Annotated in this window: 110 protein-coding genes and 1 riboswitch (2 of these 111 running past the window's edge); of the genes, 66 read left to right on the plus strand and 44 right to left on the minus strand. The window is 58.9% G+C overall.

The genetic code is table 11. The features are described from left to right. The 3 genes in view from ACR0MV_RS14860 to fabA are tightly spaced (at most 32 nt apart) and all read right to left on the minus strand, a layout consistent with a single transcriptional unit that may run on beyond the window. Positions 1-451: the 5' portion of an enoyl-ACP reductase FabI gene (locus tag ACR0MV_RS14860; RefSeq protein ID WP_480702601.1), read on the minus strand. 341 nt of this gene lie to the left of the window's left edge; only the first 451 of its 792 coding nucleotides appear in the window; the start codon lies at positions 449-451; its stop codon lies off the left edge, out of view. A gap of 5 nt (positions 452-456) precedes the next feature. Continuing rightward, positions 457-1,686, minus strand: a complete 1,230-nt coding sequence (gene fabB, locus ACR0MV_RS14865; protein WP_480702603.1) for a beta-ketoacyl-ACP synthase I — start codon at positions 1,684-1,686, stop codon at positions 457-459. A 32-nt stretch (positions 1,687-1,718) separates the two neighbouring features. After that, entirely contained in the window at positions 1,719-2,228 is a 510-nt protein-coding gene (gene fabA, locus ACR0MV_RS14870; RefSeq protein ID WP_170326986.1) for a bifunctional 3-hydroxydecanoyl-ACP dehydratase/trans-2-decenoyl-ACP isomerase, read from the minus strand. Between the two features lie 187 nt (positions 2,229-2,415). Here fabA and irrA point away from each other — a divergent pair, with 187 nt between their 5' ends. Beyond that, a complete protein-coding gene (irrA, locus tag ACR0MV_RS14875) occupies positions 2,416-2,832 on the plus strand; it encodes an iron response transcriptional regulator IrrA (protein ID WP_170426794.1) in 417 nt (138 codons plus the stop codon). A 1-nt stretch (position 2,833) separates the two neighbouring features. On the opposite strand, the gene ACR0MV_RS14880 is transcribed toward irrA, so the two are convergent. After that, on the minus strand, positions 2,834-3,724 hold the full coding sequence (locus ACR0MV_RS14880; protein WP_480702605.1) for a LysR family transcriptional regulator: 891 nt from the start codon (positions 3,722-3,724) through the stop codon (positions 2,834-2,836). Between the two features lie 86 nt (positions 3,725-3,810). Here ACR0MV_RS14880 and ACR0MV_RS14885 point away from each other — a divergent pair, with 86 nt between their 5' ends. After that, on the plus strand, positions 3,811-4,608 hold the full coding sequence (locus ACR0MV_RS14885; protein WP_480702606.1) for a phytanoyl-CoA dioxygenase family protein: 798 nt from the start codon (positions 3,811-3,813) through the stop codon (positions 4,606-4,608). A gap of 29 nt (positions 4,609-4,637) precedes the next feature. On the opposite strand, the gene ACR0MV_RS14890 is transcribed toward ACR0MV_RS14885, so the two are convergent. Further along, a complete protein-coding gene (locus tag ACR0MV_RS14890) occupies positions 4,638-5,501 on the minus strand; it encodes a glycosyltransferase family protein (protein ID WP_480702608.1) in 864 nt (287 codons plus the stop codon). A gap of 120 nt (positions 5,502-5,621) precedes the next feature. On the opposite strand from ACR0MV_RS14890, the gene miaB reads away from it, so the two are divergent. The 10 genes from miaB to cmk all read left to right on the plus strand — a co-directional run bounded on the left by miaB (position 5,622) and on the right by cmk (position 16,111). After that, entirely contained in the window at positions 5,622-6,941 is a 1,320-nt protein-coding gene (gene miaB / locus ACR0MV_RS14895) for a tRNA (N6-isopentenyl adenosine(37)-C2)-methylthiotransferase MiaB (protein WP_480702610.1), read from the plus strand. A 183-nt stretch (positions 6,942-7,124) separates the two neighbouring features. Further along, positions 7,125-7,889, plus strand: coding sequence for an outer membrane protein (locus tag ACR0MV_RS14900; protein ID WP_480702611.1), 765 nt, complete (start codon positions 7,125-7,127; stop codon positions 7,887-7,889). 145 nt (positions 7,890-8,034) lie between these two features. Beyond that, a complete protein-coding gene (locus ACR0MV_RS14905; RefSeq protein WP_170426789.1) occupies positions 8,035-9,057 on the plus strand; it encodes a PhoH family protein in 1,023 nt (340 codons plus the stop codon). A gap of 33 nt (positions 9,058-9,090) precedes the next feature. Then, positions 9,091-9,585 (plus strand): rRNA maturation RNase YbeY, encoded by a 495-nt coding sequence (gene ybeY, locus ACR0MV_RS14910; protein ID WP_480702612.1) that lies wholly within the window; start codon positions 9,091-9,093, stop codon positions 9,583-9,585. A 36-nt stretch (positions 9,586-9,621) separates the two neighbouring features. Continuing rightward, positions 9,622-10,509 carry a hemolysin family protein gene (locus ACR0MV_RS14915; RefSeq protein WP_170465707.1) on the plus strand — a complete coding sequence of 296 codons (888 nt, stop codon included), beginning with the start codon at positions 9,622-9,624 and terminating at the stop codon, positions 10,507-10,509. Next, positions 10,506-12,002 (plus strand): apolipoprotein N-acyltransferase, encoded by a 1,497-nt coding sequence (gene lnt, locus ACR0MV_RS14920; protein WP_480702613.1) that lies wholly within the window; start codon positions 10,506-10,508, stop codon positions 12,000-12,002. The genes ACR0MV_RS14915 and lnt overlap by 4 nt, the downstream gene beginning before the upstream one ends. A 42-nt stretch (positions 12,003-12,044) precedes the next feature. Further along, positions 12,045-12,092, plus strand: a riboswitch (SAM-SAH riboswitch). 5 nt (positions 12,093-12,097) lie between these two features. Then, on the plus strand, positions 12,098-13,279 hold the full coding sequence (gene metK / locus ACR0MV_RS14925) for a methionine adenosyltransferase (protein ID WP_170426785.1): 1,182 nt from the start codon (positions 12,098-12,100) through the stop codon (positions 13,277-13,279). A 92-nt stretch (positions 13,280-13,371) separates the two neighbouring features. Beyond that, positions 13,372-14,082 carry a tRNA (guanine(46)-N(7))-methyltransferase TrmB gene (gene trmB / locus ACR0MV_RS14930; RefSeq protein ID WP_480702614.1) on the plus strand — a complete coding sequence of 237 codons (711 nt, stop codon included), beginning with the start codon at positions 13,372-13,374 and terminating at the stop codon, positions 14,080-14,082. Between the two features lie 68 nt (positions 14,083-14,150). Continuing rightward, the gene (gene aroA, locus ACR0MV_RS14935) at positions 14,151-15,497 is read left to right on the plus strand and encodes a 3-phosphoshikimate 1-carboxyvinyltransferase (RefSeq protein WP_480702616.1); all 1,347 of its coding nucleotides are present in this window, start codon (positions 14,151-14,153) and stop codon (positions 15,495-15,497) included. Continuing rightward, positions 15,494-16,111 carry a (d)CMP kinase gene (cmk, locus tag ACR0MV_RS14940; protein WP_480702617.1) on the plus strand — a complete coding sequence of 206 codons (618 nt, stop codon included), beginning with the start codon at positions 15,494-15,496 and terminating at the stop codon, positions 16,109-16,111. The genes aroA and cmk overlap by 4 nt, the downstream gene beginning before the upstream one ends. A 25-nt stretch (positions 16,112-16,136) precedes the next feature. Here cmk and ACR0MV_RS14945 read toward each other — a convergent pair whose 3' ends face one another. Beyond that, positions 16,137-16,616 (minus strand): YHS domain-containing (seleno)protein, encoded by a 480-nt coding sequence (locus ACR0MV_RS14945; protein WP_480702619.1) that lies wholly within the window; start codon positions 16,614-16,616, stop codon positions 16,137-16,139. 219 nt (positions 16,617-16,835) lie between these two features. On the opposite strand from ACR0MV_RS14945, the gene ACR0MV_RS14950 reads away from it, so the two are divergent. Next, positions 16,836-17,360, plus strand: a complete 525-nt coding sequence (locus ACR0MV_RS14950) for a hypothetical protein (protein ID WP_480702620.1) — start codon at positions 16,836-16,838, stop codon at positions 17,358-17,360. Between the two features lie 175 nt (positions 17,361-17,535). Continuing rightward, positions 17,536-19,221 (plus strand): tryptophan halogenase family protein, encoded by a 1,686-nt coding sequence (locus ACR0MV_RS14955; protein ID WP_480702621.1) that lies wholly within the window; start codon positions 17,536-17,538, stop codon positions 19,219-19,221. A gap of 58 nt (positions 19,222-19,279) precedes the next feature. Here ACR0MV_RS14955 and ACR0MV_RS14960 read toward each other — a convergent pair whose 3' ends face one another. After that, positions 19,280-20,755, minus strand: coding sequence for a sulfatase family protein (locus tag ACR0MV_RS14960; protein ID WP_480702623.1), 1,476 nt, complete (start codon positions 20,753-20,755; stop codon positions 19,280-19,282). A gap of 216 nt (positions 20,756-20,971) precedes the next feature. On the opposite strand from ACR0MV_RS14960, the gene ACR0MV_RS14965 reads away from it, so the two are divergent. From ACR0MV_RS14965 to ACR0MV_RS15000, 8 genes are all read left to right on the plus strand, one after another. Beyond that, the gene (locus ACR0MV_RS14965; protein ID WP_254439245.1) at positions 20,972-21,241 is read left to right on the plus strand and encodes a DUF6525 family protein; all 270 of its coding nucleotides are present in this window, start codon (positions 20,972-20,974) and stop codon (positions 21,239-21,241) included. Positions 21,242-21,496: 255 nt separating this feature from the next. Then, positions 21,497-23,173: a 30S ribosomal protein S1 gene (rpsA, locus tag ACR0MV_RS14970; protein WP_039532111.1), complete on the plus strand. Its 1,677-nt coding sequence runs from the start codon at positions 21,497-21,499 to the stop codon at positions 23,171-23,173. Positions 23,174-23,444: 271 nt separating this feature from the next. After that, a complete protein-coding gene (gene ihfB / locus ACR0MV_RS14975; protein ID WP_037310872.1) occupies positions 23,445-23,729 on the plus strand; it encodes an integration host factor subunit beta in 285 nt (94 codons plus the stop codon). Between the two features lie 7 nt (positions 23,730-23,736). After that, a complete protein-coding gene (locus ACR0MV_RS14980) occupies positions 23,737-24,087 on the plus strand; it encodes a lipopolysaccharide assembly protein LapA domain-containing protein (RefSeq protein WP_209222064.1) in 351 nt (116 codons plus the stop codon). 9 nt (positions 24,088-24,096) lie between these two features. After that, on the plus strand, positions 24,097-24,738 hold the full coding sequence (locus tag ACR0MV_RS14985; RefSeq protein WP_480702624.1) for a phosphoribosylanthranilate isomerase: 642 nt from the start codon (positions 24,097-24,099) through the stop codon (positions 24,736-24,738). 46 nt (positions 24,739-24,784) lie between these two features. After that, positions 24,785-25,120, plus strand: coding sequence for a DUF3291 domain-containing protein (locus tag ACR0MV_RS14990; RefSeq protein WP_170426775.1), 336 nt, complete (start codon positions 24,785-24,787; stop codon positions 25,118-25,120). Between the two features lie 67 nt (positions 25,121-25,187). Beyond that, complete coding sequence (trpB, locus tag ACR0MV_RS14995; protein ID WP_170426774.1) at positions 25,188-26,435, plus strand: tryptophan synthase subunit beta; 1,248 nt, start codon at positions 25,188-25,190, stop codon at positions 26,433-26,435. Positions 26,436-26,486: 51 nt separating this feature from the next. Then, entirely contained in the window at positions 26,487-27,110 is a 624-nt protein-coding gene (locus ACR0MV_RS15000; RefSeq protein ID WP_480702626.1) for a class I SAM-dependent methyltransferase, read from the plus strand. Between the two features lie 24 nt (positions 27,111-27,134). Here the strand turns inward: ACR0MV_RS15000 and hmuQ are convergent, their stop codons facing one another. From hmuQ to ACR0MV_RS15045, 9 genes are all read right to left on the minus strand, one after another. After that, positions 27,135-27,455, minus strand: coding sequence for a heme-degrading protein HmuQ (gene hmuQ / locus ACR0MV_RS15005; RefSeq protein WP_170426772.1), 321 nt, complete (start codon positions 27,453-27,455; stop codon positions 27,135-27,137). A gap of 85 nt (positions 27,456-27,540) precedes the next feature. After that, positions 27,541-27,918, minus strand: a complete 378-nt coding sequence (locus ACR0MV_RS15010) for a DUF2237 family protein (RefSeq protein ID WP_170426771.1) — start codon at positions 27,916-27,918, stop codon at positions 27,541-27,543. A gap of 9 nt (positions 27,919-27,927) precedes the next feature. Continuing rightward, positions 27,928-29,091, minus strand: coding sequence for a serine hydrolase domain-containing protein (locus tag ACR0MV_RS15015; protein WP_480702627.1), 1,164 nt, complete (start codon positions 29,089-29,091; stop codon positions 27,928-27,930). A gap of 82 nt (positions 29,092-29,173) precedes the next feature. Then, positions 29,174-29,854, minus strand: coding sequence for an aminoacyl-tRNA hydrolase (gene pth / locus ACR0MV_RS15020; protein WP_480702628.1), 681 nt, complete (start codon positions 29,852-29,854; stop codon positions 29,174-29,176). Positions 29,855-29,944: 90 nt separating this feature from the next. Continuing rightward, complete coding sequence (locus ACR0MV_RS15025) at positions 29,945-31,864, minus strand: DUF3604 domain-containing protein (RefSeq protein ID WP_480702630.1); 1,920 nt, start codon at positions 31,862-31,864, stop codon at positions 29,945-29,947. A 166-nt stretch (positions 31,865-32,030) separates the two neighbouring features. Beyond that, on the minus strand, positions 32,031-32,681 hold the full coding sequence (locus ACR0MV_RS15030) for a 50S ribosomal protein L25/general stress protein Ctc (RefSeq protein ID WP_480702631.1): 651 nt from the start codon (positions 32,679-32,681) through the stop codon (positions 32,031-32,033). Between the two features lie 248 nt (positions 32,682-32,929). Next, on the minus strand, positions 32,930-34,096 hold the full coding sequence (locus ACR0MV_RS15035) for an alpha-hydroxy acid oxidase (RefSeq protein WP_480702632.1): 1,167 nt from the start codon (positions 34,094-34,096) through the stop codon (positions 32,930-32,932). Positions 34,097-34,250: 154 nt separating this feature from the next. Then, complete coding sequence (gene trpA, locus ACR0MV_RS15040) at positions 34,251-35,042, minus strand: tryptophan synthase subunit alpha (RefSeq protein WP_170426765.1); 792 nt, start codon at positions 35,040-35,042, stop codon at positions 34,251-34,253. A gap of 79 nt (positions 35,043-35,121) precedes the next feature. Next, positions 35,122-35,607, minus strand: a complete 486-nt coding sequence (locus ACR0MV_RS15045) for an acyloxyacyl hydrolase (RefSeq protein WP_170426764.1) — start codon at positions 35,605-35,607, stop codon at positions 35,122-35,124. Between the two features lie 199 nt (positions 35,608-35,806). Here ACR0MV_RS15045 and ychF point away from each other — a divergent pair, with 199 nt between their 5' ends. Then, entirely contained in the window at positions 35,807-36,904 is a 1,098-nt protein-coding gene (gene ychF / locus ACR0MV_RS15050) for a redox-regulated ATPase YchF (protein ID WP_475201880.1), read from the plus strand. Between the two features lie 18 nt (positions 36,905-36,922). On the opposite strand, the gene ACR0MV_RS15055 is transcribed toward ychF, so the two are convergent. Both ACR0MV_RS15055 and ACR0MV_RS15060 read right to left on the minus strand, forming a co-directional pair. Then, complete coding sequence (locus tag ACR0MV_RS15055; RefSeq protein WP_480702633.1) at positions 36,923-37,279, minus strand: YybH family protein; 357 nt, start codon at positions 37,277-37,279, stop codon at positions 36,923-36,925. Positions 37,280-37,306: 27 nt separating this feature from the next. Beyond that, positions 37,307-37,771: a MaoC family dehydratase gene (locus ACR0MV_RS15060; protein WP_480702634.1), complete on the minus strand. Its 465-nt coding sequence runs from the start codon at positions 37,769-37,771 to the stop codon at positions 37,307-37,309. Between the two features lie 143 nt (positions 37,772-37,914). Between ACR0MV_RS15060 and ACR0MV_RS15065 the strand changes: the two genes are divergently transcribed. From ACR0MV_RS15065 to ACR0MV_RS15085, 5 genes are all read left to right on the plus strand, one after another. Beyond that, entirely contained in the window at positions 37,915-38,796 is an 882-nt protein-coding gene (locus ACR0MV_RS15065; protein WP_170426760.1) for a LysR family transcriptional regulator, read from the plus strand. Positions 38,797-38,881: 85 nt separating this feature from the next. Next, positions 38,882-40,585 (plus strand): NAD(P)H-dependent oxidoreductase subunit E, encoded by a 1,704-nt coding sequence (locus ACR0MV_RS15070; RefSeq protein WP_480702636.1) that lies wholly within the window; start codon positions 38,882-38,884, stop codon positions 40,583-40,585. A gap of 13 nt (positions 40,586-40,598) precedes the next feature. Then, positions 40,599-43,382 (plus strand): formate dehydrogenase subunit alpha, encoded by a 2,784-nt coding sequence (gene fdhF / locus ACR0MV_RS15075; protein ID WP_480702637.1) that lies wholly within the window; start codon positions 40,599-40,601, stop codon positions 43,380-43,382. A gap of 106 nt (positions 43,383-43,488) precedes the next feature. After that, positions 43,489-44,295, plus strand: a complete 807-nt coding sequence (locus tag ACR0MV_RS15080; protein ID WP_480702638.1) for a cyclase family protein — start codon at positions 43,489-43,491, stop codon at positions 44,293-44,295. After that, on the plus strand, positions 44,279-44,809 hold the full coding sequence (locus ACR0MV_RS15085; RefSeq protein ID WP_480702639.1) for a thioesterase family protein: 531 nt from the start codon (positions 44,279-44,281) through the stop codon (positions 44,807-44,809). The genes ACR0MV_RS15080 and ACR0MV_RS15085 overlap by 17 nt, the downstream gene beginning before the upstream one ends. On the opposite strand, the gene ACR0MV_RS15090 is transcribed toward ACR0MV_RS15085, so the two are convergent. The 3 genes from ACR0MV_RS15090 to ACR0MV_RS15100 form a co-directional block, all read right to left on the minus strand. Next, positions 44,806-48,840 (minus strand): translocation/assembly module TamB domain-containing protein, encoded by a 4,035-nt coding sequence (locus ACR0MV_RS15090; protein ID WP_480702640.1) that lies wholly within the window; start codon positions 48,838-48,840, stop codon positions 44,806-44,808. The two genes, ACR0MV_RS15085 and ACR0MV_RS15090, sit on opposite strands and share 4 nt — an antisense overlap. 41 nt (positions 48,841-48,881) lie before the next feature. Then, positions 48,882-50,687, minus strand: coding sequence for an autotransporter assembly complex protein TamA (locus ACR0MV_RS15095; protein ID WP_480702641.1), 1,806 nt, complete (start codon positions 50,685-50,687; stop codon positions 48,882-48,884). 158 nt (positions 50,688-50,845) lie between these two features. Next, the gene (locus ACR0MV_RS15100) at positions 50,846-52,069 is read right to left on the minus strand and encodes a urate hydroxylase PuuD (RefSeq protein ID WP_480702642.1); all 1,224 of its coding nucleotides are present in this window, start codon (positions 52,067-52,069) and stop codon (positions 50,846-50,848) included. Between the two features lie 96 nt (positions 52,070-52,165). Between ACR0MV_RS15100 and ACR0MV_RS15105 the strand changes: the two genes are divergently transcribed. Next, on the plus strand, positions 52,166-53,089 hold the full coding sequence (locus tag ACR0MV_RS15105; RefSeq protein ID WP_480702644.1) for a LysR family transcriptional regulator: 924 nt from the start codon (positions 52,166-52,168) through the stop codon (positions 53,087-53,089). A 204-nt stretch (positions 53,090-53,293) separates the two neighbouring features. Here ACR0MV_RS15105 and uraH read toward each other — a convergent pair whose 3' ends face one another. Further along, positions 53,294-53,650, minus strand: coding sequence for a hydroxyisourate hydrolase (gene uraH / locus ACR0MV_RS15110; RefSeq protein WP_480702646.1), 357 nt, complete (start codon positions 53,648-53,650; stop codon positions 53,294-53,296). Positions 53,651-53,811: 161 nt separating this feature from the next. On the opposite strand from uraH, the gene puuE reads away from it, so the two are divergent. Together puuE and ACR0MV_RS15120 are read left to right on the plus strand one after the other, a co-directional pair. Beyond that, positions 53,812-55,230 (plus strand): allantoinase PuuE, encoded by a 1,419-nt coding sequence (puuE, locus tag ACR0MV_RS15115; protein ID WP_480702647.1) that lies wholly within the window; start codon positions 53,812-53,814, stop codon positions 55,228-55,230. After that, complete coding sequence (locus ACR0MV_RS15120) at positions 55,227-55,715, plus strand: ureidoglycolate lyase (protein WP_480702648.1); 489 nt, start codon at positions 55,227-55,229, stop codon at positions 55,713-55,715. Before puuE ends, ACR0MV_RS15120 begins: the two co-directional genes overlap by 4 nt. 93 nt (positions 55,716-55,808) lie before the next feature. Here the strand turns inward: ACR0MV_RS15120 and ACR0MV_RS15125 are convergent, their stop codons facing one another. The 3 genes from ACR0MV_RS15125 to ACR0MV_RS15135 form a co-directional block, all read right to left on the minus strand. After that, complete coding sequence (locus ACR0MV_RS15125) at positions 55,809-56,795, minus strand: type I glyceraldehyde-3-phosphate dehydrogenase (protein WP_480702650.1); 987 nt, start codon at positions 56,793-56,795, stop codon at positions 55,809-55,811. 54 nt (positions 56,796-56,849) lie between these two features. Next, positions 56,850-57,173 (minus strand): hypothetical protein, encoded by a 324-nt coding sequence (locus ACR0MV_RS15130; RefSeq protein WP_170465617.1) that lies wholly within the window; start codon positions 57,171-57,173, stop codon positions 56,850-56,852. Between the two features lie 89 nt (positions 57,174-57,262). Next, positions 57,263-58,096 carry a bifunctional allantoicase/(S)-ureidoglycine aminohydrolase gene (locus tag ACR0MV_RS15135; protein WP_480702652.1) on the minus strand — a complete coding sequence of 278 codons (834 nt, stop codon included), beginning with the start codon at positions 58,094-58,096 and terminating at the stop codon, positions 57,263-57,265. Positions 58,097-58,271: 175 nt separating this feature from the next. Between ACR0MV_RS15135 and ACR0MV_RS15140 the strand changes: the two genes are divergently transcribed. Then, positions 58,272-58,628, plus strand: a complete 357-nt coding sequence (locus ACR0MV_RS15140) for a hypothetical protein (RefSeq protein ID WP_170426747.1) — start codon at positions 58,272-58,274, stop codon at positions 58,626-58,628. A gap of 7 nt (positions 58,629-58,635) precedes the next feature. Here the strand turns inward: ACR0MV_RS15140 and ACR0MV_RS15145 are convergent, their stop codons facing one another. Then, positions 58,636-59,571 (minus strand): 2-hydroxyacid dehydrogenase, encoded by a 936-nt coding sequence (locus ACR0MV_RS15145; RefSeq protein ID WP_480702654.1) that lies wholly within the window; start codon positions 59,569-59,571, stop codon positions 58,636-58,638. A 128-nt stretch (positions 59,572-59,699) separates the two neighbouring features. On the opposite strand from ACR0MV_RS15145, the gene ACR0MV_RS15150 reads away from it, so the two are divergent. The 4 genes from ACR0MV_RS15150 to ACR0MV_RS15165 all read left to right on the plus strand — a co-directional run bounded on the left by ACR0MV_RS15150 (position 59,700) and on the right by ACR0MV_RS15165 (position 63,404). Then, entirely contained in the window at positions 59,700-60,935 is a 1,236-nt protein-coding gene (locus tag ACR0MV_RS15150; RefSeq protein ID WP_170426745.1) for an acyl-CoA dehydrogenase family protein, read from the plus strand. Between the two features lie 11 nt (positions 60,936-60,946). Next, positions 60,947-61,750 carry a thioesterase family protein gene (locus ACR0MV_RS15155; RefSeq protein ID WP_480702655.1) on the plus strand — a complete coding sequence of 268 codons (804 nt, stop codon included), beginning with the start codon at positions 60,947-60,949 and terminating at the stop codon, positions 61,748-61,750. Positions 61,751-61,824: 74 nt separating this feature from the next. Beyond that, the gene (locus ACR0MV_RS15160) at positions 61,825-62,472 is read left to right on the plus strand and encodes a DUF1007 family protein (RefSeq protein WP_480702657.1); all 648 of its coding nucleotides are present in this window, start codon (positions 61,825-61,827) and stop codon (positions 62,470-62,472) included. Further along, positions 62,457-63,404 (plus strand): nickel/cobalt transporter, encoded by a 948-nt coding sequence (locus ACR0MV_RS15165; protein WP_480702658.1) that lies wholly within the window; start codon positions 62,457-62,459, stop codon positions 63,402-63,404. Before ACR0MV_RS15160 ends, ACR0MV_RS15165 begins: the two co-directional genes overlap by 16 nt. Here ACR0MV_RS15165 and truA read toward each other — a convergent pair. Further along, positions 63,401-64,168, minus strand: a complete 768-nt coding sequence (gene truA / locus ACR0MV_RS15170) for a tRNA pseudouridine(38-40) synthase TruA (RefSeq protein ID WP_480702659.1) — start codon at positions 64,166-64,168, stop codon at positions 63,401-63,403. The two genes, ACR0MV_RS15165 and truA, sit on opposite strands and share 4 nt — an antisense overlap. A gap of 107 nt (positions 64,169-64,275) precedes the next feature. Here truA and ACR0MV_RS15175 point away from each other — a divergent pair, with 107 nt between their 5' ends. The 8 genes from ACR0MV_RS15175 to ACR0MV_RS15210 all read left to right on the plus strand — a co-directional run bounded on the left by ACR0MV_RS15175 (position 64,276) and on the right by ACR0MV_RS15210 (position 74,897). Further along, positions 64,276-65,691 carry a YcjX family GTP-binding protein gene (locus ACR0MV_RS15175; RefSeq protein ID WP_480702660.1) on the plus strand — a complete coding sequence of 472 codons (1,416 nt, stop codon included), beginning with the start codon at positions 64,276-64,278 and terminating at the stop codon, positions 65,689-65,691. Further along, positions 65,688-66,143: an N-acetyltransferase family protein gene (locus tag ACR0MV_RS15180; RefSeq protein WP_480702662.1), complete on the plus strand. Its 456-nt coding sequence runs from the start codon at positions 65,688-65,690 to the stop codon at positions 66,141-66,143. The genes ACR0MV_RS15175 and ACR0MV_RS15180 overlap by 4 nt, the downstream gene beginning before the upstream one ends. After that, on the plus strand, positions 66,136-67,125 hold the full coding sequence (locus tag ACR0MV_RS15185; protein WP_480702663.1) for a YcjF family protein: 990 nt from the start codon (positions 66,136-66,138) through the stop codon (positions 67,123-67,125). The genes ACR0MV_RS15180 and ACR0MV_RS15185 overlap by 8 nt, the downstream gene beginning before the upstream one ends. Positions 67,126-67,179: 54 nt before the next feature. Next, the gene (locus tag ACR0MV_RS15190; RefSeq protein WP_170465595.1) at positions 67,180-67,890 is read left to right on the plus strand and encodes a VIT1/CCC1 transporter family protein; all 711 of its coding nucleotides are present in this window, start codon (positions 67,180-67,182) and stop codon (positions 67,888-67,890) included. 179 nt (positions 67,891-68,069) lie between these two features. Further along, on the plus strand, positions 68,070-70,739 hold the full coding sequence (locus ACR0MV_RS15195) for a DUF2339 domain-containing protein (protein ID WP_480702664.1): 2,670 nt from the start codon (positions 68,070-68,072) through the stop codon (positions 70,737-70,739). Between the two features lie 164 nt (positions 70,740-70,903). Next, entirely contained in the window at positions 70,904-73,816 is a 2,913-nt protein-coding gene (gene ileS, locus ACR0MV_RS15200; RefSeq protein WP_480702665.1) for an isoleucine--tRNA ligase, read from the plus strand. Between the two features lie 81 nt (positions 73,817-73,897). Next, a complete protein-coding gene (locus tag ACR0MV_RS15205; protein WP_480702666.1) occupies positions 73,898-74,353 on the plus strand; it encodes a methylated-DNA--[protein]-cysteine S-methyltransferase in 456 nt (151 codons plus the stop codon). Between the two features lie 76 nt (positions 74,354-74,429). Beyond that, entirely contained in the window at positions 74,430-74,897 is a 468-nt protein-coding gene (locus ACR0MV_RS15210) for a hypothetical protein (RefSeq protein WP_170426734.1), read from the plus strand. Between the two features lie 3 nt (positions 74,898-74,900). Here the strand turns inward: ACR0MV_RS15210 and ACR0MV_RS15215 are convergent, their stop codons facing one another. From ACR0MV_RS15215 to fsa, 4 genes are all read right to left on the minus strand, one after another. Beyond that, positions 74,901-75,596 (minus strand): CDP-alcohol phosphatidyltransferase family protein, encoded by a 696-nt coding sequence (locus ACR0MV_RS15215; RefSeq protein ID WP_170426733.1) that lies wholly within the window; start codon positions 75,594-75,596, stop codon positions 74,901-74,903. Positions 75,597-75,682: 86 nt separating this feature from the next. Then, positions 75,683-76,603, minus strand: coding sequence for a tyrosine recombinase XerC (locus ACR0MV_RS15220; protein ID WP_480702667.1), 921 nt, complete (start codon positions 76,601-76,603; stop codon positions 75,683-75,685). Beyond that, positions 76,600-77,307, minus strand: a complete 708-nt coding sequence (locus tag ACR0MV_RS15225; protein ID WP_170426731.1) for a DUF484 family protein — start codon at positions 77,305-77,307, stop codon at positions 76,600-76,602. The genes ACR0MV_RS15220 and ACR0MV_RS15225 overlap by 4 nt, the downstream gene beginning before the upstream one ends. 194 nt (positions 77,308-77,501) lie before the next feature. Next, positions 77,502-78,155: a fructose-6-phosphate aldolase gene (fsa, locus tag ACR0MV_RS15230; protein ID WP_152457215.1), complete on the minus strand. Its 654-nt coding sequence runs from the start codon at positions 78,153-78,155 to the stop codon at positions 77,502-77,504. A 59-nt stretch (positions 78,156-78,214) separates the two neighbouring features. Here fsa and ACR0MV_RS15235 point away from each other — a divergent pair, with 59 nt between their 5' ends. From ACR0MV_RS15235 to ACR0MV_RS15250, 4 genes are all read left to right on the plus strand, one after another. Further along, a complete protein-coding gene (locus tag ACR0MV_RS15235; protein WP_480702669.1) occupies positions 78,215-80,440 on the plus strand; it encodes a primosomal protein N' in 2,226 nt (741 codons plus the stop codon). A gap of 79 nt (positions 80,441-80,519) precedes the next feature. Beyond that, on the plus strand, positions 80,520-81,752 hold the full coding sequence (locus ACR0MV_RS15240) for an MFS transporter (protein ID WP_480702671.1): 1,233 nt from the start codon (positions 80,520-80,522) through the stop codon (positions 81,750-81,752). Between the two features lie 66 nt (positions 81,753-81,818). Beyond that, positions 81,819-82,691, plus strand: a complete 873-nt coding sequence (locus tag ACR0MV_RS15245) for a 50S ribosomal protein L11 methyltransferase (protein WP_480702672.1) — start codon at positions 81,819-81,821, stop codon at positions 82,689-82,691. A gap of 103 nt (positions 82,692-82,794) precedes the next feature. Further along, positions 82,795-83,139, plus strand: a complete 345-nt coding sequence (locus ACR0MV_RS15250) for a hypothetical protein (RefSeq protein WP_480702674.1) — start codon at positions 82,795-82,797, stop codon at positions 83,137-83,139. Between the two features lie 105 nt (positions 83,140-83,244). On the opposite strand, the gene ACR0MV_RS15255 is transcribed toward ACR0MV_RS15250, so the two are convergent. Then, positions 83,245-83,457: a DUF1127 domain-containing protein gene (locus ACR0MV_RS15255; protein WP_170426727.1), complete on the minus strand. Its 213-nt coding sequence runs from the start codon at positions 83,455-83,457 to the stop codon at positions 83,245-83,247. A gap of 333 nt (positions 83,458-83,790) precedes the next feature. On the opposite strand from ACR0MV_RS15255, the gene ruvC reads away from it, so the two are divergent. The 4 genes from ruvC to ACR0MV_RS15275 all read left to right on the plus strand — a co-directional run bounded on the left by ruvC (position 83,791) and on the right by ACR0MV_RS15275 (position 86,673). After that, positions 83,791-84,288: a crossover junction endodeoxyribonuclease RuvC gene (ruvC, locus tag ACR0MV_RS15260; protein WP_170426726.1), complete on the plus strand. Its 498-nt coding sequence runs from the start codon at positions 83,791-83,793 to the stop codon at positions 84,286-84,288. Next, entirely contained in the window at positions 84,285-84,962 is a 678-nt protein-coding gene (ruvA, locus tag ACR0MV_RS15265; protein ID WP_170426725.1) for a Holliday junction branch migration protein RuvA, read from the plus strand. Before ruvC ends, ruvA begins: the two co-directional genes overlap by 4 nt. A gap of 4 nt (positions 84,963-84,966) precedes the next feature. Next, complete coding sequence (gene ruvB / locus ACR0MV_RS15270) at positions 84,967-85,986, plus strand: Holliday junction branch migration DNA helicase RuvB (protein WP_480702675.1); 1,020 nt, start codon at positions 84,967-84,969, stop codon at positions 85,984-85,986. A gap of 63 nt (positions 85,987-86,049) precedes the next feature. Further along, entirely contained in the window at positions 86,050-86,673 is a 624-nt protein-coding gene (locus tag ACR0MV_RS15275) for a hypothetical protein (RefSeq protein WP_480702677.1), read from the plus strand. Positions 86,674-86,684: 11 nt separating this feature from the next. On the opposite strand, the gene ACR0MV_RS15280 is transcribed toward ACR0MV_RS15275, so the two are convergent. After that, positions 86,685-88,391: a SulP family inorganic anion transporter gene (locus ACR0MV_RS15280; protein ID WP_480702678.1), complete on the minus strand. Its 1,707-nt coding sequence runs from the start codon at positions 88,389-88,391 to the stop codon at positions 86,685-86,687. A gap of 201 nt (positions 88,392-88,592) precedes the next feature. Between ACR0MV_RS15280 and ybgC the strand changes: the two genes are divergently transcribed. The 14 genes from ybgC (at position 88,593) to ACR0MV_RS15350 (ending at position 102,175) form a co-directional block, all read left to right on the plus strand. Further along, positions 88,593-89,000 (plus strand): tol-pal system-associated acyl-CoA thioesterase, encoded by a 408-nt coding sequence (gene ybgC, locus ACR0MV_RS15285; protein ID WP_170426721.1) that lies wholly within the window; start codon positions 88,593-88,595, stop codon positions 88,998-89,000. 111 nt (positions 89,001-89,111) lie between these two features. Beyond that, positions 89,112-89,807 carry a protein TolQ gene (gene tolQ / locus ACR0MV_RS15290; RefSeq protein WP_170426720.1) on the plus strand — a complete coding sequence of 232 codons (696 nt, stop codon included), beginning with the start codon at positions 89,112-89,114 and terminating at the stop codon, positions 89,805-89,807. A gap of 1 nt (position 89,808) precedes the next feature. After that, positions 89,809-90,285, plus strand: a complete 477-nt coding sequence (gene tolR / locus ACR0MV_RS15295) for a protein TolR (RefSeq protein ID WP_170426719.1) — start codon at positions 89,809-89,811, stop codon at positions 90,283-90,285. A gap of 9 nt (positions 90,286-90,294) precedes the next feature. Continuing rightward, entirely contained in the window at positions 90,295-91,395 is a 1,101-nt protein-coding gene (locus tag ACR0MV_RS15300) for an energy transducer TonB family protein (protein ID WP_480702679.1), read from the plus strand. Beyond that, the gene (tolB, locus tag ACR0MV_RS15305) at positions 91,392-92,711 is read left to right on the plus strand and encodes a Tol-Pal system beta propeller repeat protein TolB (protein WP_480702680.1); all 1,320 of its coding nucleotides are present in this window, start codon (positions 91,392-91,394) and stop codon (positions 92,709-92,711) included. Before ACR0MV_RS15300 ends, tolB begins: the two co-directional genes overlap by 4 nt. A gap of 89 nt (positions 92,712-92,800) precedes the next feature. Next, positions 92,801-93,304 (plus strand): peptidoglycan-associated lipoprotein Pal, encoded by a 504-nt coding sequence (gene pal / locus ACR0MV_RS15310; RefSeq protein ID WP_170426716.1) that lies wholly within the window; start codon positions 92,801-92,803, stop codon positions 93,302-93,304. Positions 93,305-93,308: 4 nt separating this feature from the next. Then, positions 93,309-94,139: a tol-pal system protein YbgF gene (ybgF, locus tag ACR0MV_RS15315; protein WP_480702773.1), complete on the plus strand. Its 831-nt coding sequence runs from the start codon at positions 93,309-93,311 to the stop codon at positions 94,137-94,139. After that, positions 94,136-95,389 (plus strand): tRNA lysidine(34) synthetase TilS, encoded by a 1,254-nt coding sequence (gene tilS, locus ACR0MV_RS15320; RefSeq protein ID WP_480702682.1) that lies wholly within the window; start codon positions 94,136-94,138, stop codon positions 95,387-95,389. Before ybgF ends, tilS begins: the two co-directional genes overlap by 4 nt. A 76-nt stretch (positions 95,390-95,465) precedes the next feature. Beyond that, the gene (ftsH, locus tag ACR0MV_RS15325) at positions 95,466-97,382 is read left to right on the plus strand and encodes an ATP-dependent zinc metalloprotease FtsH (RefSeq protein WP_170426714.1); all 1,917 of its coding nucleotides are present in this window, start codon (positions 95,466-95,468) and stop codon (positions 97,380-97,382) included. A gap of 103 nt (positions 97,383-97,485) precedes the next feature. Continuing rightward, the gene (locus tag ACR0MV_RS15330) at positions 97,486-98,061 is read left to right on the plus strand and encodes an MOSC domain-containing protein (protein ID WP_480702684.1); all 576 of its coding nucleotides are present in this window, start codon (positions 97,486-97,488) and stop codon (positions 98,059-98,061) included. 165 nt (positions 98,062-98,226) lie between these two features. After that, the gene (locus tag ACR0MV_RS15335) at positions 98,227-99,903 is read left to right on the plus strand and encodes a formate--tetrahydrofolate ligase (protein WP_170426712.1); all 1,677 of its coding nucleotides are present in this window, start codon (positions 98,227-98,229) and stop codon (positions 99,901-99,903) included. A gap of 58 nt (positions 99,904-99,961) precedes the next feature. After that, positions 99,962-100,267, plus strand: a complete 306-nt coding sequence (locus ACR0MV_RS15340; RefSeq protein WP_170426711.1) for a chorismate mutase — start codon at positions 99,962-99,964, stop codon at positions 100,265-100,267. Between the two features lie 53 nt (positions 100,268-100,320). After that, entirely contained in the window at positions 100,321-101,211 is an 891-nt protein-coding gene (gene folD / locus ACR0MV_RS15345; protein WP_170465559.1) for a bifunctional methylenetetrahydrofolate dehydrogenase/methenyltetrahydrofolate cyclohydrolase FolD, read from the plus strand. 373 nt (positions 101,212-101,584) lie between these two features. Beyond that, positions 101,585-102,175 carry a LytTR family DNA-binding domain-containing protein gene (locus tag ACR0MV_RS15350; protein ID WP_480702685.1) on the plus strand — a complete coding sequence of 197 codons (591 nt, stop codon included), beginning with the start codon at positions 101,585-101,587 and terminating at the stop codon, positions 102,173-102,175. A gap of 2 nt (positions 102,176-102,177) precedes the next feature. On the opposite strand, the gene pdeM is transcribed toward ACR0MV_RS15350, so the two are convergent. The 11 genes from pdeM to ACR0MV_RS15405 all read right to left on the minus strand — a co-directional run. Then, entirely contained in the window at positions 102,178-102,840 is a 663-nt protein-coding gene (pdeM, locus tag ACR0MV_RS15355) for a ligase-associated DNA damage response endonuclease PdeM (RefSeq protein ID WP_480702687.1), read from the minus strand. Positions 102,841-102,881: 41 nt separating this feature from the next. Beyond that, complete coding sequence (locus tag ACR0MV_RS15360; RefSeq protein WP_480702689.1) at positions 102,882-105,293, minus strand: ligase-associated DNA damage response DEXH box helicase; 2,412 nt, start codon at positions 105,291-105,293, stop codon at positions 102,882-102,884. Between the two features lie 40 nt (positions 105,294-105,333). Next, positions 105,334-106,641, minus strand: a complete 1,308-nt coding sequence (locus tag ACR0MV_RS15365) for an ATPase (RefSeq protein WP_170426706.1) — start codon at positions 106,639-106,641, stop codon at positions 105,334-105,336. A gap of 118 nt (positions 106,642-106,759) precedes the next feature. After that, positions 106,760-107,305 carry a prepilin peptidase gene (locus ACR0MV_RS15370; RefSeq protein ID WP_170426705.1) on the minus strand — a complete coding sequence of 182 codons (546 nt, stop codon included), beginning with the start codon at positions 107,303-107,305 and terminating at the stop codon, positions 106,760-106,762. A gap of 3 nt (positions 107,306-107,308) precedes the next feature. Then, on the minus strand, positions 107,309-108,160 hold the full coding sequence (locus ACR0MV_RS15375) for a tetratricopeptide repeat protein (protein ID WP_170426704.1): 852 nt from the start codon (positions 108,158-108,160) through the stop codon (positions 107,309-107,311). Between the two features lie 30 nt (positions 108,161-108,190). Further along, positions 108,191-108,628: a tetratricopeptide repeat protein gene (locus ACR0MV_RS15380; protein WP_367647687.1), complete on the minus strand. Its 438-nt coding sequence runs from the start codon at positions 108,626-108,628 to the stop codon at positions 108,191-108,193. A gap of 151 nt (positions 108,629-108,779) precedes the next feature. After that, positions 108,780-109,760 (minus strand): type II secretion system F family protein, encoded by a 981-nt coding sequence (locus ACR0MV_RS15385; RefSeq protein WP_475201978.1) that lies wholly within the window; start codon positions 109,758-109,760, stop codon positions 108,780-108,782. Between the two features lie 10 nt (positions 109,761-109,770). After that, a complete protein-coding gene (locus tag ACR0MV_RS15390; RefSeq protein WP_170426701.1) occupies positions 109,771-110,739 on the minus strand; it encodes a type II secretion system F family protein in 969 nt (322 codons plus the stop codon). Between the two features lie 12 nt (positions 110,740-110,751). Next, entirely contained in the window at positions 110,752-112,197 is a 1,446-nt protein-coding gene (locus ACR0MV_RS15395; RefSeq protein WP_480702690.1) for a TadA family conjugal transfer-associated ATPase, read from the minus strand. Between the two features lie 24 nt (positions 112,198-112,221). Further along, the gene (locus tag ACR0MV_RS15400; RefSeq protein WP_480702691.1) at positions 112,222-113,457 is read right to left on the minus strand and encodes a CpaE/TadZ family protein; all 1,236 of its coding nucleotides are present in this window, start codon (positions 113,455-113,457) and stop codon (positions 112,222-112,224) included. Between the two features lie 199 nt (positions 113,458-113,656). After that, positions 113,657-113,792 carry the final stretch of an OmpA family protein gene (locus ACR0MV_RS15405; protein WP_170426698.1) on the minus strand. 488 nt of this gene lie beyond the right edge of the window, so only the last 136 of its 624 coding nucleotides appear in the window; the start codon falls outside the window, past its right edge; it ends in the stop codon at positions 113,657-113,659.

Consider the following 113,792-nt stretch of genomic DNA (forward strand, 5'->3'; position numbering starts at 1 on the left):
TCGAGCCCTGATAGGTCAGAGTCAGCAGCGTGCCGCCATTATCCTTCATCAACGGATAGGCGCGGCGCGCAACTTCGATGAAGGAATAGGCCGAAACGTCCAGCGAGTGCTTGAAGTTGGCTCGTGTGGTGTTCAGGAACCGGCCCGTCAGTTCGGATTTATCCGAATAAGCGATTGCGTGGACGACGAAGTCAATCGTTGGCCAGCGCGCCCCAAGCTCGTCGAATGCGCGATCCAGCGAAGCGTCGTCCGTGACATCCGCATCCACCATGAAATCGCTGCCAAGGCTTTGGGCCAGCGGCTCCAATCGTTTTCCGAATGCCTCGCCCTGATAGGTGAACGCCAGTTCAGCGCCAGCCTCGTGCATGGCTTTGGCGATACCCCACGCGATCGAGCGGTCGTTCGCCACGCCCATAATCAGGCCGCGTTTGCCTTTAAGAAGATCCGACATCATACTCACCCGTTATACTTCGACAGAACCATGGACCCGTTCGTGCCACCAAAGCCGAAGCTGTTGGTCATGACACTGTCTAGTCCTGCGTTTTCAACAACTTCCGTTGCAATTTCACCGGGCTGGATGCCTTCGGCAAGAGTGTCGACGTTAATCGACGGCGTAATGAAATCATTATCCAGCATCAGCAGACAGAAAATCGCCTCGAGCGCACCGGCCGCGCCTTGCGCGTGGCCGGTCATGGATTTGGTAGATGAAATCGGCGGCACGTTGCCTTCGCCAAAGATGCGACGGACGGCCTCAACTTCGCCTACGTCTCCGACTGGGGTCGAGGTGCCGTGGGCGTTGATATAGCCCACTTTACGACCTTCGGGCACGGTCGACAGGGCCAGACGCATCGCGCGCTCGCCGCCTTCACCCGATGGGGCCACCATGTCGTGGCCGTCAGATGTGGCTGCATAGCCAGTCACTTCGGCATAAATCTTGGCGCCCCGTGCCAGCGCATGTTCAAGGTCTTCGAGGACGACAATTCCGCCGCCGCCCGAGATGACAAACCCGTCGCGGTTTTCGTCAAAGGCGCGGGATGCCTTTTCGGGGGTGTCGTTGTACTTTGACGACATTGCGCCCATCGCGTCGAACAGGCAGGACAGGGTCCAGTCCAGTTCTTCGCCGCCGCCCGCGAACATGATGTCCTGTTTGCCTAGCATGATCTGTTCCGCAGCATTGCCGATGCAGTGCAGCGAGGTCGAGCAGGCCGACGTGATCGAGTAGTTGATGCCTTTGATCTTGAACGCGGTCGCCAGGTTGGCCGAAATCGTCGAGCACATGCATTTTGGAACAGCAAATGGCCCGATACGCTTGGTCGCGCCGGTCTTCAGCACCGTCTGGTGTGCGGTCAGCATCGCGCTGGTGGACGGACCGCCGGAACCCGCAACAAGGCCGGTACGTGGGTTAACGACCTGATCTTCGGTTAGTCCCGCATCTGCGATCGCCTGGCTCATCGCGATATGCGCATAGGCGGCACCGGGGCCCATGAAGCGCAGGGTGCGCTTGTCCACGTGCTCGGCCACGTCGATCTTGATCGAACCGGCGATCTGGCTGCGAAAGCCGTGTTCGACCATCTGTTCATTGGCCTCGATACCGGATTTCCCGGCCTTGAGAGAGGCCAGCACCTCTTCGGCATTGTTCCCGATGGAGGAGACAATCCCCAAACCGGTGACAACTACTCGACGCATATGCGTGCTCCTTACTTTCAGGCCGGTCAGGCTCAGGCTTCGGACAGAACGACTTTCATGTCTTTAACGTCGTAAATCATTTCACCGTCCGCTTCGACGATTCCATCCGCAACACCCATTGTCAGGCGGCGCGTCTGGATCGCTTTTTTGAAATCGATTTTATAGGTCAGCATCTTGCGGTCCGGGCGCACCATGCCGGTCAGCTTGACCTCGCCCACGCCAACAGCCATGCCGCGCCCCTGCCAGCCACGCCAGCCCAGGTTGAACCCAGTCAACTGCCACAGGCCATCCAGGCCCAGACAGCCGGGCATGATCGGGTTGCCGGGGAAATGGCAGTCAAAGAACCACAGATCCGGGGTGATATCGAATTCAGCCAGGACATGGCCTTTTCCATGCGCGCCGCCATCGGCCGAGATGTCGGTGATCCGGTCCATCATCAGCATCGGCGGTGCAGGCAACTGGGCATTGCCGGGGCCGAATAATTCGCCACGGGCGCATTTCAGCAGATCGTCCTTGTCAAAGCTGCTCGGGAATTGGGCCATTCTGCCGCCTCTCCTGCCAGGGGTCCGTTCGTTATATCTGGCCTCGTCTAGCACCCGTATGCAAGGTCCTGCAAGACCACCAGGTCACATCCTCTTCTTCAGATGGCATTCTTTGCGAATGAATTTCATTTGAAATTTCCCGAACACCGCACTTATATATGGATAAGCAACAATTAGGTTTCGGATAATGACACCTCAGAGCCAAAACAGAGCCACGGAATGGTTGGTGGACGCAGGGCTGCGTCCGACGCGCCAGCGCGTCGCTTTGGCTGAACTGCTGGTCGGCGACGGCCTGCACCGGCATGTCACGGCCGAAAGCCTGTTCGAGGCCGCCAAAAAGAACGGTGATGCCGTGTCGCTGGCGACAGTCTACAACACGCTGCGTGCGTTTTGTGAGGCTGGCGTTCTGCAGGAAATCACGGTTGACGGGTCGAAAAGCTATTTCGACACCAATACGCATGATCACCCGCACTTCTACTGGGAAGACGAAAGCCGCCTGAGCGATGCACCGTCGGACCAGTTGGTGATTCAGCGCCTTCCTGAGGCACCCGAAGGGGTAGAGATCGCGTCCGTCGACGTCGTGATCCGGCTGCGGAAAAAGTAACTTAGGCCAAAACCTCTGTCAGAAACTTTTCCGCTTGAGCCGTGTCTGGGTCCGCAGGACCTGTGCCATGGCGCGCCAGCACAACTGGTTCTGCGGCGATGTCGTCCCGGACCGGGCGACTGATCAGGGGCATCCCATCATAGCTGCGATCTGAGGGTGGGTTGGCGTAACTTACCGCGACCCCTTCGTGGTGGGCAGCCAGGCTCCGCTGAATTTCCAGTGAAGCGGCCCGATGAGCGACCGAAGGATTTAATCCAAGTTGCCGAAAAAGCCCTAGCACGTGTTGCGCCGACAAGCCTTCGTTGGACAGGATCAGAGGGTAGGCGGCCAGTTCGCTCAGCGAAACAGAGCTGTTCCGCGCCAAAGGATGATCAGGGGCTACGATGGCGTTGGGACGACTGGGAAACAGGGTCTGTTGTTGGAAACCGGCATCCATGCTCAGGCCGTAGGTCACCGCCAGGTCGATGCGCCCATCAACCAGATCCGATATCAGCCCTTCAAACCCGTCCACTTTGTACATAATCGTCAGATCCGGCAGTGCAGCGCGTAAGTGACGCAGCGCCTTAGCCAAGATGAACGGAGCGAGGTCCACGAAGCACCCCAGTCGCAACTGGGTCTTGTTTGCTCTGACCTCATCTGCCCCTTCAAGGCGAGCGGCGCTTGCCAGAAGAATCTCGGCGTCCTCTATGAACCTGCGACCTTGCGGTGTCAGCGCCATTGCCGCTCCGCGTTTGCGTGTGAAAAGCGGATAGCCCAGATGCGATTCGACACGGGTCAGGGCAGTGGACAAGGCTGGTTGCGAAACGTTCAGCTGCTGCGCAGCCGCGGACAAGCTGCCAAAGCGCCCAATTGCGCACACATATTCGTACTGGCGAAGTGAAATATATAACATGAAATTAAACCTAACTTAGAAAGATATTATTTGAACAGAGGGGTTATCCATGCACAGATCGGCAGACCACCGGCACGGAGATACAGATGACGCACCCTCTGGTTACGCGAGAGATGATTGACACCTATCAGCAGGACGGCGTGGTCCTGATCAAGGGGCTGTTCGCTGACCATGTTGAGGCCCTGCGGGATGGGATCGCCGCGAATATGGCAGAACCCGGCCCCTATGCCTCTGAGAACAAGAAAGAAGGCGAAACCGGCCGGTTTTTCGACGATTATTGCAACTGGTCGCGGATTGAGCAATTTCAGGCGGTCATTCAGGACTCGCCAGCCGCTGAAGTTGCGGCAGATTTGATGCAGTCTGACACCGTTCAGATGTTCCATGACCATGTATTGGTCAAAGAGCCCGGAACCTCGATGGCGACGCCGTGGCATCAGGACGGCCCGTATTACTTTGTGGAAGGTCAGCAAACGATCAGCTTCTGGTCGCCGCTTGATCCGGTCACGCAGGCGACGTTGCGATGCGTCGCCGGTTCGCACCGGTGGGAAAAAGAGGTGCTGCCAACTCGGTGGGTTTCGGAAGAAGGGTTCTTTCCCGACGAAGGCCAGTACATCGCCGTTCCGGACCCTGACGCAGAAGGGATGCGGGTGGTCGAGTTCGAGATGGAGCCGGGCGACGCCGTGGCCTTCAATTACCGCACGCTGCACGGCGCACGGGGAAATCAATCAGATAGCCGCCGACGCGCCTTTTCACTACGTCTGGTCGGGGACGATGCCCGCTATGTCGAGCGGCCTGGCCGTACGTCACCACCGTATCCGGGGCATGACATGGAGCCGGGTCAGCGCCTGCGTGAAGACTGGTTCCCGGTACTGCTGCGGCGGTAATCACGCACTGTTTGGGCAAAGAAAGCGGGTCAGAACCACTGGCCCGTTTCGATCAACCCCAGCTCAAGCAACTGGTTTGACGACCATTCGAACGGAATCGAGTTACGCCAGCGGAAGGTCGGGATGTCGAAGGTTGACCCCGAATTGGTTTTCAACGCCTTGGCCGCCCGGAACGAACAGACTGCAGCCGTCAGATTGTGGTGCCACGGGCAGGAATAGGTGTTGTATTCCTCATCAGTGAAGGTGTGATCGGACCGCAGAGCTAATTCAGGTTTGGATTTGAACAGCGTGATGCGGTCGATTCTGCGGCTTTGGACCGGCACGTGTTCCTCGAACCGCCACCGCAGCCCGCCAGACATATCCAGTTGACGCTCTTTGGGGTGCTTCTTTGCGTCCAACCGAGCCTGAGCAAAATAGCCTGTGCGATCCAGCATTGCCCGTTCCGGGGCAACCGCGTTCGGAAATGCATCCAGATCATCTGCATACAGGTCGACCACATGGGTCAGCATCGCGTCCCGTCGCTCTTCGGTGTGGAACGCCAGCATTTCGCCAACTGTCCGCGTCTCGCAGAACGGGAAAAACAGGTATTCCGCGTTGTAGCAGTAGTACATCCAAAGACCCGGAGCCGCCTCGATGATTCGGTTGATCGTCTCAAACACGACCGTGCGCGGGACACAGCTGAGCGTTACACGGTGGATGCGGTCAGAAAGCTCGGGATTCAGTCCAAAGGCCTGCGGCATGAAGACGATCACCGATTTGAAGCCAAGGTTCAGATGATGCCGGATGGTGCTGTCGATTTCGACCTCGTCCTCGACAAAAACCAATGCTACGGGCCCCTTGGTCAGCGCCGCCTTGCCCGTTTGCAGGAAACTGTCGAGGGATTCGTATTGCATTGCCTGTCCGCTGCTGCCTTGCTGGAGTTTCGGGCCAAAATCGGGTAATCGCGTCGCCATTGCAAGCGGCGTTCGTTGGGTATAGACGACGCCGGTCCCGCGAATGCAAAGGCCGTTTTCATGTCAGAACCAAAAAAGCTGTACATCAAGACCTATGGTTGCCAGATGAACGTCTACGACAGCGAGCGTATGGCGGAAACTCTGGGCGGGCAGGGCTATGTGGAAACCAAAAGCCCTGATGATGCGGATATGATTCTGCTGAACACCTGTCACATCCGCGAAAAAGCGGCTGAAAAGATCTACTCCGAGCTTGGCCGTTTCAAGGGACTGAAAAGCGAAAAACCCGACCTCAAGATCGGTGTTGCGGGCTGCGTCGCGCAGGCCGAAGGCGAAGAGATCATGCGCCGTCAGCCGATGGTGGACTTGGTTGTCGGGCCGCAAAGCTATCACCGCCTCCCCGAGATGGAGGCCAAGACCCGCACGGGTGCCAAAGCGCTGGACACGGACTTCCCCGAAGAGGACAAGTTCGAAAAGCTCAAAACCCGTCCCAAAGCCAAACGTGGCCCGACCGCGTTTCTGACCGTGCAGGAAGGCTGCGATAAGTTCTGCGCCTTCTGCGTGGTGCCCTACACGCGCGGGGCCGAGGTCAGCCGTCCCGCCGATCGTATTCTGCGCGAGGCGCAGGATTTGGTCGAACGCGGCGTGCGCGAGATCACTTTGCTGGGCCAGAACGTCAACGCCTATCACGGCGCGGGTCCGAACGGAGACATGACCCTGGCCGGGCTGATCTGGGAACTCAATAAGGTCGACGGGCTGGAGCGCATCCGCTTTACCACGTCACATCCCAACGACATGGCCGATGATTTGATCGAGGCGCACGGGACCTGCGAAAAGTTGATGCCCTATCTGCACCTGCCGGTTCAGTCGGGTTCGGATCGGATCCTCAAGCGGATGAATCGCAGCCACACCGCCGAAAGCTATTTGCGCCTGATCGAACGTATCCGCGCCGCGCGCCCGGATATTGTGATGTCCGGCGACTTTATCGTGGGCTTCCCTGAAGAGACCGAAGAAGACTTCCAGGCCACAATGGATTTGGTGGAAGAGGTCAAATACGGCTACGCGTATTCGTTCAAGTACTCGACCCGACCCGGAACTCCGGCTGCCGAGCGGTCTCAAGTTGATCCTGAGGCGGCGGATGACCGCCTGCAGCTCCTTCAGGCCCTGATCACCCGCCATCAGCGCGAGATTCAGGACGCCATGGTTGGCCGGAACGTCAAAGTTCTGTTCGAAAAGGCGGGCCGTTTGCCAGGGCAGATGGTCGGAAAATCCGAGTATCTTCATTCGGTTCACGTGTCCGACGCCGATGTGGCCGTTGGCGAGCTTAGAGACGTGCAGATCACCTCGTCCGGTGCCAATTCACTTGGCGGTGTGTTGCTGTAACCCCGGATTTATCCGGTGTTTGGAAACCATTGTGATCTGTTAATTCCAAATTAACCCTTGATTTATCACTTGGAACTATGTTCCGAGAAAAATCAGCTTTTCTAGGGGCCTAGGGTTTTGGGCCTCGCGGGAACCATATCTGTTCGGGCCGGGTGGTCGGTGCGGGCAATGGAAAGGGTACGAGTGAAGACTTTGGAACGTTTTAGTGGACTGCTGTTGAAATCCGCTCTGTCGGTTGTGATCGCCTTTACGGTTCTTCCCGGAACGACAGTGGCGGGCAATCTGGACCAAGGACTTGCTGATCCTCCGGTCATCGATCCCAAGCGGTTCGGAAGCGACGTCAGCGCCTTTTATCTGGGAACAACTGGCCTCTATGCCCTGGGCGGAGACGAACGGTTTGGGTTGAACACACCAAACGGAACCTCGGAAGTCGGTGAGCTGGATCTGAGTGGCACTCTGGGGGGGCTGCGCGCGGGCTGGCGTGGTGTTCTGCCTGCAAAAGGCGGGCGCGACTATGTCTACGGATTCGAGCTTGGATACGAGTTCGGCTCGCTCGACGACACGGCCACAGGCCAGGTGGACGGCAATGCTGTCAGCGGCGGGTCCAAAGTGTCGAACGTATTCTCGATTCGTCTGCGTAACGGTCTGACCAACCGCAGCGGTACCGTTCTGTACTATGTGTCAGCCGGATACGTGAACGGCGACATCGAAACCACAAGTCAGCAGGCCACCCGGTCGGCCATCCAATCCTTCGAGGACAGTGGACGTCGCAGTGGCTTCTCCGCCAGTATCGGGGCCGAACACAATCTGACCGAACACTGGTCGATTACGGGCGAATACGAATACGTTCAGTTCAGCGCCGAGGATGTTCGGTTCGACAACGGAACCTCGACCAGATCCACGCCGAAATACCATGGTCTAAAGATCGGATTGAACTACCGGTTCTGATTCTCGGCTCGAGCGTTGACCTGGCATTCCATTTCTCAGCGTGGGCCGTTTTGCCATCCGGCCAGGAAAAAATGAATCTGTGGCTTGCGCCCACCAAGATTTCTTGTCTACGCTCGGGGTGAAACGCCAAGATCAGGAGAGCGGATTGGCCATCGGTGCCCTTACCCCACCGCAAGATGAAATGCCTCAGCGCGAAGCGTTTGTTGAGTTTCCAGACAACCGATTGTTAATAGACCTTTGCGGCGAATATGACCGCAATCTGACGGATATTGAGCACAAGCTGTCCGTTCAGATCGTACGCCGCGGGAATCAGCTGGTTGTCATGGGCGACGAGGACGCTCAGAAACAGGCGATCGAGGTTCTGCAAGCCCTCTATACCCGGCTGGAAGGCGGGCGCGATGTCGAAGCGGCCGATGTTGACCGTGAGCTGCGCATGGGCGGGTCCGAGACCGGAACGGGGACTCGCGACGGCGACCAGCTTGAGATGTTCAAGGGCGGCACAGTCGAAATCAAAACGCGCAAAAAGCTGGTCGAGCCGCGCACAGATGCGCAAAAAGCCTATGTGCAATCGTTGTTCAATAACGAGCTGGCCTTTGGAATTGGGCCCGCCGGAACGGGCAAGACCTATCTTGCCGTCGCCGTTGGTGTGTCGATGTTCATCGGCGGACACGTGGATCGGATTATCCTTAGCCGTCCTGCTGTCGAGGCTGGTGAAAAGCTGGGTTATCTGCCCGGCGACATGAAGGACAAGGTCGATCCCTACATGCAGCCGCTATATGACGCGCTGAATGATTTTCTGCCGGGTAAGCAACTGGCCAAGCTGATCGAAGAAAAGCGTATCGAAATCGCGCCGCTGGCGTTCATGCGCGGCCGAACACTGGCGAATGCGTTTGTAGTGCTGGATGAAGCTCAGAACGCCACGACCATGCAGATGAAGATGTTCCTGACCCGTCTGGGTGAGGGTAGCCGTATGGTTATCACCGGGGACCGGTCACAGGTTGACCTGCCACGCGGCGTTCAATCCGGTCTGGCAGACGCCGAACGGTTGCTGAAAACCATTCCGAACATCAGCTTCAACTATTTCACCTCCAAGGACGTGGTGCGTCACCCGCTTGTGGCGGCCATTATCGAAGCGTATGAGGCCGACTCGGGCCGCGAGACTGCATAGCCATCGCAGCCTTTGGGCTTTGGATATGATGCGATGAACCTTGACGTGACGATCGAAGATGACCGCTGGCAACAGCTGGAACCGCTGGCTGCGCGCGCAATTGGGGCAGTATTGGATCACCTTGGCCTGCAAAGTGAGTCGTGCGAGGTCAGTGTGCTTGGGTGCGACGACGCGCGGATTGCCGATCTGAATGCCGAGTTTCGTGAAAAGCCCACGCCGACCAATGTGCTCAGCTGGCCAGCCGAGGATTTGGTTGCTGAAAAAGCCGGGGATTCCCCGGACCTGCCAAGCCCTGACTTTACCGGAGAGATCGCGCTGGGCGATATCGCGATCTCTTACGACACCTGTTCGCGCGAGGCGGCGGAAGCGGGAAAATCCATGGATGATCACGTCACACATCTGATCATTCACGGAACGTTGCACTTGCTGGGTTATGATCACATCCGTGACCCCGACGCCACTTTGATGGAGGGGGTCGAGGTCGAGATACTTGGCAAACTGGGTATCGATGACCCATATAGTATGTAATAGGGGCCACATTGGCCGATCATTTGGAACAGGATTATGGGCGATACAGACGGCAGTTCTATGGCGGCGCAAAGCGCGCAACCCAAGGACAGCGGTGAAAATGCCAGCGAAAAAGCGGGCTTCTTTTCTCGAATAGTGGATGCGTTCTCGCCGCAGAGCGAGGAACAGGTTCACGAGGCCAACGGACACGAGGTCGACAAGGTGCAGCCCAGGGGCATGATAAACCTGCGTCGGATGCGGGTTGAGGATGTCGCCATCCCGACGGCGGAAATCGTATCGGTGCCCTCTACGATCAGCAAAGATGAACTGGCGCAGGTGTTCCGTGAAAGCGGCCTGTCACGGATTCCGGTTTATGAAGGGACACTCGATACGCCGTTGGGGTTTGTCCATCTTAAGGATTTTGCACTCACACACGGGTTCAACGGCACGGGATCGGATTTTGATCTAGTCTCGATGCTGCGGACGCTGCTGTTTGTGCCGCCGTCGATGCCGATTGGCGTTCTGCTGACAAAAATGCAGACCGAACGCCGCCACATGGCGCTGGTGATTGACGAATATGGCGGCGTTGACGGACTGGTCTCGATCGAGGACCTGATTGAACAGGTGGTCGGCGAGATTGCGGATGAGCATGACGCGGACGAAGGCCAGATGTGGGTTCAGGAAAAGCCTGGCTGTTACATCGTGCAGGCCCGTGTGCCGCTGGAAGAGTTCGAGGCCGAGATCGGCCAATCCCTGACCAGCCACGAAGATGTGGACGAAGAAGAGATCGACACATTGGGCGGTCTTGTCTTCATGCTGTCCGGTCGCGTACCGGCCCGAGGCGAAGTAGTTCTGCACCCCGAAGGCCCCGAGTTCGAGGTGATCGACGCCGATCCCCGCCGCATCAAGCGCCTGCGTGTCATGTTGCCGGATCGCGTTGGATGAACCCTGCATGGGGCTGGCCATTCTGGTTGCGATTGCTTTCTGCGGCGGCGCTGGGCGTGGTCGCAGCGTTTGGCCTTGCTCCTTTTGGGATTTGGCCCGCAAGTGTCGCCGCTCTGATCCTGCTGGCTCCGCTGTTTCTGACAACCGAGACGCGGGGGCGGGCGGCTTGGCTTGGCTGGGCTTTTGCGACCGGATACTTTGCCCATGCGCTCAGTTGGATAGTCGAGCCGTTTCTTGTTGATGTGCAACGCCACGGCTGGATGGCCCCATTTGCGCTGACTTTCATGGCAGGCGGGCTTGCGTTGTTTTGGGCGGTGGCGTTTTGGATCGCGCGGCGGCCCAAGGGGCGGCCTGTAACACAAGCCGTTTTTCTGGCCATCTCAATCTCGCTGTTGGAATTTGCGCGCGGATATGTCCTGACGGGCTTCCCTTGGGCAGGTATAGCGCAGCTTTGGGTGGACACACCGGTCGCGCAACTTTTGTCTTTGGTCGGGCCATACGGTCTTGGCGCTGTGACCCTGTTGGCGACTTTGCCATTGGGCGCAGCCCTGTCTGAACGCATGGGATTTGTAGTGCCGCTGGGCCTGACGGTCGGGGCGGCCGCCGTATCGCTGTCCTATGCCGCGTCACGTCCGGTCGTCACTGAAACCGACCATGTTGTTCGGCTTGTTCAACCGAACGCCCCGCAGCATCAGAAATGGGACCCGGACTATGCTCCGCTGTTCTTTGCCCGTCAGCTGGAGTTTACAGCCGCTGGCCCGCGACCTGATCTGATCGTCTGGCCTGAAACCTCTGTTCCGGCGTGGCTGGGCAGCGCTCAGCCCTATCTGGATGCCGTGGCAGATGCGGCTCAGGGTACGCCTGTTTTTCTGGGTATCCAAAGGGGTGACGGCCCACGCATCTACAACTCGATGATCTACCTCGATGAGGCGGGCCAGATCCAGGAGCTTTATGACAAACATCACCTTGCCCCGTTCGGAGAATACGTGCCCTTTGGCGATGTGATGGCGCAGTTTGGTATCTACGGAATGGCTGCGACCACCGGCAATGGATTTAGCGCTGGGCCTGGCGCGGCCCTCTTGGACGCGGGCAAACTGGGCATGGCTTTGCCGTTGATCTGTTATGAGGCCGTTTTTACGCAGGATGTCCTGTCGGCCCCTGGTCGGGCCGATTTCTTGCTGCAGATCACCAATGATGCCTGGTTCGGTACCCGCTCGGGGCCGTACCAGCACCTCGCGCAAGCGCAGATGCGCGCGATCGAACAGGGCCTGCCAATGATGCGATCGGCCAATACGGGGGTGTCGGCGATGATTGATCCTTTGGGTCGGATTACCGACGCATTGGCATTGGGGCAGGCAGGCTATGTCGATGCCAAATTGCCCGCGCCTCTGGCTCCGACCATCTATGCGCGGATCGGAGACTTTCCGGTTTTCGTTTTGCTTGCCGCCATGTTTTTGCTGCTTTGGCGCAACGATTTACAGTGGCAACGCTAGTTTCGGATTGACGCTGAGTTTCAGGCTGCGTATCCGGTTGCATGCCCATCACAACGGCTTCCTGGCGTGATGGGGAAACTTAATGGAGCACATTCATGTCCCGACAGAACTACACTTTTACTTCGGAATCCGTTTCCGAAGGGCACCCGGATAAGGTTTGCGACCGCATTTCCGATGCCGTACTTGACGCTTTTCTGAATGAAGAGCCCGAAGCACGCGTGGCGTGCGAAACCTTTGCAACGACCAATCGTGTCGTCATTGGTGGCGAAGTAGGTCTGTCGGATCAGGACAAGCTGCACGACTACATGGGGCGCATCGATGAGATCGCCCGCGCGTGCATCAAGGACATAGGGTACGAGCAGGACAAGTTCCACCACGAGACCGTCGAGGTGACGAACCTGTTGCACGAGCAGTCCGCTCATATCGCTCAGGGTGTGGATGCGGCAGCTGACAAAGACGAAGGTGCCGGTGACCAGGGTATCATGTTCGGCTATGCCACCACTGAAACGCCCGCGTTGATGCCCGCTCCGATCCAGTACTCGCACGCGATCCTGCGCCGCCTGGCGGAAGTGCGTAAGAATGGAAACGAGCCCGCACTTGGCCCGGATGCCAAATCGCAACTCTCCGTCGTCTATCGTGATGGCAAGCCGGTCAGTGTCAGCTCGATCGTTCTGTCGACACAGCATCTGGACGAAGCGCTGAGCTCGGATGACATCCGCGCAATCGTTGAGCCGTACATTTGCGAAACTCTGCCTGAAGGCTGGTTGAATAATGAAACCGAGTGGCACGTGAACCCCACCGGCAAGTTCGTCATCGGCGGCCCCGATGGTGACGCTGGCCTGACCGGGCGCAAGATCATCGTCGACACTTACGGTGGTGCCGCACCGCATGGCGGCGGCGCGTTCTCGGGAAAAGACCCCACCAAGGTTGACCGGTCGGCCGCCTACGCAGCGCGCTATCTGGCAAAGAACGTGGTCGCTGCAGGCATGGCCGAACGCTGCACCATCCAGCTGAGCTATGCGATCGGCGTCTCCAAACCGCTGTCAATCTATGCTGACACGCACGGCACCGGGCAGGTTTCGGACGCCGAGATCGAAAAGGCCGTCGGTCAGGTGATGGACCTCACCCCGCGCGGTATTCGTCAGCATCTGGAGCTGAACAAACCAATCTACCAGCGTACCGCCGCGTACGGCCATTTCGGCCGCGAACCGGATGCGGATGGCGGCTTTAGCTGGGAGCGTACCGATCTGGCTGACGCGCTCAAAGCGGCGGTCTGATCCCAAAAAGTCAAAGCGCGCCCACGATGGCGCGCTTTTTCGTTCAAGCGCCGGGGTTGCAACACTTGGACCTGCGCAGTATGGGCACCGCCATGAGCACCCAGACACCACAACGGCCCCGCAGAAACTTCTATGGTCGCTTCAAGGGAAAAACCCTGAAGCAGAGTCAGAAGACGTATCTGGACGAAGACCTCGATGCCCTGTCTCCGGGCGCTGTTGATTGGGAAACCAACCCTGAACGTCACCCGCTGAATCTAGATGAGCAATTCGGTGGCAAGGACGTCTGGCTTGAGGTCGGTTTTGGCGGCGGTGAGCATTTGGTGCATCAGGCTGCCAGCAACCCTGATATCGGGATCATCGGGGCCGAGCCTTACATCAACGGCGTCGCCATGCTGCTTGGTAAAATTCGCAAGGCTGGCGTCGAAAACCTTGCCGTGCATCCCGGTGATGCACGCGATCTGTTTGACGTTCTGCCCGAGGCCAGCATCTCTCGTGCCTTTCTTCTGTATCCCGACCCATGGCCCAAAACGCGGCATCACCGCCGCCGGTTTGTGACGCCCGAACATCTGGAACCTCTGGCCCGAGCGTTAAAGCCGGGGTCGATTTTCCGTGTGGCAACGGACATCCCCGACTATGTGCGTCAGACGCTGGAAGAGGTCCCGCGCGCGGGTTTTGAATGGCTGGCCGAGCGCCCTTCGGACTGGCGCGAACCGTGGGATGACTGGATCTCTACCCGTTACGAGCAGAAGGCGCTGCGTGAAGGCCGAACGCCACATTATTTGACCTTCCGCCGTAAAGGCTGATTGCCGCTGGACCAACCGGCCCCAATTCGCTAATCCGCCTTGGACTGATAGCGAAAACAGGAGCCCCCATGTCCGGACACGGCACGCCCATCCCGATGACCTCGCATCCTTGCGGCCCGCTGACCGGCACGGCTGAGGTGCCCGGCGACAAGTCCATCTCGCACCGGTCTCTGATCCTGGGCGCGATGGCCGTGGGCGAGACCCGCATTTCGGGCCTGTTGGAAGGCGAAGACGTTCTGGACACCGCCAAGGCCATGCGTGCCTTTGGGGCCGAGGTTACGGACCACGGTGACGGTGAATGGACCGTGCACGGCGTGGGCGTCGGTGGGTTCGCCGAACCCGATCAGGTGATCGACTGTGGTAACTCGGGCACCGGCGTGCGGCTGATCATGGGTGCGATGGCGACGTCACCGATCACGGCGACTTTCACGGGCGATGCCAGCCTGAACAAGCGGCCGATGGCACGTGTGACAGACCCGCTGGCATTGTTCGGCACGCAATCGGTGGGCCGCTCGGGTGGTCGTTTGCCGATGACTATTATTGGCGCAGTCGATCCGACACCGGTCCGCTATGAGGTTCCGGTGCCCTCTGCGCAGGTGAAATCGGCGGTCCTCTTGGCCGGCCTCAACGCGCCGGGCAAAACCGTGGTGATCGAGAAAGAAGCCACCCGCGACCATTCCGAGCGGATGCTGGCGGGTTTTGGGGCAGAGATCACTGTCGAGGATACGGACGAGGGCCGCGTCATTACCCTGACCGGACGTCCCGAGCTGAAGCCGCAGGTCATTGCTGTCCCACGCGATCCGTCCAGTGCGGCTTTCCCGGTTTGCGCGGCGCTTCTCACGCCAGGTTCGGACGTGTTGGTGCCGGGCATTGGTCTGAACCCCACGCGCGCCGGGTTGTTCACCACGCTGCGCGAGATGGGTGCGGACCTGACCTATGAGAACGAGCGCGAAGAGGGCGGCGAGCCTGTTGCCGACCTGCGCGCCAAGTACTCGCCCAACATGAAGGGCATCAACGTGCCGCCGGAACGCGCGGCATCGATGATCGACGAATACCCGGTTTTGTCCGTGGTTGCGGCCAATGCAACCGGCACCACCATGATGGGCGGCGTCAAGGAGCTGCGCGTCAAGGAAAGCGACCGGATCGACGCCATGGCGCGCGGGCTGCGTGCCAACGGGGTGACCGTGGATGAGGGCGAGGAATGGTGGTCGGTCGAAGGACTGGGCATCGGCAACGTCCCCGGTGGCGGCACTTGCGAAAGCTTTCTGGATCACCGCATTGCCATGTCCTTTATGGTGATGGGGATGGGTGCGAAATACGCGGTTTCCGTGGACGACGGCGGCCCGATCGCCACGTCGTTTCCGATCTTTGAACCGCTGATGGCGTCTCTGGGTGCCAAGGTCGAGCGTACATGAGCTTTACAGTCGCCATTGACGGCCCCGCCGCCGCAGGCAAGGGCACGATCTCGAAAGCGGTCGCTGCCCAGTTTGGGTTCGCGCATTTGGATACGGGCCTGTTGTACCGGGCCGTCGGGCGTCGAACGCTTCAAGGCATGGAGCCCATCGCGGCGGCGCAGGCACTTACGGCCGAAGAGTTAGGGCAGGGCGACCTGCGCACGGCCGAGATCGCGCAGGCCGCGTCCAAAGTGGCAGTGATCCCCGAGGTTCGGGCGGCTCTGGTCGATTTCCAGCGCGCCTTTGCCCGTCGGACCGGGGGCGCTGTGCTGGATGGCAGGGACATTGGTACGGTGATTTGCCCCGAGGCCGAGGTGAAACTGTTTGTGACGGCCAGCCCCGAGGTTCGGGCCGAGCGTCGTTTTCTTGAGCTAAGCGCCAAAGGCAGCGACGTTGCCCGCGAACAGGTGCTGGCGGATGTCCGGGAACGTGACGCACGCGACGCAGAACGCAGCACCGCGCCGATGAAACCGGCAGAGGATGCAGTCCTATTGGATACCTCGGACCTGAGTATCGAAGCGGCATTGGCAAAAGCCGTCGAGATTATCGAAAAGGTTCGGCCCGCGGGAACTTGATCCCACGGGCCATACAGGGGCTGGACTACAGCTCGCCCACTGCAATGGTTTTGATTTTCGACCACTGGTCGTCTGCCGTTTTCGACGTGGCGGCGACATCTTTTAGAAAGGCTGCGCGGGTTTTTGCGTTCAGAAACAAGTACAGTTTTCCATCAGTCACCAGGTACTGATCCGGGTCGCCGTCGAACTTCTTGCCGACCGAAACCCCGAACGAACAGAACCCGCCGTGCTGCGGCAGATAGGCCGCGGGGTTGGCTTCGAACGCCTCGCGATTGGCTGCGCTGGTAAAATAGTAGGAGGCGCCGTCATAGGTGGCGGAATGCGTGGCAAAGCCTTCGACCGGGTTGCCATCATTGACCAGGGCCACAAGGTCGACCCCATGCGCGGCCAGCGGCGCACCAGCGGCGGAGATACCGTTTGAAACGTTGTTCTCATCCGCCGCAAAGGCCGGGGCGGCAATCAAGGGCAGCGTCGCGATAAGTGTGCTCAGGACAAAAGATTTCATGATGTGCTTCCTTTCAGGTTCAGTATCCGGCCAGCTGATCTGCCAGCCGCTGACACAAAGCTAGGAGCGGCGTTTTGAACGCGCTATCGCAGGCAGCCCCAAGTATCTTGCAGATCGTTCAGAGTTTTCGACGGCCCGGAAACACTCATCACTAAGCTTTGTTTGGTCACGCGCGCAGTCGCTTCCTATTGTCAAAGGATACCCTGCAGGAGCGTTGCCATGATCCGACTAGCCATTCTTGTGATCTTCCTCGCCGGAAGTGTAGTGGCCCAAGAGGCCCCTGAGCCCGAGCCTCCTATGACCTATGAAAGGCTGGGCAAGATCGTCTTTGCACTGGATCCTGATGCGCAACCGCTTGGGCCGGGGTTCCAGATGACGGTCTCGGACCGTTCGGTGTTGGTTGTCACGGACATCAACGCGGACCGGATGCGAGCGATGATTGCAATCCGCAGCGCCGAGGGTTTGTCGCCCGCCGATCTGCGGCGCATGATGCAGGCGAATTTCGACAGTACCCTGGATGCGCGTTACGCGCTTGCCAATGGCACATTGTGGGCGGCGTTCATTCACCCCTTGTCGCGGTTGAACAAAGAGCAGTTGATCTCGGGGCTGGCCCAGACGGTGAACATCGCCAACACCTATGGGTCCCTCTACACCGGCGGTGCGGCGGAGTTCGGAGGGGGCGACAGCCAGGACCTTCAGCGCGCGTTGATCGAAGAGCTTTTGAAGAAAGGCGAAGAGATCTGATTGCCGGTGCAAAGTAGGCTCATCCTGATCGTACAAAATTCGCTGCCCTTAGGCCCTAGCTGGATGCAGGAAAGCTGATATAGTCGCTGGCACGCCAAGAGGGAAAGCTGAACAAGCCCTAAAGAATAAAGGGCAGGCAGCTACAAAATTCCCCGAGCCAACAGGGACTAAAATTATGAATAATCGCTTGAGCAAAATCACCATCGTCGGTGGTGGTACGGCGGGGTGGATGACCGCGCTGATCCTCGAAATGGTGTTGTCACGCACGTCGGCAACCAAGGATCGCCCGCGCATCTGCCTTATCGAAAGCCCCAATATCTCGACCGTTGGTGTCGGAGAAGCCACGGTGCCGCGCATGCCGGTCACGTTACGCCAGGCGGGGATATCCGAGCGGGACTTTTTCCGGGAAACCAACGCGTCATTCAAACTTGGTGTGAAGTTCTGCAATTGGAACAAGGACGCCAAAGGCAACCGCATCGATTATGTGAACCCGTTTGCCCATGGCCAGTTGTTGGAAGGGCTGGAAAGCGCCGAGTACTTCCTGCGGTTCGGCAATGGGGATCGGGATTTCACGCAATCCATCTCACCGCACGATGATCTGGCCCGCATGTGCAAAGGTGCGCGGCAGTTGGGGCAGCCCGAGTTCGAACAACGGTTTGGCTATGCCTATCATCTGGATGCAGTGAAGTTTGCTGGCATGCTGACCAAGGTCTGCACCAAGCGTGGCGTCGAGCACATCCAGGACGAAGTGCAATCGGTCGAGTTGGATGAGCAAGGCAATGTCAGCCACCTGATGTTGGAGCGCAAAGGCCGCCATGACGTCGAGATGGTCATTGATTGCACTGGCTTCCGCGGGCTGATCATCAATCAGGCGCTGGGCGAGCCGTTCATGGACTACTCGGACTATCTGCCCAACGACCGGGCCATGGCGTTGCAGGTCGAACACCCGGACCCAGAGAAAATCGAAAGCGTCACACGCTCTACCGCCTTGGGAGCCGGTTGGACGTGGCGGGTACCGCTCTATAACCGAGTGGGCACAGGTTATGTGTATTCATCGGCGCATAGGACGGATGATCAGGCGGCGGATGAATACCTTGAATGGCTGGGCGACAGCGGCAAGGGGCTGACGCCGCGGGTGATCCCAATGCGGGTAGGTCGCGTGCGCCATGCCTGGGTTAAAAATTGCGTTGCTATCGGTTTGTCCGGCGGGTTCATTGAACCGCTCGAAAGCACGGCGATCCACATGATTGACCACGCAGTGCGCTGGTTCGCCGAACACCTGCCAACGAAAGACATCGAGCCCGCCTTGCGGGCCAGATACAACCGGCAGATGGACAAGCTTTATGATGAGGTTCTGGACTTCATCTGCCTGCACTATCGGTTGGGTAACCGTACAGACGACCAATACTGGATCGATGCCCGTACCGAGATGAAAATTCCCGACCGGCTGGCCGAAAACCTTGAGCTATGGCAGCATCGCTTGCCTATGGAAAATGATATCGAGTTCGCAACGCTCTTCAATTTCCGCGTCTACCAGACGGTGCTGCTGGGCAAACAGGTCTACGACACGGGCTATGGAGAGGGCATCCGTGACCGTTTGCGGCCCCTGAAAAAGCCGATTTGGTTCCAGTGGTGGAAGGGTGCCAAGATGGATCTTGCGCAGATCCTCAAGTCCATGCCGGATCACAAAACGCTGTTGCGAGATATTCGCGGCGAGTTGGAGCGGCCAGCATTTGGCAAGGCACAGGTCGCGCAGCCCACGGTGGCGATGCCGGGTACGGCTCCGGCGCCTGTGATGGTCCAGAACATGCCGAACTTTACCGAAATTCAAAGCGGCTCCAAGGACCTGCAATTGTTCTAAGCACGGCAGGTGCTCTGCGTCGATGGAGCATCCGCGACACCGAAGCGAAGCACTTGCGCTACAGTGCAGGTCCTTCGCTTAACTTTTCCTGCTCGGACGGTGTGGGCGTGTGATTGAACACAAATGCCGTTCGACAGGCTTCTTCACCGCCCAACTCTTCAATCTTCTTGCGCTGGTCGGAAAAGGCGCGGGCGTTGACTTCTTCGGGGTCGCAAATTTCACGCAGCCGTCTTTCTCCTTCGATCAGCGCAGCCTGAACCTGCGGGTCATTCGCCCGGTCCACCGCGCGATTGATTTCCTCATGCGGGTCGGTTGACAGGTCGAACAGCTGCGGGGTCTGGCCCACATAGTAGACGTATTTCCAGGTTCCCCAACGCACCATGAAGCTGCCGGTTTTCGAGCCGCCATCATGGTATTCGCTGAACCCCGATCGGTTAAGGTCGTCCGGCGCATTGGCAAGATCAATCAGAGACTTGCCGGGCTGACTGGCATTGTCATCGTCATCTGCCACGCCGCAAACATCACGCGCCGTCGCGGCAATATCCGTCAGGTTGGTACAGGTCGCGACCCGGTGTCCTGCAGGAATGCCCGGACCGGCTGCGATCATCGGAATTCCTGCGCTGGCCTCATACATGACCTGCTTGGTCCAGAACCCCTGATCGCCCATCATGTCGCCATGGTCCGAGACATAGACGACAACGGTATTTTCAGCCTGTCCGCTATCTTCCAAAGCCTTCACTATGCGCCCGACACAATCGTCCATTAGTGATGTCAGACCATAATATGCGGCCTTGGCCTCTCGCATTTTCTGTTCGTCAAAATAGTCGTCATAGTTGAAGAAACCCGCGATGTTGCGCAGTTCCTCATGATCTGGCAGGCCTTTGCCATATCCGACGGGCAGGTCCATCAAAGCGGGATCGTAAAGGTCATACCATTCCTTGGGGCAGGTCAGCGGGTAATGCGGACTGACCAGCGAAACGAATGCAGCCCAGGGTTGGTTTTGGCGCGCAAGGTCGGTCAACCACGCCTCGGATGCTGCGGTAATATCCAGATCGTAATCGGTATAGGTGCTGGGCCCGACGCCCACATCCTCGGCCAGCTCGGACGCCGAATCGTAGGCCGGAGGGTTCTCTCGTAAAAGGCCCACGGCCCAGCCAACACCGCCGACCACATGCATCGGCAGAATTTCCTGTGAGAATCCGTTGTCGTCATCGGCGGAGCGGAAATGCAATTTCCCGATGGATACCACCTCTCGCCCCGCATCGCGCAATTGCCGCATCCAGCTGCGCGGTTGCCCGTTATATGGCGTCGCGCTGTCCCAGTTTCCCGTTTTGTGCACCCAGTCACCGGTCGCCAGCGCGGCACGTGTCGGCACGCACATGGGTGAGGGGGTGTAGGCGGATTGAAACATCGTGCCACGTTCGGCCAATGCATCCAGATTGGGCGTTTTGACGATAGGATGCCCGGCACACCCCATCGCGTCTTTGCGGTGTTCGTCGGATATGATGACGAGAAAGTTCAGGTGCTGGCTCATGAGGTCCTCCGGCTTTGGGCAAGCCTCGCTACTGGGTCAAACATTGCTGTTCGAAACGCGACATTCGCCAGAAAATCTATCTGGTATCGCATCGAAGTCCGGCTTGCGCGTATAGTTTGCAAATGTAATAACATAGCAAAACTTTTGAGCGAGCATGACGACACCAATCCAAGCTGAACAAGGCAGGCTCATGCGCGCCAACGAACGGAGCGCGCGTTGACCAACCGAAGCAACAATAGAAACCTGCGCAGCCAGATCAAACGCCGTCGACGTGCCGGATCTCCGATGCAGGCTTATGACGCTCTGCCCGCCGAGTTGCGGCTTTGGTTGGCTTCGGCCTGCCTGCCATGGAGCCCGGCCTCGGCCCTGCGGATTTGGGACAAGGTTGGCGGCGCGCGAGACCCGGACACGGCTTATTCCCGCCTGAATGCGATTGAGCAGTCGATGCTGCAACGCGACGCGCAGGTTTGGGAGGTGGCGCGTTAACCCGAAAGACCGCCGAGCCCCTGTATTTCTTGGCTTTCCACTTGCGCCCGCTGGGGAAACCGCTTATACGCGCGCTGTCGATACAAGGGCGGTCAACGTCCGGATGACGTTTCTGAGCAGGGCCGGGTTACCTCGGCCCTTTGTGTTTGTTTGCTCAGGGGCGCACCGGGTCACGCCTGAAGACATCATGAAACAAGACCGGCGGAGACAACCGCTCGGCCAGCAAAAACGTTATGTAAAGGAAAATGACGCCACATGGCTAACGCATCCATGGAGGAATTCGAAGCCCTCCTGAATGAAAGCTTCGAAATGGACACACCCGAAGAGGGTTCTGTTGTCAAAGGTAAGGTTCTGGCGATTGAAGCCGGCCAAGCCATCATCGACGTAGGCTACAAAATGGAAGGCCGCGTTGATCTGAAAGAATTCGCAAATCCCGGCGAAGCCCCTGAAATCGCTGTTGGTGACGAGGTAGAAGTTTACCTGCGCGCCGCAGAAAACGCCCGTGGCGAAGCCGTCATCTCGCGTGAGATGGCCCGCCGTGAAGAGGCATGGGACCGTCTGGAAAAAGCATATGCCGACGACCAGCGCGTCGAAGGTGCAATCTTTGGTCGCGTAAAAGGTGGCTTCACCGTCGATCTGGGTGGCGCAGTTGCGTTCTTGCCCGGCTCGCAAGTTGACGTCCGCCCCGTGCGCGACGCTGGCCCTCTGATGGGTCTGAAGCAGCCGTTCCAGATTCTGAAAATGGACCGCCGCCGTGGCAACATCGTTGTCTCGCGTCGTGCAATCCTGGAAGAATCGCGTGCCGAACAGCGTGCCGAAGTCATCGGCAACCTGTCCGAAGGTCAGACCGTCGAGGGTGTTGTCAAAAACATCACTGAATACGGTGCATTCGTTGACCTGGGCGGCGTTGACGGCCTGCTGCACGTCACCGATATGGCCTGGCGCCGTGTGAACCACCCGTCCGAGATCCTGACGATCGGCGAAACCATCAAGGTTCAGGTCATCAAGATCAACAAAGAGACCCACCGCATCAGCCTGGGCATGAAGCAGCTGCAGGAAGATCCGTGGGATCTGGTTGCTGCCAAGTACCCGCTGGGCTCGGTCCATCAGGGTCGCGTCACCAACATCACTGATTACGGCGCGTTCGTCGAGCTGGAAGCCGGTGTCGAAGGTCTGGTGCACGTGTCCGAGATGTCCTGGACCAAGAAAAACGTCCACCCCGGCAAGATCGTTTCGACCAGCCAGGAAGTCGACGTCATGGTTCTGGAAATCGACGGCGCCAAGCGTCGCGTGTCTCTGGGCCTGAAGCAGACTCAGCGCAACCCATGGGAAGTGTTTGCAGAAACACACCCCGAGGGCACCGAGGTCGAAGGCGAAGTCAAGAACATCACCGAATTCGGTCTGTTCATTGGCCTCGAAGGCGACATCGACGGCATGGTTCACCTGTCCGACCTGTCCTGGGACGAGCGTGGCGAGGATGCGATCCAGAACTACCGCAAAGGCGACATGGTTTCGGCCGTCGTTTCGGAAGTTGACGTCGAAAAAGAGCGTATCTCGCTGTCGATCAAAGCCCTGGGCGGTGACAAGTTCGCCGAAGCCGTGGGCGGCGTGAAGCGTGGCTCGGTCATCACCGTCGAAGTGACCGCGATCGAAGATGGCGGCATCGAGGTGGAATACGAAGGCATGAAGTCGTTCATCCGTCGTTCCGACCTGTCGCGTGACCGTGCCGAACAGCGCCCCGAGCGTTTCTCGGTCGGTGACAAGGTCGACGTTCGCGTCACCAACGTCGACAGCAAGACCCGCCGTCTGGGTCTGTCGATCAAGGCACGCGAGATCGCCGAAGAGAAAGAGGCCGTGGAACAGTACGGTTCGTCGGACTCGGGCGCATCGCTGGGCGATATCCTGGGTGCAGCGCTGAAATCGGGCGACTAAGTCCGGGGCGCATCCCGAACACGATTTTCGGCCTCGCACGCAAGTGCGGGGCCGTTTTTGTTGCGAATCAACACCTTCCAAAATTTGGGTTTATTCCGGCAGTCGCTTGTGCATTTGGAGCAGAATCCGCCGGATCAAGCAAAAAATCGCCCGACTTCGCAGCAAAATGAAGGCATTGCGCCTCGAGTAAACGTTCCCCCGATCACGGTTTTTTTCTATACTGCCCAGAACAATAGACATGGTTAACCGGTCGCCTGGGAGGGTAACGCACATGATCCGTTCAGAACTGATTCAGAAAATCGCCGATGAAAACCCGCATCTCTATCAGCGTGACGTCGAACGGATCGTAAATACCGTGTTCGAAGAAGTGACGGATGCCATGGCCCGTGGTGACCGGGTTGAGCTGCGCGGTTTTGGCGCGTTCTCGGTCAAACAGCGGGATGCGCGCGTTGGTCGCAACCCCAGAACCGGCGAAACCGTACAGGTCGAAGAAAAATGTGTACCATTCTTCAAGACAGGCAAGTTGCTAAGGGATCGATTGAACGGTAAAGCCTGACACTATGATGCGCTACCTTCGATATGCTTTCCTGGCGATCCTTGGGATCGTCCTTGTGTCCGTCTCGCTGGCCAATCGCCAAATGGTCGAACTCAAGCTGATGCCGGATGCTCTGGCTGAATTGCTGGGCTTCAACCTTTCGACCAATCTGCCGTTGTTCATTGTCGTTCTGGGCGGTGTCGTGGCCGGTTTGATCATCGGGTTCCTGTGGGAATGGCTGCGCGAACATAAGCATCGCCGCGATGCCTCGGTCAAAACTGGCGAGGTGCGCAAGCTTGAGCGTGAGGTCAAGAAGCTCAAGAAGAAGCAGAACGAAGGTAAGGACGACGTGCTGGCTCTGCTGGACGAAGCCAGCTAAGGCACTCCAATGTCAGACATCGCTGTAAAAATCTGCGGGTTGACTGCGCCCGGTCATGTGCGCGCTGCGGCCGAGGCCGGGGCGCGGTATGTTGGGTTCGTGTTCTTTCCGAAATCACCCCGCCATCTTGAACTGGACAAGGCCGCTGAACTGGCCCAACTGGTCCCTGCTGGGGTGGCCAAGGTGGCGCTGACGGTCAATGCCTCGGATGAGGATCTTGACCGCATCGTGGCCGAGGTACCCTTGGACATGCTTCAATTGCACGGCAAGGAAACGCCCGAGCGGGTGTCCGAGGTTCGTGGCAAGTTCGGCCTGCCGGTCATGAAGGCGATTGGCGTTGCCGAGGCAGAAGACCTCAGCGCAATTGATCTATATTCCGAAGTGGCCGATCAGCTGTTGATCGATGCCAAGCCACCGCGGACATCCGAGCTGCCGGGCGGCAATGGGCTGGCCTTTGACTGGAGGCTTCTGGCGGGACGCAAGTACTGGCAAAAACCATGGATGCTGGCCGGGGGGCTGACGCCTGACAACGTGGCCGAGGCCATCCGCATGACCGGTGCGAGGCAGGTTGATGTGTCTTCAGGCGTGGAAAGCGCGCCGGGGATTAAAGATCCCATGAAGATTTCTGAATTTATCCAAGCGGCCTGTTGATCTATCCAAAGCTTTCCCCCGTATATAACCGTGGGGAGGATAGGAGATGCTCGCAGCGATTGGCGGAGTTTCCCTAAAAAACTGGTTCTACGCGCCAGAGTTTGTCTGGCGTGCTGGCCGTGCGTTGCAGCAGGCGCAAGGCGACCCGCTGTGCCTTCACGCTCAGTTGTTTAGGCACGAGGAGCGTTATTTTTCACTCAGCGTTTGGCAGGATGCCGAGGCAATGCTGACCTTTGCCCATTCCGGTGCGCACCGTCGCGCAATGGCGGTCGCGGCGAAGCTGTCGATCAGCCATGAGTTCCATCATTTCCCTTGTATTGCTGTGCCAACGGAAGAACAGGCATTGCGGATTTGGAAGCAACGGTTTCACCCTGCGAATTGATACGTTTTGCCATGGCAAAACCCTCCGCTACCTCCTATGAACAACGGGTACGACGAGGGAGACACCCATGGCCAACGATCTTTTCAATTCCTTCATGTCCGGTCCTGATGAGCAGGGGCGTTTTGGCATCTTCGGGGGGCGGTTTGTCAGTGAAACGCTGATGCCTCTGATCCTGTCGCTGGAAGAGGAATATGAGAAAGCCAAGGTGGACCCTACCTTCTGGGCCGAGATGGACGATCTGTGGGCAAACTACGTTGGGCGACCGTCTCCGCTGTACTACGCGGAACGCCTGACTGAGCATCTGGGCGGCGCGAAGATTTACCTCAAGCGTGACGAGCTGAACCACACCGGCGCGCACAAGATCAACAACGTGCTGGGCCAGATCATTTTGGCGCGCCGCATGGGCAAGACCCGGATCATCGCGGAAACCGGGGCCGGTCAGCACGGCGTAGCCACAGCCACCGTCTGCGCCAAGTTTGGCCTGAAGTGCATCGTGTATATGGGCGCGCATGATGTGCAGCGTCAGGCGCCGAACGTGTTCCGCATGCGTCTGCTGGGGGCCGAAGTGATTCCGGTGACCAGCGGTCGTGGCACGCTGAAAGATGCCATGAACGACGCCCTGCGCGACTGGGTGACCAATGTGCGCGACACGTTCTACTGCATTGGTACCGTGGCTGGCCCGCACCCGTACCCGGCGATGGTGCGCGATTTCCAATCGATCATCGGCAAAGAAGCCAAAGAGCAGATGATGAAGGCCGAAGGCCGTCTGCCCGACACGATCATCGCCGCCATCGGCGGTGGGTCGAACGCGATGGGCCTGTTCTATCCCTTCCTGGATGACAAGGACGTCAACATCATCGGTGTCGAAGCCGGCGGTAAGGGCGTGAACGAAAAGATGGAGCATTGTGCTTCGCTGACCGGCGGCCGCCCGGGCGTGCTGCATGGCAACCGCACCTACCTGCTGCAGGATGATGACGGCCAGATCCTTGAAGGGTATTCGATTTCAGCCGGTCTGGACTATCCCGGTATCGGCCCCGAGCATTCGTGGCTGAACGACATCGGTCGTGCGAACTATGTCTCGATCACCGACAAAGAGGCGCTGGAAGCGTTCCAGCTGTGCTGCGCGACCGAGGGCATCATCCCGGCGTTGGAGCCCAGCCACGCGCTGGCGCATGTGATGAAAATCGCGCCTGATCTGCCGAAGGATCACCTGATCTGCATGAACATGTGTGGTCGCGGCGATAAGGACGTTCAGACCGTAGCGAAGTACCTGAACTTCGATATGTCCGATACCGAAGGCCGCACAGCCGACTAAGGTCTGACCCGGGGCTTTGCGCCCCGGGTAATTCATGCCAACCTGCGTGGCATGCACAACGCATCCGGCTCAGAAAAGCTCGACCAAAAATATGATGCCGCTGCCCCCGGCTGGGCGGACAAGATGCGGCTGCTCGGCTATTTCGATGCGTATTTGGGGTTCCTTTCGGTCGGGTCACCTCAAGATTTGGGGCAGAACGCGCTGGACGTTGGGTGCGGCACCGGTGCCTTTGCCGAAGCCCGCGCGGTTATTCAGCCCCAGGGTCAAGTCACGTTGCTGGAACCATCCGGGAAAATGCTGGCACAAGCAGACCATGCTTTGGCCAGAAGGGGAGCCACCGCAACGACGGTCCAATCACACCTTGAGGATTTTCGACCTGCGGAGCCGCACGATTGCATCCTTGCGGCCCACGTCCTTGAACACTGCGAAAACCCGACCGGTGCGTTGCAGCACTTGCGCGGGCTTTCAGCGCCCGCAGCAAGGCTGTGGCTGGTCGTCAGCAAACCGCATTGGTGCAACGCGATTATCTGGTTTCAATGGCGTCACCGGTCCTATAGGCCACGACAGGTGGCCAAGATGCTGGGCGACGCAGGATGGGAATTGGAGGCGGAGCACAGCTTTCCAACTGGTCCGCCATCGCGCACGTCGCGCGGCTACCTGGCACGCGCTGTGTGATCTTCGTTCTGGACAGTGGATCAATCAGCTCTGGTGCAGAACGGTTTCGAACCCCTCGAACTGAGGCGGTCCCATCAGGGCATACTGCGTTTTGCTGTTGCCCGCATTCTTGTGCGCATCACGGAACTGTTCCGATTTGGTCCAGGCTTCGAAGTCGCTGCGGCTGTCCCAGATGACATGACTGGAATAAAGACGATAGTCCTCGCCTTCGGGGCCTTTCAGCAAACGAAACTCTTGAAAGCCCGGCAGTTCCTTCAGACGGCTTTCCCGGTCTTTCCACACGGTTTCGAAATCGGCTTCGCTGCCCAGACGGACCTTGAAGCGGTTCATGGCGATAAAGCTCATAGCCTACCTCGTTTGTTGACGGTTGCACGCTTGCTAAACTGAGTGTTGGCTGGCGGGTTTCTTTGATGCGTTTTTGACGACAAGGTCAATCAGGTTCCGCGGCATTTGCCCGCAGAATACCAATCGGAACGATGTCCAGCGCCTGTTGATGCGTGGCTTCAAGATACACCTTTGGTGCACAGCCTTCATCATGAGCCTGCAGAAAGCGCCCGGCGCATAGACACCATTGGTCGCCGGGTTTGAGGCCGGGAAAGTTGAACTCGGGGCGCGGGGTGCTCAAATCATTGCCGACGTATTTGGAATAGGCCAGAAACTCGGCTGTCATTACGGCGCATACGGTGTGGCTGCCCTGATCCTCGGCGCAGGTGTTGCAGGCCCCATCCCTGAAGAACCCGGTCAACGGATCGCGGGAACAGGGGGCAAGCACGCCCCCCAGCACGTTGACACTATCCAGTTTTTGCATGGCCGCACCTCACAGGCTTTGGGCGATCTTTCGGAACATCTCTATGTTAGCTTCGTTGACGCCTTTGTCACGGAAACTGCGATCAGCACCTGTGGACACGATCAGAACACCGCGTGGCTGATCAAAATAGATGTATTGCCCATAAACACCACGGGCCAGAAACTCGCCCTCATGCGCGCCGACAGGAATCCACCACTGATAGCCGTAGCCAATCTTTCCGGTCTCGGTTGGGGCGCTGGGGAGGACCGACTCGGCGATCCATTCCGCAGGGACGATCTGCTGACCGTCATGCACGCCGTTTTGCAGGATCATCTGCCCAAACCGGGCAAAGTCGCGGGTCGTAAAGTTCAGCCCTCCCAGAACAAAAGCCACGCCAGCACCGTCGGTGACATAGTAGCCATCGCGCTCAAGACCCAAGGGCTGGAGGACCTTCTCGGTCAGCAGTTCAGCCACAGGCCGTCCAGTAGCACCGCGGATCACCATCCCGATGACATGGGTGTCGATCGAGACATATTGCCAGGTGTCGCCGGGTGCAGTGAACGTCTCGTTCAGCGAGGCGGAGAAGTCATCCAGCTCTCCACCTAGGGCAACGACACGACCCATGCGGTTAATGTCTGAGTTATAGTCCAGATAGTCCTCGTTGAACGTGACGCCGCTGGCCATGTTCAACACATTGCGGACTGTCGCGCCGTCATAGGCGGTGCCCTGTAGTTTCGGTGCGTATTTGGTCACCGGGTCATCCAGTGAGTCGATGGCGCCCTCGGCCATCAGGATCCCGAACAGGGCGGAAAGATAGCTTTTGGCAACCGACCAGGAAATCCGGCGATCATCCGGAGAGGTTCCCAGATAGTATTCTTCGAACCGGATCTGTCCGTCCTGCATCACCAGCAAAGAGGTCACGGCGCGGTCTTCAATCCAGCTGTCCGTGCCTTCGGGCAGGTCGAATCCGGAGCCATAGGTCAGCTCATAGGTGGGTCCATCGCCGCGAGGCAGGCTGACAATTTTGAAGGCCTGATCCATATGCGAGAAGTTGTGAACGATCTTTTCCTCGGAAAACAAAGAGTTCACGGCCATTAGGCGTTGAATCTCTTCGCGCTTCCAAAAGCCCACAACAACAGCTGCCAGCACCAGCATCAAAACGATGCGCAGCACCCATTTCATCAGGGTTCGCATGTGTCACCTCCCGTTTGACTGCCGCATTGGAACGCGGCAGGCTTGTGTTCGCAATTAGGACGTAGCGGCAAATGCAGCGGGTCTATTTGAACTTGTCCAATAGTTTCTGCATTGCCGACCTGCTATCGGCTTCGGGTTCCGGCGCAGGTTCGGCGGCCGGTTTTTTAGGTGCGGCGGGCGATTTGGATGACCGCGGTGGCGCGGTGCGCAGCGCGACCGCATTCATAAATTTGCCGCCGTCACCATCGGCCAGATGCCCGGCACCATCGGAAACGCCCCGCAGTACATCATCCAGCCAGTCTGCATCCGCCTTTGCAAAATCGCTCAGCACGTAAGGTGAGACCATTTCCTTGCGACCCGGGTGCCCGATGCCCAGCCGGACCCTGTCATAGGCCGGGCTGATATGTTCGTGGATCGACCTCAGGCCGTTGTGCCCGGCATGCCCGCCGCCCGCTTTGACGCGAACTTTCCCCGGGGCAAGATCCAGTTCGTCATGAAATACGGTCACGTCGGTCGACTCAAGCTTGTAGAACCGCATGGCTTCGCCCACGGACTGACCCGAGCGGTTCATGAATGTTTGCGGCTTGACCAACAGTACCTTTTCCGAGCCCAGCCGGCCTTCAGAAATCTCGGCCTGAAACTTGGATTTCCACGGTCCGAAACCGTGGTCATCGGCGATCCGATCCAGCGCCATAAACCCGATGTTATGCCGGTTCCGGGCGTATTTCTGACCCGGATTCCCCAGTCCGACAAAAAGTTTCATGGCTCTGCTCCGCGCGTCCTTGTTCGCTTTGCCCCCTCATGCCCCGAAACGGCGCAGAAATCCAGACGGGGCAGGGGCAGAAGGTCGCTCTCAGCCCTCGGGCGTGTACCAGATAGGCGACGTATAGGCGCGTTCAGTGGTGGTCATCGGTACGTCCGCGTCCATCTGGACATTGAAACGCTTGGCTTCATAGGCGGTCCAACGCGGCGTTGGGATTTCGATGACGCGGACATAATAGAAGGCCCGTTGTGACGGATCGAACTCGGGGTCCTGCCAAAAGGTGATCAGTTCCGGTGCGCCTATCGTGTTGGTCCAAGTGGCATTTTCCACATCCACCGTGTTCCCGACTGAAGGCAGCTTGCCGTCCGCTCCGGGTGCGCGGTCGCCGCCCCACGCAACGTCAAAGACTTTCTCTCCGCGCGTGCCGTCTGCGTTCAACCAACCTTTGATGACCTGAACCCGGTCGAGGTTGCCGCTATACGGGTCTTTAAGCGCTGCGATCAGAAAGTTCGGTGCCCCATCGCCGGTTCTGGTTGGCAGGTCCGAACCCATGGGGACGCCTTTCGCGTATCCAAGGTCAGCAGGCAGACGGGACAGCGCATCCTCTTCCGCGAAATCCCAGCCGCCGAAGAACCGCACCAGAATCCGGGACCCGGTAGTGCCGTAGACCTCGCGCCGCTCAAGCGCGTCGAAAATCGCCTCACGCGTGTTCTCCATCGCCCAGACCGCCGCATAGCCGCCAGAGGCCTGTTTCCAGCCATAGATTGAAAACTCCGGATCAGGGGCTTCAATAACCAAATGCTCCCAGCGGTTCGGTTCCGGTTCCACGCCGGAGTGCTTGCCAAAGAAGTTTTCCTCTTCTACCGCAGCCATCCCTGTATGGGCATCGGTAGAGCCTATCTGGCCAACCTTATAGGGGTTGATGCCCAGCTGTTCTTCCAGCATCAAACCGGTTTTGTAGGCCTCGCGCGAATACTCGTATTGCAGCATGTCCTGCGTCTTGGCTTCGGTTCCGTTCAGGTTCGAAGCGTCCCACGTGTCGAAATCCGCAAACTCGTCATCTGGGCTGAGGAACGGGTGCGCCTCGCTGTCGCCTTTGATCTGGGTGGTTTCGATAACCGGCTCGAACCGGGCACGCAGGCGTGCGTTCTCTTCGGTCAGCGGTGTTCCGTCAAAGTTTGAGACCGAGAACAAACGGCCATTAGACAGGTTGCCGTTATGGGGAATGGCCAGCACGTCCCCACCTGTCCGATCTTCGTAGTCGGCCAGATGCGTCCAGAGATCTTCGGGGTTCTTGCTGTCGAACTGCGAGAACGGAAGCACCTGATTGGCCCTGGCGGCCCCGTCGCGGAAGATCACGTTGCGGTGGATGTTGTCGCCGCCCTCAGATGTCCACTCATACCCGATCAGAGCCGTAAAGACGCCCGGCTCGTTATACCGATCCGCAAGCGTGGTGTAGTCCTGCCAGGCATCCTTAATGGCTTTGGGGTTGTCGATCGGGGGCTCGTCCCCAGACAGGGATGCGACGATTTCCATTGCGGTGGCAAAGACTGTATCCGTGTCGTTGCTGGTCAGAGCGTCGTACCATGACTTTCCCTGAGGCGTGGACAGGATGTTCTGATCCCCACCCAAGAGCTGTGGCATCAACCCGTACATCTCAGCGTGGTCCGAGATCACAAGCCAATCCAACGGTCGCGCCAGTTTGGCCTGCAGGCCGTGCGTCGTGGTAACTTCATGGCCCCGCGCGAACCGAAAGGCGTCTTCCTGGCTTAGGCGAGTCATTGTCCCCGCGTCGACGGAAACGTCCGTATGCAGGTGCGTGTCTCCCCACAAGGGACGGGTCGGAAAGTTTCGCCCCGCATAGGGCGAGAAATGATCAGAGGTGAATCTGTCAGCGACCTCATCCTTGCTGGGCAGTGTGTCCTGCACCTGAGCGGCTAAGGGTGAAACGCAGACAAAACTGCCAATGACAGAAAGCAAAACGGGCAGGGAATGAATTTGTGATGTCATGATCGGAGGCTCCATAGAAGAATTCGATGGGCATGGGGTTCAAAAAACCGAACCGCTTAGGCGGAGCCTAGCATAGAAAACCATCAAATGCGAAAATTCGCATTTCAAAATGAAAAACGGGGCCCCGAAGGACCCCGTTTCAAATTCAGGACTATTTAGCCTGAACTTATTCTTCAGCTTCCTGGCCGACGACTTCGACTTCGTCTGCGGCCACTTCTTCGCCTTCTTCGTCTTCGCTGGTCGACAGGCCAGTCGGTGCCGAGATGTTGGCGATCACGAAGTCACGGTCGATGGTCGGCTTGGTCCCTGCGGGCAGGTCAACCGACGAAATAGTGACAACGTCGTTGATGTTCAGACCGGTCACGTCAACAGTGATCTTCTCAGGAATATCACCGGCGGTGCACATCAGCTCGACTTCCGGACGGACAACAGTCAGAACGCCGCCCTTCTTGATGCCGGGCGCTTCGTCTTCGTTGATGAACTCAACAGGGATGTACAGCGCGATCTTGGTGGTCCGACGCAGGCGCATCAGGTCCAGGTGGGTCGGCAGGTCTTTGACAACGTCACGCTGAACGTCGCGGCAGATGACGCGAACGTCTTCGTGGCCGTCAACTTTCAGGTTCCACAGAGTCGACTTGAACCGGCCAGCTTTCAGGCGCTTGAACAGTTCGTTGAACGGGATTTGAATAGGCAGCGGCTCTTTATCGCCACCAAAAACAATGCCCGGAACCATGCCGTCGCGGCGTGCTTGACGAGCGGCGCCCTTGCCTGTCCCCGTCCGTTCCAGAGCTACGAGATCAGGAATCTCTCCAGCCATGATAATTCTCCAAATGTTAGGGCGGGCATCCTCCAAGGCTGTATGCCCGCGTGAAGCCGCGTCCTTAGCTTGATTCACCCGGTTTGGAAAGGGGTTTTTGCGTTCCGCGTTTTTTGCGAGGCTCTGCCTCGCGCGCCGAGGCATTAGGGGCCAGATGAATAAAGGATCCCCTGCTTCATCTGGCTGAAAATACCTCGGGGGAGTCGCCCGAAGGGCGGCGGGGGCAGCGCCCCCTTTTACCCCCAAGGTTACTTTTGCCAGCGGCCGCCAAAGTCTTGCGGTACCAGAAGGTTGTGACGACCCAAATTGCCGACGTTCCGCTCGCCGCACAGTGCCATTGTGGTGTCTAGTTCTTTGTGGATGACCTCTAGCGCCGTTGTCACGCCTTTCTGACCCATTGCGCCCAGCCCATAGACAAACGCGCGGCCGATATGCGTGCCCTTGGCGCCCAGAGCCAGTGCCTTAAGAACGTCTTGGCCTGACCGGATACCGCTGTCCAAATGAACCTCAATGTCGTTGCCAACGGCGTCCATGATCTCGGGCAATACGCGGATCGAGCTGAGTGCGCCGTCCAGCTGACGGCCACCGTGGTTCGACACGACGATCGCGTCTGCTCCCAGCTTGGCGGCCATCTTGGCGTCCTCGGCGTCCAGAATGCCCTTTAGGATCACTTTGCCGCCCCATTGCTCCATCAGCTTTTCGACCTTGTTCCAATCGAGACTGGGGTCGAACTGTTCGGCTGTCCATGCGCCCAGCGATGACGCGTCTGAAACGCCCTCGGCATGACCAACGATATTTCCGAACTCGCGTCGGTGAGCGCCCAGCATCTCGATCCCCCAGGCCCATTTGGTCATCAGGTTCGCGAGAGTCTTGGCGGTTAGTTTCGGCGGGGCCGACAGGCCATTCTTCAGGTCTTTGTGGCGCTGCCCCAAAATTTGCAGGTCCAGTGTGATGACCAACGCCGAGCATTTGGCATCTTTGGCGCGCTGGATCAGACGGCTGACATAGTCCTGATCCTTCATCGTATAAAGCTGAAACCAGAAGGGTTTGTTGGTGTATTCGGCGACGTCCTCGATCGAGTTGATCGACATTGTTGACAAGGTGAACGGCACACCGAACTCTTCAGCGGCTTTGGCGGCCTTCATCTCGCCATCCGCGTGCTGCATTCCGGTCAGGCCGACCGGGGCCAGGGCCACTGGCATAGCCACATCTTCGCCAATCATCTGCGACGCGGTCGAGCGCCCGTCCATGTCCACTGCTACCCGCTGGCGCAGCCTGATCTCTTCGAAATCCGAGGTGTTTTCGCGAAATGTCTGTTCGGTCCAACTGCCACTTTCGGCGTAGTCGAAGAACATGCGTGGCACACGTCGTTCGTAGATGCGTTTCAGGTCGTCGATATTGGTGATAACGGGCATATGGTTCGGCCTTCCCAGGATTGGTTCTTTTTGTTTACCAATCATTTGAGGGCCTCGCAACGCTGCGAAATTGTAACTCACGGCCGGGTTGGAAAAGACAACAAAAAACGCAGCCGGTATGTGCCGACTGCGTTCAAATCAATTCGCGACAGGATTAGGCCGAATGCGCGCCGTCCGCCAAGGATTTCACGAAATCCAGAACCTCGGTCGTGGGCTTGCCCGCTGCGATCTGGCTGACGATGGCCGAACCGACCACGGCACCATCGGCGACAGAAGCAATGGCTTGCGATTTTTCCGGTGTGTTGATCCCGAAGCCGACGATCACCGGCAGATCGGTTGCGGACTTGATCCGGGCAACTTCGGGGCCGACATTGGTGGCCTGCGCTTCGGCGGCACCGGTGATACCGGTGATCGAGACGTAGTAAACAAAACCGGATGTGTTCTGCAGAACGCGAGGCAGGCGCTTGTCATCGGTGGTCGGAGTGGCCAGACGAATGAAGTTCAGACCCGCATCTTGCGCGGGAAGGCACAGTTCTTCGTCCTCTTCCGGCGGCAGGTCGACAACGATGAGCCCGTCAATGCCGGCCTCTTTTGCATCAACAAGGAACTTATCAACGCCGCGGCTATAGATCGGGTTGTAATACCCCATCAGCACAATCGGAGTGGTGTCGTCGGTTTCGCGGAATGCACGGGCCAGATCCAGCGTTCGCTGCAATGTCATGCCGCCATCCAGCGCACGTTGGCCGGCCGCTTGGATCGTGGGTCCGTCCGCCATCGGATCGGTGAAGGGCAGGCCCAGCTCGATCACATCGACACCTGCGCTCGGCAGGCCCTTCACGATTTCAAGCGAGGTTTCGAAATCCGGGTCTCCGGCCATGATATAGGCGACGAACGCCTTCTTTCCCTGTTCCTTCAGAGCGGCGAACTTGGCGTCGATACGGGTCATAGGCAGTCCTTGCAATCAGGTTCAGGCCCGATGTGCAGAAACTTTGCCCGGAAATCAATCCCGGTTCGAGCCAGTTGGCTCAGAACGCGAAATGGTATCTGAGCAAAACTGAGTTCAATCCGGGGTTGGGTTCTTCCGTGCTGGCGTTGGATTTATGGGTAAATGCCACGGACAGCTTGTCGCCGCCGTTTAAGGTATACCCAACTCCAAGCAGGCTGCGGATTTGGAAATTGCCCCCAAGGTCATTCTGGGCGTTTGACGCGTTGTAGTAACCCGGCATAACACTGCCTTCGACAAACCAGCGGTCTCTGAACGTGTAGATTCCTACTAGGCCCAGTCCAATGTGATAGTCGCCATCCACGTCAACCGACAGCGCGCTGCCCCATGTTGCGCTGAATCGAGCGGCCTCATGAAATGGTCGATGTTGATACTCCAAAGCGAAAATAGCCTGATCTTCATAAGGGCTATCTGCCAATCCGGCATACCCAACTCCGAGTATTACAGATTGTGCATTTGCGGACGTCGCAGCCAATAACAGCCCAAAGGCAAAGCAAAGAGATTTCATGACAAGCATTCACTATTCATTTGTTTCAATTCGCTAATTGGTGATCCTAAAGCCCAGTTTTCAACATACGCAAGCGCACAATTTCGTAACAGTATTTTGATGTTGTCATTTGGTTGCGTTGATCTTCGGTTGCCCCTACCTTGCGCATTGGCCCCGACCTGCATAGAAGCTGCGCTCGAATGGTATGCAGGAGGCCGTTATGGGCTTTAAAATGGGAATCGTGGGTCTGCCGAACGTTGGCAAGTCGACCCTCTTCAATGCGCTGACCAAAACCGCAGCTGCGCAGGCGGCAAATTTCCCGTTCTGCACGATTGAACCCAATGTGGGGGATGTTGCCGTGCCCGATGCCCGGCTGGATAAGCTGGCGGCCATAGCAAGCTCGAAACAGATCATTCCTACACGCATGACCTTTGTGGATATTGCGGGACTGGTGAAGGGCGCGTCGAAGGGTGAAGGCTTGGGCAACCAGTTTCTGGCCAATATCCGCGAGACGGATGCGATTGCCCATGTGTTGCGCTGTTTCGAAGATGGTGACGTGACCCATGTGGATGGCCGTGTCGATCCGGTGGCCGATGCCGACACCATCGAGACTGAGCTGATGCTCGCCGATCTGGAAAGCATAGAAAAGCGCCGCGCCAATCTGGTGCGCAAGCTGAAAGGCAACGACAAAGAGGCGCAACAGCAGGACCGCCTGCTGGCCGAGGCGCAAGAGATGCTGGAAAACGGCAAGCCCGCGCGTCTGGTCGAAGTGTCCGATGAGGATGCGAAAGCCTGGAAAATGCTGCAACTGCTGACCACCAAACCGGTGCTATATGTTTGCAACGTCTCGGAAGAAGAAGCCGCCGAAGGCAACGAATACTCCGCCAAGGTGGCTGAGATGGCCGCGGCTCAGGGCAATTCCCACGTCATCATCAGCGCCAAAATCGAAGAAGAGATCAGCCTGCTGGAAGAAGACGAGGCCCAAATGTTCCTCGAAGAGATGGGCCTGGAAGAGGCCGGTTTGGACCGTCTGATCCGTGCTGGCTACGACCTGTTGAAACTAGAAACCTATTTCACCGTCGGTCCGAAAGAGGCCCGCGCCTGGACAATCCGCACCGGTACTGCCGCGCCGCAGGCCGCTGGCGTAATCCACGGTGATTTCGAGAAAGGCTTCATCCGCGCCGAAACCATCGCCTATGACGACTATATCGCCGCGAATGGTGAGCAGGGTGCGAAAGAGGCGGGCAAGATGCGGGCCGAGGGCAAGGGCTATATCGTCAAGGATGGCGACGTGATGCACTTCTTGTTCAATACCTGAACGCGATCAGCGTATACGTCAGCCCGTTTCGTTCAGACTGCAGTGAGTGATCAGCCATCTTCCGTCTGGCTGTTCATACAACACGTTAAGCGATGTCCCGTGATCGGCTGCACCTTCGCTGAAACGGGCAAGACACCAGCCAATGTGGCCGTTGATATCGGCCTGTACGACCTCAATGGCTTTGGTCTCCGCCCCTTCGTCGATCCACTCGGCATGCGTCGCTTCGATGGCCTTTCGACCCTTTGCCGCTGGCCCATAAGGTGAGAAGATTTCTGCGTTGTCAGAGAAAAAAGACGCACATCCTGCAGGGTCATTTGATCGATAGCATGCGACATAACCGTCGAACAATTTCTGAAATTCCAATATCGCGGTCATCTTACGTCTTTTGGCCTTCCTGCTGCGTCATGCTGACTCGACGGGTTTCCGTCGCGCCATGACGTGGTCAATGGCGTAGCTGAGCACCTCGACGTCTTTTTGGTTGTATGAACGATAGCGGAATCGGACCGTACCCCTGTCAGGCTTTGAACGGGATGGCTTGATGGATTCGACCGTGACACGTGCGCGGATTGTATCGCCCGAGAAGACTGGAGCGAGCCACCGCACCTCGTCCATACCATGGCCGCCGAGATTTGTGCCGTTCAGCACACCGGTGTCGCGAAACAGCCGGAAGGTCAGAGCAATGGTTTGAAATCCACTTGCGACAAGGCCTCCAAAAATTGACTGCGCCGCTGCGTCTTTATCCACATGGAAGGGTTGTGGGTCGTGTACCAGGGCAAAGTCTACAATTCCGCCCTCGGTGAGTGTGATGCCCCCGGTTTCGAAGGTATCCCCCACAGCCAGATCGTCGAGATATTTGCCGTTCGTCATACTAATACCCGCATAAACTCTGATTTTCACGATACCGTCGCGTAATCCAAAAAGATACGGTATGCCGATTTTGGGCAGTGCGCACTTTTATACACTAAAAAAAGCGATAATCTGACGCCTGCCTTCCAGCTGGACAAATCCAAATGATCGAAATCCGCGACCTTCAATTGCTCAACGCCCTGGCGCGGCATCAGCACTTTGCAAAGGCAGCTGAAGAGTGCGGGATTTCTCAGCCTGCCTTTTCGATGCGCATTCGCAACCTTGAGGATCGTTTGGGCGTCTCGATCGTTCGGCGGGCCAACCGCTTTCAGGGCCTTACTGAAGAGGGCGAGATGATCGTTCAGCGTGCACGGCGTATTCTGGACGACGCCAAAGCGCTTGAGCAGCAAGTGCTTGCCTCAAAGGGCGAGATCACAGGCACATTGATTCTGGGAGTGATCCCTACTGCGATTGCCTTCACCGGACGTTTGACCAAACGCTTGCGCGATGCGCATCCCCGCATCATCACACGGATCGAAACCATGTCCGCCACGGCAATCCAGCACCGATTGGACGAGGGCAGTTTGGACGCAGGTATCACTTACGGCGACAGCATCGGGACCGATCTGCGGCAGGTGCAACCGCTTTACGAAGAGACCTACGTGCTGCTGGTCCCGTCTCATATGACCGATGCGACTGGCCCGATCCCTTGGGCGCGCGTGGCAGAATTTCCGATCAGCCTTCTTGAGCCTCAGATGCAAAACCGGCGCATCCTTGACCGGATCTTTGCCGAACAGGGCCTACACCCGGATGTTGTCGCCGAAACCAGCGGGTTCACCGCCTCGATGGTCATGGCGCGCGAAGGATTGGCAGCCACTGTTGTCCCCCGTGTACTGGTCCGTGCGCTGGGGGATTTGAAGGGCACGAAAGTGTTGCCGCTGGTCGACCCTGTCGTCAGCAAACCGATCTGCCTGGCAACCCTAAGCCGGGATCCCGAATTGCCGACCGTCAAGGCGCTGCGTGCTGTGATGACGTCTTTACGGTGATAAACTGTCGTTATCGTGTGATTGCAATATGCGATTTGACGATATGCTAATCTGATGAGACACGGAGCCTCAATCGGAGGGCATCATGGCACCATTAGACACCAAGCCATCAGGCGCGCCAAAGGGCGTCTGGAAGTCAGGTAAAGGCAAGGGGCGGCACACGCCCAAAGGCCGTCAGTTCACGGATGAGGCGCAGGCTGAAATCGCTCGCCTGCTGGGCGACCGCCCGCGCCGTCGCGATCTGCTGATCGAATTCCTGCATTTGATTCAGGACGAACACGGCCATATCAGCGCCGACCACATCGCCGCATTGGCGGTCGAAATGCGGATCGGTCAGGCTGAGATTTACGAGACCGCCACATTCTACGCCCATTTCGACGTGGTCAAAGAAGGTGAGACCCCTCCGCCCGCGCTGACGATCCGTGTTTGCGATTCCCTGTCCTGTGAAATGGCCGGTGCCCAGCAACTGCAGAAGGCTTTGGAGGACGGTCTGGACCCGTCCGAGGTCCGCGTTGTCCGCGCGCCTTGCATGGGTCGTTGCGACACCGCTCCGGTGCTGGAAATTGGCCACAACCACATTGACCATGCGACCCCTGAAAAGGTGCAGGCCGCGATTGCCGCTGGTGACACCCACGCGCATCTGCCCGATTATGAAACCTTCGCGACCTACGAGGCCAACGGCGGGTACGCCAAGCTGAAAGAACTGCGCGACGGCGGCGATTGGGAGAAGGTGCAGGAGGACGTCCTGTCCTCGGGTCTGCGTGGTCTGGGTGGGGCCGGCTTCCCGTCCGGCAAGAAATGGGGCTTTGTTCGCATGAACGAAGGCCCACGCTATCTGGCCGTTAACGGCGACGAAGGCGAACCAGGCACATTCAAGGACCGTTACTATCTGGAGCGCACGCCGCATCTCTTCCTCGAAGGGATGCTGATCGCCGCTTGGGCGGTCGAGGCGGAAACCTGCTTTATCTACATGCGCGACGAATATCCTGCGGTTCTAGAAATCCTGCGCCGCGAGATCGCTGCGTTGGAAGGTGCCGGGATTGTTGAGCCCGGCTATATAGACCTGCGCCGCGGTGCCGGTGCTTACATCTGCGGTGAAGAATCCGCGATGATCGAGTCGATTGAGGGCAAAAAGGGCCTGCCGCGTCACCGTCCTCCGTTCGTGGCGCAGGTTGGGGTCTTCAACCGCCCGACCTTGGTGCACAATGTCGAGACGTTGTACTGGGTCACGAAGGTTTGCCGCGAAGGGCCGGAATGCCTCAACAGCACCGAAAAGAACGGGCGCAAGGGCCTGCGCAGCTATTCGGTCTCGGGCCGTGTTGCGAAGCCGGGCGTTTACTTGCTGCCTGCAGGCTCGACCATTCTGGACGTGATCGAAGCTGCCGAAGGCATGGCCGAAGGCCAGACCTTTAAGGCCTATCAGCCGGGTGGTCCGTCCTCGGGCCTATTGCCCGCATCGATGGATGACATCCCGCTGGATTTCGACACGCTGCAACCGCATGGAACCTTCATCGGCTCTGCCGCCGTGGTGGTTCTGTCCGATCAGGACACCGCGCGTGATGCGGCGCTGAATATGCTGCGGTTCTTCGAGGATGAAAGCTGTGGCCAGTGCACCCCCTGCCGGGCGGGCTGCGAGAAAGCGGTGAAGCTGATGCAAGCCGACAAGTGGGATCAGGATTTGCTGGAAGACCTGTGTCAGGTCATGGGTGATGCCTCGATCTGCGGTCTGGGGCAGGCGGCCCCGAACCCGATCCGCCTTGTAATGAAACATTTCGCTAACGAAATCTGAGGGAGACAGAGCCATGCTTGATGCAAGCCCAAACAAGACCGTCACCTTCAACCTGAACGGCGAAGATGTCACCGTGCCCGAAGGCTGGACCATCTGGGAAGCCGCCAAAGGGCAGGGGTTCACGATCCCGCACCTGTGCCACAAGCCACAGCCGGGGTATAAACCCGACGGCAATTGCCGCGCCTGTATGGTTGAGGTCGAAGGCGAGCGCACTCTGGTCGCCTCGTGCATCCGTCCTGCCGCAGACGGCATGGTGGTGAAAACCAACAGCGACCGTGCCGAGAAATCGCGCGCGATGGTCATGGAACTGCTGGTCGCCGACCAGCCGGAACAGCCGCACGATGCCTCCAGCCATTTCTGGGATATGGCCAAGCTGAACGATGTCAGCGACAGCCGCTTCCCGGCGAAAGAGGCTGAGAAAATCCCGTTGCTGGATGACAGCCATGTTGCGATGCGTGTCAATCTGGATGCGTGTATCAACTGCAACCTCTGTGTCCGTGCTTGCCGCGATGTGCAGGTGAATGACGTGATCGGCATGGCCGGACGCGGGCACACGGCGCAGGTGGTTTTCGATCAGAACGACCCTATGGGCGATTCGACCTGTGTCGCCTGCGGTGAATGTGTTCAGGCCTGCCCAACCGGCGCCCTGATGCCAGCCACCGTGCTGGACGATCAGCAGCACGGCGACAGCAAGGACTATGACTCAGAGACCGAAAGCGTTTGCCCGTTCTGCGGCGTGGGCTGCAAAGTCTCGCTGAAGGTCAAAGACGGCAAGGTCAAATATGTCGAGGGCATTAACGGCCCCGCAAACGAAGGCCGCCTGTGCGTCAAAGGCCGCTTTGGTTTCGACTACATTCACCACCCGCACCGCCTGACCAAGCCGCTGATCCGGCGCGAGGATGCGCCTGCGAAGGGGCTGAACGTTGATCCGGGCAATCTGTCGACCCATTTCCGCGAAGCGACATGGGAAGAGGCGATGGATCTGGCCGCGACCAAGCTGAAAGCCCTGCGTGACGAAGACCCGCGCAGCGTTGCGGGCTTTGGCTCGGCCAAGTGCACCAACGAAGAAGCCTATCTGTTCCAGAAGTTCATCCGTCAGGGCTTCAAGCACAACAATGTCGACCACTGCACCCGTCTGTGCCACGCGTCGTCCGTTGCAGCCCTGATTGAAAACGTGGGTTCTGGTGCCGTGACCGCGACCTTCAACGAGATTGAAAACGCGGATGTGGCGATCATCATCGGGGCCAACCCGATCGAAAACCACCCCGTTGCGGCGACCTATTTCAAGCAGTTCACCAAACGCGGTGGCAAGCTGATCGTGATGGACCCGCGCGGTGTTGGTATGCGTAAGTTCGCTGACGAAATGCTGCAATTCCGTCCGGGGGCGGATGTCTCGATGCTCAACGCGATCATGAACGTGATCGTGGAAGAGGAGCTTTATGACAGCCAATACATCCACCGCTGGACCGAGAACTGGGAAGCCGAAAAAGAGCATCTGCGCCAGTTCACGCCCGAGGCGATGGCCCCGATCTGCGGTATCGAGCCGGATCAGCTGCGCCGCGTCGCGCGCACCTTTGCGCAGGCCAAGGCCGGTCTGATCTTCTGGGGCATGGGCGTCAGCCAGCACATCCACGGCACCGACAACTCGCGCTGTTTGATCAGCCTCGCTTTGATGACCGGCAATGTCGGTAAACCCGGTGCGGGTCTGCACCCGCTGCGTGGCCAGAACAACGTGCAGGGGGCCTCGGACGCGGGTCTGATCCCGATGTTCCTGCCGGACTACAAAACGGTCACGGATGACAATATCCGGGCGCAGTTTACGGATGTCTGGGGTTCGGACGATTTCTCGAACGAGAAGGGTCTGACTGTCACTGAGATCATCGACCAGATCTATGCGCGCAACATCAAGGGGATGTACATTCTGGGTGAAAACCCGGCCATGTCCGACCCCGATGTGAACCACGCGCGCGAGGCTTTGGCCAAACTGGACCTGATGATCGTACAGGACATCTTCCTGACCGAAACGGCGAACTACGCGGATATCATCCTGCCCGCCTCGGCGCTGTACGAAAAGAACGGCACGGTATCGAACACCAACCGCCAGGTTCAGCGGGTTCGCCCTGCAGTGGCACCTCCGGGTGAGGCGCGCGAGGATTGGGCAATCACAGTCGAGCTCGCGCAGCGTATCGGTCTGAACTGGGAGTACACCGATGTCTCGCAGGTCTTTGCCGAGATGAAGTTGACCATGGAGTCGCTGAACAACATCACCTGGGAGCGGCTCGAGACCGAGTCGATCACCTATCCGTCGCTCAGCGAAACCGATCCCGGCCAATCCATCGTGTTCGGCGATGGCTTCCCGCGCACGGATGGCAAGGCACGGTTCACCCCGGCCAGCATCATTCCGCCGGACGAGGCACCGGATGAAGATTACCCGATGATCGCCACCACGGGCCGTCAGCTGGAGCATTGGCATACCGGGTCCATGACCCGCCGGTCCAACGTTCTGGATGCGGTTGAGCCGGAAGCGAACTGCTCGATGAACCCGCGGACGCTGAAGCTGATGGGGATTGAGCCGGGTGAAATGATCCGACTGACCACCCGTCGTGGTTCGATCGAGATCATGGTTCGTGCGGACCGGGCAATTGCCGAAGATATGGTGTTCATCCCTTTCGCCTATGTCGAGGCGGCGGCGAACATCCTAACGAACTCGGCCATCGACCCCTACGGCAAAATCCCCGAGTTCAAGTTCTCGGCGATCCGAGTGGAAAAGATCGAAGACGCCATCGCGGCTGAATAGATCTAAGACGATACGCAAGAAGGGCGGCCCCTGTGGCCGCCTTTTTCTTTGCTTGACAGCCGCTTACCTGCAGCCAACCCTGTCACCGGTTCTGAAGGAGGTGCATATGGCTCGCCGTTTTGTCGATTTGTCCGTTCCGCTGGAAACCGGGATTGTGTCTGATCCGCCGATCATGCTGCCTCAGATCGAATACCTGACCCATGACGAGACTGCCGAGCAGGTGATGTCCTTCTTTCCGGGTCTCAAAAAGGAAGAGCTGCCGGGTGGCGAGGGCTGGGCCATCGAACGCCTGCAAATCGCTACGCATAACGGCACCCATCTGGACGCGCCTTACCACCACCATTCGACGATGAACAACGGCGAGCGGGCTATCACCATCGACGAGGTGCCCCTGGAATGGTGCATGAACCCTGCGGTAAAGCTGGATTTCCGGCATTTCGACGATGGCTATGTGGCGACGGCCGCGGATGTCGAGGCGGAGCTGAAGCGGATTGGGCACGAATTACAGCCCTTGGACATTGTGGTCGTGAACACCTCAGCCGGGACGCAATACGGGCAGCCGGACTACCTGACCAGGGGTTGCGGCATGGGGCGCGAGGCGACCTTGTACCTGACCGAACGCGGGGTGCGAGTGACCGGAACCGATGCCTGGAGTTGGGACGCACCGTTTCCCTTGACCGCACAGGAATATGCTGAAACGCAGGACGCATCTATAATCTGGGAAGGGCACCGGGCCTCGATCGAGGTTGGGTATTGTCACATGGAAAAGCTCACCAATCTTGAAACCTTGCCGCCAACGGGGTTCGAGATTTCCTGCTTCCCGTTCAAGATCAAAGGGGCCTCAGCCGGGTTCGTCCGCGCCGTCGCGATCTTTGATACGCAACAAGGAGACCGCGATGGAAATGACGCCTGAAACACGCGCTGGCCATGACGGACCATATGATGCGCCGGTCGAGTTTCGCGGGTTCACGGCGCGGCCCGAATGGATCGACTACAACGGTCATATGAACGTTGGTTACTACGGTGTGGCTTTTGACAATGCACTCGAACTGTTGATGGTCGACCACCTTGGCCTGGGTGAGGCACAGGTCAACGCGATGGGGCAGGGGCCGTACATCCTGCAGTCACATATGAACTTCCTGCGCGAAGTCCTCGAGGGTGAAGCGTTCAGCATCCGATTTCGTCTATTGGATGCCGATCACAAACGCGGTCACTATTTTGCGCAGATGGTTTCGGAAAAGGATGGCGCCGTCTGCGCCACGCAAGAGGCGCTGTTCATGAATGTCAGCCACACCACGGGGCGGTCGATTCCCTACCCGGATTGGGCTGTGACACGGCTACAGCAAATGGTACAGGACCATGCCTCACTGGACCCAGCACCAGAAGTTGGACAGCCGATCGGCATTCGCAATAAACAGACCGTTTAGTAGTCGCGGGAAAAGAATATCCCGACCCCGGTTTCACCCCGGCCATCCACCGTGCCTTTGACGGTGAAACTATCGGTCACATCCAGGTTCAGGTTCACCTCGGTATCGCCCTCGGTATTGACGGTGAAGTCGGTGTAGAGGTTGTCGCTTAGGTAGGCACCGGCCCCGAACCGGCCAGCGCCGCCATCGGACACGCCGATATCCACCGTGTCGACCCCTGTTGAATCGCGCAGGCCTTTTGTGGCGTCGCCGCCTGCACCGCTCAATTGGGCCAGCGAGGCCGCCATTTGCGCGATCACAAAGGGCGACAATTCCGAAAAGCGATTGCCGAACAGCAGCATCGCCAAGGCCTCTTCAGCGGGGCGTTCCGGATCCGAGAACACGTTGACCTCGGGCGCGTCCAAAGGCCCGGCGATTTCGATGGTGGCCGAACCGTCGGATGTGCTGGTCGTGGATTCGAACTCGATATACGGGGTCAGGTCGCCCTGAAGCGTCACCAGTCCTTTGGTAAGGGCCAGCCTGCGGCCCAGAATGTCGATGTTGCCCCGGATCAGCTCAATTTGTCCGGAGGGGATAACCGAAGCTGTCGTGCCGCCGATATTGATCCGTCCGCCCAGTTCCGCATTCACCCCGCGCCCGCGCACAAACACGGCTTTGGGGGCCAGCAGACTGATGTCCAAGGCGATGCGCGAGTTGCTTTTTTGCCCGCCCTCTTTTTCAACCAGGCCCGCGCGTTCACGGGTCAGGAAACCTGCGCTGGTTTCGTTCACGTGCTGGATCTCGGGGATGGGCGCAGCCCCCAAGGCACCGGTTGCGGCTGCAAGGTTGATGTTGGTTTCGTCGAACGTAATCTGACCGGCGATCGAACTGTTTCCGGCCAGCGCGCCGGTCATCGCAACTTGGCCGTTCAGCGTCGTTTCAAACAGCAGTTTATCCGTCAGCACCAGACTATTGAGCGCAGCGACGATGTTCGCGTTGAATGGCGGCGTAAGGTCAACTGGACCGTTGACGGTAAAGTTGCCGCCAGCACGGGGACCACCGCTTAGCGATATCGTGGCGCGGCTTTGCGCCAGTTCGACCGCGCCGCTAATGCCCGTGAATGTTTGCCCAACATCCGGAAGGGCCAGAGATGTGCCAGAGGTTGTGATCGAGCCGGACAGAGACTCAAGTGCGGGTTTTCCCGACAATTTCAGGTCATAGCGGGCGGTACCATCAATCTTGTTGGGGGTGATGAACAGGTTGGCGATGCCCAGATTGACGCCGCCGGTCGCGGCCAAGTCCGCTTCACCGCTGCCTTCATCGAAAGTGCCAGAGATGTTGCTGTTGATCTGCGCCGGGCCTTCCGCCTGCGTGTCGATTGTCCAGACACCCTTGTTGCGTTTGGCCGTGCCCGTGGCGGCGATCGTGCCGGGAAACTCGGGCGCGAACCGTTCGATCCGGTTGAACTTGGCATCAAAATCCAGATCGGCCGTACCGTCGCTGTCAACTGTGCCCTCAAGCTTGGCATAGGAACTGTCAGGGCCGTTCAGGTTCATGGTGCCCTCCAACCCGGAAGAGGTCGGGGCCACATTTCCGGCCAATGTCAGCGGGCCGGAGAGGGTGTTCAGAATGCGCGCCAGATCATCCAGCCGGACCGAGTAATCCAGCCCGCCAGACTGGCGGTCCAGCTTACCCGAAGCGGTTGCGGTGATGGCAGTTCCGTTCAGGCGGAAGGTGCGAATGTCGATGACCTGCGCCTCTTTCGCGGCATCGATATCCAGGGTTGTGCGACCTTGGATTAGCTTGTCGACAATCTCGATGCCGGTCTGAATGTTGTTGGCGTCCAAGTCGCCTTGAACGTCGAATTCCTTGCTGGACAGGGTGCCGTTACCCTTCACATTGGCCGAAATCGATCCGGCCAGATCGCGTCCGGCCAAGCCGGAAAACAGAGACAGGTTCGGCACGTTCAGTTGCGCCTGTCCATCGGCCGACAGGTCACCGGTTGGGTCATTCACCACGGCCTGCACCTGCGCAGTCAGCGCGCGGCCGTTGACCGAGGCGTTGCGAATGTCGACGCGATCTGCGGTTCTGGCACCGTCCCATTCGATCTGCGTGCGCCCCGACAGCAAGGGATCAATGTCGGTCAGCCCGGTCTTGATGTTCTGGCCTGTCACATTGGCAGTGCCATCAAATTCCAGCGTTTGTACCGTGCCTTTGCCTTGCACGGTGGCCTGAACCGAACCGCTCAGCTCGCGCTTTGCCAGACCTGAAAAAACGGACAAATCCGACGCGCTGACCCGCGCTTGGCCGTCGATGGTCAAGTTGCCATCTGGCGTGGTCACAACACCACTGGCGACGGCCTTGGCGGCCTCACTATCCAGATCAAACTCACGGATGGTGATGCCGTCTGTGCCCCGGCTACCGTCCAATGTGATCGTGGTTTCTCCGGTGATAACAGGGTCGATATCGTCGCGGCCCGTGGACAAATCGCGGCCCTCAACGATGACTTTACCGTCAAAGCTCTGCTCCAGGGGCGAACCTTTGCCGGTTACGCTGGCTGAAACCTGTCCGGCAAGATCCAACTTTGCCAGATCCGAAAATCGCGACAGATCGGTGGCATCCAGTTTGGCCGTTCCGTCAACCGTCAAGCCGCTGGTCAGCCCGGCGATCAACGCGTCCAACGCCAGCGTGTAATCCGATCCCACAAGTTCGAACCCAGACAGGTTCAGCGACTGGTCGCTGCTGTATTCGAACTGACCATCCAACGTGATGCGCTGACCCAACGCCGTCGTCAGTGCTTGATCCGCCATGTCTATGCCATTGACTGCAACCTGAACGTCACCATCAACGGTCAGAACCTCGCCTTGGTCCAAGGTGCCTTGGGCGGTGATCCTTGCATCGTCCAGTTTGGCCTGTGGGGACTCAAAATCGTTGGCGGTCAGGCTCAGGTCCCAAAGGTTGCCGTTCTGGCGATCGAACAGAGCCGACAGTTGCGCCGACTGGATCGAAGTATCGCCACCCGCCACCGGCAGGACGACCGCCTCTCCATCCGGTGGCGTAATGCGCCCTTGCAGGGCCGCCAGTTGCAGTGCCCCGCCTTCTGCCAACTTCAGTTCACCCTTCAGGTCCAAGGCTTGTGTGGTGAGCTCAAGGTCCGAGATGTCCAGAGCGCCTTCGGGCTTGGTTTGACCATCGACGAAGAGCCGCGATTTGGGTCCAAAGAAGGGATCAATCTCGGGACCCAGAAACGGGGTCAGGTCACCGTTCAAATCTGTCGTAAAGGCAATGCCGTCCGCCGCGCCGCCTTCGGCAGCTTGAAGTCGCACTTGCCCGGTGACACGCATCTGGTTGTCACTGCTGAGGCCGATATCGGCCGTGAAGTCCGTCAATGGCCCCGCGCCTTGGGCGGTCAGGCCGATCGGAGGACTGTCGGGAATGTTCAGCGCAGTTGAAATCAGACCGCCCGAGGCCTCATTCACCTGCAGATCCAGATTGATCTCGCGCGAGGTGTTCTGAAACCCGGCTGTCATCTTGATCTCATCGCCTGCGCGGTCCAATCGGATGATGTCCAGATTGGTGTCCAGCGCCCCGTCTGCCAAAGACAGGTTACCCGTCACGCTGAGATCTGCGGCGACACCAATCAGCGGCTCGCCCAGGGACAGCTCATCCACCCGGATTTCACCGATTTCGATAGAGACCGGCAGCTCGGGCAACTGAAACGGTTGTGTTTCAACGGATGCGGGCGGCTCTTCCTTGGTGGTTGTGCCAGGCGCGCGGGCAATGTCGATTTCCTGTGCCGTCAGGGAATTTACCGAGAACCGCCCCCGGAAAAGCGCGAGGCGATTCCAATCCAGTTCGGCATCCTTGATGGTCAGCCAGACACCTTCGTCATCGGCCACGGTAATCTCAGCGATGGTTGCGCGGGCGCTTAGGGCACCTTGCAGCCCGGTCACGGTGACGTTTTGGTCATCGCCCGACAGCGTATCCTGCAGAAAACGCTCGAGCATGCTGCCGCCTTCTTCCTGCGCGGCAAGCGGAAGGGGGGCGGTCACAACCAGACCCGAAATCAACCAAGGATATGCACGACGTCCAATCAAAATGCCTGTCCGATCCCGATATAGAACTGCAACCCGTTGCCCGTATCGCCCTGAACCGGGACGGCGAGGTCAAGTCGCAGAGGCCCAAATCCGCCCAGATCGTACCGGACCCCAAGCCCGGCACCCGAATGGTATTCTGCCCCGCTGCCGATGAACGAGGACGTGTCGACCGTACCGTAGTCGTAAAATCCGACCAGCGATATGGCCTCGGTGATTTTGCCTCGAACCTCGGCGGACAGTCCAAGGAACGATTTCCCGCCCGCTACGCCTGTGCCAACCGGAATCCCAAGGCTTTCGTAAGGCTGACCACGCACGGTACCGGCACCACCTGAGAAAAACAGAAAATCCGGGGTCACACCATCGGGCGAGGGGCCAAGTACCGACCCCAGTTGGACGCGGCCTGCCAGAACCAGCCTGTCGCTGGATCCAACGCGCGTGTACCCGCGGCCATCAAAGAACAGCCGGATGCCGCTTTCGGTTTCAGATAGGCCAGCAAAAGGTGTGACCTGCGAGTCGAGGTAAAATCCGCGCGTGGCACTGACTTTGCTGTCCCGCCTATCCCATTCCGACCGGAAGGGCAGGACGAAATAGCGGAATCGGCGGTCGTCGCCATAGGCGTCATCGGCGCTCGACCATTGGAAACCGGCTGCGGCCTCTGCGTACAGACGGTCAGAGAACGTCCTTCGTGCACCATAGGCCAGCGAGGCCACCGTCACGTTGTAGTTTTCGGTATTTCGCCGTTCTAACAGGGCATTCCAAAAAGTGTTGTCATCCGGGCCCAGCCGGTCGGGTTGATCCAGACGCAGGCCGATCCGCCCGTCAATGTCCTCGGCTCCGCCAATGTTGCGGATGGCGGCCTCGAACCGCAGGCGCTCTGCGCGGCGGAACACGTTGCGGTGGGTCCATGTTGCGGTCAGGTCGAGCCCGTCGCGCGATGCCAGCTCAAGCCCGAAGGTCAGTTGGCGTTTTGGCAGATCCTCAAACGTGGCATCGAAATCCAGCGTGCCGTCGGGATTGGGTGTTTCACGCTCTTCAATAGCGACAACGTTAAAGGTGCCGGTCCGCCGCAGCCGAGTGCCGACCTTCTGGATTTTCTCCGGAGAATAAACTTCGCCCGCGGGAAAACCGGCGATTTTTTCAATCGAACTGTGGCGCACATCCGAGTCGCCCTGGATGATCATTTTGCCAAACCTAAGACGCGGGCCGGGGGCAAGATCAATTTGCGCATCCAGTTTGTCTTGGGCGTGGCGCGCGATGACCCTTTGGTTGCCGACTTCGGCCTTGGCGTGCCCGGCGTTGCGCCAGCCCTGCACACCCGCCGATGCGGCCTGCTGAATGGCGCCGGTTGTGGCCACTTTGCCGACCGCAAATTCTTCGGGCAACTCTGTCTCAGGTGTGACCGGCTGAACGATTGCCTCGCCAAAAGTGAACTTGGGACCTGTCTGCACCGTTATTACCGCGCGGTTGATCTGCGCTGGTACGCTGAGCGAGCTAATCTCGGCGGCCTCTATCCCATCCAGCTTTATGCTGACGGCAGGGCCAAAGTAGCCCTCATCATACAGGATCTGCACCATTGTGCGGTAATCCGACAGCGCGGCCGACAGGATTTCCAGCGGCGTATCCAGGCCACGGGATTCAGCGGTCGCAACTGATGAGTTTTCTTCAAGCCGTTCTACAAGCTCTTTTGACCCGCCCGGAGCGGTCAGTGTCGTTTCCAGCGCGGCCAAAGTGGTCGGCAAGGACATCGCAAACGCGCCGAGAAGGCAAGTCGTCAAAAAGGCGCGTGGCCTGCTCCCCGGCATGTGATAGCTCCAACTGCCCCAAGTCGAAATCTCTTTCGCCGTCTTATGGATAGCGACGGCTGCTAATATTCATGTTAGAGCATCAGAGACGTTGCAGGAAAAGAGATTATCTTGTGCCGGGAGAATTTTGCAGCGTGTGTGGTGGATCGGTCTCGGGATCAGGATCCGGCATTGCGGAACCAGCGGATGATGGCCTCGCGGTCTTCGGGTTCCATATAGGTTACATTGGCGGGTGGCATGGCGTGGCTGACGCCTGCCTGCAGATAGATTTGCTGCGCATTTCGGGCGATGTCGCCTTCGGTTTCCAATAGAACACCCTTGGGAGCCCACAGGATGCCCTCCCACACGGGTTCGCGCGCGTGGCACATGGAGCAGCGCCCCAGAACAACATCATGTGCCTGTTCAAACCCATCCGCAGCGGCGAACTTCTGTTCGTAAGGCGTCAGCGGCTGTGCCTCGGCCTCTTCTAATGGTTTGTACATCGGGGCGGTGGACAACCACATGATCGCGATGAACAACAGTGCAGTCACAAGCCAGGTCCAGGTCGGATTCCCGGCCCGAGCGTGGCGCGTATTGAAATAGTGCCGGATGGTTACGCCCATCAGGAAGACCAGCGCCGCGATAATCCAGTTGTATTCGGTGGCAAAGGCCAGCGGGTAGTGGTTCGACAGCATCAAGAACACGACCGGCAGCGTGAGGTAGTTGTTGTGGGTCGAACGCAGCTTGGCAATCTTGCCGTATTTTGGATCAGGCGTTCTGCCGTTCTTGAGATCATCCACCACGATCCGCTGGTTTGGCATGATGATGAAGAACACGTTTGCCGTCATGATTGTTGCAGTGAATGCCCCGAGATGCAGCATCATCGCGCGCCCGGTGAAAATCTGGTTGTAGCCCCAACCCATTGCCACCAGCAGCACAAACAACAGCACCATCAGCAGCGTGGGGCGTTCGCCAAGCCCCGATTTGCACAGGAAGTCATAGACCAGCCAGCCGACGGTCAGCGAAGCTGCCGAGATCAGAATACCCTGCCACAGTGCCAGATCGGCCTTTTGTGCATCAATCAGATACAGCTCTCCGCCAACCCAATAGACGATCATCAGCAGGGCCGCCCCGCTGAGCCATGTCGCATAGCTTTCCCATTTGAACCAGGTCAGGTGGTCCGGCATGCGCTCTGGCGCGACCAGATATTTCTGGATGTGGTAGAAGCCACCGCCATGCACCTGCCATTCCTCGCCATCCGCAGGGCCGGGGATGTCGCGATTCAGGCCAAGGTCCAGCGCGATGAAGTAAAAGGATGATCCGATCCAGGCGATAGCGGTGATGACGTGCAACCAGCGCACGGCAAAAGCCATCCAATCCCAGAACACGGCAAAGTCGTACATGCGAAAGCTCTCCGGTTGGTTGCTGCCACACTAGGCAACGGGCACTTTCTTCGGTATTCCCGGATATTGTCAAACTGTATCAAAAAAAACGAAAAGATGTCCTATCTCGACAATATCCGAACCTTTGTGCGTGTCTATGATCTAGGCAGCATGTCCGCCGCCGGGCGAGACCTACGTATTTCGCCCGCAGTGACATCGGCGCGCATTTCCCAGTTGGAAGATCATTTGGGTGTGCGTCTGTTCCAGCGAACAACACGTAACCTCAGCCCGACCGAGCAGGGGCGGGCGTTCTATCCCGGTGCTGTGGCCGTTCTTGATGCAGTGGATGACGCCGAAGCTCAGGTCGTCCATCTGACCGAAGCCCCGCGCGGGTCTTTGTTCGTAGCGGCTCCGCTAGGCGTTGGTCGCAGGTTGTTGGCCCCGCATGTGCCTGATTTTCTGTCGGAATACCCGGAAATTGACGTGCGCCTGCGGTTAACCGACCGGTCCGTCGACCTGACCACCGAGGGGTTGGATCTGGCCTTTTTCATCGGCCAGCCCGAAGACAGCACCTTGCGAATCCGCAAAATCGCCGACTGCCCGCGCGTCTTGTGCGCTGCCCCGGCCTATGTCGAATGCAGGGGGATGCCGTTGACCGGAGCCGATCTGGTCTCGCAACGGCATGAGTGCCTGAACCTGAGGTTCCCTGGCGCAACTGAGTTTCAGTGGCAATTGGAAACGCCTGACGGCCCCAAACGGTTCGCAGTGTCTGGCCGGTTCGAATGTGATGACGGTGACGTGCTGACGGATTGGGCGCTGTCAGGGCAGGGGATCGCGATGAAGCCGGTTTTTGAGGTGGCCGAGCACCTGAGTTCCGGGCGTTTGGTGCCGGTTGCGGTCGAAACGCCGCCTGTTTCGGTGCAAATGGCGTGCCTTTACACTCATCGTCGCCATCAGGACCCCAAAGCGCGGCTGTTCATGGACTTCATGATTGAACGGATCAGTAAAGTGGTTCGCGCATCGGAAATCTCTGACTCTTAAAGCTCCCGCCGTTGTTTGCGCCCTTCGGGCGCGACACAACGTTGGGCCGGGCACCGCGGCAAAGCCGCGGTGCGTCAATGTGGTTTCAGGCGAAACGAAAATATCTGCGCGACCGCGCCACACCCGGCAGGGGGTGGCGCTTGGCCCAACCGGAGGAGCCCCGTCAGGGGTGAAGGACGGGCGGGAGCCTTGCCAGCTTAGAGGTCAGCTGCCCCGATAGGTCGAGTAACCAAATGGCGATAGCAGCAGCGGAACGTGGTAATGCGCGTCCGGTTCGGACATGCCGAAGCGAATGGGCACCTGATCCAGAAACAGCGGGTCTTCGTCGACCTGTCCGGTTGCGCGCAGGTAGTCCCCGGCAAAGAAAACCAGCTCATAAGTCCCGGTTTCAAACGACTCCTGCGGTAGGATCGGGCTGTTGGTCCGACCGTCCGCATTGGTTTCCGTCTCGGCGATCTTGCGATGAGAATTCCCGGACACGCGGTAGAGTGCAATTTTTAACCCCTCAGCCGGGCAGCCGCGCGCCGTGTCCAAAACATGGGTTGTCAGATAACCAGCCACGGAGGTCTCCTTTGATTTGTCTTTTGCTTTGTTACAGTCTGGCGCAAAGTTCGAAACAGTTGAAATGCCGAAAGAACCGGAAACAGCGTTCGGATTGATTTGATAATCATTGACGCGCTTCTGGGCTAAAGCTGTTCTGAAGCACAAGAATGGAAGAAGCCATGCAGCCCCCTCGTTATCCTCGTGACATGATCGGCTACGGTGCCAACCCGCCGGACGCAAAATGGCCCGGCAATGCCAAGCTGGCTGTTCAGATCGTGTTGAACTACGAAGAGGGCGGCGAGAATTGCGTGCTGCATGGCGATGCCGCGTCCGAGGCGTTTTTGTCCGAGATCGTGGGGGCTGCGCAATGGCCAGGTCAGCGCCACTGGAACATGGAATCGATCTATGAATACGGATCGCGTGCGGGGTTCTGGCGCTTGCACCGGTTGATGCAGGATTTGCCGATCACCGTCTATGGTGTTGCCACAGCGCTTGCACGCTCACCCGATCAGGTCGCCGCGATGAAATCGGCAGGTTGGGAGATTGCCAGCCACGGGCTAAAATGGGTGGAACACAAGGACATGCCCGAGGATGAAGAGCGCGCGCAGATCGCCGAGGCCATTCGTCTGCATACCGAGGTCGTCGGTGAACGCCCCCGCGGCTGGTATACGGGTCGGTGTTCAGAAAACACCGTGCGATTGGTGGCCGAAGAGGGCGGCTTTGATTACGTCGCCGACACTTATGCGGATGATCTGCCGTATTGGATGCAGGCAGGTGTTCGGGATCAGTTGATCGTGCCCTATACGCTGGACTGCAACGATATGCGGTTTGCCACGCCACAAGGGTTCAACTCTGGCGATCAGTTTTATTCCTATCTCAAAGACAGTTTCGACGCGCTTTATGCCGAGGGAGAGATGGGCGCGCCCAAGATGCTGTCGATCGGTTTGCACTGCCGCCTGATTGGGCGACCGGGCCGGGTGATGGCCTTGAAGCGATTTTTGGACTATGCGGGCGGCTTTTCAGATGTCTGGTTTGCCACGCGGTTGCAGATTGCCCAGCATTGGGCCGAAACGCATCCACCTGCGCAGTATCCGAAACCTTCGCAGTTGGCGCGGGATGAGTTTGTGGCGACCTATGGAGGTATTTTTGAACACTCGGCTTGGATCGCCGAAAGGGCCTATGATCTGGAATTGGGTCCTGCGCATGACACGGCGGGTGGGTTGCACAACGCTCTGACCCGCATGTTCCGGTCCGCCTCAGAGGAGGAGCGGTTGGCTGTGTTGACTGCGCACCCTGATCTGGCTGGAAAGCTGGCACAGGCGAAGCGGTTGACGCAGGAAAGCACGTCCGAACAGGCGTCGGCGGGGTTGGATGCTTTGACGGATAGCGAGCGCGCGGCGTTCACCGATTTGAACCAAAGATACACCGAGAAGTTCGGCTTTCCGTTCATCATCGCCGTTCGGGATCACGACAAAGCGTCGATCCTGCAGGCGTTCCAGCGGCGCATCGAGCAGGACCGTGACACCGAATTCGCCGAGGCCTGCCGCCAAGTCGAACGGATCGCCGAATTTCGTTTGCGGGACATTTTGCCCTCATGAGTGTTCGGATCAAGACCGCGCCTTTGACAGCTGAGGCTTTTGCCCCGTTCGGGGATGTGCTTGAGGTCGCAGGTGACCCAGACAAGATCATCAATCAAGGGCATTGCGGCCGGTATCATGATCTGGCTCGGCTGGATTTCGCGGACGGGCGTGCGGGGATAAGCTTGTTCAACGCCAATCCAAGGGCGTTGCCGTATGAGCTGGACATGGTCGAACGGCATCCTGAGGGCAGTCAGGCATTCATACCGATGACACATCAGCCTTTTCTGGTCATCGTGGCCGCTGACGAGGGTGGTAGACCGGGGCAACCGAAAGCGTTTGTCACCAAACCCGGGCAGGGTGTGAACTATTTCAGGGGCACCTGGCACGGGGTGCTGACGCCGTTGCATGGGCCAGGCTTGTTTGCCGTGATTGATAGGATCGGAGAGGGCAGTAATCTCGAGGAATTCTGGTACGAAACCCCATTTGAGGTTGTGGAAGGCTAGGGCTCTCCCGCCCGGTCCCGGCGCATCAAAGATGCTTGTGACCCGTTGGGCCGGGCAGCGCGCGGGCAAGCCCGCCCGCTGCGGTACCGCGGGTCAATGCTGTGTCATCAGGCGGGCAACGTCCAGCATGCGGGCGGAAAAGCCCCATTCATTATCATACCAGCCAAAAACCCGGATTTGATGTTCCCCGACCATGCGTGTTTCGGGGCCAGCGATCACAAGTGACTCAGGCCGGGTGCGTAGGTCGGACGAGACCAGCGGCTGATCGGTCCAGCCCAGAATGGGTGATGCCTGTGCAGCTGCCCGCAGTTCCGCCTGAAACGATTCTGCTGACATACCACGCTCTAGCGTCGCCACCAGGTCGATGGCTGACACGCTGGCAGTTGGGACCCGCACTGCCGCGCCTGTGATGCGGCCGGCCAGATGGGGCATGACTTCGTCTATCAGGTGCGTCGCGCTGGAGGTGGTGGGTACCATCGACAGCGCTCCCGCTCGGGATCGGGCCAAATCACCGCGAGGGGCGTCCACCATCGGTTGGCTGTTGGTATAGCAGTGGATCGTCGTCATATGCGCTGAGGCGATGCCGCCGATCTGGTCCAGCACCTTGACCAGAGGCGCAAGTCCGTTCGTCGTGCATGAGGCATTGGACACGATACGTGCATTGCCCAGTTGATCTTCGTTGGCACCCAGAACAACGGTGATTTCAGTTGCGGGCGATGGGCCAGAAATCAGGACTTTGCCGGCCCCGGCGGTCAACCCTTGGCTGGCCACATCCGAGGTTCGCGCGACGCCGGTGCAATCCATCAGAACATCGACGCCTGAAAGATCGACATGCGCCAGGTTGGGGCTGTGCGTCATGGGAAACGAACGCCCATCGACGACCAAGACCCCGTCGCCTTGTTCAACGGTGCCCGGATAGGGGCCAAACGTGCTGTCGTATTTGAAAAGGTAGGCGCAGGTCTCAAGCGGTGCGATATCGTTGATCAGCACCAGCTCGATACCTGCGCCCTGCGGCATAGCCAACAGCTGCCGCAAGATCGTGCGGCCGATGCGGCCGAATCCGTTGATTGCAAGTTTCATGCGCAAGCTATGGCAGCGCGCTGCCAATAGCTCAATGCCCGTTCTGACCTATGGTCAGTTGCAGCTGACCTGTGAGAAGAACTGGCCGGAAATGTTCTGATACATACTGGCCACAATGGGGCGGCATCCGGTCGCTTGCTGAATGGCAGCGATGGCCTGAAGGGTGCGCAGTCGCGGTGGCGGGCCAAACGGGTTCAGATTGTTGTTGTCGCGCGTCGCACGGTACACGACCGGAGCGTCCGAGACCTGCGTCACCGCCCAGGTGCGGCTCATGACAAACACCTGTTTGGTTTCTTCCTTTGCGGCGACAGGCGTTGCATCAAATGCTGTCAAACCAATTCCTGCTGCAAGTGCCAGCATCGTTACGCGCAGTACCATTGAACAATCTCCAGTGCTAAAAACCGCTGTTATTTCACCAGATTCAGGGGCTTCTGTGAAGCCCTGCGTGAAAAAAAGCGTTTAAAAGCCTAGCGTTTGGGCAACGTCAGCGGCATGTGCCGGTTCACATCCTTGTAAAGCAGGTACCGAAACCGCCCCGGTCCACCCGCATAACAAGCCTGCGGGCAAAAGGCGCGCAGCCACATATAGTCACCGGCCTCGACCTCGACCCAATCCTGATTCAGCCTGTAAACCGCTTTGCCTTCCAGCACATATAGCCCGTGTTCCATCACGTGGGTCTCGGCAAAGGGAATCACGCCTCCGGGTTCGAAATTGACGATGTTGACGTGCATGTCATGGCGCAAATCCTGCGGATCGGCGAAGCGAGTCGTGGACCAGCGGCCTTCGGTGCCGGGCATTTCGTTCGGTGTGACGTCGCGCTCATTTGTGATGATCGGGTCGGGTGCGGGCAGGCCTGGCACAGCTTCGTAAGCTTTGCGAACCCAATGAAAGCGCGCGGTTTTTTCGGCTCGGTTGTGCAGAGTCCAGTCCGATTCCGGTGGGATATAGGCGTAACCGCCAGTGTCCAGAACATGGACTTGACCGTTCAACGTCAGGGTCACCTCGCCCTCGACGACAAACAAAACGCCCTGCGCTTGGGGGTCTGTTTCCGGGCGGTCGCTGCCGCCGCCCGGCTGAACCTCCATGATGTACTGTGAAAATGTCTCGGCGAACCCGCTGAGGGGGCGGGACAAAACCCAGAGCCGGGTGCCCTCCCAAAATGGCAGGAAGCTGGTGACGATGTCGCGCATCGTGCCTTTGGGGATCACCGCATAGGCGTCAGTGAACATGGCGCGGTCGGTCAGAAGTTGGTCTTGTCCGGGATGTCCGCCTGTCGGCGCATAGTAGGTCGGCTGTGCCATTTCATGCCTCTGGTTCGTTGTTCGGGCACTATGAGGGGATTGATCGGGCGCTCCTAGCGGCCGAGTCGCGATAGGTTTGTTCGGTATTATTTGAAGGTCGGGCGGCAGGGCTTGGCCGCAGTTCGCCCGCGGTATAGTCTTGAGGTCAAACTTATTTCAGCAAGGCGAGAAGATCATGAAAGCCTGGATTTCACCCCTGTTCGCTGCCGCCATTCTGGTCGGCGCAGGTTCACTGGCGCAGGCCAAGCCAATTTCGAGAATCATTGCCGAGATGGGCTTGACCCCCGAGGATTTCAGCGTCGTGAACGCGACAACCACCGAGATACTTGCTGGCGGAATGCCCCAGGTCGGGACCGAGCGGAACTGGTCAAATGCAGACACTGGATCAAAGGGTACGGTGCGCGTGCGTGAGGTTCGCGACAACTGCGTGCATTTTCAGCATTTCATCCAACCCGCAGGGGCCGAGCAACCGCGCGAGGTCAGAACCCGCAACTGTCGTGACGCCAGCGGCAACTGGGTTCTGGCCCCTTGATCAAACCTCAATAGCCGCGCGTGCGATCGACCTCGTGCAGCAGCGGTGCGCCTGAGGACAAACGACGGAAGTTCTCGGCCACGTCAGACAAGGCCTCGCCCAGATGCCAGCCCGAGACATGGGGCGTGATCGTGACGCCGGGATGTGTCCATAGCGGGCTGTCCGCGGGCAACGGCTCTTTGCTGGTTACGTCCAGAACGGCGTGACCGGGCGTTCCGCGGTCCAAAGCCTCGATCAGAGCAGATTCGTCGATCAGATCTCCGCGTCCTGCGTTCAGCAATTGGCTGCCGGGTTTCATGGCCGCCAGCATGTCAGCGTTGAACAAACCAATGGTTTGTGGGGTGGATGGCAAAATGGCGCAGACATGGTCGCATTGCCCCAAGACTTCTGGCAGCGCGTCGTCCCCGTGCAGGCAGGTGACGCCTTCGATTTCTTTCGGCGACCGGCTCCAGCCGACGACCTGAAACCCAACGGCGCGCAGCATCCGCGCGCTGCGGGCACCGATATGGCCCAAACCCAGCACGCCAACCACGGTGTCAGGTGAGAATCCCGGAGCTTTGGGCAACCATTCGGACTTACGCTGGGCGGCTTCGTGAAACGCCATGTTGCGCTGACGATGCAGGATGTAGGCCACGAACCACTCGGCAATGCCCTGCGCCGGTGCGTCGGGCTTGAGGCGGGCGATGCGGACGTGATCGGGCAGGTTCGGGTTGCTGACAATCGTTTCGACCCCAGCACCCAGTTTCTGCACGAGTTTCAGGTTCGGCAGCCTTTTCGGGTGGTCATTCTGCAGCCCGACAACCGCGACCATCGTGATCTCGCCTGCGTCGCCGATCGTGTCGGGTGTGCGTACATCCGTATCGGGGTGCATTTTTCGGATTTCATTGGCGATGTCATCGTCACTCATCCAATCGGACAGCCCGGTTTCGATCAACAGCGCCATAATTCATTCCCCGTAGTTTCATTTTGATTGAGTTGACGTTCCGTCACACAGCTAGACATCACGTCCGCAGCTAAGTCATTCTCTGCTCAAAGGTAAAGCCCGGTCTTTGGGCCTGAGGAGGGAAATTTATGAACATGTCATTCGGCCTGCGCGAAGAAAACCGCGCTCTGCTGCAACGCGTTGCAGATATGATCCGGGACGAGATCATGCCGCTGGAAGAGGAATATCAGGCCGAAATCGACAAGGGTGATCGCTGGCAATACACCGAGCGTCAGGCAGAGATTCTGGAAGGGTTGAAAGCCAAGGCCAAAGCCGCAGGGTTGTGGAATTTCTGGCTGACGGACAGCGACAAGGGCTTTGGGCTGAGCACTGTGGAATATGCCTATTTCGCCGAAGAGATGGGCAAGACGCCCCTCGGCGCCGAGGTCTTCAACTGCTCGGCCCCCGATACCGGCAACATGGAAGTGTTCGAGCGGTACGGCTCGGACAAGATGAAAGAACAGTGGCTGAAACCGCTGCTCAACGGCGAAATCCGGTCGGCCTATTTGATGACGGAACCGGATGTGGCGTCTTCGGATGCGACGAATGTATCGATGTCTTGCGTCAGGGACGGGGATGACTATGTTCTGAACGGCGAAAAATGGTGGTCTTCCGGTGCAGGCGATCCGCGCTGCAAGGTCTATATCGTCATGGTCAAGACGGCGGGGGATGAACAGCCCAAGCACAAGCGTCAATCGATGATCGTGGTCCCGGCTGATGCGCCGGGCATCGAAATTCTGCGTCCCATGCAGGTGTATGGCCATGATGACGCGCCGCACGGCCACATGCATATCCGCTTTACCAACGTCCGGGTCCCGGCCGACAGCATCCTGTTGGGCGAAGGGCGCGGGTTCGAGATCGCCCAAGGGCGTCTGGGGCCGGGCCGTATCCACCACTGCATGCGCGCGATTGGTCAGGCCGAGTCGGCGCTGGAACAGATGTGCAAACGCGCGCTGCAGCGCGAGGCGTTCGGCAAGAAACTGGCGCAACTGGGCGCGAACTACGATATCATCGCCGAGTGCCGGATGGAGATAGAGATGGCCCGCCTGCTGTGCCTGAAAGCCGCCTGGTACATGGATCAGGGGGACGCCCGTGCGGCGGCCCCTTGGATCAGCCAGATCAAGGTCGTCGCTCCGCGTGTCGCTTTGAAGGTCATCGATGAGGCCGTGCAGATGTTTGGCGGGCAGGGGGTCAGTCAGGATACTCCGTTGGCTACAGCTTGGACTCATGTGCGGACGTTGCGGTTGGCTGATGGTCCGGACGCGGTGCATCGCCGTCAGGTGGCCCGGGCCGAGTTGAAGAAACACACTCAGGAAAAAGTCTGAGGGATACGATTGTGTTGAAACCGGATCCAAGCGAACAGACCTATTTCCACATCCGGGCAGACGGAGCCTTTATAGGCAACGATCCAGCACGGGGGCCGTGGTCTGCAGATCACTGTCATGCCGGGCCGGTCAGCGGCTTGATCGTTCGCGCGGCAGAGACCGAGGTCGGGCCGGAGAAGATGCTGACCCGGTTGACGGTGGACCTGCTGCGGCCGCTCCCGCTTAGCGGACTGCGGGTGGCCGCTGAGACCACGCGCCATACCAAGACGCTGGCGACGACTCGTGTCACAGTCCACGATCTGGACGACACCTTGTGCGCCACGGCCACGACCATGCACATGGCGCGCCGCGATTTGGGGCCCGTTCCAAATGTTTCTCTACCAGCCCCTCTGCTTGATGACGCGGTAACCGGGCCCTTCCCGATTGGCGAAGTGCGCCATGGTCTGCCGGGTTTTGCGAACCACTCGGACATCCTCTACCCCAAGGGGGGCAATCAGAAGGCCGGGCCAAAGACGGTCTGGATGCGTACGCCACCTTTGCTGGAAGGCGAGGCGCAATCTCCGATCCAGTCGCTGTGCCCGCTTGCAGATTGCGGCAACGGCATATCGTGGAATGCGCCAACGTCCAAAATGGGGTTCATGAACACCGATCTGACCGTGCAAATTCACCGAGAGCCCGTTTCAAACTGGCTGGCCTCGCAGTCCGTGTCACATTGGCAACCGTCGGGAATAGGGATGTCGCAATCGGTTCTGTTCGATACCGAAGGACCGGTCGGAACGGCCCTGCAGACCCTGGTATTGTTCCCGCCCGCGTGAAGCGCTTGGCCAGTTCCTGCGCGGCGGCACCGAAACGCATTGCCGGGCACCGGGCAAAAGCCTATCTTTCACCTATGCGCTGGCTCGTAACCATACTGTCCTGCTGTCTGCCGATCCCGGCATTGGCTCACCCGCATGTCTTTATCGACACCGGATTGGAGTTTGTTGTGGATGACACAGGCCGACTGACCCACGTCCGGGTGACTTGGGCCTATGACGAGCTGTATTCGCTGTTCCAGCTTGAAGAAATGAAGCTGGACCAGGATTTTGACGGAGTTCTGACGGAAAGCGAAAAGAAGTTCCTGTCAGGTTTCGATGCCGAATGGGTCGAAGGGTATAACGGCGATCTCGTGGTCTATGCGGACGGCGCGCCGGTGTCTTTGTCCGGCCCGATGGAGGCGCAGGCCACGACCGAGGATGGCCGCATCGTCACCACCCATCTGCGCGAAGTCTCCGGGGGCGGGGTGCCTGCCAATGCCATCACGGCGAAAGCTTTTGATGAGACTTACTACACCGCCTACGAGGTGACGCGCCCGGTGACCGTCTCCGGGCCTTCGTCGTGCCAGATCAGCAGGATCGACCCAGATATTGATGGCCAGCTGGCCCAAATGCAGGCTTTTTTACGCACCCTAGACGCAGATTACGACCTTGAAGAAAATGATATCCCGCTGGTCGGGGAAAGTTTTGCGACCGAGATTTTCGTTTCATGTCCAAATACCTGATTGTCCCAGTCGCCATCGCTATCGGGCTGTTGCTTTGGTTTTGGGGCAGCGGTGGATTTGACCAACTGGCTGCCTGGGCCGCTGGAGAGCAGCGCGAGTTCCAGAACCAGATTGCCCGCTCATTGCGCGCCGCACGTGCGGAACAGCCCGAGGCCGTGGCAACGCTGCTTACCGTCTGTTTTGCCTATGGCTTTTTTCATGCGGTTGGCCCGGGGCACGGAAAGGTCCTGATCGGTGGCTACGGTCTGGGTCGGAATGTGGCTTTCCTGCGCTTGTCGGCGATCAGCGTGCTGTCCAGCCTGGGGCAGGCGGTGACTGCGATTGTGCTGGTTTACGCCGGGGTGCTGGTGTTTCAGATGTCCCGCGACAGCCTTGTTGGGACAACCGAGCAAGTTATGGCTCCAATCAGCTATGGGGCGATTGCGGCGATCGGCGTATGGCTGATCTTTCGCGCTGTGCGCAGTTTTGCGCGTCGGTATCGCACCGAAAAGGCGCATCACCACGATCATGACCATCACCACGATCACGGTCACCACCATCACGACCATCACCATGATGATGACGTTTGCGCGGATTGTGGGCACCGCCATGGCCCCACGGCCGAAGAGGTGGCGCAGGTCGGAAGTCTGCGCGAAGCCGCCGTTCTGATCACAGGAATTGCCGCGCGCCCCTGTACAGGTGCCTTGTTCGTTCTGATCCTGACCTGGCAGATGGGCATCGCCATGGTGGGCATTGCCGGTGTTTTCGCGATGGCGCTGGGCACCGCAACCGTTACGACATTGGTTGGGTGGACCTCATTCGGGTTGCGTGGGGGCCTGCTTGCCTCGGCTTCGGCTGCGCGTTTTGCCGCGGTTCTGGCCCCAACGATTGAACTGGTCGCCGGGCTGGTGATCGCAGTTGTGGCCGGTGGCCTGCTGCTGCGTGCGCTTTAGTCAAAAACTGGCGCAGGATAGCCGACACGCGCCAGATACAATCCTTGCGGCGGGCAGACCGGACCGCAAGTGGCGCGGTCGGTGGCCTCCAGAGCATCCCGCACATCTTCTGGTGACCACGCCCCCGCGCCAACGCGTTCGAGGGTGCCGACAAAACTGCGAACCTGATTGTGCAGAAAGGACCGCGCGCGAACGTGAAAGTGGATTTCGGGGCCTGAAAACCCCTGAACCTGTTCAACCTGCAGCTCATCCAGAGTTTTGACCGGGCTGGCGGCCTGGCAGATTGAGGACCGGAAGGTCGTAAAGTCATGCTGCCCGATCAGCATATCCGCGCCCGCCTGCATCGCATCGACGTCCAGCTGGTGATTGATCTGCCAGACCTGTCCGGCATCATGGGTGGCAGGTGCGCGGCGCATCAGGATGCGGAACAGGTACTGACGTTCCAACGCAGAAAACCGCGCGTGCCAGTCGTCGTCCACCCGCGCGGCTTTGACAATGGCCACTGGCTGCGGCTTGAGGTGATAGTTCAACGCCTCAGACAGGCGAAAGGGATCCCAGTCTTTGTCCAGATCACAATGGGCCACCTGACCCAGCGCATGCACGCCCGCATCCGTCCGTCCGGCTGCGGCGATGGTATGTTCGCCGGGTTGCAGCCGCGACAGGGCCTGTTCGATTGCACCTTGAACAGACGGCTGATCCTTTTGCCGTTGCCATCCGGCAAACGGTTCCCCTTGGTATTCGACTTTGAGCGCGTATCTGGGCATGGGCTGCTGGTAGCGCGCCCTGCATGAGGGGGCAAGGGTGGGAAACCACTGGTATGTCCGACAACCGCTACTTATCTTGGACCAAACGATAAAAGCGGGGCGACGGTTTGGTCATCTCATCTCTGGCAGACAGTCTTGTGCGCGGCGTCGAGTCCATTGGCGACAGCGTGTCCGAGACTTTTTTCGAGCCGGTGATCCGTCTTGGCGTCACCGGCTTGGCCCGGTCGGGTAAGACGGTTTTCATCACGTCGCTGGTGGCGAACCTGTTGGACCGTGGGCGGATGCCGGGCCTTGTTGCGCAGCAAGAGGGGCGGATCAGCGCCGCATATCTGCAGCCGCAACCGGACGACACCGTGCCTCGGTTCGACTATGAAAACCATCTGGCCGCACTGACCGGTCCGGAACCCCATTGGCCGGACAGCACCCGCGCAGTGTCTGAGCTACGCCTGTCGTTCAAGGCGCGGCCTTCTGGCTTGTTGTCAGGATTGCAGGGTCCCCGAACCATCCACCTGGACATCGTGGATTACCCGGGCGAGTGGCTGCTAGATCTGGCCTTGTTGGATAAGTCCTATGAGGTTTGGTCGCAGGAAACGTTGAAGCGCATTGCCAACCGGACCGAGGCCACGACTTTTCTGTCTTTGGCGCAAGGCACTGATCCCGAAGAAAAGCACGACGAACCCCAAGCACAATCGCTGGCCAAGGCGTTTGCGTCTTATCTGAATGCTGCACGCGATGCCGGGTTCTATGATTGTACGCCGGGGCGGTTTCTGTTGCCGGGTGATTTGGCCGGGTCACCGGTTCTGACCTTCGCGCCATTGCCGGTCGACGGCCACGGTCCGCGGCGCAGCCTGCATCGCGAGATGGAGCGGCGCTACGAGGCCTATAAATCCCAAGTGGTGAAACCGTTTTTTCGAGACCACTTTGCGCGCATTGACCGGCAGGTCGTATTGGTCGACGCGTTGGGCGCGATCCACAATGGCCCGCAGGCGGTCGAAGACATGAGACGCGCGATGGCGGATATCCTAGCAGCGTTCCGGCCGGGACGGAATGCATGGCTTAGCCAGTTGCTGCTGGGAAAACGGGTCGAACGCATTCTGTTTGCAGCGACCAAGGCCGACCATCTGCACCACACACAACACCCCCGTCTGACCAATATCATGGAGGCCCTGACCCGCGAGGCACGTGACCGCGCCAGCTTTGCCGGGGCCGAAACGGCGGCCTTATCGCTTGCTTCTCTGCGGGCCACGACCGAGGAAATTCGCGACCACAACGGTACTGAGTTGCCCTGCGTTCGCGGCACGCTTTTGGGCAGCGGTAAACAGGCGGCTTTCTACCCCGGCGATCTGCCCGAAGACCCATCCCATCTGCTGGGCCCGGCGCGCAACGGGTCCGACAGTTGGCTGGGTGAAGACTATGGGTTCATGGCCTTTGCCCCCGCGCATCTGACCTTGCGCCCAGGTGATGGCCCGCCACATATCCGGCTTGATCGGGCCGCTCAATTCCTGATCGGTGACCGGTTATGATGGTCAAGCTCCGTCCCGCCCGCAGCACGGATGCCGGTGCGACCGGCGAGATTTTGCACGGGTTCACCCGCGAACATGACTGGATGCCCGAACTTCACACTCGGGCGGAAACCATCGCCTTTTGTGGCCGGATGATCGAGCTTGACTGGATGACTGTGGCCGAAACGGACCTGGGGGTGGTGGGTTTTCTTTCGCTCAACGGGGACGAAGTGCACTCACTCTACCTTGCGCCCAACGCGCGGGGGCAGGGGATTGGTCAGCGGTTGCTGGACCATGCCAAAGCGCGCCGGTCCGAGTTGTCGTTGTTTGCGTTTCAGGCAAACCATGGAGCATTGCGGTTTTACGAACGCAACGGTTTCGTCGAAGCGGGGCGCAGCGATGGCGCCGACAACGACGAGAATCTCCCGGACATCAAATTTGTCTGGACCAGCAAAGGAGCAGCCGATGGCTAAAGGCCCGGTTCTGATAGATCTAGACGGGGATGAGCCCGCCGCCGACGTAGCACAGGCCCCTCCGGTTCCGGATATCGCAATGCCACAGGGGCAGGCGATGCAGGGCGCGGCACGCCTTGCCGCCCGCAAACCCTCGGCCCTGTCGCGCTGGTTCTGGGGATTGGCGCTGGCCGTGATCGGCGCTGTGGTGTCCGTGGCGGCGTGGGACTTTGTCAATTCTCTGCTTTTGCGCGCGCCGATCCTGGGATGGATCGTAACAGGGCTGTTCGCGGCTCTGGTCTTGGTTGCATTGATCATTGCCGTGCGAGAGCTGGCCGCCATCGGGCGCTTGTCCCGCGTGGACGGGATGCGTCACGCAGCGGATACGGCCTTGGCCGAAGAAGACCTGGCTCAGGCCCGCGCGGTCACGACCCGTTTGCTGGCGTTCTACAAAGGGCGCGAGGATACCGAATGGGGCCGTGACCGACTGTCCGAACGGATGGACGAGCAGTTTGATGCCTCGGGGTTGCTGACGCTGGCCGAGGATGAGTTGCTGGCCCCGCTGGACGTCGCCGCCAGCCGCGAGGTCGAGGCCGCCGCCCGACAGGTTGCGACCGTGACGGCCCTTGTCCCTCTGGCGCTGGCGGATGTGGCCACGGCGCTTGCGGCGTCTTTGCGTATGATCCGGCGCATCGCCGAAATCTATGGCGGGCGCGCCGGGTTTCTGGGCAGCTGGCGGCTGACACGGGCTGTCTTCGTGCATCTGGTGGCAACCGGGGCCGTGGCCGTCGGGGATGATCTGCTGGAGCCCGTGCTGGGCGGATCCGTCCTGAGTAAACTGTCCCGCCGTTTTGGCGAAGGGCTTGTAAATGGTGCGCTCAGCGCCCGCGTCGGCGTCGCCGCGATGGAGGTCTGCCGTCCGCTGCCTTTCTCGGACCGGCACAAACCGTCGACCCGAAGCATCATCAAACGCGCGTTGGCCGGTTTGTTTTCGAAAACTTGACCTGACGCAAAGTCATGCGGTCTGGCGGCGCGCATAGTGGTGCCAGAGCCAGCCATGACCGATCACGGACACAGCCAGCAAGAGATTGCCGCCCGCATCAACGCTCCTCCGGGGCGGGGGGTGCTGCGAGATGTTGTGTACGGGGGGATCGACGGGTCGGTCACCACCTTTGCGATCGTGGCCGGTGTTGCCGGGGCGGGTTTGTCCCCTTTCATCATCGTCGCGCTGGGGCTTGCCAACGTGCTGGCGGACGGGTTTTCCATGGCGGCGGGAAACTACTCTGGCACCAAGGCAGAGCTGGACAATATCCGGCGCATTCGCGCGGTCGAGGAACGCCATATCCGCTTGTATCCCAAGGGTGAACGGGCCGAGGTGCGCGAGATTCTATCACAAAAGGGTCTGTCCGGGCAGGTGCTGGAAGACGCCACAGATGCCATTACCGCCAATCGCGACAACTGGATCAACCTGATGATCGAAGGCGAGTACGGCCTGGGCAGCGTCGATCCACACCCGCTCAAGGCAGCGATGGCGACGTTTTTGGCCTTCCTTGTAGCTGGCATGGTTCCGTTGCTGCCGTTCCTGCTGTCGATGGACCGGGCTTTCGAAACTTCGGCAGCAATGACCATGGCAGTCTTTTTCGCAATTGGAGCCCTGAAAAGCCGATGGTCGCTGTCGCCTTGGTGGCGATCCGGGCTTGAAACCTTTGCGATCGGCGGGGCCGCGGCGTTGATGGCCTATTTGGTGGGCTCGTTGTTTCATCCATAGGGACCGAATTTGTTCCCTTGAAACGAAGCGTGGACCCTTGAAGCGCCGCTCCAGGTACTCTTCGCTGCAATTTACCAAACCCAGCTTGAACTTAGACTCGCGCAAGTTCATGACTTTTCGGACTGTTACGTGGATCAGCACCCGGGTAGCCTGACCGAACACCGTCGCGGAGTCTTCACTTGGAATCCCTGTTTGTACTTGTTGGATTGATTGTCCTCGCCATCCCGGTGGGCGTTGTCGTTCTATTTGTGCTTCACCTGCGCCTGCGCCGCAGGGTCGAGCAACTGGAACAGCGGGTTCTGGAATTGGGCGGTGACGTCCCGGTGGAAGAGGTCACGCCCGAGGCTCCGACACCGCCCGTAGAAAAACCTTCTCCTTGGCCGTCCGTCAAAGCGCCCGAGGATCCACCAGTAGAGGTCGAACCCTCTCCGGTTGTTCCGAAACCGGACCGATTTGCCGCGTTCGGTGGCTGGTTGCGTGAAAACTGGTTCTACGCGGTCTCGGCGCTATCTCTGGCGTTGGCCGGTATTTTCCTTGTGCAATACGGGGTCGAAAGCGGCGTGCTTTCGCCCGCAATGCGCGTCATTGCAGCTTTGGTCTTTGGAGCGGCGCTGATTGGTGCAGGAGAAGTGATCCGGCGCAGGTACGGGGATGATGAATCTTCGGCCACGGCCTATCTGCCATCGGTCTTTTCCGGGGCCGGGCTGGTGGCCCTCTTCGGCGGGCTTTTGGCCGCACGGCAGCTTTATGATCTGATTGGCCCGGAAACGGCGCTTGGTGCGATGATCGCCGTGGCGCTTGTGGGCCTTGTTCTGGGCTGGTTTCACGGGCCTTTGCTGGCCGCAGTCGGTTTGATCGGCGCTTTTGCGGCGCCCTTTGTGGTGGGCGGGGCCTCGAAAGATCCTGACTGGGTTTATGGATATTTCTTTGTGATCGCAGTGCTTGGGCTGGGGATCGATACCGTGCGCCGTTGGGCCTGGATATCCGTTCTGACCCTTGTCGGGGCGTACACCGCCTGCCTGTTACTGGTGCTGTCCGCACCTCGAACTGAGCCAGCCTACCTTGTCATTGTGACTGCGCTGGCGTTGATCGCGATTGCGATCCCGGTACGCAGGCTTTGGCCGGATCATGGCGGACGGATGATGACCGAGGTCATCGCTTTCAAAAAGGGGCTTCAATGGCCCGAGTTTCCGACCCGCCTTGCCTTTGGCGCGGTGGCGGTCAGCTCGGTCATCCTGTCGGTGCACTGGGCGGATTCAGCGGCCGAGTTCTGGTTGGGGATTGTCCTGTTGTCCGGCCTGACACTGGCGTTGATCGTTTGGGCCCATCAGGCGCGTGCGTTGCAGGACGCCACTTTGTTACCTGCCGCCGGTCTGATCTGGTTCGTTTTGGTCCACGGGTTGGATAACGGTGCCGTCGCGCGCCAGTTCGCGGCGACCTATGCCGAAACCGCCGAGGCTGATTATCCCTGGTCCGTGACCCTGTTGGTGGCTTTGGGTGCCGTGATCTCGGCGCTTGCGGCCTGGCGGTCTATGCGAGCAACCGGCCATGCGGCGGCCTGGGCTGCGGGGGCTGCTGTCTTTGCGCCGGGACTGGCCATTGCGTTGGATCTGGGGTGGCACCCAGCCGAGGTTATCGGAGCTTATCCTTGGGCACTGCATGCGATTGCCTTGGCGGTGCTGATGGTCGTGCTGGCTGGCCGGTTTGCAAAGGTCGATGGGGAAAATCGCCTGCGCGCAGCCTTGGTGACCTTGTCCGCCCTGTCCAACCTCGCTTTTGCCTGCGTGATCGTCCTCAGCTCGGCCGCATTGACCGTTGCGTTTATTGTTCTGGTCGTCGCCGCCGCCGCTTTGGACCGGCGGTTCAATCTTCCACCCATGGGCTGGTTCATCTGGGTCGGAGTTTTCACGGTGACCATTCGTCTTGTGCTGAATCCCGGTCTGGATTGGGCAACAGAAGCACCTTTGGGGGAAATGACACTGGTTTACGCCGCCGCTGTCGCAGGATTTTTGGCCGCCTGGATCACCCTTCGCCCGCTGGATCGCCCGGTTGTTGCATTGTTGCTGGAAAGCGCGGCCTGGGCGACCGCCGGTATCCTGCTGTCCTTGCTGTTGCTGCGCTGGCTCGAAGGGTTTGGCGAGGGTGGGGCACATGACAGTCACTGGGGCCTTGGCCTGTTTTCCGTGATCTGGTTGCTGTTGGCCTGCGCGCAGGTGCGGCGGTTCGAGCTGGGCGGAAAGCTGACCTATGCACGCTACGGGCTGGCATTGTTCTTTGCCGCGCATGGGTTGGTGCGTTTAGGTCAAGCACTGACCGAGGCGAACCCCCTACTGAATGCCCAAGCGGACCCGGTGTTAGGAGTGCCAGTCCTCAACACCCTTGCGATCGCCTACCTTGTCCCTGCGGTCCTGCTGGCCGTATCGGCAGCTTGGTTGCCTGCACTGCATCCACGTTTGCGACAGGCGTGTTTCGGTTTGGCGGCCGCGGTGGGTGCGGTGTGGTTGGGGCTGGCCATTCGCCATATCTGGCAGGGAGCGGGCGGTATGTATGAGGGCAACGGCGTGTCCCAACCCGAGCTCTACACCTACACAATGGCGTTGCTGGTGATCGGCGCGGCGCTGTTTTACCAATCGCTTGCCCGACGGTCCGACCTGATGCGCAAAGCGGGTCTGGTGGTCATCGGGCTGGCCGTGGCCAAAGTGTTCCTGGTCGACATCTCAGGTCTTGGCGGTCTGATCCGGGTGTTCTCGCTGCTTGCACTTGGTCTCGCGCTGGCCGGTCTGGCCTGGCTGAACCGCTGGGCCAAGCTGCGCCATTCGCCGCAGCAGGCAGAACCTCTGGACCATTAGGCGCGGGCAGCCTATAAGCGCGGCCATGTATGACCGGACGGCCATCATTATTCGAATTATATCCCCGGCGCTCTGACCCTCTGAGACGCCGGGCAAAGGTGTTTGAGACTTCGCACCGACCGCTTCGATCCTAGTACGACCAGATCATCCAAAGGACGCCCCCAATGTGCGCCGACACGATCCAGACACCTGATTACAAAGACACGCTGAACCTGCCTAAAACTGACTTTCCCATGCGCGCTGGCCTGCCCAAGCGCGAGCCTGCTTGGCTGGAACGCTGGGAAAAGATCGGCGTCTACGACCGCTTGCGTGAGAAAGAGGGCCGCACGCCCTTTACCCTGCACGATGGCCCCCCCTATGCGAACGGCCACCTGCATATCGGTCACGCTCTGAACAAGACCATCAAGGACATGATCGTGCGGTCTCATCAGATGATGGGCCATGACGCGCGTTACGTGCCGGGTTGGGACTGTCACGGCCTGCCGATCGAATGGAAGATCGAGGAACAGTACCGCAAGAAGGGCAAGAACAAAGACGAGGTGAACATCGTTGACTTCCGGCAGGAATGCCGCAAGTTCGCTGAAGGCTGGATCGATATCCAACGCGAAGAGTTCAAGCGTCTGGGCATCACCGGCAACTGGCCCGATCCCTACATCACGATGGACTATCACGCCGAGGCTGTGATCGCGGATGAGTTCATGAAGTTCCTGATGAACGGCACGCTCTATCAGGGCTCCAAGCCCGTGATGTGGTCGCCCATCGAAAAAACCGCTCTGGCCGAGGCCGAGGTCGAGTACCACGACAAGGAAAGCTTCACCATCTGGGTGAAGTTCAAGGTCGTGAATGCAGGCGATCTGGATGATGCGTTTGTGGTGATCTGGACGACGACCCCTTGGACGATGCCGTCGAACAAGGCGGTCGTCTACGGCAAGGACATCGCCTATGGCCTTTACGAAGTCACTGGCGCGCCGGATGAATGCTGGGCCAATGTTGGTGATAAATTCCTGCTGGCCGACAATCTGGCGGCGGATGTTCTGGGCCGTGCCCGTCTGAACGACGACCAATGGACTCGTGTCCGCGATGTGACCAGCGATGAGCTGGCAGGCGTCCAACTGACCCACCCGCTGGCCGGGGCCGAGGGCGGCAATGGCGAATGGGACGACATCCGTGATTTCCGCGCCGCCGAGTTCGTGACCGACACCGAAGGGACCGGCTTCGTTCACTGCGCGCCGTCGCACGGGATGGAAGAATTCGAGCTTTACCGCGATCTTGGCATGCTGGAGCAGGTCATCACCTATAACGTGATGGATGACGGTTCGTTCCGCGCTGACCTGCCGTTCTTTGGTGGCAAGTACATCCTGTCCCGCAAGGGCGGCGAGGGGGACGCGAACAAGGCGATCATCGACAAGCTGGCCGAGGTCGGCGGGCTGCTGGCGCGCGGCAAGATCAAGCACAGCTATCCGCATTCGTGGCGCTCGAAAGCTCCGATCATCTATCGCAACACGCCGCAATGGTTTGCCTCGGTCGACCGCAAGCTGGACGATGGCATGGGCGAGATGGGCGATACCATTCGCGAACGCGCCCTGCGGTCCATCGATGAGTTGGTGAAATGGACCCCGCAAACCGGTCGTAACCGTCTGTATTCCATGATCGAGGCCCGCCCGGACTGGGTTCTGTCGCGCCAGCGCGCCTGGGGCGTGCCGCTGACCTGCTTTACTAAGAAGGGCGCTCTGCCCACTGACGCCGATTACCTGCTGCGCAATGCAGACCTGAACGCCCGTATCAAAGCCGCGTTCGAGGAAAACGGCGCTGATGTCTGGTATACGGACGGGTTCAAGGAACAGATGCTGGACGGTATCGCCAACCCGGACGACTACGATCAGGTGTTCGACGTGCTGGACGTGTGGTTCGACTCTGGTTCGACCCACGCGTTTGTTCTGCGTGACCGTGAGGACGGGACCGAGGACGGCATTGCCGATGTCTACATGGAAGGCACCGACCAGCACCGCGGGTGGTTCCATTCCTCGATGCTGCAGGCTTGCGGGACCAAGGGGCGTGCGCCGTACCGCAACGTGGTGACCCACGGCTTTACGCTGGATGCCAAGGGTAACAAGATGTCCAAATCGCTGGGCAACACCATCGTGCCGGAAGAGGTCGTCAAGCAATACGGGGCCGATATTCTGCGCCTGTGGGTGGCGCAGACCGACTATACCGCCGACCAGCGGATCGGGCCGGAAATCCTGAAAGGCACTGCTGACAGCTATCGCCGCCTGCGCAACACGATGCGGTTCATGCTGGGCTCGCTGGCCGATTTCACCGAGGCGGATCGGGTCGCACCCGAGGATATGCCGCGACTGGAACGCTGGGTGCTCAGTCGTTTGGCCGATCTGGATAGCCAAGTCCGCAAGGGCTATGCCGCGTTCGACTTCCAGGGTGTGTTCAGCGCCGTGTTCAACTTTGCCACGGTCGATCTGTCGTCCTTCTACTTCGACGTCCGCAAGGATGCATTGTATTGCGACGGAGACAACCTGCGCCGCCGCTCGGCCCGCACCGTGTTGGACATCCTGTTTCACCGCCTGACCACATGGCTGGCCCCGGTTCTGGTGTTCACCATGGAAGAGGTGTGGTTGGAGCGGTTCCCGGGTGATGACAGCTCGGTCCATCTGGTGGACTTCCCCGACACGCCTGCCGACTGGCGCGACGCCGAACTTGAGGCCAACATGGCCAAAGTCCGCCGCGTCCGCCGCGCCGTCACCGCCGCGCTTGAGGTGCAGCGTCAGGATAAGGTCATCGGCTCGAGCCTTGAGGCCGCACCGATCGTGCATGTCGACGACGCCGAGACGCGCGACCTGCTGGCGACCTTCGACGTGGATGATATGTGCATCACGTCCGGCTTGACCGTCACCGGCGATCCTGCCCCGGCCGAGGCGTTCCGCGTGCCCGAGATTGAAGGCGTCGCTGTGGTCTTTGAAAAGGCAGAAGGCGAAAAATGTCAGCGCTGCTGGAAGATCCTGCCCGACGTCGGGCTGCACGCCCATCCGGGCGTTTGCGGTCGCTGTAACGACGCGTTGGGATAAACACCTAACCCCCGGCCAGATTGGTCGGGGGTTTTTCGTTCCAAGCTTGCGTGTGGGTCGTCGATCTGAAACGCTGCTTTCATGTCGATGATTGCCGTTGAAACTCAGTTTGGCCGCCTTGGGGTTGAAGAAACCGACGGGGCCATCACGCGCCTTGTCTGGAATGGCCGTAACGAAGGTCCCGCCACGCCGCTGTTGCAAGAGGCTGCCGCCCAGTTGACCGCCTATGATCAGGGGCGGTTGGATGCGTTCGACCTGCCGTATCACGTTAACGGATCAGAGTTTCAGAGGCAGGTCTGCGACCTGATGTTCGCGATCCCGTTGGGCGAGACCCGAACCTACGGAGACATCGCTAATGAGCTGGGCCTGCCGCCGCAACCGGTGGGGCAGGCCTGTGGTGCGAACCCCATTCCCGTGATCATTCCCTGCCACCGGGTACTGTCTGCGACAGGGCTAGGCGGCTTTTCCGGCGAGGGCGGGGTCGAGACCAAAGTGGCCCTCTTGCGCCATGAACGCGCTGCGGGGCTGCTGATCTGAGTGGTGAAAACCGGTTGCAATCCCGCTGATTGAGGCCCAACCTATATCAGTTACTGAATTTGAAGGACCGCATTGCATGACTGCCCACACTGACCCGGCCGCCCGCAAAAAGGCCATCATTGACCGTCTGATGTCGCTGGAAGAACAGGAGCTGGCGACTGCGCAGGCGCATTACGACGCATTTCTGAAGGACTCGCAACTGGATGACCGCGAAGGGCATGACAAGGACGATATTGCTGCCTCACGCGAAAACGCCGATCTGGCGGCGGCGTTTGACGCACCGGTTCACGCCCATCACGCAAAGATCGACGTGATCGAAAACACTGATTTCAGCCTGACGGACCGGGTTCAGCCGGGCGCTGTGGTCAAGTTCAATAACCGCCGTTTTGTCGTTTGCGTTTCCACGACCCGCTTCGAGGTTGACGGCAAGACGTATATGGGGATCTCAACCCAAAGCCCGATCTACCTGGCCATGACGGGCCTGCAGGAAGGTGACGTTTTCACCCATAACGGGACCGAGTTCGAGGTGCAGGAAATCCTGTAAGCCTCAGCCTTTGCGCGGCGGGACAATCTGCTGCGCAATTCCGGCCAGCGCCAGATAAAGGCTGGTCACCACTAGCCCCCAATGCGCCCAGCTTTCGGGGTGAAAATCGACCCAAGCCGCCCAACCGGCAAAGAAGGTCCAGGCGAATGCCATGGGCAGCGAGACGTTGCGCCAGCGTTCCGTGCGCACCGGATGAATGAACTTGAGCGGCAGGAACATCGCCAGCGAGAGCAGCGAAACCAGCATCAGGATCACCCAGAAATTCGGCTCGAGCGCGAAGATTACGATGACAAACATATTCCAACAGCCCGGAAAGCCCGAGAATGAGTTGTCCTTGGTCTTCATCCGCGTGTCGGCAAAGTACATGGCGCTGGCGAAGGTGATCACGATGATGGCAAACCACCCGGTCCAGCCATCCATCAATCCTGATTTGAACAACGCAAAGGCCGGGATGAACACATAGGTCAGATAGTCGATGATCAGGTCCAGCAATACGCCGTCGAATTCCGGTGCGTTCTTTTTGACATGATAGTGGCGCGCAAGCGGGCCATCGATACCGTCCACGATGAACGAGATCACAAGCCACAGATACATCAGGCTCCACTTCTCTTCGACGGCGGCCAGCATGGCCAACATCGCGAAAACGGCACCGGTTGCGGTAAACAGATGTACGGAAAGGGCTTTGAGTCTAAGTGTCATTTTTGTCTCTTGGACGATGCGCGCTGCAGATGCAAACTAAAAGCCAGCTTGGTGAAAAAACCCTGACGTCACTGTGTGATCCGGGGTCAGGCTTTGGGGTGCGCGCGGTTGTAAACTTCCATCAATCGAGCCGTATCGACGGCCGTATAAGTCTGGGTTGTGGACAGAGAGGCATGGCCCAGCAATTCCTGTATCGCACGCAGGTCACCGCCAGCGGACAGAAGGTGAGTGGCAAAGCTGTGTCGCATGGCATGCGGTGTTGCGGTTGCGGGCAGGCCCAGTTGCATACGCGCCTTGGCCATCACGCCCTGGATTGCACGTGGGTTGAGGGCACCGCCACGTACGCCACGGAATAGCGCCTTGTCATGGGCTTTCGGATGCGGGCAAAGCTGCAGGTACCGATCCACGGCGGCGCGCGCAGCTGGAAGCACCGGGACGATCCGTTCCTTGCCGCCTTTGCCAACAATGCGCAGGCTTTCTGGTAACGGGGCGTCAGCGCCGGTCAAAGACAGTGCCTCAGAGATGCGCAGGCCGCAGCCATACAAAAGCGTGACAACCGCAACGTCGCGGGCCGCAACCCAATCGTTGGCTGACTGCAGTTCGACCGTGTCGATCAGGGCGCGTGCGGCGTCTTCGGCCAATGGGCGGGGCAGCTTCTTAGTAAATTTTGGCGCCCGGGTGGACAGGACGGCGGTGGGCTCGAACCCCTGGCGCTCGGCCAGCCAGCGATAGAAGCTTTTGACCGCCGACAGCTTGCGTGCCAGCGATCGCGCGCCCACACCTGAACTTCGTTGGTCCGCCATCCAGGCACGCATGTCGGAAACAGAAATACGCGCCAGAGCGGCCAGCCCTTGTTGTTCGCTGTGGTGCAGCGTCATGAATGACAGGAATTCAGTGACATCGCCCCGATAGGCGGTCTGAGTGTTTTCCGATCGCCCCGCAAGCGCGCTCAGACTGTCCAGCCAATGCTGTAACGCGTCGCGGCAGGCGGGAGAGATCAGGCTCACGACAGCCAGTGGCGCATTGAGCGTTCGAAAACCCCGGCGAAGAAGGACAGAAGATCTGTACCCAATTGCGGTGAGAAATGATTGCGGTCTTTGGCGCTCATCACGATCATGCCGGGCAGGCGGCCATCGCCCAGATCCAGCCGCAGGCAGGCCTCGGACCGAAGGTGTTCAGCGTTCGGGCCAAAGATGCGATGTGTGGGGTGCAAAATTTCGCGCAGAACCACGTCGCGCGCCGGGCCGCTGCGGTCGAATGTCAGATAGTTGTCCACGAAGCCGGGCTCGACCACGGACAGGACGCCGTCCAGCGTATCGATAGCCGGATCTTCTTGCGTGGCTGTGGATTCAAGCACCAGAGTGATCCGATCGACGCGCAGAATTTCGGCAACGTCCGTGCCGAGCGTGCGCAGGAAATCCTCGAAATCGGCCGGTTCCAGCAAGCGGATGATCGCGCGATGCACCTGATTGGTGCCGGCGAGGTTTTCGTAGGCAGCTGCGATGACTGACCGATGAGTGTCTTCCAATCTGTCCAGCCGTTGCTCGAGCCGCTGCATGGCGATGCCGCGCAGGTCGATTACATTGTCCCCGCGCGCCTGTTCGTTAGCTGTAACAAGGGCTTGCATCAGATCCTTGTCGTCCAGCACAGCGTCTGGTTCAGCCAGAATCGCGGCGCGCAGATTATCCTGGAGTTTGGTGTTGCTGCTCATGTCCCGTCCGGTCTTTTTTTGTTGAGGAGCTTATAACATGAGTTGCAAGGTTTTCCTTGGAAAAAATGCACGAAAGCCGGATTTCATTCCGGCTGTGGCCAGGGGCTCCCGCCTGCAAAACCCTGATCAAAGATCAGCGCTTGGCAGTTGGGCCGGGCGCGGCACCTTGCGGTGCCGCGCGGCTGAGTAATGGATCAGAGGATTTTCTGACCAGTCTTGGCCCAGTCAGCCAGGAAAGTTTCCAGGCCCTTGTCGGTCAGCGGGTGGTCGGCCAGCTTTTTGATCACAGCGGGGGGTGCGGTGATCACGTCCGCACCAATGCGGGCGCTGTCCGTCACGTGGTTCACGGTGCGGATCGAGGCGGCAAGGATTTCGGTCTCGAAACCATAGTTGTCATAGACCTGACGGATGTCGGCGATCAGGTCCATGCCGTCGAGGTTGATGTCGTCCAGGCGACCAATGAAGGGTGAGATGAAGGTTGCGCCTGCTTTGGCCGCCAGAATGGCCTGATTGGTCGAGAAGCACAGGGTCACGTTGACCATCTGGCCTTCGTCGCTGAGCGTTTTGCAGGTTTTCAGGCCCGCCCATGTCAGCGGCACTTTGACGGCGATGTTCGGCGCAATCTTGGCCAGCTTGCGGCCTTCGGCGATCATGTCGTCGGCCTCGGTGGCGACCACTTCGGCGGAAACGGGACCGTCGACCAGATCACAGATTTCCTTGGTCACTTCCAGAATGTCGCGACCGGATTTCAGGATCAGCGATGGGTTGGTGGTTACGCCGTCCACCATGCCCAGATCGTTCAGTTCGGCGATGGCGTCGATCTCGGCTGTGTCTACGAAGAATTTCATGAGGGCAGTCCTTTGATGGGTTGGCCTTGGTCGCGGATGCCTTTACCTCAAAGAGACCCATGCTGAAACCCCCTGACCAAGGATATGCGGTGAGCGCTCAGGAGTATTTCGATCAAGGTGAGCTGGTGGCGGTGCTGACAACGCAGCCGCTGGACCGGACGCTCGATTACAAAGCGCCCGAGGGCGGGTGCTTTCTGGGGGCATTTGTCGAGGTACCTTTGGGTCCGCGCAAGGTTCTGGGTGTTGTCTTGGGGCCAGGGCAAGGCGGGTTCGATCTGAGTAAGGCCCGGTCTGTGATACGGGTGCTGGAGGTCGCGCCCATGCGCGAAGAGATGCGCGTGTTTCTGGGGAAGGTGGCTGACTATACGCTGACGCCGATGCCTGCGATGTTGCGCTTGGCGACCCGCGCGCCGGGCTTGGGTGATCCGCCGTCAATGCGCAAGATCTATCGTCTGGGCGAGGCGCAGCCAGATCGGATGACCGATGCGCGAACCCGAGTGCTGGAAGTTTTGCGCGACTACGGTGGATTGGCGTTCACGCTGAAGGAATTGTCCGAACAGGCGGGAGTAACCTCCTCCGTTATCAAAGGTTTGGTCAAGCAGGGCGCGGTGCGCGAGGAGGACAGCCCACGCGATCTGCCCTACCCGCATCTGGACCCGGATCTGCCTGGCAAGGAATTGACCGACGATCAGGCAGCGGCGGTTGCGCGGCTGCAGGCAGGGCAACGCACGGGGGACTACGGCACGACATTGCTGAAAGGTGTGACCGGGTCGGGCAAGACCGAGGTCTATCTGGAGGCGGTGGCCGAAGCATTGCGCATGGGGCGACAGGCATTGGTGTTATTGCCCGAGATCGCCCTGACGGCCGAGTTCCTGACGCGGGTTGAGGCTCGGTTCGGTGCGCGCCCTGCGGAATGGCACTCCGGCGCCACCATGACCGAACGCCGCCGGGTCTGGCGGATGGTGGGGCAGGGCGATGCGCAGCTGGTCGTCGGTGCGCGCTCGGCTCTGTTTCTGCCGTTTCGCGATCTTGGTCTGGTGGTAGTCGATGAAGAACACGACACCTCTTACAAGCAAGAAGACGGGGTACATTACAGTGCGCGCGACATGGCTGTTCTTCGGTCGGCAATTTGTGGCGCGCGGGTGATTCTGGCCAGTGCGACTCCGTCGCTGGAAAGCTGGGCCAATGCCGAGGCTGGCAAGTACGAGCGGGTTGATCTGACCTCGCGCTTTGGCGCGGCAGTGCTGCCGGAAATGAAGCCGATAGACATGCGCGCCGAACAGATGCAGCCGGGAACCTGGATTTCGCCGTCCCTGCGACAAGCAGTTAGTCAGCGGATCGAACGGGGCGAACAGTCGCTGCTGTTCATCAACCGACGCGGCTATGCTCCTGTAACCTTATGTCGTGCATGCGGTGAACAGATTGCCTGCGATCATTGCGACGCGCGGATGGTCGAGCACCGGTTCCTGAAACGCCTGATGTGCCACCAATGCGGGGAAACCAAACCGATGCCCGAGGCCTGCCCCTCCTGCGGGGTTGAGGGCAAACTGGCCCCGGTCGGGCCGGGAATCGAGCGGTTGGCCGAAGAGGCTGAGGCGACTTTCCCCGAGGCGAAGATCGCGATGCTGAGTTCCGATTTGTTCGGCTCGGCGCGCGCGTTGAAAGCCAAGATCGAAGAGATTGCCGAAGGCGATGCGGATATCATCATCGGCACGCAGCTGGTTGCCAAGGGGCATAACTTTCCCAAACTGACTTTGGTTGGCGTGATCGACGCAGACCTGAGCCTGCATGGGGCCGATTTGCGCGCCGCCGAGCGGACATTCCAACTGATGCGTCAGGTCGCAGGCCGGGCCGGGCGGGCCGACAAGCCGGGGCAGGCCTTGTTGCAGACATTTCAGCCGGAACACCCCGTGATCCGCGCTATTCTGTCAGGCGACGAAGAGGGTTTCTGGAAAGCCGAAGCCGCCGGGCGGCAGGCCGCAGGCGTTCCGCCTTACGGTCGAATGGCCGGGATCGTCTTGTCGGGGCCCGAGGTTGGGCCTGTCTTTGATCTGGGCAACGCTATGGCTCGCAATGATGCGCCCCTGCGCGAGGTTGGTGCGCAGGTGTTCGGGCCAGCCCCTGCCCCCATCGCGCGTATTCGCGGCCGTCATCGGGTACGCTTGCTGGTCAAAGCCCCAAAAGGCGCGCCAATTCAGGACGCAATCGCTCGTTGGATAGCGCCATTGCGCCTGAAGGGTGACCTGCGCCTGACGGTGGATATTGACCCGCAAAACTTCTACTGACCTCCGCATCAACGCAGGGTGACTGTGCGCGGGTGGCTTCCCTCTCGCCAAACCGAACAAATGGGCGTAGAGGAGTCCCATGCTGAAACCAATGCCCCTGTCCGAGGCGCAGAGCCTTCCGTTCTGGCGCCGTCCCGTGACCCTCTTGTTCATGATGGCGCTGACCATGCCCATTGCGTTCAACGGGTGGAGCGCGCTGCTGAACAACTTCGTCATTGAGGTGGCGAATTTTGACGGGGCCGATATTGGTCTGCTTCACACGGTTCGGGAGATCCCCGGGTTCTTGGCTGTTGGCGTGATCGCGGTCATCATTTTTGTGCGCGAGCAGGTGTTGGCGATGATTTCGCTGATGATGCTGGGCGTCGCAACGGCGGTCACCGCCTGGTTCCCAAGTCTGGGTGGATTGCTGTTTGTTACACTCTTCAGCTCGATCGGGTTCCACTACTACGAAACGGTGAACCAGTCGCTTCAATTGCAATGGCTGCCCAAGGATCGTGCGCCCCAGGTGCTGGGCTGGCTTGTGGCCATGGGCTCGGCAGCTACGGCAGTGGTTTATGGCTTGATCGTTCTGACCTGGGACCGGTTTGACCTGTCCTACAATACCGTTTTCATGGCCGCAGGGGGCGTGACCGCGCTGCTGGCGCTGTTCTGCCTGCTGGCCTACCCGCAATTCGATGCACCAACGCCACAGACCAAAAAGCTGGTGCTGCGCAAACGCTACTGGCTGTATTACGCGCTGCAGTTCATGGCGGGGGCACGCAGGCAGATCTTTGTGGTTTTTGCAGGCTTCATGATGGTCGAAAAATTCGGCTTTGAAGTGCATGAGCTGACCAGCCTCTATTTAATCAACCTTGTGATCAACATGGCCGCGGCCCCGATGCTGGGTAAAGCGGTTTCGGTGTTCGGAGAGCGCAGGACCCTGATCTTCGAGTATGCCGGTTTGGCCATCGTCTTTGCGGCCTACGGCGGGATTTACTGGTTTGGCTGGGGCGTGGTTTTGGCAGCGACCTTGTATGTGATCGACCATGTTCTGTTCGCTTTGGCGCTGGCTCTGAAAACATATTTCCAGAAGATCGCAGACCCGGCCGATATTGCGCCGACTGCGGCGGTTGCTTTCACCATCAACCACATTGCCGCTGTGTTCCTGCCCGCGCTTCTCGGCCTGCTGTGGGTCATTTCGCCAGGGGCAGTGTTCGCATTGGCCGCTGCAATGGCGATGATTTCTCTGTTGTTGTCGCTGCTGATCCCGCGACACCCTGAGCCGGGCAATGAGACCATCCTGACGAAATACGCGCCTGCGCCCGCCGAGTAAGCGCCAATACTTGACCTTGGCGGGCCATCGCCATAGGCGCTGTGTCAACTGATACAGGAGGCCCCCATGCCCACATTCACCGCGCTGACCACTCTGACCGGTAAGAAAGCTGCCGAAGAGCTGGGCGAAGCCATGGAGCGCCTTGAGCCGGAACCCACCGGCGTCGGCGTGTTTGAAGTCGAGGACGGTTCGGGCCTGTGGGAGGTCGGCGGTTACTTCACCGAGACTCCGGACGAAACCGCGCTGGCCGTTTTGGCCGCCGCGTTCGAGGCCAAACCGTTTGTGGTCTCGGTACTGCCCGAAACCGATTGGGTTGCCCATGTACGCCGCGAGCTGGCCCCCGTCGAGGCCGGGCGGTTCTTTGTCTACGGCAGCCACGACGCAGACAAGCTGCCGGAAGGGCGCATCCCGCTGCTGATCGAGGCTGCAATGGCCTTTGGCACCGGCCACCACGGCACCACACTGGGCTGCCTGAAGGCGCTGGACCATCTGCTGAACCAAGGGTTCACGGCCAGCAAAGTGGCCGATATCGGTTGCGGAACGGCCGTTTTGGCCATGGCCGCCGCGCGGGTTTGGGACGGCGACATTATCGCCAGTGACATTGACGAAGTGGCCGTTGACGTGGCCGAAGCCAACCTGAAGGCCAACGGGATGGCTGGTCAGGTCCGTTGTGTCGAAGCGGCAGGGTTCGATCACCCCGAACTGAAGGCCCTTGCGCCCTATGATCTGATTTTCGCCAACATCCTCAAGGGTCCGCTGGTGGCTCTGTCCCCGGAAATCGCCGCGAATCTGCGAGTCGGTGGATACGCCATCCTGTCGGGAATCCTTAACGAGCAGGCCGATGAAGTGGTTTCCGTTTATTTGCAAAACGGGTTCAATCTGGACAAAACCAACCAGATTGGTGAATGGACGACGCTAATATTAAGCAAACAGGGCTAAATCTGGACCATTTGCAGGAGCTTTCTAGTGTTTTGCCTCGATTTTGTCGCATTCTGTTTCTACCGTCTTAACGTGGAATCGGGGGCGGTTTGTGGAGGCTGCCATGACGGGAAAACAACTAGAGTTTGATCAGCGCGTTCATCGTCTGAACAAAAAGCACGCCAAGCTGAGCCGTGGATACCGCGCGACCATGCGCAAGGACGGGCTTGTTGTGATGAAACCGCAGCGGGTGAAATCTGCTTTGCCTGCCAAGGTTCTGGTGATGTGTCTGCTCGGCTTGTTTTCGTTCAAGACGTTCTTGCTGACCAGCTTGGGCACTTCCGGCTATCAGTACAGGGTCGACGCTTTGGCCGAGGGTACTTCGGTGGAAAAGGCCGGGGCCTGGGTGATGCAGATTGATCCGGTTTCGCAACTGCTTGCGGAACAACTGAACAAGCTTTTGCCCTGACAATTGGTCATTTGAATCAGAAACGCCGCGCATGAACTTGCGCGGCGTTCTGTTTTGCCCCCCGAGGGAGATAAGGGGCATATGAGTGGTGGGGTGTGCTAAACCTTAGCGACGACCTTCAGCCACGACGTCAATATCGCCACGGCACAGTCCGATATCTTCCAGTTCGCGATCCGTCAGACCGCTCAGCGCGTTGCGGGTGACGCGGGCGTCGTTCCATTCGATAACGGCGTTTACGGCCGAAGCGAATGTTGCGCCGATACGGCCAACGAGGCCGAACGAGCCAGTGGTGGTGCGGGTGGTGTCCAGTGCAGCCATATCCTGTTTCCTTCTGGTTTAAGTTAACGTTTGATCGTCTGATCTGAGCGGCATCTAGTGCTGCCAAATCGGCTATGCAAGTGCGGAATTTGCAACTGTCCTATGCAATTTTTGCAGAGCTTGAATTTCATGAAAGTCCCTTAATTTATTGGTCATTTTCGCCTCATGAAACGTGTCGATTTCAGACTTTTCGCTGTCGCAAACGGGCCGATCTGTCGCCCTTGAAACAGGTCTGTCGTTTTTGAGCGCTGGCGCAATTCGCTTGGAAAATGTTCACGCTTCGTGCTAATTCGAAAGAAAGATCACAAAAACCCGAGCAGGCCGAGGCGAAACATGCGGATTTTGGGCATTGATCCGGGGCTCAGGACCCTGGGATGGGGCGTCATCGAATCGCATGGCAGCCGCCTGAGCCACGTTGCCAACGGGTTATGCAAGTCAGATGGGGACGATCTGGGTGAGCGATTGTTGTCGCTTCATAACCAGATTGTCGAGGTCATAGCCGAGCATCAGCCGGATCAGGCGGCCATCGAACAGACCTTCGTCAACAAGGACGGGGCCGGGACGTTGAAACTCGGCCAGGCCCGTGGCGTGGCGTTGCTGACATTGGCGCAGGCAGGGCTGCCTGTAGGGGAGTACGCACCCAACCGGGTCAAAAAGACGGTGGTGGGCGTTGGGCATGCTGAAAAAGAGCAGGTTCTTCATATGGTCAAACTGCAACTGCCGGGCTGCCAGCCCAAAGGGGCGGATGCGGCAGATGCGCTGGCGATAGCCATCTGTCATTCCTATTACGGCACAGCGCCACAGGCGCGCTTGAAAGAGGTACGGGCATGATCGGAAAGCTGACAGGGCGCCTGGACTATCGCGCGGCGGATCACGTTCTGATCGACGTGAGGGGGGTTGGCTACATCGTCTACTGTTCGGACCGGACCATGGCGGCACTGCCGGGTGTGGGCGAGGCCGTCTCGATCTACACCGACATGGTTGTGCGCGAAGATCTGATGCAGCTGTATGGGTTCCTTTCGCTGGTCGAAAAGGAATGGCACCGGTTGCTTTGCTCGGTTCAGGGCGTCGGGGCCAAGGTCTCTCTGGCCATCCTGTCAGCGCTGGGACCGGACGGGGTCAGCCGCGCGATTGCCTTGGGGGACTGGGGCGCAGTCAAAGCAGCCAAGGGCGTCGGGCCAAAAACGGCGCAGCGGATCGTGTTGGACCTCAAGGACAAGGCGCCCGGCGTGATGGCAATGGGCGGTACGGTGACCGAGGCGACGGATGGCCCCGAGTTAGAAGTTGTTGAACACGTCGAAGCGACACCCGCACCGAAACGCACGGTCAAACCAGCCTCGGGTTCTGCCGCGGCTTCGGCGGGTGCGTTGTCGGCGCTGTCCAATCTGGGATATGGCCCGTCCGAGGCGGCCTCGGCCGTGGCTGAAGCGGCTGCCAATCTGCCCGAGGCGGGCGAGGCCGAGCTGATCCGGGCTGCGCTCAAGCTGCTGGCTCCGAAAGGGTAGATGAATGGTCGACGCTGATCCCACGCTGCGCCCCGAACCCATGCCCGAGGACAATGACCGCGCCTTGCGTCCGCAGGGTTTAGATGAATTCATCGGTCAGGCCGAAGCACGGGCCAATCTGCGCATCTTTATCCAGTCCGCGCGTCAACGCGGCGAGGCGATGGACCACACACTGTTCCACGGCCCTCCGGGGTTGGGTAAGACGACGCTGGCGCAGATCATGGCACGAGAGCTGGGGGTGAATTTCCGTATGACCTCTGGTCCGGTTTTGGCCAAGGCGGGCGACCTGGCGGCGATCCTGACCAATCTGGAGTCGCGGGATGTTCTGTTTATCGACGAAATCCATCGGTTGAATCCGGCGGTCGAAGAGGTGCTGTATCCGGCGATGGAAGATTTTGAGCTGGACCTCGTGATCGGCGAGGGTCCGGCGGCGCGGACGGTGCGGATCGAACTGCAGCCGTTTACGTTGGTTGGAGCTACGACGCGGATGGGTCTGCTGACGACGCCGCTGCGCGACCGGTTCGGCATTCCAACCCGGCTGCAGTTCTATACGGTAGACGAGCTGCATGAGATCGTGACCCGCAACGCCCGCAAACTGGGCGCGCCTGCTGATGACGAAGGCGCGCGTGAAATTGCGCGCCGGTCCCGTGGGACGCCTCGGATCGCGGGCCGGCTGCTGCGCCGGGTGGTGGACTTCGCCATTGTCGAGGGCGACGGGCGGATCACGCGCGAGCTGGCGGACGGGGCTTTGACGCGACTGGGCGTCGACAATCTGGGCCTTGATGGTGCCGACCGTCGGTACTTGAAGCTGATCGCCGAGAACTATGCAGGAGGTCCGGTTGGGATCGAAACGCTGTCGGCTGCTCTGTCGGAAAGCCGGGACTCGCTAGAAGAAGTGATCGAGCCATATTTGCTGCAGCAAGGTCTGATTCAGCGCACTCCACGCGGAAGGATGTTGGCACAGAAGGCCTGGACGCATCTGGGTATGGCTGCGCCAAAGGGCCAAAGCGATCTGTTTGGTTGAAGCTGCGCGGCTTAGATTTTATGCCTGCGGTCGAAGAAGCTGAAAAACGATGAAGGACTGCGCGTGAATCCGGACGAAATCGAGGCCCTGTTCACCCGCGAAAGCGGCGAGTTTCTGTTTGCCCGTTGGGGCCGGCCCATCGTGCCCATCGTCTTTGGCGTCGAAGATGAGACGCTTGCGACCGTAAAAGGTGCGTTTGAAGCTGTTGTAAGTCTGGCAGATCACAAGATGGCCGAAACCGACCCGGAGCTGGGTGCAAACTGCATGGTGTTCTTCTTCAGGGATTGGAAAGAACTGTTGGAGGTCCCCGATCTGGACCGGCTGATCCCTGATCTTGGTCCGCTGGTGGATCGACTTATCGCGGCGGATGCCAATCAGTACCGCGTGTTCCGCTTCGAAGAGGACGGCGCGATCCGAGCGGCCTTTGTGTTCTTGCGGATGGACAAAGAACTGTCGAAGGTCCCGGCCGAGACGCTGGCGCTTAGTCAGGTCGTGCAGACCATCCTGTTGTGGTCAGACATGGCGTTCAGAGCGCAATCACCTTTGGCGGTTGCTGGGGATTCGACCATACTGCGTCCGGACATTGCCGGGCTGATCCGCGCGGCCTATGATCCGGTGCTGCCTGGCTCTGCTCAGGATCCGGCGCATGCGCTGCGCTTGTTTGCCCGCCTGCAGCAGCCGCAGTGATCCGGGTGCGTTCACGATCCGGATGAGGTGCTGCGTTTGTATGCGTGCAGCAAGTCTTCTCCGGTGTGGAAAAAGGCGTCCTCGCCGACCAGATCTGTCACGCCGTACCGACCCAGCTCTGATCGCACATGCGGTTCGACCATGAGGAAGACCAGCTTGATGTTCTTGTCCTTCAGCAGTTTGAGAACGTTGCGCAGGGTGTAACCTGCAGTGAAATCGACATCGTCAATGGCCGTGGCCTCGATGCAGAACCATTGAACCGGGGTCTCTTGGTCTTTCGTGAGTTCTGCAATTTCATCTGAAAGCCGTTGCGTGTTTGCGTAATACAGGCTGTGTGAAAAGCGATAAATCACTAGGCCGGGTTCGAACTGGTTGGGGCTTGCGACAGGCTTGGAGCGCCAACCGCCGCCCGCAGTTCTGACGATCACTGCGTTTTTGGGGCGGTACCCCCGGCGGGTGTGGTCGATCAGGGACAGGACCATTGCAAAAATGATGCCCTGTTCGACACCCACAAAGACGACGACAGCCGCCGTGGCCACAGCGATCCAGAATTCGGACCGCGCTTGTTTGTAGATGGCGGTCAGACCCTTCAGGTCGATCAGCTTCAGACCGATCAGGAAAACGACCGCCGACAAGGCCGCGTTTGGCAGATAGGCCAAGGGGCCTGTCAGGAACAGAATGACCACCAGTACGATCGCGACGGTCGTCAGTTGGGCAATTTGGCTGCGCCCGCCTGCGCTGGCCACCATCTCGGTCTTTGTCGGGCTGCCGTTAACAACAAATGTGCCTGAAAAGGCTGCGCCAAGATTGGCAAGGCCCAACCCAACGAGGTCAGTATTCTCGCTGAACTTCTCATCATATCGGGCCGCATATGCACGCGAGGTTGCAGCGCTTTGGGCCAGGATCACGACAAAGATCGATAACGCTGTTGGCAGCAATTGTTTGAACAGCGTCCAGCTCCAATCGACATTGGGGATCGACAGGGCGGGCAAGCCGCCGGGAACCGGACCTAAAACCGCGATGCCGGACGCGCTGAACGTAAAGGCCCAGCTGCACAGGATAACGCCCAGTATCGCGAATAGAGGGCCGGGCAGTTTTGGTGATAGCCTTCTGCATCCAACCACCACCAAGAGGACCGCCAGTGACACGCCCAATGTGGGCCAACTGGTCTGGCCGATGTTTTGAAATGTTGCCTGCAGTTTGGCAATCGTTCCGTGTCCATCGCTTTGGATGCCCAGCAAACCGGGGATCTCGCCGGTTGCGACCTGAATTCCGACACCCGTCAGAAACCCAACAAGTACGGTCCGTGACAGGAAATCCGCCAGAAACCCAAGCCCGATGACCCGCGCAGCAATCAGTAGAACCGCTGCCATCAGCGCCAGCAGGGATGCCAGGGCAAGATACTCGGAGGATCCCGAAACGGCCATACCCGCAAGGGCCGAAGCGGTGATCGCTGCGGTGGCAGAATCCGCCCCCACAACCAGATGCCGAGACGATCCGAACAGGGCGAACAGGGCCATGGGGATAAGGATCGTATAAAGGCCCGTGACCACCGGCGTGCCCGCGATCTTCGTGTAGCCCATGACCTCGGGGATCGCGAGGCAGGCAAAGGTGAGGCCCGCCAAAACCTCGGCGGGCAAAGTCGCGCGGTTGAACGGCAGAACGCCCTGAAGGATCGGAAGAGTGCGCTTCCTTTCTTCCTGTTGTGGCTTAGCCATTGAAACTCCTGTCGGATTCACGCGGGTTGTCGGAAAGATTAGACGGCAAATCGTTGAAATTCGACACTTTACATCTGGGGTCATGCAAAATGCCCTCGCGAAGGGATTGCAGGACTCGCAGCAACAATGCATCTGTTTGTCAGAAGGACTTACCAAGCGCCGGATTTGAAGGCGCCCTCGAGAAGGACCGGACCTGACACAATGGCCAACACCGCGGACGCGCCCCACAAACACATCTTTCCGATCCGGGTCTATTATGAAGACACGGATATGGGTGGGGTGGTCTATCACGCGAACTATCTGAAATATATCGAACGTGCGCGGTCGGACTATGTCCGTGGTCTGGGCAATGATCAGAATGCCATGCGCGATGGTGGGATCGTCTGGGTTATCCGACGGATCGAGGCCGATTATCTGACGCCAGCAAAGTTCGACGATGAGCTGATCGTTGAATCCTGGGTGTCATCCATTTCGGGCGTGCGGCTCACGATGGGGCAGCTGGTCAAACGTGGAGAGACCGAGGTTTTTCGTGCTTCGGTGACCGCCGTCTGCATGAACCAAGAGGGCAAACCGGTGCGCCTTCCGGCAGAGATTCGCGCATTGATGTAACAATTTGGCGGTCTGGGGTGGTTATGTTGGCTTTTCATAACCAACTGCGTTAGCGTTTGGCAAAACAAGGCCAAATAAACGGCCGTCAGGCAAAAAACAAAGAGCAGGTTCATGGAAGCTGAAACGCTGGCGCTGGCGCAGGAGATCGATTTCTCCATGTGGGGGCTGTATGCCCGCGCGACCTTTATCGTCAAACTGGTGATGTTGATGCTGATCGGCGCATCCATCTGGTCCTGGGCGATTATCATTCAGAAACTGATCAATTATCGTGCCGCCCGACGCGAAGCGCAGGTGTTTGATGAGTCTTTCTGGTCTGGCAACCCTTTGGATGAGCTTTTCGAACAAATGGGCGCCCAACCTGATGGCAGTTCGGAAAAGATCTTTGCGGCCGGTATGATCGAGTGGCGCCGCTCTCATCGCACGGATGGTGGGCTGATCGCTGGGGCGACTGCGCGGATCGACCGTTCGATGGATGTGGCGATCGCGAAAGAGGCTGAGGGGCTGCAAAAAGGTCTGTCTATTCTGGCCACAGTCGGCTCGACCGCGCCGTTTATCGGGCTGTTCGGTACTGTCTGGGGTATCATGAACGCCTTTATCGAGATTGCCGAGCAGCAGAACACCAACCTGGCCGTTGTGGCACCCGGTATCGCCGAGGCTCTGCTGGCCACGGGTCTGGGCCTGTTGGCGGCGATCCCGGCGGTGATTTTCTACAATAAGCTCAGCGCGGACAGTGACCGGATCGTCGGCGGCTATGAGGCCTTTGCCGACGAATTCGCCACCATCCTGTCGCGTCAATTGGACAGCTAACATGGGCGCGGCGGTTCAGCAGAACGGAGGCGGAAACGGGCGCAGGCGCGGTCGCCGTCGCGGTCGCGCGCAGCCCATGGCCGAGATCAACGTGACGCCTTTTGTGGATGTCATGCTGGTGTTGCTGATCATCTTTATGGTGGCCGCGCCGTTGCTGACCGTTGGTGTTCCGGTGGACCTGCCAAAGACTGCTGCAAGCGCGTTGCCAGGCGACAATGAAGAGCCGCTGACAGTGACAATGACCGCAGATGGACGGGTTCAAATCCAGACGACAGACGTCGCGCGCGAAGAGTTGATTGGTAAACTGCGTGCTATTGCGGCAGAGCGGAGCAGTGACCGCGTGTTCCTGCGTGCCGATGGTGCGATCCCCTACGCGCAGGTGATGCAGGTCATGGGCGCGCTGAACGCGGGTGGGTTTTCCAATGTGGGGCTTGTGACCGATACCGGCGGCCCCGCGCTGGACGAAGGTGGAGAGTGAGGCCGCGCGGTGGATACCGGCACCAAGATCTCGGCAATAGCCCATGTCAGTTTGATTTCCTGGGCTCTGTTTGGCGGCACCTTCCGGTCCGAACCCTTGCCTATGCCTGTTCAGGATGTCTCGGTCATTTCAGCCGAGCAGTTTGCGGCAATGACCGCGCAACGTGAGGCTCCTGAAGTGCCGACGCCTGCCGCCCTGCAGCAACCCGAAGCACCCACAGAGGACGTACCCACGCCAGAACCGGTCGAGGAAGAGCCTCCGACTCCCGAAGTTTCCGAACCGACCGAACCAGAGCCAGAGCTTCAGCCCGAACCGCTGGCTCCACCGCCCGAACCGATTGAGATAGAACAACCCCCTAAACTGGAAGCCCCTGAGCCCGAAGCCACCCTCTTGCCCGTGCCGCCAGGCCCCGAGGCGCAGCCGCGCCCTGCCGACAAGGTCGCGCCGGAACCTGTTGCACCGCCACCGCCAGAGGCTGCGCCGGACGACATCGAAACCCCGGCCGTTTCGCTGGATGAAGGGGCCGAGACTCAACAAGAGCAGCAAGACCAGACCGCGCCGGAAGAGGCCACCGATGAAATTGTGACCGAAGCGGAAGAGGCCAAGGAATACGCGCCGCGTAGCTCGCCTCGCCCGCCACTGCGCCCGAGCCGACCAACACCACCAGCAGAGCCCGAAGTGGCCGAGGTGGAGGAACCGACGCCGACGCAGCCCGAATCCAACAATGAGGCTGCCATTGAAGATGCGCTGACCGAAGCGTTGGCGCAGGGCAATGAGCCGTCTGGCCCACCTTTGACCGCCGGCGAAAAGGACGCCATGCGGCTGGCCGTATCCAAGTGCTGGAACGTCGGCTCATTGTCGACAGACGCCTTGCAAACAGTTGTTGTGGTTGGCTTCTCGCTGACCCCGGACGGCAAAGTGATTGGCGGCAGCCTGCGGATGCTTGACAGTTCCGGCGGGACAGCGACGTCGGCCAACCAGGCCTATGAGGCCGCCCGGCGAGCGATTTTGCGCTGTGGGGCCAAAGGATACACCCTGCCTACTGACAAATACGATCAATGGCGGGATATTGAGATTACATTCAATCCCGAGAGGATGCGGATCAAATGATGAGATTTCTGACCAGCCTGTTGCTTGGCCTGACCCTATTGGCAGCGCCGGTGCATGCCCAAAACGGACCGCTGCGTCTGGAACTGGATCAGGGGATCATCGAACCCTTGCCGTTTGCGGTGCCGAACTTCGTACCAAACGGTCAGGCAGCAACGCAATACGCCAATGACATCTCGCGCGTAATCGCAGCGGATCTCACCGGCACCGGGTTGTTTCGCGAAATCTCCTCGGATGCGTTCATCAGCCGGGTCAGCAGCTTTGAAGCACCCGTGCAGTTTGCAGACTGGAAAGCGATCAATGCCGAGGCTCTGGTGACCGGGGCGGTGAGCGTTTCTGGCAAACGGCTGACCGTTCAGTTTCGGGTCTGGGACGTGTTTTCGGGGCAGGAGCTGGGCAATGGCCTGCAGTTTTCCGGCACGACCGATGGTTGGCGCCGCATGGCGCATAAAGTGGCCGATCAGGTCTATAGCCGGGTGACCGGCGAAGGCGGGTATTTCGACAGCCGCGTTGCATTCGTTTCGGAAAGTGGTCCCAAGGATCAGCGTCAGAAACGTCTGGCGATCATGGATTATGACGGGGCCAACGTTCAGTACCTGACCGACAGCTCGGCCATTGTTCTGGCCCCGCGCTTTTCGCCGACCGGCGATCGCTTGCTTTATACCAGTTACGAGACCGGCCAGCCGCGGATTTATGTTCTGGACGTCGACCGCGTGCGGCGGACTGAGTTGAACACGCAGGGCGGCACAATGAGCTTCTCTCCGCGCTTTTCGCCAGATGGCCAATCAATCGTCTATTCGTTGATTGATGGCGGCAACACCGACCTGTGGAAAATGGATCTGGCCTCGGGTCAAAGCGTACGCCTGACAAACACACCCGCGATCGAAACCGCGCCCAGCTATTCGCCGGACGGCTCGCAAATCGTGTTCGAAAGTGACCGCTCGGGCACGCCGCAGCTGTACATCATGCCCGCAAACGGGGGCGAGGCGACGCGTATTAGCTTTGGTCAGGGGCGCTATGGCACCCCGGTCTGGTCACCGCGCGGAGATTTGGTCGCGTTCACCAAGCAAAACAAGGGCCGCTTCCATATCGGTGTCATGCGCACGGATGGCAGCGAAGAGCGCCTGCTGACCTCATCCTTCCTGGACGAAGGACCGACCTGGTCACCAAACGGTCGCGTTATCATGTTCACCCGCGAAACACAGGGGGCAAGCGGTCGGGCGACACTGTATTCGGTTGATATCTCGGGCCGTAACCTGCGCCCGGTGCGGACACCGGACGGGGGCAGTGACCCATCCTGGGGGCCGCTGCAGAATTGATTGGGGCAGGGGATTGGAAAAGTTCACAAATTTCCTGCACTGTGATAACGAAGACTGCAACAAAGCGATAAAACCACGAGGCACCTGAAATGAATGTATTGGGCAAAGTCATAGCATTGGGCGCGCTGGGCGTAATGGCCGCCTGTACCAACAACGATCCATCGGCGCTGGGCGGTGGAGCGGGCGGAAACGGCTCGATCGTGCCGGGTTCGCCCAGCGATCCGCGCTCGCCTGCGTATTTCCAGCAAACGGTCGGTGACCGTGTGTTGTTTGCAGTGGATCAGTCGACCCTTAGCCCTCAGGCTCAGACGGTTCTTCAGGGGCAGGCCGACTGGCTGTTGGCCAACCCGGATTTCGTAGCCACCATCGAAGGCCATGCTGACGAACAGGGCACCCGCGAATACAACCTCGGCCTTGGGGCCAAGCGGGCGAATGCAGCGCGAGAGTTTCTGATTTCTCGTGGCGTTGCGGGCAACCGTCTGACCACAGTCAGCTATGGCAAGGAGCGCCCGATCGAGATTTGCAGCACCGAGGACTGCTATTCCAAAAACCGCCGCGCGGTGACGGTGCTGACCGGTTCAACTTTGGGGTAATATGATGCGAGTTGCAGGATGGGTTCTGGCGGCGGTCGTGGCGACCGCTGGCGTGGCAAATGCACAGGATCAGCAAACGCTGGCAGATATTCGTCAGGAACTGACGGTCCTGCACGTTGAAATTCAGCGTTTAAAGCGTGAATTCTCGACCACTGGTACGCCAGCGCCCAATCTGGCTGGCAGTTCCGTTCTCGAGCGTGTCGACGCCATCGAAGCCGAGCTGCAGCGCCTGACCCGTCAGACCGAGCAGTTGAACCAGCGGGTGCAGAACATCGTTTCTGACGGGACCAACCGCATCGGCGACCTTGAGTTCCGGCTAGTCGAGTTGGAAGGCGGCGATCTCAGCACCTTGGGTGAGACCTCGACCCTCGGCGGCGACAGCGACATCGCGGCGGCGGCGCCTGCGACGATTGCTCCGGCAGAACCTGCGCAGATCGAACAAGGTGAACTGGCTGTCGGAGAAAGAGCCGATTTTGACACCGCGTCGCAGGCCTTGGCGGATGGCAATTTCCAAGCTGCGGCCGAACAATTCGCAACTTTCGAAACTTCATATCCCGGCAGCCCGCTGGCCCCCGAAGCCAATCTGAAACGCGGTCAAGCCCTGGTAGGGCTCGGTGACACGCGAGAGGCAGCGCGGGCGTTCCTCGCCAGCTTTACCGGCGACTCGGAAGGCACGTTCGCCCCCGAGGCACTGTTCCAACTGGGTTCGGCCCTGGGGCGTTTGGGTCAAACCGATCAGGCCTGCATCACTCTGAGCGAAGTGGGCGTGCGGTTCCCGGGTTCGGCCTCGGCAACAAATGCCACTCAGGAAATGGTAAGTCTGGGCTGTTCTTGACGGAACAGGCGGAAAGACTGCGCGCTGAGATTCGCGCGCGTTTACCCAAGACCTTGCCAGCGCGACTGGGCGTCGCCGTTTCAGGCGGCGGCGATTCAGTTGCGTTGCTTTTGTTGATGAGCAAAATCGCCCAAAGCGAACAGGTGGCACTGTTCGCCGCAACCGTCGATCACGGTCTGCGCCCCGAAGCGGCGGTCGAAGCGCAATACGTCAGCGCAGTTGCAGGGCGTCTGGGCATTCCGCATGAAACGCTTGTCTGGACGGGGTGGGATGGTGACGGCAACCTTCAGGACCAGGCGCGGCAGGCGCGGTATCGGCTACTGTCAGATTGGGCCCGCGGCCACGCCATCAGCGCAGTTGCGCTTGGCCATACCGCCGACGATCAGGCCGAGACGTTCCTGATGCGCCTTGGCCGCGCCGCTGGTGTGACTGGGTTGTCCGGAATACGGGGGAAGCGATTGCGGGACGGGCTGACGCTGCTTCGGCCTATGCTTGGCGTGACTCGCCGTGACTTGCGCACGTATCTGACGGAGCAGGGGGTTGAGTGGATCGATGACCCCTCGAATCAGGACATTCGGTTTGATCGGATCAAGGCGCGGCAAGTGTTATCTGACCTCAAGGACTTGGGCATTACGGCGCATTCGTTGACACGTGTAGCAGAAAATCTGACCCAAGCGCGTGAGGCTTTAGAGGTTTTTGCGCAGGAATCTGCCCGTTCGATGGCAGAGGTGGATGCCGGGGACATTTGTTTGGATCGGGCCGCCTTCCAAACGCTGCCCCAAGAAATCAAGCGCAGGCTGGTGGTCGGCAGTATCGGATGGATCGCAGGGCGAGGGTATCCGCCCCGGCAGAGCGCGGTCGACCAGGCCGTTCAGGCTATCGATACGGGAACTGCAACCTCAATCGGTGGCTGCCTGTTGGTGCCTCAGGGCAATAAGATGTGGATTTGCAGAGAGCTAAACGCCGTCCAAGGCAAAGTTACGCGCCCAGGCCAGAAGTGGGACAACCGCTGGATCGTGACGGGGCCTTTGGTCGCTGATGCGCAAATCAGTCCGCTGGGCGAAGCGGGCTTGCCGCAGGTGCCAGACTGGCGAAACTTGGGCAAACCAAGACAAGTTTTTCTGGCCTCACCCGCCGTTTGGGTTGCTGATGAGTTGGTTGCGGCCCCAAATGCTGGTTTTTCCAACGGATGGCACGCAGAATTGGCCCCAGACTGGCCTCAGTTTCACTCTTCTTTTTTATCGCATTGAACCTGCTTGAATCATCTCTATTTTAAAGAGCAACCCGGCAGACCCCCACCTGCCGAAATCTTTTGGGAGATTTTCCTTGGGCAACGCTCGTAACATCGCCTTCTGGGTCGTTCTGTTTTTGCTGATCCTTGCACTGTTCAATTTGTTCAGCGGACCAGGCGGAACGCTTCAGAGCAATGAAAGAACCTATTCCGATTTTGTCACCGCAGTTGAAGCGGGCGAAGTCAAGAACGTGACGCTGGATGGCGAACAGATTCGCTATACCACCCAAAGCGGCGCGAACTATACGACGATCAAACCCGGTGACGCCGAAGTCACCAAACTGCTGATCGACGAGAACATCCCCGTTCGTGCAGAAAAGCAGCAGCAGTCCGGTTTCCAGTCCTTCCTGATCACCCTGTTGCCGTTCCTGTTGCTGATCGGCGTTTGGGTCTATTTCATGAATCGGATGCAAGGCGGCGGCAAAGGCGGCGCGATGGGCTTTGGCAAATCCAAGGCCAAGATGCTGACCGAAAAGCATGGCCGCGTGACCTTTGATGACGTCGCAGGCATCGACGAAGCCAAGGAAGAGCTGGAAGAGATCGTTGAATTCCTGCGCAACCCGCAGAAGTTCTCGCGTCTGGGCGGCAAGATCCCAAAAGGTGCACTGCTGGTTGGCCCTCCGGGTACCGGTAAGACGCTTTTGGCTCGAGCGATTGCGGGCGAAGCGGGTGTGCCGTTCTTTACCATCTCGGGCTCTGATTTTGTTGAGATGTTCGTGGGTGTTGGTGCGAGCCGCGTGCGCGATATGTTTGAACAGGCCAAGAAGAACGCGCCTTGTATCGTGTTCATCGACGAGATTGACGCCGTGGGCCGTCATCGTGGTGCCGGTTATGGCGGCGGTAATGACGAACGCGAACAGACCCTCAACCAGTTGCTGGTCGAGATGGACGGGTTCGAGGCCAATGAAGGCGTGATCATCCTAGCGGCCACCAACCGTAAGGACGTTCTGGACCCCGCTCTGCTGCGTCCGGGCCGCTTTGACCGGAACGTGACCGTCGGCAACCCAGACATCAAAGGCCGTGAGAAGATTTTGGGCGTACACGCGCGCAAGACGCCTCTGGGCCCTGATGTCGATCTTCGCATCATCGCGCGCGGTACACCGGGCTTCTCGGGTGCCGATCTGGCGAACCTTGTGAACGAAGCCGCGCTGATGGCTGCCCGCGTTGGGCGTCGCTTTGTCACCATGGAAGATTTTGAGAACGCCAAGGACAAGGTGATGATGGGGGCAGAGCGCCGCTCGATGGTGCTGACCCAGGACCAGAAGGAAAAGACAGCCTATCACGAGGCTGGCCACGCCGTTGTGGGTCTGGAACTGCCGCTGTGCGATCCGGTCTACAAGGCGACGATCATCCCGCGCGGTGGCGCGTTGGGTATGGTTGTTTCGCTGCCTGAGATGGACCGCCTGAACTATCACCGTGATGAGTGCGAGCAGAAGTTGGCGATGACAATGGCGGGTAAGGCTGCTGAGGTCATCAAATATGGCGAAGATCACGTATCGAACGGTCCCGCCGGCGACATCATGCAGGCCAGCCAGCTGGCGCGCGCCATGGTGATGCGCTGGGGCATGTCGGACAAGGTCGGTAACATCGACTATGCCGAAGCCCATGAAGGCTATCAGGGCAACACCGCCGGGTTCTCGGTTTCCGCTCATACCAAAGAGCTGATCGAGGAAGAGGTGAAGCGTCTGATCCAGCAGGGTTACGAGCGCGCCCACAAAATCCTGACCGACAAGAACGAGGAATGGGAGCGTCTGGCGCAAGGTCTGCTGGAGTATGAAACTCTGACCGGGGATGAGATCAAGCGCGTGATGAATGGCGAGTCGCCCAACGAAGGCGATGACGAAGGTGACAAGCCCGATGAGGGTAGCGCGCCCAGTGTCACGGCCATTCCGAAGACCAAGATCAAGAAAACCCCACCCGACGGTGGGATGGAGCCGGAACCATCGGCATAAACCAATCAGACCCGGGCATAGTCCCGGGTCTTTTTTCTTTTCATTCTGTTTGGTCTGCCTTCTAGTGCGGGATTGAAGATTTGCTGAACTAAGGGGCGGCCCAATGCCAGTGTTGCGCGAAACTGAATTCACCGGAGAAGTTGTCTGGCTGGGCCACGTGCCTGTGGGCGGATCGATCCGGGCCCAAGCGGTTGATGTGCTGGAATTGGGTTTCGCCGGAGGAAAAGGCGAGCGGCACGAAGGGGAAAACCGAGCCTCATGCGTTCGCGTAAAGAACCTGTACCCTGAAGGCACCGAGATACGAAACGTGCGTCAGCTGTCGGTTCTGTCCGCCGAAGAAATGGACGCCACAGCAAAAGAGATGGGGATGGACCGCTTGGAACCCGCGTTTCTCGGCGTCAGTATCCTTTTGCGCGGCATCCCTGACTTTACCCATATTCCGCCGTCCTCGCGACTGCAGGCCCCTGACGGCGCAACGATCACAGTGGATATGGAGAACCGGCCCTGCGTCCTTCCGGGCCGCGAGATCGAGGCGGATCAACCAGGATATGGCGCTGCGTTCAAGCCTGCCGCGCAAGGACGCAGGGGCGTAACGGCCTGGGTGGAACGCCCCGGACAACTGCGATTGGGTGACCGGATGACCCTGTTCGTGCCGGATCAACGGGCATGGGCTCCATAAATGTCAAGTGTTTCCGATTTGAAACCGGTGAAATGACGCTACGCCGTTTCACGGCATGATTATGTCGGAATCTCTATCCATCGCGATTGTGCACAACGGTATGGATTGACCAGCACCGGCCCAGCTGTGCCGATTTGCAAGGAATTCAACCAGGGATCTTGCCCAATGAGCTATAAATCCGACATCGAAATCGCGCGTGAAGCGAACAAGAAGCCGATTCAGGAGATCGGCGCCAAGCTTGGTATCTCCAGCGATGATCTGCTGCCCTATGGCCACGACAAAGCGAAGGTCAGTCAGGACTTCATCAACTCGGTTCAGGACCGCGAAGACGGCAAACTGATCCTTGTCACCGCGATCAACCCGACCCCGGCGGGTGAGGGCAAAACCACGACCACCGTTGGTCTGGGTGACGGCCTGAACCGCATCGGCAAAAATGCGATGATCTGCATCCGCGAAGCGTCGCTTGGCCCGAACTTCGGTATGAAGGGAGGCGCTGCAGGTGGTGGTTACGCGCAGGTTGTTCCGATGGAAGAAATGAACCTGCACTTCACCGGTGACTTCCACGCCATCACTTCGGCGCACTCGCTGCTGTCGGCTATGATCGACAACCACATCTACTGGGGCAACGAGCAGGAAATTGACACCCGCCGCGTCGCATGGCGTCGTGTGGTCGACATGAATGACCGCGCCCTTCGCCAGATCACCGCCTCGCTGGGCGGCGTGTCGAACGGCTTCCCACGCGAAGCAGGTTTTGACATCACCGTGGCTTCTGAAGTTATGGCGATCCTGTGCCTCGCAAACGACCTGAAAGACCTGGAAAAGCGTTTGGGCGACATCATCGTGGCCTACCGCCGCGACAAGACCCCGGTCTACTGCCGCGACATCAAGGCGGAAGGCGCAATGACCGTTCTGCTGAAGGACGCCATGCAGCCGAACCTGGTGCAGACGCTGGAAAACAACCCGGCATTTGTCCACGGCGGCCCGTTTGCGAACATCGCACACGGCTGTAACTCGGTCATCGCGACCAAGACCGCTCTGAAAGTTGCCGACTATGTCGTGACTGAAGCGGGCTTTGGTGCTGATCTGGGCGCCGAGAAGTTCATGAACATCAAGTGCCGCAAGGCGGGCATCGCTCCGTCGGCAGTGGTGTTGGTTGCCACTGTGCGCGCGATGAAGATGAACGGCGGCGTGGCCAAGGCTGATCTGGGCGCGGAAAACGTTGACGCCGTTAAAGCGGGTTGCGCAAACCTCGGTCGCCACATCGAGAACGTGAAATCGTTCGGTGTACCGGTCGTTGTCGCAATCAACCACTTCGTCACCGACACCGACGACGAAGTTCAGGCGGTCAAAGACTACTGTGGTGAGCACGGCGTCGAAGCGATCCTGTCGCGTCACTGGGAGCTGGGTTCGGACGGCTCTGCGCCTCTGGCCGAGAAGGTTGTGGAAATCGTCGAAGGTGGCAGCGCGAACTTCTCGCCGATCTACCCTGACGAAATGCCGCTGTTCGAGAAAATCGAAACCATCGCCAAGCGTATCTACCGCGCTGACGAAGTTCTGGCCGACAACAAAATCCGCAACCAGTTGAAGGAATGGGAAGCAGCAGGCTACGGCAACCTGCCGGTCTGCATGGCGAAAACGCAATACTCGTTCTCGACCGACCCAACCCTGCGCGGCGCGCCCACCGGCCACTCGGTCCCTGTGCGTGAGGTTCGCCTGTCCGCCGGTGCCGGTTTCATCGTGGTCGTCTGTGGTGAGATCATGACCATGCCGGGTCTGCCGCGCAAACCGGCGGCTGAAACCATCTGCCTCAATGACGCAGGTGAGATCGAGGGCTTGTTCTAAGCGCCCGAATGATACATCTCGTGGTCCGGGGATATCCCCGGGCCGTGAGGAGAAGAAAATGCCCACTCTGATACCGCCGCAAGACTGTCACTCGATGCAGGAATTGCGGCCTCAGATCGACAAGCTGGACCGCCAACTGATCGAACTGTTGGTGACGCGCGCAAGCTACATTGACCGCGCGTCGCAGCTGAAACCCGGCGAGGGGCTGCCCGCCCGCATCCCGGATCGTGTCGAAGACGTGGTGCAGCGCGTGCGCAAGAGTTCTGACGAGTTGGGTATGGACCCTGATCTTGCCGAGAAACTCTGGCGCATCTTGATAGACTGGTCGATTGCCCGCGAAGAACGCGTGCTCGGCCCCGACTAAAGACACGGGCGCTTTCTGCGCCCGATCCGTTTTTTGAAAGAAGGGATCAAAGGATGGTAGCGCAGGTTATCGACGGTAAGGCCTTTGCGGCCAAGGTTCGCGCCCAAGTGGCCGATCAGGTCGCAAAGCTGAAAGAGGAAAACGGCATCACCCCCGGTCTGGCCGTGGTTCTGGTGGGCGAAGACCCGGCCAGCCAGGTTTACGTGCGCTCGAAGGGCAAGCAGACCGTTGAGGTCGGCATGAACTCATACGAGCATAAGCTGGACGCCGATACGTCCGAAGACGACCTGCTGGCCTTGATCGACAAGCTGAACAACGATCCCGCAGTTCATGGCATTCTGGTCCAGCTGCCGCTGCCCAAGCACCTGAACGAAGATCTGGTGATCAACTCGATTGATCCGGCCAAAGATGTGGACGGCTTCCACATCTCGAACGTTGGCCTGCTGGGCACTGGTCAGAAGTCGATGGTTCCTTGCACTCCGTTGGGCTGTCTGATGATGCTGCGCGACTATCACGGCTCGCTGTCGGGCATGGATGCCGTCGTGATCGGTCGCTCGAACATTGTCGGCAAGCCGATGGCGCAATTGCTGCTGGGTGACAGCTGCACTGTGACCATCGCCCACAGCCGCACCAAGGACCTGCCCGACGTGGTGCGCCGGGCCGACATCGTCGTGGCCGCCGTTGGCCGCCCCGAGATGGTGCCCGGCGACTGGATCAAGGAAGGCGCTACTGTGATTGACGTGGGCATCAACCGGATTGAGCGCGACGGCAAGAACAAACTGGTCGGCGACGTAGACTACGCCAGCGCGGCCGAGCGTGCCGGTGCGATCACTCCCGTTCCAGGTGGTGTTGGCCCAATGACCATTGCGTGCCTGTTGGCCAATACTCTGACAGCGTGCTGTCGATCAAACGGGCTGCCAGAGCCCGAAGGGCTGACCGCCTGATTTGTTTGGTTGGGGCGCGAATGCGGGCCCCAACCACTTTCGTGCCGCCGAAGCGCGCGTGTAGGCGAGGGTGACGAACTCGCCGAAAATTTCCCCTCTGTTAACGTTTGAATGTCTGCATGCCGCGTGATAGCGCTGGTTTCCCAGCTGGTTACAGTGCGTATCCGTAGGTTGATTTAGGGCGTTTGGCTGGGCCCCTAAGTGTGGCGTTCAGTTTGGTATGTCGTCAAAGCTAAGACAGATTTTTAGTCCGTTGACTCCCCAGCGTGTGGTGGCTGGTCTCGTTTTCCTTCCAATGTTGGCCTACGCCTTCCCTCCTTTTCTTATGGCGGATCTACCTTTCGTCCTGTCCTTTGTGTTCTGGGCGGGGGTGATGGGCATCGCGTTAAGCGCGACGTGGCTGGCTCGTAAACTCATCCATGACAGCAAGGCCATCGCTAGCCTGCCGATACGCGATCTGATGTACGCTTTGTTCGTTCTGCTGCTGTTTATTCCATCGCTTTGGGTACTGGCGCATGCCCTGTTTCTCATTGGTGGCCATTCAGGGCCGGATGTCGCGCGCATCGTGGGGTACAGCACATTGTTTACTGCCGGTCTGGTATTGACTTGCCGAGTGGAGCCGCGAAGTAAGCCGACACCCATTCAGCCGCCGGCTCCACGCCTTGTGCGACGGTTGCCGGACTCGTTTCAGGGGCAAATCTATCGCCTGACATCGCGCAACCATTATGTGGATGTGGTTACGTCCGAAGGTACGTTCACAATCCGATCCCGTCTGACCGATGCTGTTGCCGAGATGGAACCCCTGCTCGGACATTGTGCGCACCGATCCCATTGGGTTGTTAAAGACGCTGTTGCTGGGACCGAAAAGGTGGCTGACAGATCGTATCTGAAACTTGTGAACGGAGACCTTGTTCCCATCAGCCGGAAGTACAAGCCGCAGCTTGAAAAAGACGGCGTAATTTGATCCTAGCGCGGCATTGGGATGATATGTGGATGCGGGCCGGTCAGGATGGCCATTGCCCCGTCGCTCATAAGTTTGTTCAGCGTAGTGTCCGAAGTCAGCAAGCCGCCCGTGTACGTGCCGTAAGCCGGTAGGATTAACTTGGCATCGTCCAGCAGGAATGCAGGGCGGGTAATCACCCGGCCACGGGCTTTCAGCCGCGTTTTGGGGTGGTAATGCCCCGAAACCTCGCTTGCCGCGCCGGGTAGGGCGATGTGCCTGAACACCAACGGTCCTGCCGAGAATTCGGACAGATGGGTACCCCCAAGATCGATTGGCCCCGGATCATGGTTGCCTTCGATCCAGACCCACTGACGCCCCGCCTGCAGAGTGGTCAGCGTCAGCTTTTCCGATGTCCCAAGGGCCGCCAAAGCGTCCAGATCATCAAAACTGTCGCCCAAGCAGATGACGGATTGTGCCCCGGTTCTGTCAATGTCGGCAGACAGCCGGGTCAGGGTATCTCGGCTATCGTAGGGTGGCAGGGCCGGGCCGCCGCGCCGTGCCTTGCGTTCAGATTTGCCCAGATGCAGATCGCTGACGCACAGCAAGGATTGGTCAGGCCACCACAGGGCACCCGAGCCCAGGGCGCGCAGGTCTTGCCCTGCAAAGGAAAACGGCAGTTCGTTCATGATCCGTTCTTTGCCTTTTTTGCGCTTTAGCGCAAGCGGTATCATCCCCCACCCAAGCCTGCCGCCTGCAGCAGGCGCGCGCTTTCTTCGGCCAGCAAGCGTTCTTCGGCAGCGCCTTTGACGGGGACTTTTCCAACCTCAAGAAACAAAGGTGCGGCCAAAGGCGAAACCCGGTTCAGCCGCACCAGATCAATCCGGTCGCCAATCCGGTCGATCATCGCCTCAATACGCCCAAAGTCCACTAGGCCGCGCATGGCCTCTTCGCGGGTGATCTGCATCAACAGGTGATCTGGGTCGTATTTCAGCAGCGTGTCGTACAAGATGTCCGAGGAAAACATTGCTTGCCGTCCGCTTTTGCGCTGACCGCCCGTATTGCGCTCGATCAGGCCGGCAATGGTGGCCGAGGCGCGAAAGGTGCGTTTCATCACCGCATTGCCCGCCAGCCATGTCTCCAGCCCAGAGCGTAGCGCGTCGCGCTGAAACAAGGGCCGCGGGTCTGTCACCGCGTCCAGGCCCCAGATCAGCGTGGCATAATCGGTGGCCACGAAGCCAAGCGGGGCCAGCCCGGTCTCCTCCATCCGTTTGGTCAGCAACAGACCCAGCGTCTGTTGCGCGTTGCGTCCGGCAAACCCGTAAACACACAGGTGTTCACGCCCGTTATCGGGAAAGCTCTCGATCAATAGCCGGTCGCGCTGTGGCAGGCGGGACATGTCCCGCTGCAGCGCCAGCCAGTCAGCCGTATGCGCGGGCAGTTGCGGCCAGTCAGGTTGGGCGAACATGCGCAGAATACGGTCGCTCAGCTGCGTCGAGGTGGCGAATTTGGTGCCCATGAAGGTGGCGATTTTGGGCTTCTTGTCAGCGCGGCGGCTGACCTCGACCACCATTTCGCGAAGGCCCTCATATCTGACAATCTGACCACCGATCAGGAATGTGTCTCCGGGCGTGAGAGAGGCGGCAAAGGCCTCTTCGACCTCGCCAAGGGGTTTCCCGCCGCGATTGCGCTTTAGGCGGACCTTGAGTGTGTCAGTGTCCTGGATCGTACCCAGGTTCATCCGAATGCGCGTGGCTGCCCGAGGGTCGCGGAGTTGCCATCTGCCGTCCGGTCGCTGTTGCAGTCGCTGCCAGCGGTCATAAGCCCGCAGGGCGTAGCCACCGGTTGCGCAGAAATCCAAGCATGCGTCGAACTCGGCGCGTCGAAGGTCCGCGAAGGGTCCTGCCGTTGTCATTTCGGCAAACAACGCGTCTGCGTCGAACGGACCGGCAGCGGCGGCGATCAGGATGTGCTGACACAGCACGTCCCGGGGGCCGGCACCTCGGGGGTCTCCATCCAGATCATGGGCCTTGGCGGCCTCAAGCGCTGCGATGCATTCCACCACTTCGAAACGGTTGGCCGGAACCAAAAGGGCTTTGGACGGCGCATTGTAGCGGTGGTTGGCGCGGCCGATCCTTTGTACCAGTCGTTTGACGTTCTTGGGTGCGCCGATCTGAATCACCAGATCCACGTCCCCCCAGTCGATGCCCAGATCCAGAGAACCGGTACAGACAATCGCGCGCAAATCTCCGCGCACCATCGCGGCTTCGACGCGTTCGCGCTGCTGTCGGTCCAGACTGCCGTGGTGGATACCGATGGGCAGAGCTTCGTCATTGGCGAGCCACAGGTTGTGAAAGAAAATCTCGGCCTGGGCGCGAGTGTTGTGAAAGATCAGCGTGGTTTTGTGCTGTTTGATTTGCTCCAGCACCGCAGGGATGGAGTAAGCCGCGCCGCCCCCGGACCAGGGTGGCATTTCCTGCGTTTCCAGCATGCGAATGTCGGGATCGGGTCCGGGATCGGCTTGAATGATGTGGCAGGGATCGGGATTGCGGGCCAGGAACCGCGCGATGGTCTGAGGGTCTTCGACCGTGGCGGATAGGCCGACGCGGCGCAGATTGGGACAAAGGCTTTGAAGGCGCGCCAGCGCCAGCATCAACTGGTCGCCCCGTTTGCTTTCTGCCAAGGCGTGAATTTCATCAACGATGACGCGCTGAACATCCGCGAACATGCGCCCGGCATCCTCATAAGACGTCAGCAGTGCCAGGCTTTCCGGTGTCGTCAGAAGGATATGCGGAGGGTCGACCCGCTGCCGTTTTTTCTGCGTGGCCGAAGTATCACCAGTGCGATCTTCGATGCGAATGGGCAGCCCGATCTCATCTGCCGGACCCCGCAGGTTGCGCCGTATATCCGCGGCCAACGCCTTGAGCGGGGAGACATAGATCGTATGCAAGCCGGGGCGGGCATCCGTGGCCAGCTCGGCCAGAGTGGGCAGAAACCCCGCCATCGTCTTGCCACCCCCGGTGGGAGCGATCAGCAAAGTCGCCGGGTCAGCCGCCCGGTCGAACATATCCTTTTGGTGCGGGTGGATAGACCAGCCTTTAGCGGCAAACCAATCCGTGATCCGGGCGGGAATCTGCGTCATGGACGCAGACTACCCGGCCTGCCCCGGAAATGGCACGGCGTTATTTTACGATGACTTCGTCTTTGACGAACATGTTTGCCCAGGCCCGGTCAATCAGGTCGGGGCTCATCTGATAAGGGATGCCCTCGAACTCGCAGATCGAGATCATCTGGTCGATCAGGAATATCGGCTGATAGTTGGCATAAACGTTGTTGATGGTCGGGTATTTGACCTTCAGCAGATGCACCAGAGCAGCTTCGTCCAGTGGCATGCCGCGTTTGCGGGCGACCATGGCGAAGATTTTCAGGAAGTCTTCCTGGTTCGGCCCACCAATTTTGATCTTGAAGAAGATCCGGCGAAGGGCCGCTTGGTCGAAGATTTCGTTCGGGTGGAAGTTGGTCGAGAAGATGACCAGCGTATCAAACGGAACTTCGAATTTCTCACCGGACTGCAGACCCAGAATATCCTTGTTTTCTTCCAGCGGAACAATCCAACGGTTGATCAGCGCCTGCGGCGGTTCCTGCTGACGACCAAGGTCGTCCACGATGAAGATACCGCCGGTCGATTTCAACTGCAGCGGAGCCTGATAAGTCCGCGCGGTCGGGTTGTAGACCAGATCCAGCATGCTGAGCGACAGTTCACCGCCCGTCACAACGGTTGGGCGTTCACATTGGACGTAACGCGTGTCGAACCGCTTGCGGCGACGCAGGCTGTTGGGGTCGTCGGCTTCTTGTTCAATCGCTGTGTGTACGATCGGGTCATAGACGGTGATCACCTGACCCGCATATTCAATCGCCCGCGGGACATAGACGTTGTCGCCCAAAGCATCGCGAATGCCGTTTGAAATCGAGGATTTACCATTGCCCGGAGGGCCATACATCAGGATGGACCGGCCCGCGCTGACCGCGGGACCCAGGTGGTCCAACAGGCTGTCGGGCAGAACCAGATGGCCCATGGCTCCGGTCAACTGGTCCCGGGTGACCTGAATGTTCCGGATCGACTGACGCTTGACCTGTTCGCGATAGACATCCAGCGGAACCGGCATGGCGCCGAAGTATTCGGACTGGCTCAAAGCGTCCAACGCTCGGGCCTTCCCGGCATCGGTAAGCTGATAGCCCATTTCGTTACCGCTGTTGGCATTCAGCGTACCCGTCGCCTCAAGCAGTTTCTGTTCGCGCGCGATGTCGATCAGTTCCTGAGTAACCGACCCCGGCAAACAAATCGCGTCGGCGACCTGACTGACCGTATCCACGTTTTTGCGGAACATTGTCTTAAGCAGAATGTCCCGCATCATAACGATGGGCAGTTTCATTTCGCCCAGGCCCTTGGGGGCAGGGGGGGCCATAACCGAGGTCGTCTGCATATTCATGAGCGTTGCCCGTCTATCCAGTAATCACGCCAATAGCCCCAATTCAGGGCTGCTTGCAGAAAGTCTTAACCTGATTTGTGTCAGTACCAAGGCGCGGAAAAGGCGGACTGATGATAGTTTAGGAACCGGAAACAGTACCCAATATCAAATAGATCGCAAGGCTGGCCCCAAAGGGAAATCCCATCGGAAACTTTTTGCCCCGATCCCAGCTTTCCCAATCCGGGGCAATGGTCCTTAGCCGCGTGTATCGTGCCAACCTGTGGGTTATGTAGGCACCAAGTATCGCGCAAGCCATGATGACGCACACCAAGACAAGATCCCCGACCCAGACAAAGGCTGAGGCCGCGGCCAAGAACTTTGCATCGCCGGCTCCCATTGCGCCGGCCGCGTTGAAGAGAATGCCCAGAAACAGCACGACGACGATGTGCAGCAATTGCCAGACGTAGGGCGGCAAGGTCAGCACAATCGGACCGATGCTAAAGGATGTCCATTCAGTCGCCCATGGTGGCAGCACAAAGAACCCGACGACGACAAAAACCGCAGTCAAAGCCAGGACCGCATGGTTCTTGATCAGCATGCTGCGCAGATCGGTGAAGGCCACGTAAAAGCAGATCGGTAACACAAATGGCAAAAACCACGCCGCTGCCGTCGCTGGGATTTCCATGAATCAGGCTTCCTCGAGCGCGCGGAGCGAACGGACGGCTTCCTCATAATGCTGCGGGTGTGTGGCGATGGCTTCGCGGAACAGGTTCTTCGCAGTTGTGACATCACCCTGTTTAACCGCCGAAATGCCCATCGTATTCAGCAGCATCGCCCGTTCGACTTGGCTCATGGGAATAACCGGCATGCTATAGTTGCCCTGCGCAGTTCTTGCCAGAACCAGGTTGTTCTTTGCAGTGAACAGGGAGCTGTCCTGACGGATCGCCTCAGAGAACAGACGTTCGGCGGCGGTGAAATCACCCCGTGCTAGTTTGGAGTAACCCCAGTTGTTCATCACGCTTCCGGGGCGCGTGGTGAGGCCAACTGCAGTTTCGTAAAAATGATCCGCGCGCTTCCAGTCTTTTCTGGAATCCGCGACAACCGCCTCAAGGCGATACCGTTGAAATGTTTCATATGTGGGCGGCACGGAATCCAACGTGGCTTTGGCTTTTGCCCAGTCTCCGGATTTGACCAAAGCCCCCGCATATTCGATCTTGTCCACGTTTGTGGCGCCCTTCATGGTCGTCACTTTCTTCCAGGCTGATGCGGCCTCGGTCGTGCGTTTCGCGCGGGAAAGGGAAATTGCAAGGCCACGCTGAAGGTCGATCCGGCCTGGGTTCTTTGCGGCAGCGCCCTGGAAATACGTTACGGCCTCATTGGGATCCGCAGCCGTCAGCAGAACCTCGTTCAGGTTGGTTTCGTCGATAACGTTCACCTCTTGGTAGGTGCGTTCGACTTTTTCCTCTTCGGTTTCTTTTTCGCAGGCGGACAGTACCAGCCCGCAGATGACCATCGTCGGAATCAAGAATTGTTGGCGCATTTTTTGCGTCCCTTACTGCTCTTGCCAATGTTACGGGAGCTTGCGCAGCTTAAATTGCCCGTCGCCTTGCTGCTCCAGTGTATATTCTTGTTTTTCCGGGGTAGTATTAACAGGATTTTCCATTTTTGCGAGGGCTAAGCGCAGATTGTCCAGGATTGCGTCACTTTCGCCATTGTCCAGCGCAAATGCCCGTCGAAACATCTGTGACGCCTCGGGATATTCGCCCTTTTCCATCAGCAAAACGCCAAGATTGTTCCACGGAACGGGCCAATCCGGTTCGTCCTCGACTGCGCGGCGCAAAAGCTCTTCGGCCTGACCCAGGCGTCTGAGGCCCAGATTTGCAGTTCCCATCGACGTCAAAATCTGCGTTGTCATCCCCTGATCCAGGGCTGCGCGGGTAAAGGCCGTCAGAGCCAGTTCATACTCGCCCGAGGCCATCAGCCGGTTCCCCACCGTGATGGGGTCCACGCTTTGTCCTTTTGGGTCCACGCCCGGCGGGTCCAAATCGTTTGACAGGCCTGTTTCCGTGCAAGAGGCCACCATGGCGATAACCATGGTGGCCTGGAATGTTAGGCGCAACCTGAGGCGGACACACCTGAAATTTAACTTCATTGGGACATTACCCACCGGCTGCAAAGTCTGCGATGCCTTTCGCCGAGGGGCCGACCAGAATGACCAGCAACGGGGGCACCGTTAGGATCATTGTGGCAAGTGTCATTTTGGTTGGCAACTTGTTCGCGGCCTCTTCGGCACGCATCACGCGTTTATCCCGCATTTCGCCGGCATAAACCCTAAGTGCTTCGGCAATCGAAGTACCAAAAGTGGCGGACTGGATCATCACGGTCACAAATGAGCTGACATCCTGAACGCCGCACCGCGTGCCAAAGTCGCGCAGAACCGTGTCGCGGTCCTTACCGGCCTTGAGCTCATAGGCTACAACCTCAAACTCTTGCGCGATGTCGGGGTACGAAACCTTCATTTCCGCAGCCACGCGCACGATGGCCTGATCGAGGGACTGGCCCGCTTCGACGCAAACCAGCATCAGATCCAGTGTATCCGGGAAGCCCGCAACAATGGCTTCTTGCCGTTCGGCAACACGTCTTGTGATCCAATAGCGCGGCAGGAAGTACATTGCGCAGGAAGGGACAAGAACACGAATGGCCATTTGTGCCGGCGTGAATTCCTGATCTCCGGCAAAGACGGTCACCAGCGAGACGCCAATCAAAACGCCGATGATTCCAAGAGCGAACTGGGCAAAGTGAAAGAACCGAACCGAGTCCTTTGAATGGTAACCCGCCTGCCGCAGTTTGAGCTCCATAGCAGATAGCTCTTCTTCGTTCTGCGGTTCCAGGAAGGTTGCAAACTTCTGCAATTGTTCGTTGCGGCTTGCTTGGCGCAACGCGTCTTTCTTGTCTTTTTTGCCTGCCTTCGGCGCTGCATTTGTGCGCTGGAGCTTCTTAAGTGGGTCTTCCGGCTGATTCAGCATAAGTGGCAAAGCCACCAAGACCATGAACAGTCCAAGGACGCCCACAACAATAAGCGGTCCGAAAGGGCCCAGGGTGTCGGTCAGGATCGTGTTGACTTGAGTCAGAAATTCCATGTTCGAGCCCTCAAACCTTGATGTTCGTAAGAACGCGCATAACGATCAGGTTCAGTGTCAGCATGATGCCGACGAAGAAACATGCCGGAATGAACAGCGCATGATCGACGACTTCGTCATAGTATCCGGGGTCGTTGATCAAGATGAACAACAGGCAGAAGACCGGGAAACCTGAGAGGAATTTGCCGGACCATTTGGCTTCGGCGGTAATGGCATTCACACGGCGGAACAGGCGGAAACGTGCGCGAATAACCTTTGCCAGACCGGCCAGAATTTCGGCAAGGTTACCGCCCGACTGCTGCTGAATGCCTACAGCGACCGACAGAAAGCGAAGATCCTGCATGTCCAGACGCTCGGCCAGGTCTTTCAAGGCTTCGCCGACGTCACGGCCATAGGCGCACTCGTCAGCAATGATACCGAACTCGGTTCCCAGAGGGTCCTGGACTTCGTTGGCCACGATCTGGATGGTCGAAACAAAAGGGTTACCAACACGCAGCGAACGCACCATCAGTTCAACGGCATCGGGCAATTGCTCTTCCATCATGCCCATGCGTTTCTTGGCTTTGTGGTTGACCCAAGCGTAAACGCCACCCACGCCGATCGCGATCGACAAGGCGATCCGAAGTATGGTTTCCGTTGCTGTACCGATGCTTAACCCGACATACGCAAACCCGGACACAAGGGCCATGATCATAATCAGTTGTTTGGGCGTAAAGGCAATCGCGGCCTTTTGTGCCTTATCGGCCAAAAGCGAATAGAGCGGGATGCTCTGCGACTTCATATGCTGCTGCATTTCCTTGCGCAGCTGTTCCAGAACCTGTTCGCGTCCAACCCCTTTGTCCAGCATGTCCAGACGGCGATTTACTCGGCTGTTCAGGCTGATCGATTTGCCAAAGGCTACGAGATAGATACCTTCGACCAGCAGAAGCACCGCGACAAAGATCACGACATAGATAAGGGCCTCAATGGGCAGTTGCATGGCCGGACCTCCTTATACGGTGGTTGGTTCGTAAATGGACGGAGGCAGATCAAAGCCCCACAGACGGAAACGTTCGGAGTAGTGGCTGCGAACGCCCGTTGCAGTGAAGTGACCGATGATCTTGTTGTCAGGTGTAAGGCCAACACGCTGGAATTTAAAGATTTCCTGCATCGAAATCACATCACCTTCCATCCCGGTGATTTCGGTGATGGATGTCATGCGGCGCGAGCCGTCCTGCAATCGGCTGGCCTGGACGATCAGGTTCACAGCGCTTGAGATTTGGCTGCGGACAGCTTTGATCGGCATTTCGATGCCTGCCATCGCAATCATGTTCTCCAGACGCGAGATCCCGTCGCGGGCCGAGTTGGCGTGGATCGTGGTCATCGAGCCGTCGTGGCCGGTGTTCATGGCTTGCAGCATGTCGATGACCTCGGCGCCACGCGTTTCGCCGACGATGATGCGGTCAGGGCGCATACGCAGGGCGTTTTTCAGACAGTCGCGAGGGCTGACCTCGCCTTTGCCCTCGACGTTGGGCGGGCGGCTTTCCATCCGGCCCACATGGGTCTGTTGCAGTTGAAGTTCCGCCGTATCCTCAATCGTCAGGATGCGCTCGGCATCGTCGATAAAGCTGGACAGGGCGTTCAACGTGGTTGTTTTACCAGAACCCGTACCACCCGAAACAATGATGTTCAGGCGCGTGGAAACGGCGGCCTGCAAATACGCGGCCATTTCTTCGGTGAATGCACCGAAATTGACCAGGTCATCAATGCCTAGCTTGTCTTTTTTGAACTTACGAATGGAAACCAGCGAGCCGTCGACAGCGATCGGCGGCACCATCGCGTTGAAACGCGAACCATCGGCCAGACGAGCGTCAACGTAGGGGTTGGATTCATCAACACGACGACCCACAGCGGATACGATCTTGTCGATGATCCGCATCAAGTGCTTTTCATCTTTGAACGTGACTTCGCTGAGTTCTAGCTTGCCGAAGCGTTCGATGAAGATCTGCTGAGGGCCGTTCACCAGAATATCGTTGACACTGTCGTCCTGCAGCAAAGTCTCAAGCGGGCCCAGACCGGTTACTTCGTCGTACAGCTCTTTATTCAGCTGCGTCCGGTCCTCGCGGTTCAGAACGATGTTGCGAGTCTCAAGGATTTCGCTGGCAATGGCGCTGATTTCCGCGCGCAGTTCGGATTCTCCGGCGTTTTCCAGCGCTGCAAGGTTCAGGTTTTCCAGCAACTCGCGGTGGAGTTCGATTTTGATTTCGCCCAGACGCTCTTTGCGCTTGCGTTCCTTATCAGAAACTGTGACTTCAGCGGCTTTCTTTTGAATGGGGCGACGCGCGACAGCATTGGCTGTTGGGGCTTTTTCCGCAGTCGGCGTTGGCGCTGCTGCCTGCGACGCGGCTGCGGTTTCAACCGGTTGCGCAGCAGGCTGCTTTTTGTATCTGGAAAACACGGCGACTACCCCTCTGAAATACTGTTATGCGGCCTCAGCACCGCTGCTGCCCAAACTATGAAGCGATTTTGCGAGTTTCGCGATTTCGCGGCGCAGCGGGTTTTTGGCTGCGGATTTTGCCAGTGGCAAACCATGATCGCCGCTTTGCATGACTTGCTTGCCACCTTCGGGCAATTGCAGGTCGATCGAAATGCCCAGGCTTTCGCCCATGCGCTTAACCCGGCTTTTTCCGTTCAGGTCGGTGAATTTCGGAGCCCGATTCAACGCGAAGCGCAGCTTGTTGAACGGCAACTCTTCTGCCTGCAGCGCACGTTTAAGCCTCAGCGCGTTTTGAGCCGAGCGCATATCCAGTTCGATCACCGCAAAATATACATGCGCGGCCTGCAGAACCGTCTCTGACCACAAAACCAGGGTTTTCGGCATGTCGATGATCACATAGTCAAACTGTCTGCGGGCGGTATTGATAACCTTTTCAATATCTTCCGGAGTGATCAGATCCAGCGGTACCATATCCGAGGGGGCGGTCAGGACGCTCAGTTTTTCCTCATAAGTCTGAAGGGCTTGTGAGAACACGTCGTCGTCCATCGATGCCGTATCCGAAAGCATCTCGAATACGGTTTCCCGGCGGGGCAAATCCAAATACGTCGAAACGCTGCCATATTGCAGGTCCAGATCAATGATACAGACCGAAGGCGCATCTTTGTCAGACGCAGTTGCGAGCTCCCAGGCTAGGTTCACGGCCAGGGTCGTCGACCCCACGCCACCGGCCAGACCGTGCACAACAAATAGCGCAGCTTCTTTTGATTCTCCCTGAACCGCCGGAACCGAGGTGACCTGAGTCGCAGCAACCGGTTCAGGTTTGTTCATCCGGTCGATGGCTTCTTTCAGCTCACCTTCGGGAAGAGGATAGGGGACAAATTCGTCAGCACCCTTGCGGAGCAGCTGGTGCAGGGACGCCGGAGTGACATCCTCAGCAATCAGCACGACCTTGATCTTCTTTTCCTTGGCCTGCGTGATGATTTCACCCATCAAAGACAGGTTGTCCTCATCGTCGCCGTCGATGGCAAGCGCAACGAAATCAAGGGTTTCAGCTTCGGGTTGGCCGAAAAACGCAAGCGCTTCTGCGAACCCAAGGTCGCCCCAGCGTTCACCCAGAATGGCTTCCATGTCCTCGATCAACAGATCGAAATTCTGGACGTCGCGACTGATCGTGCAAGCCAGAATGGCAGTCCCATCATCTTGCGTCGTGGCGCTTGTCATAAACACAATCCTCGTCGTCAGGGCACCTGAACTGTCCGAACCCGTTTGGCTCGGCTCAGTTTGCTGTTGCCCGGTCGCGACCAATGTAGGCCGCACTTCACCCAATTGTTGAAAAGGTGGCTTGGAACTTAGGCAAGATTTAGGCGCAAAAGAACCAATTGTAGGGAATTGGGCGACGATGCCGCCCAATTCCTAGGGATTATTCATCGCCTGTTGAGACTTGATCCCGCTGGATGTAGCTTGCGCGTGTCGCACTGTCGACGTATTCGCGGTAGATGATTTCCGCGTATTTACCGTCCAACAACTGCTTGTTGCCATCTGCAAGGCCGGAAACT

The sequence above is a fragment of the Ruegeria sp. BC3 genome, assembly GCF_056539265.1.

What these genes read in the sequence shown, in the direction of transcription:
- fdhF (WP_480702637.1), top strand. Translation starts at nt 40,599, where the DNA reads ATGCTTGATGCAAGCCCAAACAAGACCGTCACCTTCAACCTGAACGGC.
- trpB (WP_170426774.1), top strand. Translation starts at nt 25,188, where the DNA reads ATGGCCAACGATCTTTTCAATTCCTTCATGTCCGGTCCTGATGAGCAG.
- ACR0MV_RS15085 (WP_480702639.1), top strand. Translation starts at nt 44,279, where the DNA reads ATGGAAATGACGCCTGAAACACGCGCTGGCCATGACGGACCATATGAT.
- truA (WP_480702659.1), bottom strand. Translation starts at nt 64,168, where the DNA reads ATGCCCAGATACGCGCTCAAAGTCGAATACCAAGGGGAACCGTTTGCC.
- ACR0MV_RS14890 (WP_480702608.1), bottom strand. Translation starts at nt 5,501, where the DNA reads ATGCAATACGAATCCCTCGACAGTTTCCTGCAAACGGGCAAGGCGGCG.
- ihfB (WP_037310872.1), top strand. Translation starts at nt 23,445, where the DNA reads ATGATCCGTTCAGAACTGATTCAGAAAATCGCCGATGAAAACCCGCAT.
- tolQ (WP_170426720.1), top strand. Translation starts at nt 89,112, where the DNA reads ATGGAAGCTGAAACGCTGGCGCTGGCGCAGGAGATCGATTTCTCCATG.
- trpA (WP_170426765.1), bottom strand. Translation starts at nt 35,042, where the DNA reads ATGACCCGTATCGACGCCAAGTTCGCCGCTCTGAAGGAACAGGGAAAG.
- ACR0MV_RS15240 (WP_480702671.1), top strand. Translation starts at nt 80,520, where the DNA reads ATGCTGAAACCAATGCCCCTGTCCGAGGCGCAGAGCCTTCCGTTCTGG.
- ACR0MV_RS15250 (WP_480702674.1), top strand. Translation starts at nt 82,795, where the DNA reads ATGACGGGAAAACAACTAGAGTTTGATCAGCGCGTTCATCGTCTGAAC.
- fabB (WP_480702603.1), bottom strand. Translation starts at nt 1,686, where the DNA reads ATGCGTCGAGTAGTTGTCACCGGTTTGGGGATTGTCTCCTCCATCGGG.
- lnt (WP_480702613.1), top strand. Translation starts at nt 10,506, where the DNA reads ATGAACCCTGCATGGGGCTGGCCATTCTGGTTGCGATTGCTTTCTGCG.
- ychF (WP_475201880.1), top strand. Translation starts at nt 35,807, where the DNA reads ATGGGCTTTAAAATGGGAATCGTGGGTCTGCCGAACGTTGGCAAGTCG.
- ACR0MV_RS15370 (WP_170426705.1), bottom strand. Translation starts at nt 107,305, where the DNA reads ATGGAAATCCCAGCGACGGCAGCGGCGTGGTTTTTGCCATTTGTGTTA.
- ybeY (WP_480702612.1), top strand. Translation starts at nt 9,091, where the DNA reads ATGAACCTTGACGTGACGATCGAAGATGACCGCTGGCAACAGCTGGAA.
- ACR0MV_RS15330 (WP_480702684.1), top strand. Translation starts at nt 97,486, where the DNA reads ATGCCAGTGTTGCGCGAAACTGAATTCACCGGAGAAGTTGTCTGGCTG.
- ACR0MV_RS15400 (WP_480702691.1), bottom strand. Translation starts at nt 113,457, where the DNA reads ATGACAAGCGCCACGACGCAAGATGATGGGACTGCCATTCTGGCTTGC.
- aroA (WP_480702616.1), top strand. Translation starts at nt 14,151, where the DNA reads ATGTCCGGACACGGCACGCCCATCCCGATGACCTCGCATCCTTGCGGC.
- ACR0MV_RS14985 (WP_480702624.1), top strand. Translation starts at nt 24,097, where the DNA reads ATGTCAGACATCGCTGTAAAAATCTGCGGGTTGACTGCGCCCGGTCAT.
- ACR0MV_RS15340 (WP_170426711.1), top strand. Translation starts at nt 99,962, where the DNA reads ATGCCCACTCTGATACCGCCGCAAGACTGTCACTCGATGCAGGAATTG.
- ACR0MV_RS15335 (WP_170426712.1), top strand. Translation starts at nt 98,227, where the DNA reads ATGAGCTATAAATCCGACATCGAAATCGCGCGTGAAGCGAACAAGAAG.
- ACR0MV_RS15025 (WP_480702630.1), bottom strand. Translation starts at nt 31,864, where the DNA reads ATGACATCACAAATTCATTCCCTGCCCGTTTTGCTTTCTGTCATTGGC.
- ACR0MV_RS15360 (WP_480702689.1), bottom strand. Translation starts at nt 105,293, where the DNA reads ATGACGCAGATTCCCGCCCGGATCACGGATTGGTTTGCCGCTAAAGGC.
- ACR0MV_RS15135 (WP_480702652.1), bottom strand. Translation starts at nt 58,096, where the DNA reads ATGGCACAGCCGACCTACTATGCGCCGACAGGCGGACATCCCGGACAA.
- ACR0MV_RS14990 (WP_170426775.1), top strand. Translation starts at nt 24,785, where the DNA reads ATGCTCGCAGCGATTGGCGGAGTTTCCCTAAAAAACTGGTTCTACGCG.
- pth (WP_480702628.1), bottom strand. Translation starts at nt 29,854, where the DNA reads ATGAAACTTTTTGTCGGACTGGGGAATCCGGGTCAGAAATACGCCCGG.
- ybgC (WP_170426721.1), top strand. Translation starts at nt 88,593, where the DNA reads ATGGCCAACACCGCGGACGCGCCCCACAAACACATCTTTCCGATCCGG.
- ruvC (WP_170426726.1), top strand. Translation starts at nt 83,791, where the DNA reads ATGCGGATTTTGGGCATTGATCCGGGGCTCAGGACCCTGGGATGGGGC.
- ACR0MV_RS15100 (WP_480702642.1), bottom strand. Translation starts at nt 52,069, where the DNA reads ATGTACGACTTTGCCGTGTTCTGGGATTGGATGGCTTTTGCCGTGCGC.
- ACR0MV_RS15010 (WP_170426771.1), bottom strand. Translation starts at nt 27,918, where the DNA reads ATGCAAAAACTGGATAGTGTCAACGTGCTGGGGGGCGTGCTTGCCCCC.
- ACR0MV_RS15125 (WP_480702650.1), bottom strand. Translation starts at nt 56,795, where the DNA reads ATGAAACTTGCAATCAACGGATTCGGCCGCATCGGCCGCACGATCTTG.
- ACR0MV_RS15210 (WP_170426734.1), top strand. Translation starts at nt 74,430, where the DNA reads ATGACTGCCCACACTGACCCGGCCGCCCGCAAAAAGGCCATCATTGAC.
- pal (WP_170426716.1), top strand. Translation starts at nt 92,801, where the DNA reads ATGAATGTATTGGGCAAAGTCATAGCATTGGGCGCGCTGGGCGTAATG.
- rpsA (WP_039532111.1), top strand. Translation starts at nt 21,497, where the DNA reads ATGGCTAACGCATCCATGGAGGAATTCGAAGCCCTCCTGAATGAAAGC.
- ACR0MV_RS14915 (WP_170465707.1), top strand. Translation starts at nt 9,622, where the DNA reads ATGGGCGATACAGACGGCAGTTCTATGGCGGCGCAAAGCGCGCAACCC.
- ACR0MV_RS15065 (WP_170426760.1), top strand. Translation starts at nt 37,915, where the DNA reads ATGATCGAAATCCGCGACCTTCAATTGCTCAACGCCCTGGCGCGGCAT.
- ACR0MV_RS15055 (WP_480702633.1), bottom strand. Translation starts at nt 37,279, where the DNA reads ATGACCGCGATATTGGAATTTCAGAAATTGTTCGACGGTTATGTCGCA.
- puuE (WP_480702647.1), top strand. Translation starts at nt 53,812, where the DNA reads ATGCAGCCCCCTCGTTATCCTCGTGACATGATCGGCTACGGTGCCAAC.
- ACR0MV_RS15150 (WP_170426745.1), top strand. Translation starts at nt 59,700, where the DNA reads ATGAACATGTCATTCGGCCTGCGCGAAGAAAACCGCGCTCTGCTGCAA.
- trmB (WP_480702614.1), top strand. Translation starts at nt 13,372, where the DNA reads ATGAGCACCCAGACACCACAACGGCCCCGCAGAAACTTCTATGGTCGC.
- ACR0MV_RS15160 (WP_480702657.1), top strand. Translation starts at nt 61,825, where the DNA reads ATGCGCTGGCTCGTAACCATACTGTCCTGCTGTCTGCCGATCCCGGCA.
- tolB (WP_480702680.1), top strand. Translation starts at nt 91,392, where the DNA reads ATGATGAGATTTCTGACCAGCCTGTTGCTTGGCCTGACCCTATTGGCA.
- ACR0MV_RS15235 (WP_480702669.1), top strand. Translation starts at nt 78,215, where the DNA reads ATGCTGAAACCCCCTGACCAAGGATATGCGGTGAGCGCTCAGGAGTAT.
- ruvA (WP_170426725.1), top strand. Translation starts at nt 84,285, where the DNA reads ATGATCGGAAAGCTGACAGGGCGCCTGGACTATCGCGCGGCGGATCAC.
- ACR0MV_RS15350 (WP_480702685.1), top strand. Translation starts at nt 101,585, where the DNA reads ATGGGCATCGCGTTAAGCGCGACGTGGCTGGCTCGTAAACTCATCCAT.
- ACR0MV_RS14980 (WP_209222064.1), top strand. Translation starts at nt 23,737, where the DNA reads ATGCGCTACCTTCGATATGCTTTCCTGGCGATCCTTGGGATCGTCCTT.
- ACR0MV_RS14885 (WP_480702606.1), top strand. Translation starts at nt 3,811, where the DNA reads ATGACGCACCCTCTGGTTACGCGAGAGATGATTGACACCTATCAGCAG.
- ybgF (WP_480702773.1), top strand. Translation starts at nt 93,309, where the DNA reads ATGCGAGTTGCAGGATGGGTTCTGGCGGCGGTCGTGGCGACCGCTGGC.
- ACR0MV_RS15000 (WP_480702626.1), top strand. Translation starts at nt 26,487, where the DNA reads ATGCACAACGCATCCGGCTCAGAAAAGCTCGACCAAAAATATGATGCC.
- ACR0MV_RS15080 (WP_480702638.1), top strand. Translation starts at nt 43,489, where the DNA reads ATGGCTCGCCGTTTTGTCGATTTGTCCGTTCCGCTGGAAACCGGGATT.
- ACR0MV_RS15365 (WP_170426706.1), bottom strand. Translation starts at nt 106,641, where the DNA reads ATGAATATGCAGACGACCTCGGTTATGGCCCCCCCTGCCCCCAAGGGC.
- tolR (WP_170426719.1), top strand. Translation starts at nt 89,809, where the DNA reads ATGGGCGCGGCGGTTCAGCAGAACGGAGGCGGAAACGGGCGCAGGCGC.
- ACR0MV_RS15225 (WP_170426731.1), bottom strand. Translation starts at nt 77,307, where the DNA reads ATGAGCAGCAACACCAAACTCCAGGATAATCTGCGCGCCGCGATTCTG.
- ACR0MV_RS15145 (WP_480702654.1), bottom strand. Translation starts at nt 59,571, where the DNA reads ATGGCGCTGTTGATCGAAACCGGGCTGTCCGATTGGATGAGTGACGAT.
- ruvB (WP_480702675.1), top strand. Translation starts at nt 84,967, where the DNA reads ATGGTCGACGCTGATCCCACGCTGCGCCCCGAACCCATGCCCGAGGAC.
- ACR0MV_RS15215 (WP_170426733.1), bottom strand. Translation starts at nt 75,596, where the DNA reads ATGACACTTAGACTCAAAGCCCTTTCCGTACATCTGTTTACCGCAACC.
- ACR0MV_RS15180 (WP_480702662.1), top strand. Translation starts at nt 65,688, where the DNA reads ATGATGGTCAAGCTCCGTCCCGCCCGCAGCACGGATGCCGGTGCGACC.
- hmuQ (WP_170426772.1), bottom strand. Translation starts at nt 27,455, where the DNA reads ATGAGCTTTATCGCCATGAACCGCTTCAAGGTCCGTCTGGGCAGCGAA.
- ACR0MV_RS15280 (WP_480702678.1), bottom strand. Translation starts at nt 88,391, where the DNA reads ATGGCTAAGCCACAACAGGAAGAAAGGAAGCGCACTCTTCCGATCCTT.
- ACR0MV_RS15375 (WP_170426704.1), bottom strand. Translation starts at nt 108,160, where the DNA reads ATGCGCCAACAATTCTTGATTCCGACGATGGTCATCTGCGGGCTGGTA.
- ACR0MV_RS15190 (WP_170465595.1), top strand. Translation starts at nt 67,180, where the DNA reads ATGACCGATCACGGACACAGCCAGCAAGAGATTGCCGCCCGCATCAAC.
- ACR0MV_RS15205 (WP_480702666.1), top strand. Translation starts at nt 73,898, where the DNA reads ATGTCGATGATTGCCGTTGAAACTCAGTTTGGCCGCCTTGGGGTTGAA.
- fsa (WP_152457215.1), bottom strand. Translation starts at nt 78,155, where the DNA reads ATGAAATTCTTCGTAGACACAGCCGAGATCGACGCCATCGCCGAACTG.
- ACR0MV_RS15185 (WP_480702663.1), top strand. Translation starts at nt 66,136, where the DNA reads ATGGCTAAAGGCCCGGTTCTGATAGATCTAGACGGGGATGAGCCCGCC.
- ACR0MV_RS15070 (WP_480702636.1), top strand. Translation starts at nt 38,882, where the DNA reads ATGGCACCATTAGACACCAAGCCATCAGGCGCGCCAAAGGGCGTCTGG.
- ACR0MV_RS15255 (WP_170426727.1), bottom strand. Translation starts at nt 83,457, where the DNA reads ATGGCTGCACTGGACACCACCCGCACCACCACTGGCTCGTTCGGCCTC.
- fabA (WP_170326986.1), bottom strand. Translation starts at nt 2,228, where the DNA reads ATGGCCCAATTCCCGAGCAGCTTTGACAAGGACGATCTGCTGAAATGC.
- ACR0MV_RS15105 (WP_480702644.1), top strand. Translation starts at nt 52,166, where the DNA reads ATGTCCTATCTCGACAATATCCGAACCTTTGTGCGTGTCTATGATCTA.
- ACR0MV_RS15165 (WP_480702658.1), top strand. Translation starts at nt 62,457, where the DNA reads ATGTCCAAATACCTGATTGTCCCAGTCGCCATCGCTATCGGGCTGTTG.
- ACR0MV_RS15035 (WP_480702632.1), bottom strand. Translation starts at nt 34,096, where the DNA reads ATGCCCGTTATCACCAATATCGACGACCTGAAACGCATCTACGAACGA.
- ACR0MV_RS14945 (WP_480702619.1), bottom strand. Translation starts at nt 16,616, where the DNA reads ATGAAATCTTTTGTCCTGAGCACACTTATCGCGACGCTGCCCTTGATT.
- ACR0MV_RS15060 (WP_480702634.1), bottom strand. Translation starts at nt 37,771, where the DNA reads ATGACGAACGGCAAATATCTCGACGATCTGGCTGTGGGGGATACCTTC.
- metK (WP_170426785.1), top strand. Translation starts at nt 12,098, where the DNA reads ATGTCCCGACAGAACTACACTTTTACTTCGGAATCCGTTTCCGAAGGG.
- ACR0MV_RS14955 (WP_480702621.1), top strand. Translation starts at nt 17,536, where the DNA reads ATGAATAATCGCTTGAGCAAAATCACCATCGTCGGTGGTGGTACGGCG.
- ACR0MV_RS14950 (WP_480702620.1), top strand. Translation starts at nt 16,836, where the DNA reads ATGATCCGACTAGCCATTCTTGTGATCTTCCTCGCCGGAAGTGTAGTG.
- ACR0MV_RS15045 (WP_170426764.1), bottom strand. Translation starts at nt 35,607, where the DNA reads ATGAAATCTCTTTGCTTTGCCTTTGGGCTGTTATTGGCTGCGACGTCC.
- ACR0MV_RS15390 (WP_170426701.1), bottom strand. Translation starts at nt 110,739, where the DNA reads ATGCAACTGCCCATTGAGGCCCTTATCTATGTCGTGATCTTTGTCGCG.
- ACR0MV_RS15015 (WP_480702627.1), bottom strand. Translation starts at nt 29,091, where the DNA reads ATGCGAACCCTGATGAAATGGGTGCTGCGCATCGTTTTGATGCTGGTG.
- ACR0MV_RS15385 (WP_475201978.1), bottom strand. Translation starts at nt 109,760, where the DNA reads ATGGAATTTCTGACTCAAGTCAACACGATCCTGACCGACACCCTGGGC.
- irrA (WP_170426794.1), top strand. Translation starts at nt 2,416, where the DNA reads ATGACACCTCAGAGCCAAAACAGAGCCACGGAATGGTTGGTGGACGCA.
- pdeM (WP_480702687.1), bottom strand. Translation starts at nt 102,840, where the DNA reads ATGAACGAACTGCCGTTTTCCTTTGCAGGGCAAGACCTGCGCGCCCTG.
- ACR0MV_RS15120 (WP_480702648.1), top strand. Translation starts at nt 55,227, where the DNA reads ATGAGTGTTCGGATCAAGACCGCGCCTTTGACAGCTGAGGCTTTTGCC.
- ACR0MV_RS14960 (WP_480702623.1), bottom strand. Translation starts at nt 20,755, where the DNA reads ATGAGCCAGCACCTGAACTTTCTCGTCATCATATCCGACGAACACCGC.
- folD (WP_170465559.1), top strand. Translation starts at nt 100,321, where the DNA reads ATGGTAGCGCAGGTTATCGACGGTAAGGCCTTTGCGGCCAAGGTTCGC.
- ileS (WP_480702665.1), top strand. Translation starts at nt 70,904, where the DNA reads ATGTGCGCCGACACGATCCAGACACCTGATTACAAAGACACGCTGAAC.
- ACR0MV_RS15140 (WP_170426747.1), top strand. Translation starts at nt 58,272, where the DNA reads ATGAAAGCCTGGATTTCACCCCTGTTCGCTGCCGCCATTCTGGTCGGC.
- ACR0MV_RS14880 (WP_480702605.1), bottom strand. Translation starts at nt 3,724, where the DNA reads ATGTTATATATTTCACTTCGCCAGTACGAATATGTGTGCGCAATTGGG.
- miaB (WP_480702610.1), top strand. Translation starts at nt 5,622, where the DNA reads ATGTCAGAACCAAAAAAGCTGTACATCAAGACCTATGGTTGCCAGATG.
- ACR0MV_RS15130 (WP_170465617.1), bottom strand. Translation starts at nt 57,173, where the DNA reads ATGGTACTGCGCGTAACGATGCTGGCACTTGCAGCAGGAATTGGTTTG.
- ACR0MV_RS15030 (WP_480702631.1), bottom strand. Translation starts at nt 32,681, where the DNA reads ATGGCTGGAGAGATTCCTGATCTCGTAGCTCTGGAACGGACGGGGACA.
- ACR0MV_RS15095 (WP_480702641.1), bottom strand. Translation starts at nt 50,687, where the DNA reads ATGCCGGGGAGCAGGCCACGCGCCTTTTTGACGACTTGCCTTCTCGGC.
- cmk (WP_480702617.1), top strand. Translation starts at nt 15,494, where the DNA reads ATGAGCTTTACAGTCGCCATTGACGGCCCCGCCGCCGCAGGCAAGGGC.
- ACR0MV_RS15245 (WP_480702672.1), top strand. Translation starts at nt 81,819, where the DNA reads ATGCCCACATTCACCGCGCTGACCACTCTGACCGGTAAGAAAGCTGCC.